114 protein-coding genes, 10 tRNA genes, 1 other RNA gene and 1 pseudogene (1 of these 126 cut by a window edge) are annotated in these 110,853 nt (G+C 70.7%); 60 read left to right on the top strand and 66 right to left on the bottom strand.

Annotation, left to right across the window (positions count from 1 at the left end):
* Positions 1 to 934 carry the 5' portion of a DHA2 family efflux MFS transporter permease subunit gene (locus ACZ7HQ_RS26085; RefSeq protein WP_470994357.1) on the bottom strand. It extends 488 nt beyond the left edge of the window, so 934 of the gene's 1,422 nt are visible here — the first part of the coding sequence; its start codon is at positions 932 to 934; its stop codon lies off the left edge, out of view.
* 27 nt (positions 935 to 961) lie between these two features.
* Entirely contained in the window at positions 962 to 1,564 is a 603-nt protein-coding gene (locus tag ACZ7HQ_RS26080) for an NADPH-dependent FMN reductase (protein ID WP_470994435.1), read from the bottom strand.
* 180 nt (positions 1,565 to 1,744) lie between these two features.
* On the opposite strand from ACZ7HQ_RS26080, the gene ACZ7HQ_RS26075 reads away from it, so the two are divergent.
* The 7 genes from ACZ7HQ_RS26075 (at position 1,745) to ACZ7HQ_RS26045 (ending at position 6,489) form a co-directional block, all read left to right on the top strand.
* Positions 1,745 to 2,428, top strand: a complete 684-nt coding sequence (locus tag ACZ7HQ_RS26075; protein ID WP_470994355.1) for a TetR/AcrR family transcriptional regulator — start codon at positions 1,745 to 1,747, stop codon at positions 2,426 to 2,428.
* 70 nt (positions 2,429 to 2,498) lie between these two features.
* Entirely contained in the window at positions 2,499 to 3,077 is a 579-nt protein-coding gene (locus ACZ7HQ_RS26070) for a TetR/AcrR family transcriptional regulator (protein ID WP_470994353.1), read from the top strand.
* Between the two features lie 384 nt (positions 3,078 to 3,461).
* The gene (locus ACZ7HQ_RS26065; protein WP_470994351.1) at positions 3,462 to 4,103 is read left to right on the top strand and encodes a DUF2637 domain-containing protein; all 642 of its coding nucleotides are present in this window, start codon (positions 3,462 to 3,464) and stop codon (positions 4,101 to 4,103) included.
* A gap of 172 nt (positions 4,104 to 4,275) precedes the next feature.
* Entirely contained in the window at positions 4,276 to 4,407 is a 132-nt protein-coding gene (locus ACZ7HQ_RS26060) for a hypothetical protein (protein ID WP_470994350.1), read from the top strand.
* Positions 4,408 to 4,717: 310 nt separating this feature from the next.
* Entirely contained in the window at positions 4,718 to 5,680 is a 963-nt protein-coding gene (locus tag ACZ7HQ_RS26055; RefSeq protein ID WP_470994348.1) for a hypothetical protein, read from the top strand.
* Positions 5,681 to 5,728: 48 nt separating this feature from the next.
* Positions 5,729 to 6,193: a RipA family octameric membrane protein gene (locus ACZ7HQ_RS26050; RefSeq protein WP_470994346.1), complete on the top strand. Its 465-nt coding sequence runs from the start codon at positions 5,729 to 5,731 to the stop codon at positions 6,191 to 6,193.
* A complete protein-coding gene (locus ACZ7HQ_RS26045) occupies positions 6,190 to 6,489 on the top strand; it encodes a DUF7701 domain-containing protein (protein ID WP_470994344.1) in 300 nt (99 codons plus the stop codon). Before ACZ7HQ_RS26050 ends, ACZ7HQ_RS26045 begins: the two co-directional genes overlap by 4 nt.
* Before the next feature lie 83 nt (positions 6,490 to 6,572).
* Here ACZ7HQ_RS26045 and ACZ7HQ_RS26040 read toward each other — a convergent pair whose 3' ends face one another.
* A complete protein-coding gene (locus ACZ7HQ_RS26040) occupies positions 6,573 to 7,448 on the bottom strand; it encodes a hypothetical protein (RefSeq protein ID WP_470994342.1) in 876 nt (291 codons plus the stop codon).
* 5 nt (positions 7,449 to 7,453) lie between these two features.
* A complete protein-coding gene (locus ACZ7HQ_RS26035) occupies positions 7,454 to 7,651 on the bottom strand; it encodes a hypothetical protein (protein ID WP_470994341.1) in 198 nt (65 codons plus the stop codon).
* A 259-nt stretch (positions 7,652 to 7,910) separates the two neighbouring features.
* Here ACZ7HQ_RS26035 and ACZ7HQ_RS26030 point away from each other — a divergent pair, with 259 nt between their 5' ends.
* Positions 7,911 to 8,900, top strand: coding sequence for a helix-turn-helix transcriptional regulator (locus ACZ7HQ_RS26030; protein WP_470994339.1), 990 nt, complete (start codon positions 7,911 to 7,913; stop codon positions 8,898 to 8,900).
* Between the two features lie 128 nt (positions 8,901 to 9,028).
* On the opposite strand, the gene ACZ7HQ_RS26025 is transcribed toward ACZ7HQ_RS26030, so the two are convergent.
* The 6 genes from ACZ7HQ_RS26025 to ACZ7HQ_RS26000 all read right to left on the bottom strand — a co-directional run bounded on the left by ACZ7HQ_RS26025 (position 9,029) and on the right by ACZ7HQ_RS26000 (position 14,297).
* Entirely contained in the window at positions 9,029 to 10,024 is a 996-nt protein-coding gene (locus tag ACZ7HQ_RS26025) for a DMT family transporter (RefSeq protein ID WP_470994337.1), read from the bottom strand.
* 89 nt (positions 10,025 to 10,113) lie between these two features.
* On the bottom strand, positions 10,114 to 10,857 hold the full coding sequence (locus ACZ7HQ_RS26020; protein ID WP_470994335.1) for a 2OG-Fe dioxygenase family protein: 744 nt from the start codon (positions 10,855 to 10,857) through the stop codon (positions 10,114 to 10,116).
* 35 nt (positions 10,858 to 10,892) lie between these two features.
* On the bottom strand, positions 10,893 to 12,134 hold the full coding sequence (locus ACZ7HQ_RS26015) for an argininosuccinate synthase-related protein (RefSeq protein ID WP_470994333.1): 1,242 nt from the start codon (positions 12,132 to 12,134) through the stop codon (positions 10,893 to 10,895).
* Between the two features lie 609 nt (positions 12,135 to 12,743).
* The gene (locus tag ACZ7HQ_RS26010) at positions 12,744 to 13,166 is read right to left on the bottom strand and encodes an arsenate reductase ArsC (protein WP_467259873.1); all 423 of its coding nucleotides are present in this window, start codon (positions 13,164 to 13,166) and stop codon (positions 12,744 to 12,746) included.
* 28 nt (positions 13,167 to 13,194) lie between these two features.
* Complete coding sequence (locus tag ACZ7HQ_RS26005; RefSeq protein ID WP_470994330.1) at positions 13,195 to 13,929, bottom strand: MIP/aquaporin family protein; 735 nt, start codon at positions 13,927 to 13,929, stop codon at positions 13,195 to 13,197.
* The gene (locus ACZ7HQ_RS26000; protein WP_470994327.1) at positions 13,926 to 14,297 is read right to left on the bottom strand and encodes an ArsR/SmtB family transcription factor; all 372 of its coding nucleotides are present in this window, start codon (positions 14,295 to 14,297) and stop codon (positions 13,926 to 13,928) included. Before ACZ7HQ_RS26000 ends, ACZ7HQ_RS26005 begins: the two co-directional genes overlap by 4 nt.
* 105 nt (positions 14,298 to 14,402) lie before the next feature.
* Between ACZ7HQ_RS26000 and arsM the strand changes: the two genes are divergently transcribed.
* On the top strand, positions 14,403 to 15,296 hold the full coding sequence (arsM, locus tag ACZ7HQ_RS25995) for an arsenite methyltransferase (protein WP_470994325.1): 894 nt from the start codon (positions 14,403 to 14,405) through the stop codon (positions 15,294 to 15,296).
* Between the two features lie 73 nt (positions 15,297 to 15,369).
* Here the strand turns inward: arsM and ACZ7HQ_RS25990 are convergent, their stop codons facing one another.
* Together ACZ7HQ_RS25990 and ACZ7HQ_RS25985 are read right to left on the bottom strand one after the other, a co-directional pair.
* Complete coding sequence (locus ACZ7HQ_RS25990) at positions 15,370 to 15,870, bottom strand: NUDIX domain-containing protein (RefSeq protein ID WP_470994322.1); 501 nt, start codon at positions 15,868 to 15,870, stop codon at positions 15,370 to 15,372.
* Positions 15,871 to 15,905: 35 nt separating this feature from the next.
* Entirely contained in the window at positions 15,906 to 17,258 is a 1,353-nt protein-coding gene (locus tag ACZ7HQ_RS25985; protein ID WP_470994321.1) for a tetratricopeptide repeat protein, read from the bottom strand.
* Positions 17,259 to 17,483: 225 nt separating this feature from the next.
* Between ACZ7HQ_RS25985 and ACZ7HQ_RS25980 the strand changes: the two genes are divergently transcribed.
* From ACZ7HQ_RS25980 to ACZ7HQ_RS25965, 4 genes are all read left to right on the top strand, one after another.
* On the top strand, positions 17,484 to 18,233 hold the full coding sequence (locus ACZ7HQ_RS25980) for a hypothetical protein (protein WP_470994318.1): 750 nt from the start codon (positions 17,484 to 17,486) through the stop codon (positions 18,231 to 18,233).
* Positions 18,234 to 18,316: 83 nt separating this feature from the next.
* A complete protein-coding gene (locus ACZ7HQ_RS25975; RefSeq protein WP_470994315.1) occupies positions 18,317 to 19,228 on the top strand; it encodes a phosphotransferase family protein in 912 nt (303 codons plus the stop codon).
* A gap of 1 nt (position 19,229) precedes the next feature.
* On the top strand, positions 19,230 to 19,922 hold the full coding sequence (locus tag ACZ7HQ_RS25970) for a class I SAM-dependent methyltransferase (protein WP_470994312.1): 693 nt from the start codon (positions 19,230 to 19,232) through the stop codon (positions 19,920 to 19,922).
* Between the two features lie 30 nt (positions 19,923 to 19,952).
* Positions 19,953 to 20,531, top strand: coding sequence for an HAD domain-containing protein (locus tag ACZ7HQ_RS25965; RefSeq protein ID WP_470994309.1), 579 nt, complete (start codon positions 19,953 to 19,955; stop codon positions 20,529 to 20,531).
* Between the two features lie 101 nt (positions 20,532 to 20,632).
* On the opposite strand, the gene ACZ7HQ_RS25960 is transcribed toward ACZ7HQ_RS25965, so the two are convergent.
* The 5 genes from ACZ7HQ_RS25960 to ACZ7HQ_RS25940 all read right to left on the bottom strand — a co-directional run bounded on the left by ACZ7HQ_RS25960 (position 20,633) and on the right by ACZ7HQ_RS25940 (position 26,292).
* Entirely contained in the window at positions 20,633 to 22,348 is a 1,716-nt protein-coding gene (locus ACZ7HQ_RS25960) for a relaxase/mobilization nuclease domain-containing protein (protein ID WP_470994308.1), read from the bottom strand.
* Entirely contained in the window at positions 22,345 to 22,905 is a 561-nt protein-coding gene (locus tag ACZ7HQ_RS25955; protein ID WP_470994306.1) for a MobC family plasmid mobilization relaxosome protein, read from the bottom strand. Before ACZ7HQ_RS25955 ends, ACZ7HQ_RS25960 begins: the two co-directional genes overlap by 4 nt.
* Positions 22,906 to 23,241: 336 nt before the next feature.
* Entirely contained in the window at positions 23,242 to 24,030 is a 789-nt protein-coding gene (locus ACZ7HQ_RS25950; protein ID WP_470994304.1) for a DUF2637 domain-containing protein, read from the bottom strand.
* A 478-nt stretch (positions 24,031 to 24,508) separates the two neighbouring features.
* Entirely contained in the window at positions 24,509 to 25,765 is a 1,257-nt protein-coding gene (locus ACZ7HQ_RS25945) for a DUF3631 domain-containing protein (RefSeq protein ID WP_470994302.1), read from the bottom strand.
* 287 nt (positions 25,766 to 26,052) lie between these two features.
* Positions 26,053 to 26,292: a hypothetical protein gene (locus tag ACZ7HQ_RS25940; RefSeq protein ID WP_360063471.1), complete on the bottom strand. Its 240-nt coding sequence runs from the start codon at positions 26,290 to 26,292 to the stop codon at positions 26,053 to 26,055.
* 96 nt (positions 26,293 to 26,388) lie between these two features.
* Between ACZ7HQ_RS25940 and ACZ7HQ_RS25935 the strand changes: the two genes are divergently transcribed.
* Positions 26,389 to 27,075: a helix-turn-helix domain-containing protein gene (locus ACZ7HQ_RS25935; RefSeq protein ID WP_470994301.1), complete on the top strand. Its 687-nt coding sequence runs from the start codon at positions 26,389 to 26,391 to the stop codon at positions 27,073 to 27,075.
* A complete protein-coding gene (locus ACZ7HQ_RS25930; protein WP_470994299.1) occupies positions 27,072 to 28,661 on the top strand; it encodes a site-specific integrase in 1,590 nt (529 codons plus the stop codon). The genes ACZ7HQ_RS25935 and ACZ7HQ_RS25930 overlap by 4 nt, the downstream gene beginning before the upstream one ends.
* Before the next feature lie 38 nt (positions 28,662 to 28,699).
* Here the strand turns inward: ACZ7HQ_RS25930 and ACZ7HQ_RS25925 are convergent, their stop codons facing one another.
* Positions 28,700 to 28,984 carry a hypothetical protein gene (locus tag ACZ7HQ_RS25925; RefSeq protein WP_470994296.1) on the bottom strand — a complete coding sequence of 95 codons (285 nt, stop codon included), beginning with the start codon at positions 28,982 to 28,984 and terminating at the stop codon, positions 28,700 to 28,702.
* A 238-nt stretch (positions 28,985 to 29,222) separates the two neighbouring features.
* On the opposite strand from ACZ7HQ_RS25925, the gene ACZ7HQ_RS25920 reads away from it, so the two are divergent.
* Positions 29,223 to 29,705: a DUF5994 family protein gene (locus ACZ7HQ_RS25920; protein WP_467259843.1), complete on the top strand. Its 483-nt coding sequence runs from the start codon at positions 29,223 to 29,225 to the stop codon at positions 29,703 to 29,705.
* 27 nt (positions 29,706 to 29,732) lie between these two features.
* Here ACZ7HQ_RS25920 and ACZ7HQ_RS25915 read toward each other — a convergent pair whose 3' ends face one another.
* The 8 genes from ACZ7HQ_RS25915 to ACZ7HQ_RS25880 all read right to left on the bottom strand — a co-directional run bounded on the left by ACZ7HQ_RS25915 (position 29,733) and on the right by ACZ7HQ_RS25880 (position 38,196).
* Entirely contained in the window at positions 29,733 to 30,926 is a 1,194-nt protein-coding gene (locus ACZ7HQ_RS25915; protein ID WP_470994295.1) for a PP2C family protein-serine/threonine phosphatase, read from the bottom strand.
* Between the two features lie 107 nt (positions 30,927 to 31,033).
* Complete coding sequence (locus ACZ7HQ_RS25910; RefSeq protein ID WP_470994293.1) at positions 31,034 to 31,504, bottom strand: DUF5994 family protein; 471 nt, start codon at positions 31,502 to 31,504, stop codon at positions 31,034 to 31,036.
* 105 nt (positions 31,505 to 31,609) lie between these two features.
* Entirely contained in the window at positions 31,610 to 32,563 is a 954-nt protein-coding gene (locus tag ACZ7HQ_RS25905) for an STAS domain-containing protein (protein ID WP_470994432.1), read from the bottom strand.
* 380 nt (positions 32,564 to 32,943) lie between these two features.
* Positions 32,944 to 33,016: transfer RNA gene (locus tag ACZ7HQ_RS25900), tRNA-Lys, on the bottom strand.
* Positions 33,017 to 33,103: 87 nt separating this feature from the next.
* Positions 33,104 to 34,609, bottom strand: a complete 1,506-nt coding sequence (locus tag ACZ7HQ_RS25895) for an amino acid permease (protein WP_470994291.1) — start codon at positions 34,607 to 34,609, stop codon at positions 33,104 to 33,106.
* Positions 34,610 to 34,712: 103 nt separating this feature from the next.
* Positions 34,713 to 36,896, bottom strand: a complete 2,184-nt coding sequence (locus tag ACZ7HQ_RS25890) for a DEAD/DEAH box helicase (RefSeq protein WP_470994289.1) — start codon at positions 36,894 to 36,896, stop codon at positions 34,713 to 34,715.
* 251 nt (positions 36,897 to 37,147) lie between these two features.
* On the bottom strand, positions 37,148 to 37,660 hold the full coding sequence (locus tag ACZ7HQ_RS25885) for a hypothetical protein (protein ID WP_470994287.1): 513 nt from the start codon (positions 37,658 to 37,660) through the stop codon (positions 37,148 to 37,150).
* Positions 37,661 to 37,845: 185 nt separating this feature from the next.
* Positions 37,846 to 38,196, bottom strand: coding sequence for a metallopeptidase family protein (locus tag ACZ7HQ_RS25880; RefSeq protein WP_470994429.1), 351 nt, complete (start codon positions 38,194 to 38,196; stop codon positions 37,846 to 37,848).
* A gap of 126 nt (positions 38,197 to 38,322) precedes the next feature.
* Here ACZ7HQ_RS25880 and ACZ7HQ_RS25875 point away from each other — a divergent pair, with 126 nt between their 5' ends.
* The 5 genes from ACZ7HQ_RS25875 (at position 38,323) to ACZ7HQ_RS25855 (ending at position 40,671) form a co-directional block, all read left to right on the top strand.
* Entirely contained in the window at positions 38,323 to 39,903 is a 1,581-nt protein-coding gene (locus ACZ7HQ_RS25875; protein ID WP_470994285.1) for a metallophosphoesterase family protein, read from the top strand.
* Between the two features lie 80 nt (positions 39,904 to 39,983).
* Positions 39,984 to 40,056 (top strand) — tRNA-Glu (locus ACZ7HQ_RS25870).
* A gap of 36 nt (positions 40,057 to 40,092) precedes the next feature.
* Positions 40,093 to 40,167, top strand: a tRNA-Asp gene (locus ACZ7HQ_RS25865).
* Positions 40,168 to 40,191: 24 nt separating this feature from the next.
* A tRNA-Phe gene (locus ACZ7HQ_RS25860) sits at positions 40,192 to 40,265 on the top strand.
* Positions 40,266 to 40,434: 169 nt separating this feature from the next.
* Positions 40,435 to 40,671 (top strand): hypothetical protein, encoded by a 237-nt coding sequence (locus ACZ7HQ_RS25855; protein ID WP_470994282.1) that lies wholly within the window; start codon positions 40,435 to 40,437, stop codon positions 40,669 to 40,671.
* An 84-nt stretch (positions 40,672 to 40,755) separates the two neighbouring features.
* Here the strand turns inward: ACZ7HQ_RS25855 and ACZ7HQ_RS25850 are convergent, their stop codons facing one another.
* The 14 genes from ACZ7HQ_RS25850 to ACZ7HQ_RS25785 form a co-directional block, all read right to left on the bottom strand.
* Positions 40,756 to 41,958 carry a site-specific integrase gene (locus ACZ7HQ_RS25850; protein WP_470994280.1) on the bottom strand — a complete coding sequence of 401 codons (1,203 nt, stop codon included), beginning with the start codon at positions 41,956 to 41,958 and terminating at the stop codon, positions 40,756 to 40,758.
* Complete coding sequence (locus ACZ7HQ_RS25845) at positions 41,958 to 42,155, bottom strand: helix-turn-helix domain-containing protein (protein WP_470994277.1); 198 nt, start codon at positions 42,153 to 42,155, stop codon at positions 41,958 to 41,960. Before ACZ7HQ_RS25845 ends, ACZ7HQ_RS25850 begins: the two co-directional genes overlap by 1 nt.
* A 238-nt stretch (positions 42,156 to 42,393) precedes the next feature.
* Positions 42,394 to 43,764, bottom strand: coding sequence for a DNA primase family protein (locus ACZ7HQ_RS25840; protein ID WP_470994275.1), 1,371 nt, complete (start codon positions 43,762 to 43,764; stop codon positions 42,394 to 42,396).
* On the bottom strand, positions 43,761 to 44,036 hold the full coding sequence (locus ACZ7HQ_RS25835) for a hypothetical protein (RefSeq protein WP_470994273.1): 276 nt from the start codon (positions 44,034 to 44,036) through the stop codon (positions 43,761 to 43,763). Before ACZ7HQ_RS25835 ends, ACZ7HQ_RS25840 begins: the two co-directional genes overlap by 4 nt.
* 71 nt (positions 44,037 to 44,107) lie before the next feature.
* The gene (locus ACZ7HQ_RS25830; RefSeq protein WP_470994270.1) at positions 44,108 to 45,031 is read right to left on the bottom strand and encodes a bifunctional DNA primase/polymerase; all 924 of its coding nucleotides are present in this window, start codon (positions 45,029 to 45,031) and stop codon (positions 44,108 to 44,110) included.
* A gap of 196 nt (positions 45,032 to 45,227) precedes the next feature.
* Positions 45,228 to 45,707, bottom strand: coding sequence for a hypothetical protein (locus ACZ7HQ_RS25825; RefSeq protein WP_470994268.1), 480 nt, complete (start codon positions 45,705 to 45,707; stop codon positions 45,228 to 45,230).
* A gap of 20 nt (positions 45,708 to 45,727) precedes the next feature.
* Entirely contained in the window at positions 45,728 to 46,219 is a 492-nt protein-coding gene (locus ACZ7HQ_RS25820; RefSeq protein ID WP_470994266.1) for a hypothetical protein, read from the bottom strand.
* 236 nt (positions 46,220 to 46,455) lie between these two features.
* On the bottom strand, positions 46,456 to 48,624 hold the full coding sequence (locus ACZ7HQ_RS25815; protein WP_470994264.1) for an FtsK/SpoIIIE domain-containing protein: 2,169 nt from the start codon (positions 48,622 to 48,624) through the stop codon (positions 46,456 to 46,458).
* 94 nt (positions 48,625 to 48,718) lie between these two features.
* Positions 48,719 to 48,934 (bottom strand): hypothetical protein, encoded by a 216-nt coding sequence (locus ACZ7HQ_RS25810; RefSeq protein ID WP_470994261.1) that lies wholly within the window; start codon positions 48,932 to 48,934, stop codon positions 48,719 to 48,721.
* Positions 48,925 to 49,242, bottom strand: coding sequence for a hypothetical protein (locus ACZ7HQ_RS25805; RefSeq protein WP_470994258.1), 318 nt, complete (start codon positions 49,240 to 49,242; stop codon positions 48,925 to 48,927). The genes ACZ7HQ_RS25810 and ACZ7HQ_RS25805 overlap by 10 nt, the downstream gene beginning before the upstream one ends.
* Position 49,243: 1 nt before the next feature.
* Positions 49,244 to 49,510 carry a hypothetical protein gene (locus ACZ7HQ_RS25800; protein WP_470994257.1) on the bottom strand — a complete coding sequence of 89 codons (267 nt, stop codon included), beginning with the start codon at positions 49,508 to 49,510 and terminating at the stop codon, positions 49,244 to 49,246.
* Between the two features lie 28 nt (positions 49,511 to 49,538).
* Positions 49,539 to 49,874, bottom strand: coding sequence for an RRQRL motif-containing zinc-binding protein (locus ACZ7HQ_RS25795; protein WP_470994254.1), 336 nt, complete (start codon positions 49,872 to 49,874; stop codon positions 49,539 to 49,541).
* Positions 49,874 to 50,731 carry a protein spdB gene (locus tag ACZ7HQ_RS25790; RefSeq protein ID WP_470994251.1) on the bottom strand — a complete coding sequence of 286 codons (858 nt, stop codon included), beginning with the start codon at positions 50,729 to 50,731 and terminating at the stop codon, positions 49,874 to 49,876. Before ACZ7HQ_RS25790 ends, ACZ7HQ_RS25795 begins: the two co-directional genes overlap by 1 nt.
* Positions 50,728 to 50,997, bottom strand: a complete 270-nt coding sequence (locus tag ACZ7HQ_RS25785; protein WP_470994248.1) for a DUF6284 family protein — start codon at positions 50,995 to 50,997, stop codon at positions 50,728 to 50,730. Before ACZ7HQ_RS25785 ends, ACZ7HQ_RS25790 begins: the two co-directional genes overlap by 4 nt.
* 457 nt (positions 50,998 to 51,454) lie before the next feature.
* On the opposite strand from ACZ7HQ_RS25785, the gene ACZ7HQ_RS25780 reads away from it, so the two are divergent.
* The 4 genes from ACZ7HQ_RS25780 (at position 51,455) to ACZ7HQ_RS25765 (ending at position 55,174) form a co-directional block, all read left to right on the top strand.
* Complete coding sequence (locus tag ACZ7HQ_RS25780) at positions 51,455 to 52,267, top strand: GntR family transcriptional regulator (RefSeq protein ID WP_470994245.1); 813 nt, start codon at positions 51,455 to 51,457, stop codon at positions 52,265 to 52,267.
* The gene (locus ACZ7HQ_RS25775) at positions 52,257 to 52,646 is read left to right on the top strand and encodes a hypothetical protein (RefSeq protein WP_470994243.1); all 390 of its coding nucleotides are present in this window, start codon (positions 52,257 to 52,259) and stop codon (positions 52,644 to 52,646) included. Before ACZ7HQ_RS25780 ends, ACZ7HQ_RS25775 begins: the two co-directional genes overlap by 11 nt.
* Complete coding sequence (locus ACZ7HQ_RS25770; protein WP_470994240.1) at positions 52,643 to 53,302, top strand: YdcF family protein; 660 nt, start codon at positions 52,643 to 52,645, stop codon at positions 53,300 to 53,302. Before ACZ7HQ_RS25775 ends, ACZ7HQ_RS25770 begins: the two co-directional genes overlap by 4 nt.
* A 681-nt stretch (positions 53,303 to 53,983) precedes the next feature.
* On the top strand, positions 53,984 to 55,174 hold the full coding sequence (locus tag ACZ7HQ_RS25765) for a right-handed parallel beta-helix repeat-containing protein (RefSeq protein WP_470994238.1): 1,191 nt from the start codon (positions 53,984 to 53,986) through the stop codon (positions 55,172 to 55,174).
* 80 nt (positions 55,175 to 55,254) lie between these two features.
* On the opposite strand, the gene ACZ7HQ_RS25760 is transcribed toward ACZ7HQ_RS25765, so the two are convergent.
* Positions 55,255 to 55,605: a transposase gene (locus ACZ7HQ_RS25760; protein WP_470994235.1), complete on the bottom strand. Its 351-nt coding sequence runs from the start codon at positions 55,603 to 55,605 to the stop codon at positions 55,255 to 55,257.
* Positions 55,606 to 55,919: 314 nt separating this feature from the next.
* Between ACZ7HQ_RS25760 and ACZ7HQ_RS25755 the strand changes: the two genes are divergently transcribed.
* From ACZ7HQ_RS25755 to ACZ7HQ_RS25730, 6 genes are all read left to right on the top strand, one after another.
* Complete coding sequence (locus tag ACZ7HQ_RS25755) at positions 55,920 to 56,996, top strand: RICIN domain-containing protein (RefSeq protein ID WP_470994233.1); 1,077 nt, start codon at positions 55,920 to 55,922, stop codon at positions 56,994 to 56,996.
* A 400-nt stretch (positions 56,997 to 57,396) separates the two neighbouring features.
* Entirely contained in the window at positions 57,397 to 57,588 is a 192-nt protein-coding gene (locus ACZ7HQ_RS25750) for a DivIVA domain-containing protein (protein ID WP_470994230.1), read from the top strand.
* On the top strand, positions 57,585 to 57,902 hold the full coding sequence (locus ACZ7HQ_RS25745) for a hypothetical protein (protein WP_470994228.1): 318 nt from the start codon (positions 57,585 to 57,587) through the stop codon (positions 57,900 to 57,902). Before ACZ7HQ_RS25750 ends, ACZ7HQ_RS25745 begins: the two co-directional genes overlap by 4 nt.
* Before the next feature lie 49 nt (positions 57,903 to 57,951).
* Positions 57,952 to 61,896: an ATP-dependent RNA helicase HrpA gene (hrpA, locus tag ACZ7HQ_RS25740; protein WP_470994225.1), complete on the top strand. Its 3,945-nt coding sequence runs from the start codon at positions 57,952 to 57,954 to the stop codon at positions 61,894 to 61,896.
* A 97-nt stretch (positions 61,897 to 61,993) separates the two neighbouring features.
* Positions 61,994 to 62,068 (top strand) — tRNA-Asp (locus ACZ7HQ_RS25735).
* A 257-nt stretch (positions 62,069 to 62,325) separates the two neighbouring features.
* On the top strand, positions 62,326 to 62,517 hold the full coding sequence (locus ACZ7HQ_RS25730) for a DUF6274 family protein (protein ID WP_470994223.1): 192 nt from the start codon (positions 62,326 to 62,328) through the stop codon (positions 62,515 to 62,517).
* A gap of 460 nt (positions 62,518 to 62,977) precedes the next feature.
* Here the strand turns inward: ACZ7HQ_RS25730 and bldC are convergent, their stop codons facing one another.
* Complete coding sequence (bldC, locus tag ACZ7HQ_RS25725) at positions 62,978 to 63,184, bottom strand: developmental transcriptional regulator BldC (RefSeq protein ID WP_003949541.1); 207 nt, start codon at positions 63,182 to 63,184, stop codon at positions 62,978 to 62,980.
* Between the two features lie 518 nt (positions 63,185 to 63,702).
* Entirely contained in the window at positions 63,703 to 64,545 is an 843-nt protein-coding gene (locus ACZ7HQ_RS25720) for a DUF8083 family protein (RefSeq protein ID WP_470994221.1), read from the bottom strand.
* Positions 64,546 to 64,746: 201 nt separating this feature from the next.
* Between ACZ7HQ_RS25720 and ACZ7HQ_RS25715 the strand changes: the two genes are divergently transcribed.
* Positions 64,747 to 65,853, top strand: a complete 1,107-nt coding sequence (locus ACZ7HQ_RS25715) for a Leu/Phe/Val dehydrogenase (protein ID WP_470994219.1) — start codon at positions 64,747 to 64,749, stop codon at positions 65,851 to 65,853.
* 289 nt (positions 65,854 to 66,142) lie between these two features.
* Complete coding sequence (locus ACZ7HQ_RS25710) at positions 66,143 to 66,394, top strand: DUF3073 domain-containing protein (protein ID WP_069780012.1); 252 nt, start codon at positions 66,143 to 66,145, stop codon at positions 66,392 to 66,394.
* A gap of 66 nt (positions 66,395 to 66,460) precedes the next feature.
* On the opposite strand, the gene purM is transcribed toward ACZ7HQ_RS25710, so the two are convergent.
* From purM to ACZ7HQ_RS25685, 5 genes are all read right to left on the bottom strand, one after another.
* Complete coding sequence (gene purM / locus ACZ7HQ_RS25705) at positions 66,461 to 67,528, bottom strand: phosphoribosylformylglycinamidine cyclo-ligase (RefSeq protein WP_470994216.1); 1,068 nt, start codon at positions 67,526 to 67,528, stop codon at positions 66,461 to 66,463.
* A gap of 37 nt (positions 67,529 to 67,565) precedes the next feature.
* Positions 67,566 to 69,095: an amidophosphoribosyltransferase gene (gene purF / locus ACZ7HQ_RS25700; RefSeq protein ID WP_470994213.1), complete on the bottom strand. Its 1,530-nt coding sequence runs from the start codon at positions 69,093 to 69,095 to the stop codon at positions 67,566 to 67,568.
* Positions 69,096 to 69,296: 201 nt separating this feature from the next.
* Complete coding sequence (locus ACZ7HQ_RS25695; RefSeq protein ID WP_470994210.1) at positions 69,297 to 69,731, bottom strand: META domain-containing protein; 435 nt, start codon at positions 69,729 to 69,731, stop codon at positions 69,297 to 69,299.
* Positions 69,732 to 69,797: 66 nt separating this feature from the next.
* The gene (locus ACZ7HQ_RS25690) at positions 69,798 to 70,595 is read right to left on the bottom strand and encodes a maleylpyruvate isomerase family mycothiol-dependent enzyme (protein ID WP_470994207.1); all 798 of its coding nucleotides are present in this window, start codon (positions 70,593 to 70,595) and stop codon (positions 69,798 to 69,800) included.
* Between the two features lie 10 nt (positions 70,596 to 70,605).
* A complete protein-coding gene (locus tag ACZ7HQ_RS25685; protein WP_470994204.1) occupies positions 70,606 to 71,244 on the bottom strand; it encodes a TetR/AcrR family transcriptional regulator in 639 nt (212 codons plus the stop codon).
* A 96-nt stretch (positions 71,245 to 71,340) separates the two neighbouring features.
* Here ACZ7HQ_RS25685 and ACZ7HQ_RS25680 point away from each other — a divergent pair, with 96 nt between their 5' ends.
* The gene (locus tag ACZ7HQ_RS25680; protein WP_470994202.1) at positions 71,341 to 72,804 is read left to right on the top strand and encodes an MFS transporter; all 1,464 of its coding nucleotides are present in this window, start codon (positions 71,341 to 71,343) and stop codon (positions 72,802 to 72,804) included.
* A 52-nt stretch (positions 72,805 to 72,856) separates the two neighbouring features.
* Here ACZ7HQ_RS25680 and purL read toward each other — a convergent pair whose 3' ends face one another.
* Genes purL through purS form a run of 3 tightly spaced genes read right to left on the bottom strand, consistent with a single transcriptional unit; the run spans position 72,857 to position 76,052 of the window.
* The gene (gene purL / locus ACZ7HQ_RS25675; protein ID WP_470994199.1) at positions 72,857 to 75,115 is read right to left on the bottom strand and encodes a phosphoribosylformylglycinamidine synthase subunit PurL; all 2,259 of its coding nucleotides are present in this window, start codon (positions 75,113 to 75,115) and stop codon (positions 72,857 to 72,859) included.
* Positions 75,112 to 75,792 carry a phosphoribosylformylglycinamidine synthase subunit PurQ gene (gene purQ / locus ACZ7HQ_RS25670; protein WP_470994196.1) on the bottom strand — a complete coding sequence of 227 codons (681 nt, stop codon included), beginning with the start codon at positions 75,790 to 75,792 and terminating at the stop codon, positions 75,112 to 75,114. The genes purL and purQ overlap by 4 nt, the downstream gene beginning before the upstream one ends.
* Complete coding sequence (gene purS, locus ACZ7HQ_RS25665; protein WP_015659417.1) at positions 75,789 to 76,052, bottom strand: phosphoribosylformylglycinamidine synthase subunit PurS; 264 nt, start codon at positions 76,050 to 76,052, stop codon at positions 75,789 to 75,791. Before purS ends, purQ begins: the two co-directional genes overlap by 4 nt.
* Positions 76,053 to 76,362: 310 nt before the next feature.
* On the opposite strand from purS, the gene ACZ7HQ_RS25660 reads away from it, so the two are divergent.
* The 8 genes from ACZ7HQ_RS25660 (at position 76,363) to ACZ7HQ_RS25625 (ending at position 81,367) form a co-directional block, all read left to right on the top strand.
* Positions 76,363 to 76,680, top strand: a complete 318-nt coding sequence (locus tag ACZ7HQ_RS25660; protein ID WP_031164632.1) for a histone-like nucleoid-structuring protein Lsr2 — start codon at positions 76,363 to 76,365, stop codon at positions 76,678 to 76,680.
* Positions 76,681 to 76,849: 169 nt separating this feature from the next.
* A tRNA-Gly gene (locus ACZ7HQ_RS25655) sits at positions 76,850 to 76,921 on the top strand.
* Between the two features lie 79 nt (positions 76,922 to 77,000).
* Positions 77,001 to 77,073 (top strand) — tRNA-Gly (locus ACZ7HQ_RS25650).
* A 127-nt stretch (positions 77,074 to 77,200) separates the two neighbouring features.
* A complete protein-coding gene (locus ACZ7HQ_RS25645; RefSeq protein WP_470994192.1) occupies positions 77,201 to 78,145 on the top strand; it encodes an ABC transporter ATP-binding protein in 945 nt (314 codons plus the stop codon).
* Between the two features lie 473 nt (positions 78,146 to 78,618).
* Entirely contained in the window at positions 78,619 to 79,398 is a 780-nt protein-coding gene (locus ACZ7HQ_RS25640; protein ID WP_470994190.1) for an ABC transporter permease, read from the top strand.
* The gene (locus ACZ7HQ_RS25635; RefSeq protein ID WP_470994187.1) at positions 79,380 to 80,657 is read left to right on the top strand and encodes a sensor histidine kinase; all 1,278 of its coding nucleotides are present in this window, start codon (positions 79,380 to 79,382) and stop codon (positions 80,655 to 80,657) included. Before ACZ7HQ_RS25640 ends, ACZ7HQ_RS25635 begins: the two co-directional genes overlap by 19 nt.
* Positions 80,654 to 81,268, top strand: coding sequence for a response regulator (locus ACZ7HQ_RS25630; RefSeq protein WP_470994184.1), 615 nt, complete (start codon positions 80,654 to 80,656; stop codon positions 81,266 to 81,268). The genes ACZ7HQ_RS25635 and ACZ7HQ_RS25630 overlap by 4 nt, the downstream gene beginning before the upstream one ends.
* A 23-nt stretch (positions 81,269 to 81,291) precedes the next feature.
* Positions 81,292 to 81,367: transfer RNA gene (locus ACZ7HQ_RS25625), tRNA-Gly, on the top strand.
* Between the two features lie 48 nt (positions 81,368 to 81,415).
* On the opposite strand, the gene ACZ7HQ_RS25620 is transcribed toward ACZ7HQ_RS25625, so the two are convergent.
* From ACZ7HQ_RS25620 to ffs, 6 genes are all read right to left on the bottom strand, one after another.
* Positions 81,416 to 82,315, bottom strand: coding sequence for a phosphoribosylaminoimidazolesuccinocarboxamide synthase (locus ACZ7HQ_RS25620; protein WP_470994181.1), 900 nt, complete (start codon positions 82,313 to 82,315; stop codon positions 81,416 to 81,418).
* Positions 82,316 to 82,404: 89 nt separating this feature from the next.
* On the bottom strand, positions 82,405 to 83,886 hold the full coding sequence (locus ACZ7HQ_RS25615) for a N,N-dimethylformamidase beta subunit family domain-containing protein (protein ID WP_470994180.1): 1,482 nt from the start codon (positions 83,884 to 83,886) through the stop codon (positions 82,405 to 82,407).
* A gap of 221 nt (positions 83,887 to 84,107) precedes the next feature.
* Positions 84,108 to 85,877 carry a M48 family metalloprotease gene (locus tag ACZ7HQ_RS25610; protein ID WP_470994177.1) on the bottom strand — a complete coding sequence of 590 codons (1,770 nt, stop codon included), beginning with the start codon at positions 85,875 to 85,877 and terminating at the stop codon, positions 84,108 to 84,110.
* Positions 85,878 to 86,151: 274 nt separating this feature from the next.
* Positions 86,152 to 87,408, bottom strand: a complete 1,257-nt coding sequence (purD, locus tag ACZ7HQ_RS25605; RefSeq protein WP_470994175.1) for a phosphoribosylamine--glycine ligase — start codon at positions 87,406 to 87,408, stop codon at positions 86,152 to 86,154.
* Positions 87,409 to 87,506: 98 nt separating this feature from the next.
* Positions 87,507 to 89,975, bottom strand: a complete 2,469-nt coding sequence (locus tag ACZ7HQ_RS25600; RefSeq protein ID WP_470994173.1) for a DNA polymerase III subunit gamma and tau — start codon at positions 89,973 to 89,975, stop codon at positions 87,507 to 87,509.
* A gap of 60 nt (positions 89,976 to 90,035) precedes the next feature.
* Positions 90,036 to 90,130, bottom strand: an RNA gene (gene ffs, locus ACZ7HQ_RS25595) — signal recognition particle sRNA small type.
* Between the two features lie 97 nt (positions 90,131 to 90,227).
* On the opposite strand from ffs, the gene ACZ7HQ_RS25590 reads away from it, so the two are divergent.
* Positions 90,228 to 90,315 (top strand) — tRNA-Ser (locus ACZ7HQ_RS25590).
* 231 nt (positions 90,316 to 90,546) lie between these two features.
* Here ACZ7HQ_RS25590 and ACZ7HQ_RS25585 read toward each other — a convergent pair.
* The 6 genes from ACZ7HQ_RS25585 to ACZ7HQ_RS25560 form a co-directional block, all read right to left on the bottom strand.
* A complete protein-coding gene (locus tag ACZ7HQ_RS25585) occupies positions 90,547 to 90,750 on the bottom strand; it encodes a hypothetical protein (protein WP_470994170.1) in 204 nt (67 codons plus the stop codon).
* A 131-nt stretch (positions 90,751 to 90,881) separates the two neighbouring features.
* On the bottom strand, positions 90,882 to 92,657 hold the full coding sequence (locus tag ACZ7HQ_RS25580; RefSeq protein WP_470994169.1) for a copper resistance CopC/CopD family protein: 1,776 nt from the start codon (positions 92,655 to 92,657) through the stop codon (positions 90,882 to 90,884).
* A gap of 58 nt (positions 92,658 to 92,715) precedes the next feature.
* A complete protein-coding gene (locus ACZ7HQ_RS25575; RefSeq protein WP_470994167.1) occupies positions 92,716 to 93,483 on the bottom strand; it encodes an SDR family NAD(P)-dependent oxidoreductase in 768 nt (255 codons plus the stop codon).
* A complete protein-coding gene (locus ACZ7HQ_RS25570) occupies positions 93,480 to 93,959 on the bottom strand; it encodes a cupin domain-containing protein (RefSeq protein WP_470994164.1) in 480 nt (159 codons plus the stop codon). The genes ACZ7HQ_RS25575 and ACZ7HQ_RS25570 overlap by 4 nt, the downstream gene beginning before the upstream one ends.
* Before the next feature lie 10 nt (positions 93,960 to 93,969).
* Entirely contained in the window at positions 93,970 to 94,578 is a 609-nt protein-coding gene (locus ACZ7HQ_RS25565; RefSeq protein WP_470994162.1) for a GNAT family N-acetyltransferase, read from the bottom strand.
* On the bottom strand, positions 94,575 to 96,761 hold the full coding sequence (locus tag ACZ7HQ_RS25560; protein ID WP_470994159.1) for a penicillin acylase family protein: 2,187 nt from the start codon (positions 96,759 to 96,761) through the stop codon (positions 94,575 to 94,577). Before ACZ7HQ_RS25560 ends, ACZ7HQ_RS25565 begins: the two co-directional genes overlap by 4 nt.
* A 333-nt stretch (positions 96,762 to 97,094) precedes the next feature.
* Between ACZ7HQ_RS25560 and ACZ7HQ_RS25555 the strand changes: the two genes are divergently transcribed.
* The 4 genes from ACZ7HQ_RS25555 to ACZ7HQ_RS25540 all read left to right on the top strand — a co-directional run bounded on the left by ACZ7HQ_RS25555 (position 97,095) and on the right by ACZ7HQ_RS25540 (position 99,137).
* Complete coding sequence (locus ACZ7HQ_RS25555; protein WP_470994157.1) at positions 97,095 to 97,688, top strand: HhH-GPD-type base excision DNA repair protein; 594 nt, start codon at positions 97,095 to 97,097, stop codon at positions 97,686 to 97,688.
* A gap of 170 nt (positions 97,689 to 97,858) precedes the next feature.
* A complete protein-coding gene (locus ACZ7HQ_RS25550; RefSeq protein ID WP_470994155.1) occupies positions 97,859 to 98,536 on the top strand; it encodes an HdeD family acid-resistance protein in 678 nt (225 codons plus the stop codon).
* A gap of 96 nt (positions 98,537 to 98,632) precedes the next feature.
* Positions 98,633 to 98,962, top strand: a complete 330-nt coding sequence (locus ACZ7HQ_RS25545; RefSeq protein ID WP_470994154.1) for a hypothetical protein — start codon at positions 98,633 to 98,635, stop codon at positions 98,960 to 98,962.
* Positions 98,963 to 99,014: 52 nt separating this feature from the next.
* The gene (locus ACZ7HQ_RS25540; RefSeq protein ID WP_470994426.1) at positions 99,015 to 99,137 is read left to right on the top strand and encodes a hypothetical protein; all 123 of its coding nucleotides are present in this window, start codon (positions 99,015 to 99,017) and stop codon (positions 99,135 to 99,137) included.
* Between the two features lie 235 nt (positions 99,138 to 99,372).
* Here the strand turns inward: ACZ7HQ_RS25540 and ACZ7HQ_RS25535 are convergent.
* Positions 99,373 to 99,534: pseudogene (locus tag ACZ7HQ_RS25535) on the bottom strand (helicase HerA-like domain-containing protein); the annotation flags it as partial.
* A 255-nt stretch (positions 99,535 to 99,789) separates the two neighbouring features.
* Here ACZ7HQ_RS25535 and ACZ7HQ_RS25530 point away from each other — a divergent pair.
* Positions 99,790 to 100,086, top strand: coding sequence for a type II toxin-antitoxin system VapB family antitoxin (locus tag ACZ7HQ_RS25530; protein WP_004943146.1), 297 nt, complete (start codon positions 99,790 to 99,792; stop codon positions 100,084 to 100,086).
* A 105-nt stretch (positions 100,087 to 100,191) separates the two neighbouring features.
* On the top strand, positions 100,192 to 100,824 hold the full coding sequence (locus ACZ7HQ_RS25525; RefSeq protein ID WP_470994151.1) for a LytR C-terminal domain-containing protein: 633 nt from the start codon (positions 100,192 to 100,194) through the stop codon (positions 100,822 to 100,824).
* 60 nt (positions 100,825 to 100,884) lie between these two features.
* Here the strand turns inward: ACZ7HQ_RS25525 and upp are convergent, their stop codons facing one another.
* Positions 100,885 to 101,520 (bottom strand): uracil phosphoribosyltransferase, encoded by a 636-nt coding sequence (upp, locus tag ACZ7HQ_RS25520; protein WP_470994149.1) that lies wholly within the window; start codon positions 101,518 to 101,520, stop codon positions 100,885 to 100,887.
* A 104-nt stretch (positions 101,521 to 101,624) separates the two neighbouring features.
* Here upp and ACZ7HQ_RS25515 point away from each other — a divergent pair, with 104 nt between their 5' ends.
* The 9 genes from ACZ7HQ_RS25515 to ACZ7HQ_RS25475 all read left to right on the top strand — a co-directional run bounded on the left by ACZ7HQ_RS25515 (position 101,625) and on the right by ACZ7HQ_RS25475 (position 107,202).
* Positions 101,625 to 101,831: a hypothetical protein gene (locus ACZ7HQ_RS25515; protein ID WP_470994423.1), complete on the top strand. Its 207-nt coding sequence runs from the start codon at positions 101,625 to 101,627 to the stop codon at positions 101,829 to 101,831.
* A gap of 299 nt (positions 101,832 to 102,130) precedes the next feature.
* A complete protein-coding gene (locus ACZ7HQ_RS25510) occupies positions 102,131 to 102,664 on the top strand; it encodes a tRNA adenosine deaminase-associated protein (protein ID WP_470994420.1) in 534 nt (177 codons plus the stop codon).
* A gap of 35 nt (positions 102,665 to 102,699) precedes the next feature.
* Entirely contained in the window at positions 102,700 to 103,155 is a 456-nt protein-coding gene (gene tadA / locus ACZ7HQ_RS25505; RefSeq protein ID WP_470994417.1) for a tRNA adenosine(34) deaminase TadA, read from the top strand.
* Between the two features lie 57 nt (positions 103,156 to 103,212).
* Positions 103,213 to 103,297 (top strand) — tRNA-Ser (locus tag ACZ7HQ_RS25500).
* Positions 103,298 to 103,611: 314 nt separating this feature from the next.
* Positions 103,612 to 103,791: a hypothetical protein gene (locus ACZ7HQ_RS25495; protein WP_470994147.1), complete on the top strand. Its 180-nt coding sequence runs from the start codon at positions 103,612 to 103,614 to the stop codon at positions 103,789 to 103,791.
* Between the two features lie 10 nt (positions 103,792 to 103,801).
* Positions 103,802 to 104,095, top strand: a complete 294-nt coding sequence (locus ACZ7HQ_RS25490; RefSeq protein WP_470994144.1) for a Dabb family protein — start codon at positions 103,802 to 103,804, stop codon at positions 104,093 to 104,095.
* 174 nt (positions 104,096 to 104,269) lie between these two features.
* Positions 104,270 to 105,118: an RNA polymerase sigma factor SigF gene (locus ACZ7HQ_RS25485; RefSeq protein WP_470994141.1), complete on the top strand. Its 849-nt coding sequence runs from the start codon at positions 104,270 to 104,272 to the stop codon at positions 105,116 to 105,118.
* A gap of 327 nt (positions 105,119 to 105,445) precedes the next feature.
* On the top strand, positions 105,446 to 106,384 hold the full coding sequence (locus ACZ7HQ_RS25480) for an RNA polymerase sigma factor SigF (RefSeq protein ID WP_470994140.1): 939 nt from the start codon (positions 105,446 to 105,448) through the stop codon (positions 106,382 to 106,384).
* A 38-nt stretch (positions 106,385 to 106,422) separates the two neighbouring features.
* A complete protein-coding gene (locus tag ACZ7HQ_RS25475; RefSeq protein ID WP_470994137.1) occupies positions 106,423 to 107,202 on the top strand; it encodes a hypothetical protein in 780 nt (259 codons plus the stop codon).
* A 27-nt stretch (positions 107,203 to 107,229) separates the two neighbouring features.
* On the opposite strand, the gene ACZ7HQ_RS25470 is transcribed toward ACZ7HQ_RS25475, so the two are convergent.
* The gene (locus tag ACZ7HQ_RS25470; RefSeq protein ID WP_470994136.1) at positions 107,230 to 107,430 is read right to left on the bottom strand and encodes a hypothetical protein; all 201 of its coding nucleotides are present in this window, start codon (positions 107,428 to 107,430) and stop codon (positions 107,230 to 107,232) included.
* 206 nt (positions 107,431 to 107,636) lie between these two features.
* On the opposite strand from ACZ7HQ_RS25470, the gene ACZ7HQ_RS25465 reads away from it, so the two are divergent.
* Positions 107,637 to 108,143, top strand: a complete 507-nt coding sequence (locus ACZ7HQ_RS25465) for a MarR family winged helix-turn-helix transcriptional regulator (protein ID WP_470994133.1) — start codon at positions 107,637 to 107,639, stop codon at positions 108,141 to 108,143.
* An 85-nt stretch (positions 108,144 to 108,228) separates the two neighbouring features.
* Positions 108,229 to 110,727, top strand: coding sequence for an MFS transporter (locus ACZ7HQ_RS25460; protein ID WP_470994414.1), 2,499 nt, complete (start codon positions 108,229 to 108,231; stop codon positions 110,725 to 110,727).
* The last annotated feature ends 126 nt before the right edge of the window (positions 110,728 to 110,853 follow it).

The following is a 110,853-nucleotide window of genomic DNA, read 5'->3' as shown; positions in this document are numbered from 1 at the left end:
GCTCCTGCTGCCAGTACAGCGGGCCGAGCAGCATCGAGCCGAAGTAGCCGCAGGTGAACAGGGCGAGCGTGCCGGCGCCCGCGGCGAAGGTACGGTCGCGCAGCAGGCGCAGATCCAGCAGCGGGGCGGCGGCGGTGAGCGCCCGCCGTACGAAGGCCGCCGCGAGGGCCGCTCCGGCGAGCGTCGGCACGAGGGCGCCGGGCGCCGTGAAGTCGCCGCGCTCACCGCCTCGGGCCAGGCCGTACAGGAGCAGGGCGAGGCCGGGCGAGAGCATCAGCAGGCCGGGGAGGTCGAGGCGGGCGGCGCTCCCCGCGGGCCCGGTCGCCGGCGCGTCCGGCGGCAGCAGGCGTAGCGCGAGGGCCAGCGCCAGGGCGCCGACGGGCAGGTTGACCAGGAAGATCCAGTGCCAGGAGGCGGCGTCGACCAGCCAGCCGCCGAGTACCGGCCCGGCGACCGGTCCGACCAGGACGGGCAGCCCGCCAACGGCCATCGCGCGGCCGAGCCGGCCGCGGTCGGCGGCGCCCATCACCATGGCCATGCCGACCGGCTGCAGCAGCCCGCCGCCGAGCCCCTGCACCGCCCGGAAGGCGATGAGGCTGCCCGCGTCCCAGGCGCACGCGGCGAGCAGCGAACCGAGGGTGAAGAGAGTGAGCGCGGTCAGATAGGTGCGCTTGGCGCCGATCCGGGCCATGGCCCAGGCGGCGGTCGGGATGACGGCGGCCAGCGCGAGCGTGTACGCCGTGGTGGCCCACTGGATGGTCGCCAGCGGGGCGCCGAAGGACCGCGAGAGCCGGCGCAGCGCGACGTTGACGATCGTCATGTCGAGCACCGCCATCACCGTGCCGATGACGGTGACGGCCAGGGTGCGGTTCAGGGCCCTGGACGGGTCCGGCACCGGGCCGGCCGGTCGCACGGCGGGCGCGGTCGTACGCATCTCCCCCGCCTCTCTTCCCCGCCGTCCTCAGCCCGCGTACGGGCGCTCGGCCCGCGCGGCCCGCAACGCCCGCCCCCACCAGACGAGTTGACCGAGCATGCCCTTCGCGGCACCGGCGCACACGGCCGCGTCCCGCGGGATGCCGTCCTCGCCGAGGCCGGACCAGGGACCGTGCAGGCTGACCGAGTCGCGCACGGTCGTCGCGTGCAGTTCGGCGAAGACCAGCCGGAGCTGCTCGACCGCGCGCAGCCCGCCGCCGAGGCCGCCGTACGAGACGAAGCCCACCGGCTTGGCCTGCCACTGGGCGTGGTGCCAGTCGACGAAGTTCTTCAGGGACGCCGGGAAGCTGTGGTTGTACTCGGGCGTGACGACGACGAACGCGTCGGCGGCGGCCAGCCGCGGTGAGACGTCCCGCAGTGCGGCGGCGGCCTCGGGGCTCGGCGAGCCGCCCCAGCCGGGCAGCACCAGCGGCAGGTCGACCTCGGCGAGGTCGATGACGTCGAAGTGCACGCCCTCGTCCCCGGCGGCGGCGCCGAGGAACCAGTCGGCGACGGCCCGGCCCTGCCGGCCCTCCCGGACGCTGCCGACCACGACGGCGACGCGCAGCGGTACCTCACCGCCGACGGACACGGTTTCCTCCGCGACGGCTTCCTTGCTGGTGACAGACACAGGTGTCCCCCTATCTCCGGCTTCACCGGCTTCGGGACGGCCGCTCGGTGCGGTCGCCCGGACAGCAAAGTACAACGATCGTTATAGAAAGTACAACGCTCGTTGTAAGTCGGGTAGAGTGGCTGCTCACAGGAGGCAGGTGTGGGCGAAACGAACGAGTCCCGGCTGGCGCAGGCGCGACGCGAGGTCTCACCGCGCAAGCTGGAGAAGCAGATGGCGATCGCGAGCGCGTCCTGCACGCTCTTCGGCCGCGAGGGCTACGCGCGCGCCTCGGTCGACGCGCTGGCCGCCGAGGCCGGCGTCTCCACGCGCACGCTCTACAACCACTTCCCCGGCGGCAAGGCACAGCTCTTCCAGACCGTGGTGACCTGGACCTCCCACGAGGTCCGCGACGCCCAACTGGGCACCCTGCACGCGGTGCTGGACCCCGAGCGGCCGCCGCGCGCCGAGGACCTGGAACGCGATCTGGTCGCCCTGGCCCGCGCGTTCGTCGGCCTCATGGCCGACTACCCGAACCACTTCGCCCTCGTCCGCCACATCCACGCCGAGGCCGACCATGTGCCCCCGGAGGTCCTCAAGGCCTGGCACGAGGCGGGCCCGGCACCGGTCGGCCGGGCCCTCGCCGAGGCGATGGGCCGCCTCGCCGCCGCCGGGCTGCTCGACCTGCACGGCGACGCGGCGATGACCGCCGCCCACTTCACGGCCCTGACCGCTCACACGATCGTCCAGTTCACCCACTACGGCGTTCACCCCCTGCCGCCGGCGGAGACGGACCGCCTGATCAGGGGCGGGGTGGCGGCGTTCCTGCGGGCCTACGGGGCGTGACGGAGCAGGAGGAGGGGGTCCCGCCACCGGATGGGGGCTGACAACTTCATCTGGAGTACTCTCAGCGTCCATGGTGAGACGCAACGACCAGCGGCGGGCCGCGCTCGTGGATGCCGCCATCGAGGTGCTGGCGCGGGAAGGGGCGCGCGGGCTGACCTTCCGGGCGGTGGACGCGGAGGCGGGTGTGCCCCCCGGTACGGCGTCCAACTACTTCTCCAACCGGGACGACCTGCTCACCCAGGCCGGCGCCCGCGTCTACGAGCGGCTGCAGCCCGACGAGGCCACGATCGCCCGCCAGCAGACGGCCGGCCGGGACCGGGAGACGTACGCGGCGCTGATGCGTGAACTCGTGGGGCGGGTCGCCTCCTTCCGCACCGGTTACCTCGCCCTGCTGGAGCTGCGCCTGGAGGCCACCCGCCGTCCCGAGCTGCGCGCGGTGCTCACCGAGCGGGTCCGCGCCGACCTCGCCGCCAACGTCGCCTATCACGAAGCCTCCGGCCTCCCCGGCGACGCGACCGCCGTCAAACTGCTCTACCTCGCCCTCAACTGGCTGATCGTCGAGCAACTCACCCTGCCGGACGCCCTCTCCGAGGCGGAGCGGGACGCGCTGGTGACGGCGGCGGTCGAGCGGATCGTGACCGGGGCCTGAGCGATCCGGCCGCCGCGGCAGGGCCTTCGGCGGCCGGATCGGCCCGATCTGCATTCACGGAATGCCGTTTCCTGGCTAAAAGCATTTTCGCCAATTGCTGTCATCAGACCCGCGGGATACTGCTTTTGGGCCATGGAAACACCCGAATGCCGGACACCCCGGCCGCCCGAGGGGCTCGTTAGGCGGTCGTGATGACACGGACTGAGAGGCTCGGAGCCGGGAATCTTCGCTCAGCGCTCACACTGCAGACGGATCCCGACGACAGCGACGCGTACTTTGACGGATGTTCGGATCTCCTCGACGAGTTCCTGAGGAGAATCACACAACTGGAAACCGAGTACCTGCAGGCGATGGTGGGGCTATAGGACTTACGTGATGGACAGGATGCAGGACGAAGACATCTTCAGCGACTCCGAGTTCAGCACGATCGAGATAGAGTGGGACCCGGTCGAAGAGCTGGCGCAGATGCTGTCCGCCGCGTCCGGCGCGAACCCCGAGCCGAGCCCGCCGCACGAACGGTCCAGCCACAGACGCGCGCGACGACGGATCCGTACGGAAACCCGCTCGCCCGAGAACAACCGGAGCGCTCACGTCACGGCCCTGGTCGCGACGATCTCGGTGTGCGCGATCTGCATGCTGGGCTGGTCGTTCTCCTATTCTTATACCCAACTCCGCGCCACCGCCTCCTCAGTACTGCCGATGCAACTGGCCCAGTGGTGGCCGCTGACGGTATACGGCCCATGGCTCGTGGCGGCCCTTTCCATTCTGCGGGCCACGGTTCAGGGGCGTAGTGCCCGGAGGTCCTGGGGTGTGGTGCTCGGCGCTTCCGCCATGGCAGTCGCCCTGTGCGTCAGCCACTCATCACATTCACCGCTTTCACTGATCATCTTCGGAATTCCACCGATCACCGCTCTGGTGTGCTTCTGGGAGATCGTCGGCCAGGTCTCGTCCAAGGTGTCCAAGCCCCGGCACGCGGCACACAGTCGGCGGAACTCCCAGCCCCAGGGGTCGTACGAGGCCTCGTGACGCGCACGGCCCGTCGGCGCCTCGGCGCCCGGGCCGGCCGGAGCCGGCCCGGGCCTCACGCTGGTGACCCAGCGTGTTCGTTCGACATGCGGAGTGTGCGGGTCTACGCAAGCCTGGGCTCATTCCGGCAAGACACAGGTCTTGCCGGAGGACCCAGAAAGGACGGTTCACCATGCGACACATCGCTGCCCTGTTCACCGCCGCACTCCTTGCAGTTCTTGCCATCCCGGCCGGTACGGCCTCGGCTGCCGACGGCCACGGCCACGTGTGTGACGGCCACACGATCAGCACGCTCTGCTGGTGATCTCTTCTCGAACAGGGACAGGCCGTGGCCGTGACGTCGCGGCCTGCCCCCCTTCCCCCGCCGGTCCCGGGCCGGTTGCCCCGAGTTAGGCCAACTCCCTGGGGAAGCCCTGCCCGTTGCCGTATCTTCCGAAGTGTCCGGGGCTGCCGGAAACGACACGGGGGACGCGAGGGGGACTGCGCGTATGAGGGGGAGCCCGAACTTACCGCCGGACGGCCCGGGGCCGCGCGCTCGGATTCCGTCACCGCGCGGTGCGCAGCGGGCGTCCAGAGGGCGGGTGCTGATCCGTGCCGGATGGACCCTGCGGATCGTGGGTGCGGCGGCGGGCATTCTCGGGTTCGCGATCTTCAGGGCGAGCCTGCAGAGCGATCAGTGGTCCTCCGTTCCCCACGCCCGCTGGTGGTTGCGCCTGCTGGGGGCGGTGGTGGCCTTCTTCGGCGGCGCGACGGTCTTCACGATCGGCCGGCATGTCGTGGTGCGCGGAAAGCAGCACGTCGCCGACGTCGTCGACTCCCTGGACGGCCTGCCCGGCACCCCCTACCTGCTGTACCTGCGCCCGTTCTCCCACGACGAGGTCATGGGCTCGTTGCCCGACGACGTCCAAGGGGGCGGAAGCGCCCAGAACTTCTTCCTCGTCTCGGGGCTGACGCACGAGGAGTCGATGGTCCGCCGCTTCCGGCGGTTCGGGCGGGTCGTCGCGATCGGCCGGCCCGGCGAGGAACTACCGCTGCCGGGAGCGGCCCGCGGGTACCTGCCCCTGAACGACTGGCAGTCCACGGTGAGCAGCCTGATCGCGGGCGCACACGCCGTGCTCCTGTCGGCGGGCCCCGGCCCCGGCACCGTCTGGGAGTTCACCGAGGCGGTGCGCCTCGTACCAGCGACGCGGCTGTTGCTGCTGGTCTACTGCGACGCCCCGGCCTACGACCACTTCCGCGAGGCCGTCACGAAGGAGTACGAGCGGCGGTCACGCACCGAACCAGGGGCACGGGGCTCGGGGGTGTGGCCCCCGCTGCCCGGCCTGCCGGCGTTCCCCTCGCCCGCTCGCCCTGAGCGGCCGCGCTGGGAGGTCCTCCTGAACGGCGGCCGCAAGCGGCTGCGCTGGGACTTCCCCCTCAAGGGGCTGGTCGTCTTCCGGCCGGGCTGGGAGGCGAGGTTCATACGGTTCGACACCACGACCGTCCGGCTGTCCAGCACCTGGACGCTCAGCCGACTGGTCAAGCGCGAACTCCAGCCGGTCATGGACCAGTTGACGGCACTGGAAGCACGGCACTGACGAGGGGGCGGGAAGCGGCATGCGGCAGGTGCTCGTGAGGACCGACCGGTGACGGCCTCCAGTGGGCCGGACCACCGGCCGGAGCTGCTGGAGCTGTACAAACTCGCCGTGGAGATGGCCGACCGGGTCTCCGCCCGTCGCGGCAACGCCAACGCCTTCTTCCTGTCGGTGCAGTCCGCGCTGGTGACGCTGGTCGGGTTCGGCTTCCCCAGGCTCTCGGAGTCACCCTGGTGGGTGCCGCTGGCCGTGGCCCTGGCGGGCGTCACCCTGTCCGTCACATGGTGGATGCAGCTGCGCAGCTACCGGGATCTCAACCGCGCGAAGTTCGAGGTCATCCTGAGGCTGGAAGCCCGCCTCTCAGCGAAGGTCTTCGCCGACGAGTGGGACGTTCTGCGGCAACACCCGATTCCCAGCCGGCGCGGCTACACCGAGTTGGGCACGTCCGAGCGCATCGTCCCCCTCGTCTTCGCCGTGGCGCACCTGATCCTGTTTGCGGGCACACTGTCCGTGTGACCTACCTCGACTCCCTCGCCGATCTCATACGGTCCTGCCTGCCCCCGCAGGCGAAGCCCCCCGCGGGCTCCGACGACCTGTTCCGCCTGTATGCCGTGCTCCTGCGGGCCAAGGGGGAAGAGGTGACCGACGAGGACGTTCACGACGCCTGGTGCGCCTGGATGCAGACGGTGGACAGCGGCCACAAGGCGCTGGTCCCCTTCAGCGAGCTCGACCAGGAGACGCGCGCCGCGGACACGCCGTACACCCAGGCCATCCACGAGGCGGCCCGCCGGAAGGCCGGCGGCCGGGAGTAGCCCCCGGACTTCGGGGGCGGGGCACACGTCTACCCCCGGCTCGGGCTCACCAGCTCCCATTCCTCCAAGGGTCTGAGCGGGAGTCAGACCGCCTGGGTGTCCGGGACGGTCAGGGTGACCTCCCGGGCCGCCGCCCGCACCGGGCACACCGCGGACAACCGTGACACGCGCCGCCCCTCGCCGAGCACACTTCCGTCCGGACCGATCAGGAGCGCCGAGCGGGACAGGACCCGCGAGGCGAGCCGGGCGCCCCGCAGCGAGGAGTCCTCGGCCAGGGCGGCGGCCAGCGAGGCCATGACCGCCCGGGTACGGCGGACCAGACACGGCTCGGCATGGACGGCCCACACGGGCAGCCGCGCACCTGCGGTCACGAGCGCGTCGAACGACGGCAACCCGCAGTCCGCCACCACCAGCACGGCCCGCCACGACTGCCCCTCCCGCGCGCGCAGGAGGGCCGGCAACCGGTGCTGTGGGGCGAGCAGGGCGAGGACGTCACCGGTACCCCCACCGGTTCGCACGGCGAGCCCCGTCGCCCGTGCCCGCGCGGCGAGCAGCCCGGCCGGCCCGGTGCTGCCGTCGTCGTCGCACGCCACCGTCAGCGCCGTCGCGGCGAGGGCGAGCGCGGCGTCGGTCAGGGCGCGGGCGAGGTGGGTTTCGTCGGGTGCCCAGCTCAGCGCGGGCGCGCGGCCGGGGAGCAGCGGCAGCAGACAGGGGAGTCCGGCCTGCCGGTAGACGTCCAGCGCGCCGTCGGCGACCGACGGGTCTGCGTGGCCGACGACCGCCGTGAAGCCGCCGGCCGCCACGGTGTGCGCGACACCGGGTGTCTCGTGGAAGACCTGCCAGTCGGCCGTTCCCGGGGCGACGCCACGGATCCGGTCCACCTCGGCGAGGAGGACGGTGCCCGCGGCCGTTCGCGGCCCGGTGAGCGGGGCGACGACGGCGACGGCCGGTACGGGCACGGCGATCAGCCCCAGATGAGGGAGTCGGAGCCGGCGGCGACGGCCGTGGTGCCCGCCGCCGGTGCACCTGCGACGGCAGCGCCGCCCGCGAGCAGCGCGGCGAGGGCCACGGCGGAGGCGACACGCAGGAGCCGGCGCCGGACGGACACGGGGGACAGGAGGGACGCGGGGAACAGGACGGACGCGGCGGACGGAGCGGGCATGGCGAACCTCCGGGATCGGGGGGCTGGGTGTGCGGTGCGCGAGTACGCGGTGCGCCGTCAGCATGTGCCGGGACGGTCACCCACCACCATGTCTGCGCTGGTTCCGGGACCGGCCATGGCCAGGCCCGGACGGCTCACCCGGCTCCCGCCGCGTCCGTATGCCGGACCTTGTCTGGCCAGCTGAGCAGGGACGTTCCTAAGATCCACTGGGCGCCCGGCCGGGGGGCGGTCGCGCCGGGGGACGACATGGAGAGGCCCGATGGATGTGAAGGAGCGTGCGCAGGAGCTTTACCGCATCGCGCTGGAGGATGCGAACTGGCGCCCCGAGAGCGTGATCGGCGAGCGTGGCTGGAGCGACGCGGAGTTCGCCGACGCCATTCAACTCCTCAACGGACTACGGCTGTTCGTGTCGGCCCCGGACAGCGGGAACGGGTGGACGGCGCTGTCGCCCGACACCGCGCTGCGCAACCTCCTCGTGGAGGAGGAGCAGCACACGGCCGGGCTGCTCAGCTCCGTTCAGCGCACGCGTTCCGCACTGACGCGGATCCTCACCGACTTCCAGCCGGTGCACGCACGGGAGTTGCTCCCGGTGCGGATGGAGGTGGTGACCGGTGCCGCGAACGTCTCGGCGGTGCTGGAGGACGTGTCCCGGCGGGTCGAGGAGGAGCTGCTGTCGCTGCACCCCGGACGCGCGCTGCCCGCTCAGATGGTCGAGTCGGGCCTGGAGCGGGACCTCGCGGTGATCGGGCGCGGGGTACGCATGCGCACGATCCACCTGGGCTCCGCGGCGGCCGTGCCGCACATGGCGTCCTACCTGCGGCGGCTGAGCGCGGCCGGGGCGCAGGTGCGCACCGCGCACACGCTGCCGCTGCGGCTGATCATCGTGGACAGCTCGACCGCGCTGGTGCCGGCGCCGCCGTCGGCCATCGGTGAGATCACGGCGGTGATCCTCCGGGGAGAGACGCTGGTCGGAGTGTTCCGGGAGATCTTCGAGCACTCCTGGGCGGCGGCGAACGTGCTGACCGACGCGGCGGCCGGGCCGGACGGCGCATGGCGTCCCGAGGGACGCCACCTGGAACTGCTGCGGATGCTCGCGGGCGGACTCACCGACGAGGCCATGGCCCGCAAGCTCGGCGTCTCCGAACGCACGATCCACCGCCTCGTCTCCGAACTCACCGAACGCCTCGGTGCCGCCAGCCGCTTCCAGGCCGGAGCCTGTGCCGTCCGGCTCGGCTGGCTGGACGCCTGACCTCACACCGCGGCCCCAGGGCCGGCCCGGCGGATCCTGGACGCGGGGCCCCGGCCCGCCCTTGCTCACTGCCCCAAGGGCGTGGGAGGACCCCATCGCCCCCGCTCACCTGCGCTGATGAGGCGCCGTCACCGTCCCGCGACCTGATCCGCCGGACGGGCCCCGGTCCCGGCGGCCTCGGCTCCCGTCCCTGCGGCCGCCGTTTCCGCGGCGTTCGCGGTTCCCCGTTCCCGGTCCGCCACCGCTCGCCCCCACGCCGTACCGGCGAGCACCAGGACCGCGCCGAGCAGGCCCAGCCAGCCGGGCCGGTCCCCGCCGACGGCGATGCCGACCGCCGCGGCCCACACCGGCTCCGTGCCGAGCAGCAGGCTCACCCGGGACGGGGAGGTACGGCGCACCGCCCACATCTGCACGAAGAACGCGAACAGGGTGCAGAACGCGGACAGATAGATCAGCCCGAGCCAGTCCCCGGCGCCGAAGCCGGCCGCGGCCGCCCAGGGCGAGGCACCGGTGCCCGGCAGCGCCACCAGCACGGCGAACACGACGACCGCCCCGCCCAGCTGGACAGTGGTCAGCGACAGCGCGTCCGCTCCGCGTACCGACTCCATGCGGGACATGGCGAGGACATGCACGGTACGGGCGACGGCGGCCCCCAGCATCAGCAGGTCGCCGCCGGTCGGGGCGCTGAAACCGGCGCCCTGGGTGAGCAGCGCCACGCCGAGCACCGACAGCCCGGCGGCCGCCATGAAGGCGCCCGGCAGCCGGGTGCCGCGCACCCGGCTCTCGGCCAGCGGGGTGAAGACCATGGTGAGGCTGATGATCAGCCCGGCGTTGGTCGCCGAGGTGTGCACCACCCCGTACGTCTCCAGCAGGAAGATCCCGGCGAGGATCAGCCCCAGCAGTCCGGCCCCGCGCAGTTGCACGGCGCTCAGGCCGCGCAGCCGCCGCCAGCCCGCGGCGACCAGCACCGGCAGCGCCACGGCGAACCGCAGCACCAGCACGGCCAGCACGGTCCGTTCCGTGGTGACACCCTTGGCGGCCAGATAGCTGGAGCCCCACACCACCGCGACCAGCAGGACGGGAAGATCGGTCAGCCGGCCGCTGCGGGCCGCGGTGACGGTCATGGGCACTCCTCTGCGGAACTGGGGACGACGGTGCTGCGAAGACGGTGCTGCGAAGGGGACGGGCGCCTGGCGCGCGCGGCGGTCGGCACTCAGCGTGCTGTGTACGCGATCACCAGGACGTCACGGTGTGCCGGCAGCGCGGGGTCCACCGGGTGCACCGGGGTCACCGAGTGCAGCGTGCGGCGGTCGTCGCCCAGCAGCAGGTCACCGGGCTCGGACAGCGTAGTCGTCAGCAGGTGGGCGCCCGAGTCGGCGTACACCCCGCTCTCGCCGCCGCCGACGTTGGTGCGGCCGATCAGCAGCGAGGTGATGAAGGTGACCCCGTCGCGGTGCCGGCCCTCGGGAGCGGGCTGACCCACCTGTCCGTCGGCGGCGCTGATCCGGTACGGGTGCAGCTTGACGTTCCAGCGCCGGGTGCCGTCCGTGTCCCAGCCGAGGGCGGAGCTGAAGATCCGGCCGAGCGTGACGAGCACCGAGCGCAGCAGCGGGTCGCCCGCGAACGACACCGTCAGCGGGTCGAAGATCCGCTCGATGCCGCCGTTGAGCGGATTGACGTCGGTCTCCTGCCGGTACGGCTCGTGCGGCAGCAGCGTCAGCTCCCCGGCGGCCGGATCCAGGTCGAACTGGCCGTAGCGGCGGAAGCGGTAGGTGCCGCCGTCGGCCATGTAGGTGTCCAGGGTCAGTTCGTCCCAGTGCGCGGCGAACCGCGCCCAGTCGGTGGCGTCGACACCGAGCAGCGAGGACAGCTCGGCCGACGGCATCAGATGCCCGCCGGGCCCGGACAGGGCGGCGACGGCGTCGAGGGCGGCGGGGTGGGCGAGGGCGGTGGTCATGGGTGCAGCTCCGTACGTCGTGAAAGTGGGGGTGGTCAGGCGGTCACGGGAAGCAGCGCGGGGACGGCGGGAGCCTCGAACGGCGCCGACTCGGCGGCGATCGCCAGCTCCTCCCACTCCTCCCGGTCCCGCAGGTACAGCGGCCGGCCGGCGGTGATGGACCGGGTGTCGGCACCGCCCGTGCGCAGCCGCCAGGTGACGCTGCCACTGGTCCGGGACGCGCAGGCGTCGACGAACGACTGGGCGGCCAGCCGTAGTTCGCCGAACCACCGGCCCTCCAGCGCCTCCCGGACCCACAGCTGCTCCAGGTGCCGCTTCTCCCGGACGAGTTCGGCATCGAGGCAGGCGCTCTCGATGTGCCGGTAGGTGCTCAGCAGCAGCCAGGCGGCCGGCATCTCGCGGATCTCCAGGACCTTCTCGCCGTGGTCCAGGTGCTCCAGGCCCGAGTAGCGGCCCAGCCCGTAGGCGCCCACGCGCCGGTTGAGCAGCTCGATCAGTTCGGTGAGCGGCAGCCGGGTCCCGTCCAGTGCGACCGGGCGGCCGTTCTCGACGGTGACGGTGAGCAGTTCGGTGGCGCCCGGCGCGGCGGTGGGCCGGCTCCACGCGTACATCTCCTCCGGCACCTGGTGCTGTTCGGGATCGTCGAGGATGCCCGACTCGAACTCGCGGCACCACAGGTTGGAGTCGCCGCTCACGATCCGTCCGGCCAGCAGGTCGACCCCGGCGGCGCGCAGGGCGGTCAGCTTGTCCTCACGGGTGACGGGGTCGAGGTCGTACGGGCTGCCGTACGCGCCCTCGTACCCGAGCAGCGCCAGCGCTCCGTTGAGCCGGCGCAGGGTGTTCTGCGAGCGGTTGGCGGTGTGCAGGACGGCCTGCGCGCCCAGCGAGCGCGCCAGCTGCACCGCGGTCTTCGCGATGAGCGGACGGCTGAGCGTGGAGCTGACGGGGTGGATGCCGAGGTACACGGCCTGCGCGGCGATGGCCGGTGCGACGAAGCGGTCGGCGAACTCCGCGCGCCGGTCGAACAGGTGGAGCCGTGCCCCGAGCGCCTCGGCCACCTGGCGTTTGTAGGGGCCGGACTCGTCCTCGCCGATGTCCACGCTCACGGCGTGCACCTCGCGCAGCCCCATCCGGCTCAGCCGCAGCAGCAGGTAGGAGCTGTCCAGCCCGCCGCTGAACAGGGTCACGACCGGTCGGTCGGGGTCCAGGTCCGCGAGCTGGCCGAAGGAACGGACGAGCGGGGACGGTGCGGTGTTCGCAGCCTCTGTTGTGGTCACGGGGAGCAGACTTCTGCCCGGCGGCGCCTGGCACAACGCTTTCCCGACGGCCGCGCCCGGCCATGACCGGACCCGGACGCCCCACGCGGCGGCGGGCTCCGGTCGGTGGACACCGGCAGGCCCTGACGCGCCGGCCAGCGTGCCCCCGCCCGCCCTTCACCCCGACGCACTCCGTGGCGGACGGCATGCACCCCGCGATCGTCCGGCCACCAGGCCGGCGGCCCCAACGCCTGCCGTACTTCAGGAAACGAAGCAGCGCCCGAGCCGACCGAAGCCGACTCAGGCGCTGCACCGCAGGTCAGGGGCCATACCCCCCGCCTGTCGTCCGTAGGCCCTGTGGGACTCGAACCCACAACCAATGGATTAAAAGTCCTGGCCAAGGCTTGCCGGGTGGTTCCGGGCGATGCGTCAGAGTCCGGAAGTGCCTGGTCAGGGCATGTGCGCCATGATGGGCGGTGCGGCTCGTGACAGCTCGTGCCGCACCGTCCGCTCACGCATCGCTCACGCATAAGGCGCCCCTGAGCAGCAGGTTTGCGTCTTGCGAGCAGCGCGACGAGTCAGTGGCGCGGTAGCACTCCCGCCGAGCCGAGCCGAGCCGACTCGTAGTGGTCATGTCGCCGCAGGGATGCCGAGCTCGGCCAACAGGTTGCGTACCCGCTGTTCGATGGCGTCCCGGATCGGCCGGACGGCGTCGACACCCTGCCCGGCGGGATCGTCCAGCTGCCAGTCCAGGTACCGCTTGCCGGGGAAGACGGGGCAGGCGTCCCCGCAGCCCATCGTGATCACCACGTCCGAGGACTGCACCGCCTCGGTGGTGAGGACCTTGGGTGTCTCGGCAGAGATGTCGATGCCCACCTCCGCCATTGCCTTGACCACGGCGGGGTTCACCGCGTCGGCGGGGGCGGAACCGGCCGACCGAACCTCGACCTGGTCACCGCCCAGGTGGGTCAGGAACGCGGCGCCCATCTGGGAGCGGCCGGCGTTGTGGACGCAGACGAACAGGACCGAGGGGCACGGGGCGGAGGTGCTCATGGCAGGCGTCTTTCCGGGAGAGAGTGGATCAGGAGGAGGCGAGCTCGGGTTCGCCGTGTGGGACGACGGCCTCATCCCCGGCGGGGACGGGACGGCCGTACACAGCGATCACGACGCCCAGCCCGAGCACGGCTCCGACCATTTGGGCAGCGATGAACGGGGCGACGGAGGCAGGGGCGATTCCGGCGAAGGTGTCGGTGAAGGCCCGGCCGATGGTGACTGCCGGGTTCGCGAAAGAGGTCGAGGAGGTGAACCAGTAGGCGGCACCGATGTACGAGGCCACGGCCACCGGTGCGAGGGAGGCATTGCCGATGCGTTCGATTCCGAAGATCAGCAGGATCAGCACGGCCGTGGCGACCACCTCACCCAGCCACAGGTGAGAGGCGGACCGGTCGTGCGTGGACCAATGGGCCAGCGGCCTGGCGAACATCGCGTCGGCCAGGATTGCCCCGCCAACGGCCCCGGCGATCTGTGCGGGCACGTACGCGGCCACGTCTCGCAGGGTGAGGCCATCGGGCTTGCGACGGCCGGTGAACCAGACGGCGAGGGTGACGGCCGGGTTGAAGTGCGCGCCGGAGACCGGCCCGAGCACGGCGATCAGCACACCCAGGCCGAAGACGGTGGCGAGGGAGTTGGCGAGCAGCTGCACGCCCACGTCTTGCGACAGCTCGGTGGCCTGGATGCCGGAGCCGACGACGACCGCAACCAGCAGCCCGGTCCCGATGGCTTCGGCGGCGACACGGCGGCCCAGGGACGCGGTCACGCGGTGGCTCCGGCGGTCTGCGGCGCGGTCAGGAATGCGGCGAGGCGGTCCAGGACCCCGGGCAGCACCCAGTAGTAGACCCAGGTCCCGCGCCGCTCGCAGTCGATGAGCCCGGCCTGCCGGAGCAGCTTGAGGTGGTGGGAGATCGTCGGCTGGGAGAGCTCGAAGGCCGGCGTCAGCTCGCACACGCAGACCTCGCCGCCCTCACCACGGGAGGCGATCATCGACATCAGCCGGAGTCGGACAGGGTCGCCCAGGGCCTTGAACACCTTCGCCAGCTCGGCCGCCTGGCCCTCATCCAGCGGCGAGGACAGTCCGGCGCAACACGCGGCGTCCTGCCCGATCACCTCAAGCTCTTGTTTCGACATGCCTCTATGTTGACGTTTTTCGATTCAAGGCGCAAGGTTGCATCAATGAACGTCAATACAGGCCGTTCCGGGGCACCGCCATGCCCCGCCCCCTGGGAGTGAGTCATGAGCGAGCAGTCCAGTGACCTGCGTGAAACCGTCCGCCAGCGCTATGCGGCGGCGGCCATGAAGGTGACCGAGGGCGGCGCCGCCTGTTGCGGGCCGCAGCCGGTCGAGGTCGACGAGAACTTCGGCTCGACCCTGTACGCCGCCGACGAGCGCGACGCCCTCCCCGCTGAGGCCGTCGCCGCCTCCCTCGGCTGTGGCAACCCGACCGCCGTCGCAGAGCTGCGGGAGGGTGAGCGCGTCCTCGACCTCGGCTCCGGCGGCGGCATCGACGTCCTGCTCTCGGCCCGACGCGTCGGCCCCACCGGCAAGGTGTACGGGGTGGACATGACCGACGAGATGCTGGCACTGGCACTTGCCAACGCTGAGAAGGCCGGCGCGACGAACGTCGAGTTCCTGAAGGGCACCATCGAGTCCGTCCCGCTGCCCGCGAACACCATCGACGTGGTGATCTCGAACTGCGTGATCAACCTGTCCGTCGACAAGCCCGCCGTGTTCGCGGAGACCTTCCGTGTTCTGAAGCCAGGTGGGCGTATCGGCGTCTCGGACGTCGTTGCCGACGACTCACTCAGCCCCGACCAGCGTGCCGAGCGCGGTGACTACGTCGGTTGCATCGCCGGCGCGCTGTCCTTCGCCGAATATCGCGCAGGGCTGGAAGCCGCCGGGTTCACGGACATCGAGATCACCCCAACCCATACGGTCGCGGACGGAATGCACTCGGCGATCGTCCGGGCCACCAAGCCGGTAACGACCGACACGTTTTCCGAGGCTGGAGAGTCGCCCGACGCCTGCTGCGGCGTCAACGCCTGCTGCACTCCGGCCGAGGCAGCGGTCGACCCAGCCCAGACCGTCACCGAGGCCAAGGCCGCATCGGGGTGCGGCTGCACCGGCTGAGGCACAAGCCCTGGGGCCCCGGCCCCTTCCCGGTTGGAGGGGCCGGGCCCAGCAGCGGCTGAGCACCTGCCTGCTACTTCCATCCGTCAAGTGAGACTTGAGGACCGTCACTGAGGTAGCTGTGAAGGGCGCTGGCAGTGGTGTCGACGAACTCCTCAGGGATTGCGTCGGCGTCGACCCAGCGGACCTGGGCATGCTTGCGCGGCTCGCGGTTTTCGGGCTCGCCCGTCCATTCGTGGGCAGCGAAGACGACGGTGAGGAAACCGTTGGGAGCTTCGACGCCCCAGGCACCGTGGATGATGTGGGCCACCTTCAGGGCCTCCGGCTTCACTGTCAGGCCGGTTTCCTCGTACAGCTCGCGTACGGCGGTCTCGGTGATCGGCTCGCCGGGCTCGCTCTTGCCGACGGGCAGGTCCCACATGCCCTGGGCGAACTTGGCGTTCTGGCTGCGCTGGAGGAGGACGACGCGGTTGGTGGCCTTGTCGTGGACGATGACGGCGCCGACCAGCAGGGTCATGGATTCGAGGGCGGGCTTGAGGGCTTTGGGCTGGTCGTCGGTTGTCCGCTGAGCCACGGTTGTGTCCCTTCGTCGGCCGGTTGGTGGGCAGCTTAGGCCAGTGCTTCGCGTGCGCGACGGGCGAGTTCGGCGGCTCCGGGCACTCTGCGACGCTGGTAGATGGCGAGGGTGGAACGGAGTGAGTTGATCGCTTTGCGGGTGCGGTCCGAGGTCATGCCCTCCATGAGGGACAGGGCCTGGGACCAGGCGGCGACGGCTTCGTCGGCTCGGGCTTGGGCGGCGAGGCTGTCGCCGAGGTCGGCGTAGGTGAGGGCGTGGACACGCTTGTACTTCTCGGGGTCCCAGCGCACCAGGGCGTCGCGGTGTTGTTGCTCGGTGCCGACGTGGTCGGCGAGGTCGGTCAGGGTGCGGGCGGTGTGGCTGGCGACGGTGCCGGCGGCTGGACCGCTGACGCGGGAGTAGCTCGGCTGGGGGCCGTCGTCGCGTAGGAGGGCATCTTCGGCGGCGAGCAGGGCGCGGGCCGCTGCGGGCCTCTCGCCCACAGCGGCGTACGCGCGGGCATGGGTGATGTGGAGCAGCGCCTCGGTCTGGCCGTCGACGCGGCCCAGGCCGCGGGTCAGTGCGCCCTCGACGAGGTCGACGCAGTGGTGGGGTTCCTTGAGGCTGAGGGCCTGGTGGGCGAGGGCGCGCATCATCCAGGCGGCGTGACCGTGCGGGTCGGCTTCGCAGGCGAGTTGGTAGCCGACCTGGTAGTAGCGCTGGGCGGCACCTTCCTGGCCCAGGTCGTGGTGCTTCCACCCTGCTAGGTAGGCGAGTTCGGCGACCGCTCCGAAGGCTGCCCGGCGTAAGGCTTCGTTCGGGAACCGCCCTCGGAGCATGGGGGCTGCGGTGTCGGCGAGATACGCGGTAACGGTGGTGAGGCCATGGCCGCCACCGAGACGCTCGTCGGCGGCACTGAAAGCTGCGGTGATCTGGCGTACGACGTCCACGTCCTCCGCACCGACCAGGGAGCTACCGGTGCGAGCCCGGAGCATGCGGGCAGTGGCTTCGTGGTCGTACGCAAGGGGCATGGCGACGCCGGCTGCGGTGAAGGCGGCCACGGCCAGGAAGCGTCGGCGCTCGACGTCGGCACGGCCCAGGTCGGTCGCGGCGAGGACGGGATCGGCCTGCTCGGTCGGTGCCTCGCCGCCACGGAGACCGATCTCCGTCTCGGTGATCGTGCGGCCTGCTCGCCGGGACAGTGCCTCGGCGAGGTACCGGGCGGTCCGGCCGGTCGGCTGGCGGTTGCCGTTCACCCAATGGGAGACAGCCGACTTGTTGGTCTGGAGGGTCTCTCCGTTCTCAGCCGCGATGCGTCGGATGTCCTTCGCCAGAGCCTCGTAGGTACAGCCCGTCGCCTCGATGGTCTCGCGCAGGCGCGAGTTGGGTTCTCTCTGCGCTGCCACGACCGCCTCCGCTCCGGAGCTGTAAACCGCGTATACCGCTTCGACTGCCTCTCACCGTACCCACTGTGCGTGACGGCGTGTTCACTGAGTATCAGCCGCCCGGCACGGTCCGACACCGTGACCAGGCTCCCCCCTTCGGCCGGGCGGCTCCCCGAAGTTCCGTACACCCGCTCCGGGTTCGGGCACGCCTGTGCCCGAACCCGGCCGATCAGAGACGGAGACACGGTGACCACCATCGACACCACGGCCATCACGGTCGAGCTGCCCCAGGCGTTCGACGCACGCTGGAGCCGCCTGCCGGGCATCCAGATCCACGGCCGGCGCATCACGATCAACCCGGCCGAGTACTTCTTCCGCTTCGAGTCCAACACCTGGCTCGTCGCCGACTGGGAGCTGGTCAAGTCCCAGCTCCTGGAGGTGCAGGAGACGACCGAGAGCGCGGTCGAGCAGCTTGCCCTGGACTTCATCAAGGCCCACGGCGAGTCCACCTCGGACGCCGCCCGCGTACTGTCCACCGCCTACGAGGTGTACGCCTACCTGTTCCGCGACGAGCACCTCGCCGGCCTCGGCCTGCCGCAGATCACCGCCGAACACCTGCGGATGCTGCGCGAGGCAGCCACGCTGATGGCGCTCAACAAGGTGGAGCTGGACGGGCACATCTCGAACGTCGGCCCGTGCTGGTTCTTCCCGGCCGCGACCTCGGTCGTCTTCGACCTGGACGACGAGATGGGCGGGATGCTGGACGAGGTTTACCACGGTGGGTGGTTCAACGAGCACCGCCGCATCGAGTCCATCAAGGCCCACGCCGCCCTCGGTGGTCGGCTCGTGCACGGCTGCCAGTCCGTGCCGGATCAGGCCGGCGGCGTGGTCGCCCCCTACGGGGCGTCGATGACCGCCTTCCGCGACGACCTGGCGGCCTTCAAGGCCGGCTGGATGGAGGAGGTTTACGCCCACCGCGTCAGCCCTGCCGCATAGCACCCGCACCGCACGCTCGGCTCCGGGGCGGGCAGGCACTTCTCGCCCGCCCCGGACGCCACCACCGCACTGGAGAGCCCTTCATGGACGCGACCCTCAACGCCGAACTCCTGGACAACCTGCTGACCCTCGCCAACCAAACGTGCGCATCGCGTGAACAGGTGCGCGTCTGGTCCATGTCCGGCGTCGAACGCCTGACCTTCACCGACGGCAGCACCGCCATCTTCAAGTACGCCAGGAGGCCCTTCGACAGGGAGGACCAGGCACTCCGGTTGGCAAAAACGCTCGGCGTCCCCGTTCCTTCCGTTCACGCCTCCGCAGTCCTGGACGGCTGGCTCGGGATGCTGCTGGAAGACCTCGGCGCTCCCATCCGCGAAGCCGACGACCTCGACGGCGCCGCCGCAGCCGTGGTTCTGCACCGCACCCGCACGGCCGCCGCCCTGCCGGTCCTCGATCAGGACGGTCTGCACGGCCTCCCGGCGCGGGCCTTGGAACACCTCGGCCACCTGCGCAAGGCCGACCGGTGGGAGGACACCCTCGACATCGAGGACGCGCTCGACCGCATCGCCCAAGCCGCCGAGACGCGCTCGGCCGGTGCCACAGTCGGCCCGTTCGGCTGGGTGCACTCCGAGTTCCACCCCACCAGCCTCCACATCGGCCGGCGCGGCTGGCGGCTGCTGGACTTCGCCCGCGCCTTCACCGGCCCCGGCCTGCTCGACCTCGCCAGCTGGCACGGCACCATCGAGGACCCCGACCCCGTACGTCTGCGCGTCTTCCTGGAGACGTACGTCACCGAGGGCGGCACCCCGGACGCCCTCGCCGAGCGTGGCGGGCTTCCGGCGGAGAAGTGGGCGCTGGGCTGGCACCGCGTCTGGGCCGTCGAGTGGTTCATGGAGCAGTCCATCCGCTGGATCAACGACCCGGCCACCGACACCGCCTACATCAAGGCCGTACGCCGCCACCTCACCGACGTCCTCCGCCTCCTGGAGGTCTGACGTGCTCGCCCAGGCATCCCCGTGGTACGTCCACGCACTCCAACGCACCACGGCCAGCCCCGCCGAGCCGCTGTCCGTCCCCGCGCGCATGGAATGGACCACGCGGCCCGGTAGCGGACCCGGCGCCGAAATCCTCGGCCCGGATCTGCGGCGCAAGCGACTGCTGGAACTCGGCTGCGGCCCCGGCCACAACGCCGCCCACCTCGCCACCCGCTACGGCGCCCACGTCACCGGCGTCGACCTCGTCGGCCTACAGGTCCGCCGAGCCCGCTCCCACTACGGACGGCTGAACAACCTCACCTTCGTCGCCGGCCACGCCCTGCACTACCTGCAGGCTTCCGACGAGCGCTTCGACGCGATCTACTCCGTCTTCGGAGCGATCGGACTCGTAGCCCCCGAACTGCTGCTCCCAGCCATCGCCCAGCACCTCAAACCCGGGTGCACCCTCGCCTTCTCGGTTCCGCACCCTCAGCGGGGCGGCAGGCGGCCTTCCACCGATGACCGTCCCGGCCGGGACTACGTCACCCTCCCCGATCGCACACGCCTGCCCATCGCACGCTGGGAGTTCGACGCCGACCGCTGGGAGAAGCACCTCGGACGAGCGGGTCTCTGGCTCGCCTCGGCCCAGGAATTCCACGACGCCCGCCACGGCCTCTGGCCCACCACTCTGCTGATCACCGCGTGCAAGCTCTGACCCCAGCCCCCGGCCCCCTGGGAGAACCCGATGCGCCCGCCCTACCTACTTCTCGACGTCGACGGCGTCCTCATCCCCTTCCCGGACGCGGAAGGAGCCGGCCCCGAGACCCACACGCGCCACGATGTCGTACCCACCGGCCGGACCGCCGACAACCCGGTCACCATCTGGCTCAACCCCGCGCATGGCCCCCTGCTCATGCACGTGATCCGAACCGGCCTGGTCACCCCCGTCTGGTGCACCAGCTGGCGCCAGGACGCCACCACGCTCATAGGCCCGCTCCTCGGCCTCCCGCCCCTGCAGCACGTCGACCTGCCGCGTCCGCAGATCACCACCAGCCACCCCAACGGCTACCTGTGGAAACGCGACCACGTCGACGCCTGGCTCGGCGACGCACCAGCCATCTGGATCGACGACGACTTCACCAACCTCGACCACGAGTGGGCCAGGGAACGCACCGCCCGTGGCCATGTCACCGCCCTAATCCAGCCGGACCCGCACGTCGGGCTCCTGGCCAAGCACCTGGTCGAGGTCCTGGCTTGTGCCGCCCTGTTGCGCGTCTCGCGGGCTGATGCCTCAGGCGTCCCATGTGAAGCGAAGGTCGCCTAACGCGGCAAAACCGCAGGAATCGCTGATGCCATCGCCACCGAGAAGGAGCGAGGGCATCAGCGTTGACAGCTATGTCGCCGGGGCGCAGGCAGTGTTGGTCCCTACCGACGCTGCCGGTGCTGATGTTCGGTGAGCGTCGATGCGGCAGCTGTGATCTGGTGGCCACGGCTCTGGGAAGTGCCGACCGAGCCCGCGATGGTCGAGCGTCGGCGGGCGGCTTCGGCGCGGCGGTTGGGGGCCGGGTTTCGGCCGGTGTGCTGGATGCGGGTGATCAGGACGCGGGCGGGCTGGCGGGCGGTGGTCAGTTCGCGTTGGGCGGCGGCCTCCTTGAGTAGCTGGTGGGGTTGGTGGCCGCGGGCTTCGGCGTCGGCGAGGACTGTGGCGAGCGCGGGCCAGGCCGGGTCGGCGAGGATCCGTTCGGCGTGGTCGGGGACGGCTGCCCGTACGTCGCTCGCGAGAACGCGGCGGGCTTGATCCCTGGGCGGCCGGGCTGCGAGTTCGGTCAGCGTCGGGGCGAGGGCGCGGTCTGCGGCTGTCTGGAGGTGTTGGACGGCCTGGCGGGCGGCGTCGGCCTGGTGGGCGTGGTTCTTCGCTTCGTGCCAGCGCCTGGCGACGATGGTTGCCCAGAGAAGGGCTGCGAGCATGGCGGCGAGTGTGCTGCCGTCGGGGCCGGTGGCAGTGTGGACGATGTCGCGTGCCGCGTTGCGCAGGGCGTGGGCGGCTCGGTCCTCGGCGCGGATCTGGGAGCGCTGGGCTCGGGCGAACGCCGTGGATGCGGCTCGGAGTTCGGCGCGCAGGTTGTCGGGTGCCTTCTGGGCGGCGGCTTCGAGCAGCTCACCGAGGGCTGCGATGTGGGCCTGGGCGTGTGTGTCGTCGGTGAGGTCGGTGTGGAGGGTGTCGAGTGCCTCGGTGGCCTGGCGCCAGGGGGTGCTGGGGCGGTTGCGGCGGGCGGTGGGGTGCTCTTCAGGCCCGCTGGATTCGAGGCGTGCCTTGATCTTGGGCAGGGAGAGGTCGGGGGCGATCTTGCCTCCCGGGTGGAAGATCTGCTCACCGTTGTCGTTGAGGTCGCCGGGGCGGCCGACGGCGTATCCGAGGAGGTCGCCTGACGGTCCGCGCCTGGTCTTGACCTCGATGCCATCGGCTTCGAGGTAGGCGATGAACTCCTCGGCGCCTGTCACGTGGGGGATGGCGGCGCGGATGGAGTCCTGGAGCCACTCGGTGCTGGTCTGTTCCCATCCGAGGCGTTCGGCCTTGTGCAATTCGGCCTGGGTGGGTCGGCGGGCACCAGTACGGTCGCCCTTCTTGAGTTGCCGCAGCCCGTAGTCCTTCTCGATCTGGCGGCAGGCGTCGCCGACGCGCAGGCCGCTGTCGTGGAGTTTGGGGCGGCGGCCGTCTTCGCGGACGGTGGTGGCGAGGATGTGGATGTGGTCGTCGGCGTGGCGTACGGCGATCCAGCGGCAGGCAAGGTCGTCGCCGGCGGGTGCGATGCCGGCGGCCTGGACGATGCGCTGGGCTATCTCGCCCCACTCGGCGTCGGAGAGATAGCGGTCCTCGGGTGCGGCACGGACGGGGCAGTGCCAGACGTGATCGGTGACCTTCTGTCCAAACTCGCTGTTGCGCAGCCGCACGGGTTCGTCGAGGTAGCGGGCGAGTTCGGTAAGGGTGGCGTTCTCGTCGCGGCCAGGGTCGGGCATCCCGAGCATGGCGAACCCTGCGACGATGTGTGGGTCGAGGTGTTCGTCGTGGCGTCCGGGGCCGTAGAGGTAGGCGAGCAGGCCGCGGGTGTTGGAGCCTGCCGGTTTGATGGCGGCGATCACGCGGACACCTCCGTCTCCGGATCGACGGGCTGGCGCAGGGCCTCGGCGATCAGTTCCAGCAGCTGTTGGAGTTCGGTCAGGCGCTGGCGGATGTCGGGTGGGGTGTGGTCGCTGTTGAGGACGCGGGCGATCTGGTTGACGTTGACGCCGATCCGGTTGAGCTGGCGCAGAACCTGGGCGCGGAAGATATGAGTGCGGCGGCGGTCCTCGGACAGAGGCAGGTTGGCGGTGAACCGGCCGGTGATGAAGGCGAGGACGATGTCGGCGGCGAATCCGGAGTGGCCCTTGTAGCCATGCTGGGCGGCAGTGTCCTGAAGCAGGGCGAGCTGGTCGGGGGTGAAGCGCAGGGGGCCGACGCGCTCGACGCGCTTGGTGCCGTTGAAGCGGCGGATGGTGGGCTGCACGCTCTGCACAACGGGCTCGCCGGTGTAAATCTCGGCGGTGCGGGCAGGGCGGAGAACTTCGCGCTGGACGGCGTGGAGTATGTCCTGGTCGGGGCCGCCCTCGGTCACGACCTCCTGGTCCTGCGCCCCCTGGCGCTGGGCCGTCTCCGCCACCCCTGGGGCGGAGACCCCCGAAGTCCGGCCTTGAGTCGGACTCGGGGTACTACTGGCTCCGCCAGGGGCACCCCGTCCGAACGCGCTCCTCAGACGGCCCATCAGCGTAGGGGACTTCGCCTGGGTCAGTGGCTCGTCGGCAGGGTGGCCGGTGCGGGACAGGGGTGACGTCACGGGAGGTTCTCCGAAAAGGGGCGCAATGCGCATGCGGGTCGTAGGAGAGGGCTGGCCGGCACTGGCGGCCAGCGCGCGGTCCACAGGTTGTGGATGAGCGGGCGACGTGGCTGGCTGGCCGGGGTGACCGGAAGGGCTCCGGTCACCCCGTAGCTGTTCCGGTCAGTTGCCGTCCGGACCGGTTTCGACGGTGGCTTCGATCTCGGGCCGCAGGACGCTCATCACGTCGGTCTGCCGCTCGCTGCTGATCGTCAGCCCCTTGTCCTTGACGGACTTCCGGAGGAGGGACCGGGTGAGCGTGCCGTGCTCGGCGAGGGCAATCCGGCCGATCTCCACGAGTTCCTCAAGCGTGGCGCCAGGTGGGCGGCCACCGCGTGGCCTGCGCTCCGCAATCGCGGAAGGTGGTTCCGGCGGCTGGGCAGGTACGGCGGGCGCCTGAGCGGTGGGCTGCGCGGAATCGGCGGCCCTGGCGGGGGCGGTGACCGGTGGTTCCGGCGCCTGAACCGGCGCGGGATCCGGATGGCCTGCGGGCTGGTCGACAAGCTGGTGGATCTGGCGCATCAGGACACCGAAGGCCAGCAGCGCGGCGGTCGGCGGAACCGCAGCAACCACGTAGTCGAGCAGCGGCACGGTGCTCGCACTGCCCGTGCCGTTGACCCCGGCCACGTTGAGCGCGATGGAGCCGACCGATCCAGTGGCCGTGAGGGCGATTGCCCACTTATCGGTCACCCTGCGCAGGCCCGCGCGGAGCATGAGCAGTTCGCCCGCGATGATGAAGGCGTCCAAAGTGGCTGGCCAGGCCCAGCGGCGGGTGGGAGAGCTGCGCAACCCGTGTTGGCCGGCAACCTCGGCGAGGTGCGCGTACGACAGCCAGAATCCGCTGATGGTGAGGGCGACGATGACGACTCCGGCCGCACCGAGCGTGTATCGCTCGATGTCCTGCTTGGTCATCGACAGCCGTCCTTCGTCGGGGCGGTGCGCCCGACTCATGGGGGTGGGGAGGGTCAAGCGGGGTGCTCCTGGGGTGGGTGGTGTGATCCGTCTTGCCGTCTTGGCCGTTGCAAGCGCAGGTCAGGGCCGGTACGGCAGGGCCTTGATCTGCCGTACCCGCGGCGTTCGCGTGCCGTCCGGCGTGTGCGGGGCGCGGCCTCGCGGCGCGCGATCGGCCGGTTGCGTCTCGATGTATCCCCTGCGGGCCGGGACGGCACCGTTACGTCGTGCCGTCCCGGCGGACTGGGCTTTGACCTGCGGTGATACGGCGGGGACGCGCGGGACGGCACAAGACGGATCCGGGCGGCGTCCTGACGGCAGCCAGCGATCACCATGATCGAGTTGCCGTCTTGGCCCCAGTTGCCGTCTTGCCTGTATGCCGTATGACCTGCGAGATCACGGCAGGGACGGCAGGTACGGGCACCCGGGGGTGTGGGGTTCAGTCTGCGGCGGGGGCGGCCGGTGCGGCGTTCACTGAGCGAACGGTGGGGCAGTAGCGCCGCCAGGCGTCGAGGAACTTGTTGCGCATGTAGCCCTTGCGCTGGGTTCCGTCGGCGAGGCGGACGTTGCCGGGCCTGATGCCGAACTCCCGGAGCATCGCTGCCAGGTCCTTGGCGTTCAGCCCGTTGCGTCCCCACTCCGCCCAGGGGCTCTCGGCATCCTGGCGGAGCTGGTGGAGTAGTTCGTCCGTGGTGAGGCTGTCGGGCTCGCGCTGGGCCGCGAACACCTTGCGGATGTCGGCGAGGATCCGGGCTCCGCCGGGCCGGTCCTCCTCTGCCTCGACTTCGGCGGCGACCATCCGTGCACACGCCTGGCGGGCGCGCCGGGGCCAGGATCCGGCGGCCAGGTCGGCGATGATGACCAACGGCTCCCAGGTGTCCGCGGCCCGGTCCTCCACCGGCATGTCCGGTTCCAGGTCCGCCGCCTCGTCCAGCAGCGGCCTTGCCCATGCAGCGATCCGGTCGCGCAGGTCGTGCAGAGCGGGGATGTCGCGTCGGGAGCGGAAGGGCTTGACGCGCTCACCCTCCGCCCGGCGGCGCATACGGATCACCACAGCCCGATCCATGATCGTGTCGGGCAGGTCACCGATCCCCGCCAGCGCCGCCATGGCGAAGGTGGCGAACCGGTGCGGGGTGTGGTCATTGCCGACCACCCGCGTGACGAAGCGGTTGCGCTGATGGCCGGCGTTCAGCAGACCGCGCATCTCCTCGTTCTTCTCCGCCATCTTCGGCGTACCGAAGATGGTGTCCGCCTCGTCCACCAGGAGCGTGGGCGGCTCCTCGGTGATCGACCGGAACACCGCCGCCGGTGTGGTGTTGATGGTGAGCATCGGCTCGTGGACCGTCTCGGTCAGCACGTCCAGCAGCCGCGACTTGCCGCATCGCTTCGCCGGTCCCACCACTGCCAGACGCGGTGCGTGCTGCCAGGCAGGCTGCAGATGAGTCGCCGCCACCCACAGCGTCACCGCGTCCAGCGCCTCCGGCGAGGGCAGGATCACGAACTTCGCTATCTGCGCACGCAGTTCGTCCAGCAGCGCCGACCCAGCGGTCGGCTCCGGATCCGGTGTCGGTGTCTCGGTCGCCGCGACCGGCGCGGCGTGCTCGGGTTCGCCCTGGTCAGGCTTGCCCGGCACCGCGACCGGCGGCCAAGCGGCAGGTACAGGGGCGGAATAGGGCGCGGGGTTCTCAGGTTGCACTGGGCGGCTCCTCTTCTGCGGCGCCGGGCATGCAGGCCCGACGGCGCGGATCGTTCGTTGGATGCGGGCGACGGGGACTCCCGGGCCTCCGGCGTTGCCGCGCCGGAGGCTCGCCGTGTTCCGAGGCGGAACACGTGCTCTGTCCCGAGTCGGGACACGCGTTCTGTCCCTTCTCGGGACCTGCGGTCTGCTCCCCGAGGGAACACGGACAGTACGTCCGCCCCCGGCATCAGTCCAGCGTTTCTGTGTCAGCTCAGCGCAGAACCGTCTGCTACGCTCCCACGCCTTCACGCCGCCAGCCCGAGCAGCTCCCACAGATCTGCGGTCACCACCCGGTAGGCGTTGCCCAGCCGCAGCACCTTGCACGGGTAGGCGCCCCGCTTCGCCAACTCATACCCCTTACTCCGGCCGAGCCCCAGCGCCCGATTGCTCGTGTCCAGGTCAACCGCCACGGGAAGGGCGAGTACCTCTTCCCGGCTCATCCCCTTCACGCCCTTCGAGTCTGCGGCCGTCGCGTCGTCGCGCATGCAGCGCGCTCCTTTCCATGCAGCCCTCGGCGAACGCGGTCATCACATCCGTCTCCAGGCGTCTACAAACCAGGATGACGAAGCTACTGTGTCTTCATGACACAGCATGGTTCCCATGATGGAAGCGACGAGGACGACGTCCCCGAGTGGGCGGACCGGATCAAGGCCAACGTGGCCGGCGAAGTCCGGCGCAGAAGGAAGGAGATGGGATGGAGCGCACAGGACCTGGCGGACCGGTGCGAACAGCTCGGGCATTCCATCCCGCGCAACGTGATCGCCAACATGGAGTCCGGCCGCCGAGCCAACCTGCCCCTCGTGGACGTCATGGTCCTGGCCGCCGCCCTGGAGACGTACCCGGTCTGCCTGATCTTCCCGGTCGGCTACGTCGAGGAGACCCAGGAACTCCCCTTCCAGCACCTCGTGCCCACCTGGGACGCCCTGCGCCGCTTCACCGGTGAGGAGGACGTGCCCGGCTACGACGCGGGCCTGGTCCCCGACTTCGAGCTTCACGCCAGCCTCGTCCGCACCGCTCTCGCCGCGATCGAAGAGGAAGAACGGGCGCGGTTCGCGGCCAAGACAGCCACCAGCCGCGCCGAGAAGGAAGAGGCCGAGCGCCAGCGGGCCAAGTACGCCGACCAGGCCATCTCCGCCAAGTACAGGCTTCGCTACCTCCGCCGCGACCTCCGCGAGGAGGGAGCCACCCCACCCGACCTGCCACCCGTGCTGGGTGACGTCGACCCTGCCGAGCCCGATACCGAAACCACCCCGGAGGAACGCCTTTGAAGGGCTCCACCTACCGCCGTTGCTCCTGCCGCGACCCGAAGACCGGCAAGGAACTCGGTTCCTCCTGCCCGAAGCGCAAGAGCCGCAAGCACGGTTACTACTCCATACGTCAGGAGCTGCCACCCCGCGAGGACGGCACCCGCCGTTCCTTCAGCCGCGCCGGCTACGAGTCCCTGAAGGACGCCCAGGCGGACCTCGACCACGTCCGCTCCCTTCTCGCCCTCGCGGACAAGGACGACCCCGATAGTCTCCAGCGCCTCGTCGCCTTGCTGGAGGAAGTCGCAGCCGAGAAAGCCCCGCTACCGGCCATCGAGGAGACCCGGCGCCGTCTGCGCGCGGGCCTGGCCCTCCGTGGCAGCCTCACCGTCGGCGAGTGGCTCGACCAGTGGTTCGCCGCGAAGAAGCGCCGCAAGACCACGCTCAACGGCTACGCCTCCCACATCCGCGTCCACCTGAAGCCCCGCATCGGCCAGATACGCCTCGACCGACTCAACGTCGGCCATCTCGTGGAGATGTTCGACGCGATCGCCGACGAGAACGAGGTGATCGCGGCCGAGAACGAAGCCCGCCGCGAGCAGATCGCCCGCTGCAAGCCGAGCAAGCCGGGCCGCCCCGTAGGCGCCGAGCGAAAGCTGCTCGCGGCCGAGCGGGCCAAGCTGGCGGAGATGAAGCCGTTCCGGAAGATCACCGGTCCGGCCACCCGGCAGGCGATCCGCCGCACCCTGCGCGCGGCGCTGAACTCCGCGATTGCCCAGCAGCTGATCATCTTCAACCCGGCCTCCCACGTCGAGCTGGAGTCCGGCAAGCGCCCCAAACCTCTCCTCTGGACCGAGGAACGGGTACGACGCTGGCGCGAGACGGGCGAGATCCCCGGCCCGGTCATGGTGTGGACCCCGCAGCAGTTCGGCGTCTTCCTCGACGCCGCAGAGGGCGACCGGCTGTACGCGATCTTCCACCTGATGGGCACCCGCGGCCTCCGTCGTGGCGAGGCGGTCGGCCAGGACTGGCACGAAATCGACCTCGCCGCCGGCCTCATCACCCCCGCCAAGGAGATCGTGGTCGACGGCTGGGACCCCTACGAGTCCGAGCCGAAGACGGACGGCAGCGCGAACACGATCGCGCTCGACAGCATGAACATCGCCGTGCTGCGCGACCACAGGGCCCGCCAGGACAAGGAGCGTGCGGACTGGGGCGGCGCCTGGAAGGACACGGGCAAGGTCTTCACGAAGGAGGACGGCTCCTGGCTCCACCCCGAGACGGTCTCGGAGACCTTCCGGCGCATCCTCGCCACGACCGACCTGCCGCCCATCACCCTGCGGGACCTGCGCCACGTGGCCGCGACGCTCACGCACGGAGGCGGCGGCGACATCCACACGGTGAAGGAGACGCTCCGGCACTCCACCATCACGCTGACCTCGGACACGTACACGAGCCTGCTGCCCGAGCTGGACCGCGAAATCGCTGAGAAGGCGGCGAAGCTGATCCCCCGGTCTCGTCCGGCAGCAGCAGCAGCCGAACCGTCCGCCACGGCAGCGTTCGATCCACAAGCCACCGGCACATCCGCGCGTTCGTCACACGGGGATTGAAGTCCCTGCCCGAAAAGCAGCGGAGCGTGGAGGCCGTGTCACTCGCTCGGCCTGGGGTCACCCCACTCCTCTTCCTCCTCCATGTACCGGATGCCGTCATGGGACAGTGAGGCGGTGGCGGGCGTCTTGTGCGACGTCCACTCGACGGCGATCAGGCCCTCGTCGGCCAGGTAGGCGCAGGCTGCGGACAGGTCGTCGTCAGGCAGCCGGAGCGCCTCGCGGAGTGCCGCTCCGCTGACCTCGGGTCGGTTGCGCTCCACGGCTCCGTAGAGGTGCCGGAGGATGGCCTTGCGGTAGGTCTTGCGTTCACGGAGTGTCGTCATGGCTGGCGCTCTCAGGCAGGTCTCCGAGGCTGCTGATGCCGACAGACAGCCGACCCTGCGGCCTCGCAGCCGCCACCACCCGGGTGCCCTCTGCGCAGCCCCTCATGCGGCTTCCCCTCGCTGTGTACAGGCGTCCCGGCGATTCCCGGCGACGCGGGTGCTCGCGGTCATGCGGAGTAGCGTGGTCAGAAGCGAGGCGCATCCCGTGTTCGCGCCGGATCCCGAACGGATGGTCCCCATGACCGACTCCGACACATCCCGTGGTTCCCGGCATCTGCCGAGCGGTGTCCACCATGCTGTTAGGCCGGGCAGCGCACTGCTCCGGCTGGAGACGACGGCATCTCGCGAAGGTGTCCTCGACGGTGCCTGGTGGCCGCGGTCGCGTGACATCGGGGTCGAGTTGCCCGCCCTGCTGAGCGCTCTGACCGAGCACCTCGGCCCGCTGAGCCGGGTCGGGCTGGATGCCACGGCCTGGGCGGCGCTCCCCACGCGGATCGTCGTGAACGACCGTGTAGTGCACGTGGACTCCTTCCCGGTGGGTGATGACACGGTCTTGATCACCCGGGGGGACAGGGACCACTTCTCGCTGCTGGTCGTCCCGCCGGAGGCCACACCCGAGGACGCTCGCACGGCGATGGCCCAGGCCGTCCTGGCCGGCAACGTCAGCTCGGCGGAGCAGATCCTCATCGACACAGGAGGCGGGCACACGCCGTCGGGCTGACGAGTCGTCCCACCCGGCGGCCACAGGTCAGCCGCGCCACTCCACCAGGAGCAGTGTGGCGTCGTCTGTAGTCCGGCCGCCCCGCGCTCGCAAGAGTGTGTGCGACAGGGAGCGCGCCACCGCCCGGACCCCGCGGCCGGCCCCCTCCAGCCCATTCACCCAGTCGATCAACTGCTCCTCCCCGAACTGCTCCTGGCCCGCCTCGTGCTCCTCGATCAGCCCGTCGGTGAAGCACAGGACGCGATCTCCTCGCTCCAACCCCAGCGCACTGACCTCCGGCTCCGCACCGCCAAGGCCCACCGGCAGCGTCGTCGGCGCGACGAGCCGACCCGTGACACGGTGGTCGCGGACGAGTATCGGCGCGGGGTGGCCGGCGTTGACCCACTGCAGGTGGCCCGTCGTCGTGTCCAGCCGCATCATCTGCGCGGTGACGAAGTGGTCGGCACCGAACTGTTTCGCCACGGCGTAGTCCATGAAGGCGTAGATCTCCGTCAGGCCGGTGCCGAGGCGGCGGGCGTGGCGGTAGGCGCCGATGGCCACGGTGGCCATGGTGGCCGCGTCCAGGCCGTGCCCCATTGCGTCGATCATGGCCACGTGGAGGATGTCCCCGTTGAGGGCGTAATCGAAGCTGTCACCCGCCACGTCATAGGCGGGTTCCAGGATCCCGGCCACGGCGACACGAGGCATGATCATCGCCAGCGGTGGCAGCAGAGACCACTGGATCTCGGCAGCCACGCTCATCGGTTCACCGCGACGGGTACGGAAGAACAGGTCGGAATATCCGTGCTTGGTCACCAGCAGGTCGGCCACCAGACCGGAGAGCCGGCGCAGTATGCGGCGCCCGTCGTCGTCGAGCCGGTCCAGCGTCACGGCCAGGACGCCCACCTGGTCGCCACCGTCCAGCAGCGGCAGGTGGACCCGTACGCCGTCTTCCCCGGGCAGCTCCACGGACACCGCGTCGAGGAAACAGCGGCCGGCTGCGGAGTCGTCGATCACCGGCGGGTCCCCGCCCGCGAGGCCCTCGCCGGGCAGGGGTACGAGCAGCAGCTGGCCGTAGTCCTGCAGCAGCACCTGCGGGCAGCGGCCCCCCAGCCGCTCCACCACGTCGGCAACCAACGGGCCGATGAGGTGGGGTGGCAGCTCGTGCGCGCGATCGAGGACCGCTCCCAGCAGTGCTTCCCCGAAGCTCTCGGAGCGGTCCGTACGCGGCTCAGCCGTCATGTCCTCACCTGACGGATCCACTCGAACCCCGGCGGCCGAGGTGGCCGGCGAAGGAAACTGCCCGTCCCATCACTCAATCATCAGCCGTTCCGCTGCCCGGCGCTCTTCTAGCCGACATCGCCCTCGACCCGGGCAAGGACGCGCCCAGCCGACAGCCTGTTCCAGGGATCGGCGGCGGCAGTCATCAGCCGGCCTGCTGTTCCGGCCGGTTCGTCGGGCGGGACGACCAGCAGTTCCCAGCGTCCGACACTGCCGCACTCCAGGGTGATGGCATGCGCCTCGTCGGTGTCGTCGCTCAGGACGACCTCGATCACGTGGTCGGGCGCTCGCACCGTCTGCGGGGCGTCGGGCCAGTCCGCAGCGCCCACCGTGACGCGGGTGACCGTACCGTGGCCGGGGTCCAGCGAACCCACAAGCGCGGGCAGCTCCAGGGCCAGGGCGTCACAACGGGGCCACCACGCTCCGTCCAGTGGGCCGTGGCTGGCCTCCGGTGTGAGGCTCAGACGAGACAGCGGCATCGTGTACGTGTGCGCGTCGTCCGGTGGTGAACCGTCGGCGGGCGGTGTGAGGGAGTCCATCGCGCGGTCCCGTCCCAGGCAGCCAAGCCGCTGCCCTCGTTCGTCACTCGCCGGGAACGGCGCCGCTCGGAGCGTGCGCCCGACATGCTCTCGGTACGGCCCAGGCTACGCCCGGCCTGGACGGGCGGCCCGAGGCGCCGGTACCGGCCCGCTCTCCCGGAACAACACCAGTAGGCAGGGCGCGCCCCGACCGGGCAGCCCCATCATCTCCCCGCAGTTCCGCCAGCCCCAGGACTCGAAGGCGGCCCGACCGGTCTGGTCGGCCGGATGAAGCAGGACGACTCCGAGGGCGGCGTGCCGGTCGGCCAGCAGACGCTGTTGCAGACGGCGGCCGATGTCGCGGTACTGGGCGTGGTGACGTGCCACGACCTGGGTGAGGAGCATGAACCGGGCACAGCCGGTGAGCCGTTGGACGCTCTCCTGCAACCCGCGCTCGGAGCGGGCACCAGGGCCTACCGGAAATCCGAACGCGCACCCCACCAGCACCGTCGTCTCGGCAACCAGCAGCGCGAAGCCGGGCCGTCGGGCACTGACGGCAAGCCGGTCCAAGAAGGCGCTCCGCTGGCGGTCCGCATGTGCGGACAGTCCCGCAGCGGGCTCCACGGCCAGGTCGGCGATGTCCTCGCTCATCCCCTCCGCCTGCTCGCGGGTGAGGCGGCGGAGCCGGATCCCGTCCTTGGGGGCTGGTCCACCGGTGTAGTCGCCTTCCCCGTGCCGCTCGTCGGCCGACGGAGACGCGCCCGGCGGGGTGCTGAGCAGAGACGCGGAGTCGGTGACGGCGAGGAGCCGCGCGATCTGCGCGCACGGGTGGCGCAACCGCAGGCAGGAGTGCACCCGGTCGGCGCGGTCCGATGCCGTCAGGAAGACGTCCAGACCCTTGGCGTCACAGGATCCGACGGTAGCGAGATCGACGTCGATGGCGGTCATGCCGTCGCGCAGGCACTGCTCCAGCGCGGCCCGCAACAGCGGAGCCGTGGCCGGACCAATCGCGCCGGCGAGTGTGACAAGGGCCCGCTCCCCCCGGTCACGCCGGTGGATGTCGAGCCGCTGCACGACCATCACCTCGCCTCTTGGCAGGAAGGCGCAACGACTGGCCGCCATCGCGGTGTTGCCGTCATCGCGACGGCATGTTGCCGACCCGTCTCCGCGCCGTCCACTCGGGCGGCCCGGGATTCGTCTTACCGACCGAGCACACCGCCTGCCGAACCGGTCCTTGGACACATCCACGGCAGACGGCCCGCCCGTGGGGCACTCTGCCTGACCCCATACCTACGGGGTAACCACCGATCCCGGGCCCAAGCACGTTCGGCAAACCACAGGCACACCCGCTCACGCATCGCTCACGCAAGAGCCCGAAAACGGAGCAGCGCCCGAGTCGACCGAAGCCGACCCGAGCGCTGCGTAGCAGGTCAGAGGGGATGACCTCTCCCCCGCGTCCGTAGGCCCTGTGGGACTCGAACCCACAACCAATGGATTAAAAGTCCACTGCTCTGCCAATTGAGCTAAGGGCCCAGGCGATGTTGCCTGTCCGAGCATAGCCGGACGCGGCCGAGTCTCCGATCGGGTATCGGTGACCCGGCCGCGTCACGGGGAGGTCTGTCACTTTTCAACCAGCTTCGGAGCGGCGGCCCGCTCCCCGGCGAGGAACCAGTGGCGGGCCGAGGCCAGCCACCAGGTCGCCGCGAAGCCGAGGACGGCCAGAACGGCGGCGGGGGCGTAGTTGAAGGTCTTCCAGGTGACCGGGGAGACCTGCGGGAGCATGAAGAGGACCGTGATCACCACGACCCAGGTCACCGAGACGACACCGATCAGGCCGGACCAGGGGCCGAGGTGCCACGGCCCGCGTTCGAAGCCGGCACCCTTGCGGACCCGCAGGAAGGTCGGGATGACGTAGGCGATGTAGAGGCCGATGACCGCGATCGACGTCACCGCCGCGTACGCCGTCGAGTTGATCAGGTAGGGGAGGCCGAGGGCCAGGGCGGCCAGCGCGGCCAGCCAGACCGCCGCCACGGGGGTGCGGGTGCGCGGGCTGACCGTGTGCCAGACGCGGGAGAACGGCAGCGCCCCGTCACGCGAAAAGGCGTAGATCATGCGGCTGTTGGCCGTCACCGAGGCCATGCCGCAGAAGAGCTGGGCGCCGATCACGACCAGGAGCAGGAGTTTGCCGGTCGTGGCGCCGAGTGCGTCCAGGAGGATCTGGGCCGGGGGCGCGCCCGTCGGGGAGGTCAGTTCCCTGTCGTAGGACTGGATCGCGAACGTGAAGCCCAGCAGGAGCACGAAGCCGGCGATCCACGACGTCCAGATCGAGCGGACGATGCCCTTCGGGCCGGCCGTGGCGGCGTCGTGGGTCTCCTCCGTCATGTGGGCGGAGGCGTCGTAGCCGGTGAAGGTGTACTGGGCCATGAGAAGGCCGAGGAGGACGACGTACGGGCCGCTGCCCCAGCCCGTCTCGTTGACGAAGTGCGTGAACACGAACGTCGCCGACCGGTGGTGGTCGGGGACGAAGGCGAGCGCGCCGACGATCACCGCCACGCCCAGCACGTGCCACCACACGCTCACGTCGTTCAGGAGGGCGACGATCCGCACGCCGAAGGTGTTCAGCAGGCCGTGGAGGACGAGGATCGCCGCGAACAGCAGGACAGTGCGGCCCGGTGTCACCTCGAAGCCGAACTGGAGGTTCAGGTACGCGCCGAGGAAGGAGGCCGCGCCGAAGTCGATACCGGCGGTCACGGCGACCTGGCCCAGCACGTTGAACCAGCCGGTGAACCAGGCCCAGGCCGCCGCCGAGCGGGTTGGTGCGAGGCGGTGGGCCCAGAAGTACAGGCCGGCCGAGGTGGGGTACGCCGAGCAGATCTCGGCCATCGAGAGGCCGACGAACAGCGTCATCAGGCCCACCGCCACCCAGCCCCAGGTGATCACCGCGGGGCCGCCGGTGGTCATGCCGAAGAGATACAGGGTCAGGCAGCCGGACAGCACCGAGATGATCGTGAAGGAGACGGCGTAGTTCGAGAACGCCGACATCCGGCGGGCGAGGACCTGGGTGTAGCCGAGCTGGGCCAGCCGTTCCTCGTCCGACAGCCCACTCACTCTCGCGTCTTCTGTCATGCCCCCAGCAATTCCCTCCGTAGGGGTACGACATGCGTCACCCGGTGACTGAAAAGGGCCCGTACGACCGCAGTCGTACGGGCCCTCATCGGGTCACTCGGCGTCAGCCGTTGCGCTTCCAGCGCGGCTTGTCCTCGCGGCGGCCGAAGGAGCCGTTGCCGCGGTGGTCGTCACGGCGGCCGTAGGGGCGCTCGTGGCCGCCGGAGCGGAAGCCCGGACGGTCGTCGCGACGCTCGCGGTTGAACGGACGGTCGCTGCCCCGGTGCCCGCCGCGCTCGTCCCGGCGGAAGCCGCCACGGTCGTCACGGCGCTCGAAGGAACGGCCACCGCGGTCGCCACGCTCGCCACGGTCACGGTCGAACGGACGACGCTCATCGCGGCGCTCGAAGCCACGGCCACCACGGTCGTCACGGCGCTCGAAACCGCCACGGTCGTCACGGCGCTCGAAGGAACGGCCACCGCGGTCGCCACGCTCGCCACGCTCGCCACGGTCACGGTCGAACGGACGACGCTCGTCACGGCGCTCGAAGCCACGGCCACCACGGTCGTCACGGCGCTCGAAACCGCCACGGTCGTCACGGCGCTCGAAACCGCCACGGTCGTCACGGCGCTCGAAGGAACGGCCACCGCGGTCGCCACGCTCACCGCGGTCACGGTCGAACGGACGACGCTCATCGCGGCGCTCGAAGCCCCGCTCACCGCGGTCCCGGTCGTAGCCGCGGCGCTCCCGGCGCTCGTACGGCGCCGAAGCCGCCGGACGCTCCTCGCGCTCGGTCTCGCGCTGCGCCGACTCCTGGGCCACGGCGAGCTCCTCGGCCGCCGTCGCCTGTGCCTCGGCCACCGCGGTCTCGGGGTCCTCGCCGCGCTCGCGGGCGACCCGGGCGACCAGCCGGTCGGCCTCCTCGCGCAGCTCGGTCGCGCGGCGCTGGGCGCGCTCCAGCTGCTTGGTGAGCTGGGAGACCTCACGCTCGGCCTGCTGGGCGGCGTTGCCGGCGGACTCGGCCTGGACCTCGGTCATGGAGCGGGCGCCGGTGATCTCGGCGACCTCCGGGTCGAAGGCGCCGGCGCCCTGGATGATGTGGCGCGCGGCGTCCACACCCGCGTCCTCCATCAGGCGGAAGATCTGGCGGCGCTGGTGCGGCAGGGAGAGCGAGACGACCGTGCCGGTACGGCCCGCGCGGGCGGTACGGCCGGCGCGGTGCAGGTAGTCCTTGTGGTCGCCGGCCGGGTCCACGTTCAGGACCAGGTCGATGCCGTCGACGTGGATGCCACGGGCGGCGACGTCGGTGGCGACGAGGACGTTGACGTAACCGTCCTTGAAGTCGGCCAGCGTGCGGGTACGGGCGCCCTGGGTCATACCGCCGTGCAGCGCGTCGGCCTTCACGCCCGACTCGCGCAGCTGCTCGGCGACGCGGTCGGCGCCCAGCTGGGTGCGGACGAAGATGATCGTGCGGCCCTTGCGGGAGGCGATCGCGGCGGTCACCGGCGCCTTGTCCTTGGGCTTCACGATGAGGATGTGGTGCGACATGGTCGTCACCGCGCCCTGGGCCGCGTCCACCTCGTGGGAGACGGGGCTGTTCAGGTAGCGGTCGACGAGGGTCTGGATCTCGTTCTCCATCGTGGCGGAGAAGAGCATGCGCTGGCCGCCGGCCGGGACCTGGTCGAGCAGCTCGGTGACCTCGGGCAGGAAGCCCAGGTCGGACATCTGGTCGGCCTCGTCGAGGACGGCGATCTGCACGTCCTCGAGCGAGCAGGCACCGCGGTTGATGATGTCGCGCAGTCGGCCCGGGGTGGCGACCAGGATGTCGACGCCGCGCTCCAGGGCGTAGATCTGGTTGCCCATCGAGGTGCCGCCGCAGACGACCTTCATCTTCAGGCCGACGACGTCGCCGTACGGCTGGAGGGCGTCGGCGACCTGCATGGCCAGCTCGCGGGTCGGGGTGAGGATGACCGCGCGGGGCTTGTGCTTCTGGGTGCGGCCGCCGGCCAGCTGGGCCAGGGTCGGCAGGCCGAAGGAGAGGGTCTTGCCGGAGCCGGTGCGGCCACGGCCGAGGATGTCCTTGCCGGCCAGGGCGTCCGGGATGGTCGCGGCCTGGATCGGGAAGGGGGTCGTCACGCCGTTCTGCGCGAGCTTGCGCACAACGCCCTCGGGGAGGCCGAGGTCGGCGAAGGTGGTCTGGGGGGTGGTGTCAGCGGCCTCGACGGCCTCGGTGACCTCGGTCGTCACGTCGACGAACTCGTTCTCGTTCTCGGACACGACGATCTGGTCAGTACTGGACACGGACATGCGAATGCGAAACCTTCCGGAGTCTCTTCGGCACGCGCCCGTCAACTCCGTGATTCGCATACGACCGCCTCAATGCGGTCCGCCACGGCAAAGGAGAGTACGCGCCACACGGCGCGCTCTGTGGTGGCGCCGGGCAAATGGGATCAAACGATCTACCACCATACGCACCCTCCACCCCTGAAGGCAAACCGGCCCTCATCGCCGCAGGTCAGCTCGGCAGCCGCGGGTCGGCTCGACGCCGGCTCGGCCACTCAGGCCGGTGCGCCGGCCGTGGGCGCCGGCTCGCGCTGGACGAGCTGCGGTCCCGTCTCCTCGTGCGCCGAGGAGGACGGCTCGGCCGACGGCGGCTCGGAGGTCGCCGGGGGCGGGGTGGAGGCCGGCGGCGGCTCGGGCGGGGCGGAGGTGACCGGCGGGGCCGGCGGGGCCTTCGACGGCGCCGGGTCCACGGGGCCCGCGGTCCTGCCGGGCTTCGCCGGGGCCGCGGGCGCGCTGTCCTCGCCGGACGGGGTGGCCGACGCGGAGGCGGACTCGCCCGGCTTCGCCTTGCCGCCGTGGCCGTGCTTGCCGTCGGCCACCGGGCCGTTGTGCCCGAGGCCGCCGGCGCCGACCACCGGGCCGCCGTCGGGCGCCTGGCCGCCGTGCTGCCCCGCCGAGTGCGAGGGCTTGGCCGGGCTCGCGTCGTCACCCACGTTCACACAGCCGGCGGCAGCGGCGAGGGTCAGCACCGTGAGGGTGAGCCGGACGGGTACGGGCAAGGGGCGCACGGCGGCCACCTCCGGAGGCGAGGAAGGAGTCAACCTCCCCAACTCCCGCTACCCACAAGAGGACACGCGCCCCGCACGCATCTCCGTACCCCGCGGCCGGCCCCACACCGGCCGCCGCCCGGCCCTGCGCCCGTCCACGCCGGGCTTCACGCACATCCGCCGCCCGGTCCCACACCCGTCCGCACTCACCCGTAGCCGAGCGTGTGCAGACGGGCGTCGTCGATGCCGAAGTGGTGGGCGATCTCGTGCACCACGGTCACCTCGGTCTCCGCGACGACGTCCGCGCGGCTGTCGCACATCCTCAGTGTCGGCCCGCGGTAGATGGTGATGCGGTCCGGCAGCACGCCCGCGTACCACTCGCCGCGGTCGGTCAGCGGCATCCCTTCGTACAGGCCGAGCAGCTCGGGGTCGTCGGCGGGCGGTTCGTCCTCCACGAACACCGCCACGTTGTCCATGAGTCGCGTCAGCTCCGGTGGGATCCGGTCGAGCGCCTCGGCGACCAGTTCCTCGAACTCCTCGCGCGTCATCTCCAGCACACGGTCATTGTCCGGTACGAAGGGCCCGCGGGAGAGCCCCCCGACGAGCCGGGCGAGGCGCGGACGGTGCCCGAAGGAGCCGACACGGGTCGCATATCCGGCCCGGGACGTGGGCATACGGCACCAATGGTCCGCGTCCCCCTCGCAGCCCTCCGCACGATGACGAACCGCATGCTCCCCACCCGCCGCGGCAACCGCCTGCCCCGCACCCCCGAACTCGCCGCCCGCCCCCGCCCCTGGCTCAGTGCCCTCGGCCTCACGGCCGTCGTCCTCGTCGGCGCCTGGCTGGGCCTGCTGATCGTCGGGAACGTCCGCACCCCGGTCGGCCCGATGAACACGACGATGGCGCTGCGCCCGTCCCTCGCCGGCGGCACGAGGATCAACATCTCACCGCTGGGCGCGCTCACCCTGGACAGCCATGTGGCACCGGTCCGCCTGGACGTGAACGTGGACCAGTTGGACCCGCTGCGCTCCCAGGCCCTGGTCGACCATCCCGAGCGGATCTCCGGCCTCCAGGACGAGGTCGCCAGGGACGTCGAGCACGGCACGCTGGACCTGGCCGTGCGCTCCGGTGTCGCCGTGGTCGTCGGCGCCACGGCCCTCGGCCTCGCCGTCTACCGCAGCCCCCGCCGGGCCCTCGCCGCCGGCGGCCTCGCCCTGACCCTGCTGGCGGCGTCCGGGGCGAGCGCGTACGCCACCTGGAACCCGAAGTCGATCCTCGAGCCGAAGTTCTCGGGACTGCTCAGCTCGGCGCCGCAGGTGGTCGGCAACGCGCGCAGCATCGTCACGGACTTCGGCGTCTACCAGACGGAGCTGGCCCGCCTGGTGACGAATGTGACGAAGCTCTACGACGTCACCTCCACGCTCCCGGCGTACCAGCCGGACCCGTCCACCATCCGGGTCCTGCACGTGTCGGACATCCATCTCAACCCGGCGAGCTGGAAGATCATCTCCTCGCTGGTGGAGCAGTACAAGGTGAACGTGATCGTCGACTCCGGCGACACGATGGACCACGGCACGGCGGCGGAGAACGGCTTCCTGGACCCGATCCGGGACCTCGGGGTGCCCTACGTCTGGGTGCGGGGCAACCACGACTCCCGGACCACCCAGCGCTATCTGGAGCGGATGAGGAACGTGCACGTCCTGGACGACGGCCGTGCACAGACCGTCGCAGGCCTGCGCTTCGCGGGCATCGGCGATCCCCAGTTCACCCCCGACCGCTCGGTGGTGCCCGGCGGAGACGCGGCCGAGCAGCTGGCCGGCGACCGGCTGGCCAGCTCCCTGCGCGACCAGCGGGCGGCCGGGACCCCGGTCGACGTCGCGATCGCCCATGAGCCGTCCGCGGCGCGCGAGACGGACGGCGTGGTGCCGCTGGTGCTGTGCGGCCATCTGCACCACGAGGGGGACGAGATGCTGCCCTACGGCACCCGGCTGCGCATGGAGGGCTCCACGGGCGGCAGCGGCCTGCGTGCGGTGGAGCGCAAGTACCCCGCCCCCATCGAGGCCTCGATCCTCTACTTCGACCGCGACAGCCGCCGTCTCCAGGCCTGGGACGCGATCAAACTGGGCGGGCTGGGCGAGACGACGGCCGAGGTCAGCCGCCATCTGGCCGACGAGGCCCTCGGCCGGCGGCCCCACCGCGGCCAACCAGGCGCCACACCCACCCCGGCGAGCCCTCCGCGCCCCTCTTCCGCGCCCTCGCCGTAAACCGTTTTGGCGATACCCCTCGCCATCCCATATGCTTCTCACGTCCCCGACGCGCTGAGAAGCGCCCAGGCGGGCCGATAGCCCTCATCGTCTAGCGGCCTAGGACGCCGCCCTTTCAAGGCGGTAGCACGGGTTCGAATCCCGTTGGGGGCACGCAATACCGTGTGCGACACTGTTGCACGCACGCTTGGTCCTGTGGAGCAGTTTGGAGTGCTCGCCACCCTGTCAAGGTGGAGGCCGCGGGTTCAAATCCCGTCAGGACCGCTGGTGTTTCACGTGAAACACCGCGGCTGGGTAGCTCAGTTGGTACGAGCGTCCGCCTGAAAAGCGGAAGGTCGCCGGTTCGACCCCGGCCCCAGCCACAACCGCCCTGACCAGGGCCTGAGCCCCTCCCCGATGCATCCGGGGAGGGGCTCTTTCGTGTCGTCTACGCCAACCGGTACGCCAACGGCTCAGCAGAGAAGCGCACGATCAGGCCGTATCACTTCGAAGCCACAGCTACGTCGGTCGGCCGCCGCGAGACTTAGCCCCATGCCGATCGATCCCAAAATCAATCCTGTTGTAGCCGCGCTTCCGGGAGGGGGCTGGATCACCGAGTTCAAGCAGTCCGGCGGCGCCGTCGAGACCTACCCACTCGTCGCATGGCTCGTCCTCGCAGACGGCGAGATGATCCCGATGGATGCCGCCGTTGACGGCTTGGCTCAAGATCCACGTGAGCTAGGTAACTTCCACCGCCTCTACCACCCTGAGGCAACCGGAATCGACTGACGCCCGACGCTGAGAGCGCGTAGCCCCTGCCCGGGCTTCCAAGGCAGGGGCCCTCGCGTCGTCGGCATCCGTGCCACACATGGCTCAGGACAACGTGTCCCCGAGCTTCCGGAGCGCCTTCCGCTGCTCGTCCAGGGAGGCGTGAGCATAGACCTTCATTGTCACCCCGATGTCGCTGTGCCCGACGATCTGCCGGACGATGTGGGGCGGTACCCCGAGATCCAGCAGCAGCGAGACAGCCGAGTGCCGGAGATCGTGGAACCGGATCTCCAGACCGAGACGCTTCCGGAGTGGGTCCCAGCTCCGCCGGAGGTTGTCCGGCTCCAGCGGGGTGCCGATACGGGATGTGAAGACCAGCCCCCGCTCCTTCCATCCCATGCCGGCGGCGGCGCGCTCCTGAGCCTGCCGCTCACGGTGCTCGGTGAGCGCCTTCACCACGAGAGGAGGGAGTGGAACGGTGCGGACCGACGCCAGAGTCTTGGGCTTGACCAGCCGCAGCTCTCCCTCGACGCGCTGTAGGGCGCGCTCGATGGTCAGCGCCTCGCGATCCAGATCGATCGCGTCCCAGCGCAGCCCGAGCAGCTCACCGCGCCGCATTCCCAGGACCAGGGCGAGTACGTAGAGGGCGTGCAGCCGGTCACCCACGGACGTGTGGAGCAACAGCCGGGCATCGGCGACGCTGAGCCCCTTCCCGGTGTCGTACGTGGGCGTGGGGACCTGCACGAGCTGCGCGACGTTGCGCACGATCAGTTCCTCTCGTACGGCGTTCTGCAGCGCATTGCGCAGGACGGCGTGAATGGACTGCACCATGCGCCGGGACAGCAGCGACTTGCAGCACTCGCCAGCCGCGCAGCACTCCGGTTCCGGCCGCTCCTTGTCCCAGCCGTGCTTGCAGCACTGGCACTCGGAGGCGACGCGAGCGAGCCACGTCCGGATCTCAGCGGCCCGCAGGGTGCGGATCTTCTTCCGACCCAGTCCCGGGATTAGGTGGACGCGGGCCACGCTCTCGTAGCCCTGGTAGGTCTTGGGGCGCCGGTGAACCTTCACCACCGTGGCGAGCCAGTAGGTGAGGTAGTCCTCCAGGTTCATGTTCGTGTCGGGCACGGGAATGCCCTGGTTCTCCTGCGCCTGGAGTTCGGTGATCTTCTGTCGCACCTCGTCACGGGTCTTGCCGTAGACCGAGACGCGCTTACGGATGCCGCTCGTCGTGGTCACATACACCCGGCCGTGGTAGGTACCGTCCTTGCGGATGGTGATGCTGCCTTCGCCGTTGGCGCGCTTGGCCATCAGTCGTTGTCTCCCAACCGGTTCTGGATGTAGGTGTGGAGGGCATCGGCTGGCACGCGACGGGCGCGGCCGATGGTGAAGCTCTGGAGCTGCTTGGACCTGATGAGGTCGTAGACCTTGAAGCGGCTCAGCCGCAGCGCGGCCATGACCTCGGGGACCGTGAGCGCCTCATGGCTCAGGGGCAGGGCGGTGCTCATGCGGAGATCTCCTCGGGGCGAGAGGACCGGGCAGAGGTGTGGTTGGCGTCACAATGCCTTGGGTCGCGGCCCATCGCGGCCCAAGGCTGTGACCTGCGGCTTTGCGCCGGTGTTGTGCGGCCCGTCGCGGCCCACAGCATGAAAGCGGTGGGCCGCGACGGGCTGATTGTGAGACGCCGGAAAACTGCAGGTCAGACGTGGTGGGTCGCGATGGGCCGCGACCCGGCGGATTGTGCGCTCAACCGGCCAGGGTGATGCCGTTGTAGGTGGCGATCCGCTCGCCCGAAGGGGCGCGGGGGCGCGTGCGGTTGAGCTGGGGGATGACAGACAAGAGGTTGCGGCCGAAGAGCTGTTTCGTACCGGCGCGGACGCCGTTGTCCTCGGCCCACTCCCGCCAGACCGCCCACAGATCATCCACGGCAACGGTGCACGCAGGGCCGGTGGTGCAGCGCTCGCGGACAAACGCGCTGGTGGGAGATGCGGTGTCCCGCATGGTGGTGACCGCCTCGCGGCTGGAGGCAGGCTCCGTGAGCCGGCCGGTGCGCTGAAGCCGCGCGAGACCGTCCAGGGCCCAGTTGAGGATCCCGGGCATCTCGGCGGTGAGCCGGTCGGTCAGGGTGGGATCTTCCTTGCCCAGCCACGACACCCGCATGCTGAGCAGGATGAACCGGTTCGCGATGACGCCTGAGGAGTCACCGAAGTGGGGCAGCTCGTTGGACAGGACCATCAGCCGGGACGGCAGCTTACCCGTCCACTGCTCGCGGAACTTGCGGTCTACGTCGATCGTGTCGTCACCGGAGATGGTCAACAGCCGCTCCACCACCTGGCTGTTGTCGTTGCCGGACAGCCGGGCGTCGGAGATGACTGCCAGCGATTTCCCGATCAGGGTCGCAAGCCCGAAGTTCGTGCCCAGTCCGGCCAGTGTCGGCCCGGCAAGGTTCTCCTTGCCGACCAGCGCCTTCAGCACCCGCGCGATGGTGCCCTTACCGGAGCGGGACGGGCCCACGATGAGCAGGATCTTCTGTAGGTCGGTGCGGCCGGACAGGACGTAGCCGAACCACTCCTGTAGTGCATTGATCGCGTCGGCGTCGTCGGGCCAGATCTGCGACAGGAAGTGCTCCCAGATGGGGGCCGTGGCGGTGGGGTCATAAGCGAAGGGGACGGAGACCAGGTTGAAGAAGCTGGGGGTGTGCGGCAGAAGGGCCCGGTCACGGATCCGGAGTAGGCCGTTCTCGCACGCCACGATCGGCCCGCCGTCCTCCTGGCCGTCAAGCCATGCGGGGGCATCGGTGTCGGTGGGCAGGAGAGTGATGGCTCCGAGCGCGTCCAAGAGGTTGCTGATCTTCTGCTTGGTCGGTGCCCAGTCGCGTTCCTCGCTCTGCCCATCCTTGCCGGGGGCCTGGTAGACCACGTGCTCAAGCCGCTCGTACATGTGGGCACGTACCTGCGCTTCATCCAGCTCCCGCCAGCTGGTGCCGGTCCAGCGCATCCACGAGCCGCGCCACCGCCGGCAGGTCAGGTGCCCGTCCTGGGTCTGCCAGTCGGGCAGGAGACGCCGGGCGACGGCGAGCGGGTTGGACGGTGCGGGCAGTTCTTTCAGGCCGGTCATGCGGCGTTCCTCCCTTCCTGGGAGTTGCGGAGCGGACAGGTGCCGCGGTGGGCGGTGTGCGCCTCGATGAGCGCTTCGACACGGGCGCGGCCGACGGCGCTTCGGTCCCAGCCGCACAGGCACTTCGACGTGGCCGCGGGCACCGTGCCGCGCGGGGCACGGATGTGCAGCCACGCGATGGGGTACCGGCCGTCTGCCGTGTGCGGGTCAGAGCGAAGAGCAGTAGGGACGCCCTTGCGGGCGGCGCCTTTCGGCTCGCCTACGGCCGCCACGTCCACAGGCTGTGGAGCGGCGCGCGGGTGCCGGGTCGCGGCGGGGAGGCTCTTAGTAGGCGGGGGGCTGGTCACGCTGCACCCCTTCCGGCCGAGTTCTCGCCGATGGACCAGTCCAGGCCGCGCCGGATCACGTCGTCGTAGTAGCGCTGAGGCTGGGTCGCGTTGCCCGCCACCGCCCTACTAAGAGCCTGCTCAACCTCCACGCGGGTGAGGTCGCCGGACGCGACCAGCCGACCGAGCGCGCGGGCGGCCCGCAGAAGAGTCGCGTTGCGGGTGCCGTCAGCGGCGTGGGCCACGTTGGCGACCTCGTTGCGCAGGGCTGCCGCCGCGTATACGCCCGCACGAGTGGAGAACGGCACCGTGGCTGTCTGCGCGGGCTTCTGAGGGGGTTTCAGGGCCTTAAACAGCCAGTCGGGCAGCGGGGCGGGCTCACGGTCGTCCAGGACCGTGTACGCGCCGTCCGGAGTCGTGCTGCCAGCGGCGACCACGTACCCGCCCCACCCCCGAGTGTCGATCTTCCGAGCCAGACGTCCGGCGGTGTTGTGCAGTCGGACGCCGGACGGCTGGGTGAAGTACAGGTGCTCACCACCACGCGCGGTCCGCACTCGGTAGGTGGCGGGGACGGCCTGTCCGGCGCGCTCGCAGAGCGCTTGGAAGTTGGCGACGCCGTCAGGCGTTCCTTTCGGCTCTTGCGGTTTGAGCGTGTCCAGGTCGACCACGAGCAGTCCGGACGGGCCGGTGGCGATCCCGACGTTGTACGGCTGTTGAGCCCATGCGGCGATCAACAGTTCGCTGTCGGTGGTGGCGCGCTGCTCCGGGGTCTTGTGCCCGTCGGCACAGCGCCCGGTGCCGGGGCAGTACTTCTCTGCGTGCCCGGCCGGCCGCTTGTCGCCGGGGCGCAGGGGGATGACGTGCCAGCCACGGGCGGTGGCCTGCGTTGCCCAGGCCAGCAGGCCGAGACGGACCAGGTCCGTGGAAGGGAGCGCGGTCACCCTGCCACCCCCAGACGAGCCGTGCCGTCCGTGGCGAGGAAGGCGCGGCCGATGAACGCGGTGTAGGCGGGCGGGATCCACTCGCGGATGCCGGTGGGATGGGTCATGCTGGGTGACCTCCACTGTTCAGTTGGATGGGTGGAACAAGGGCGGCCCTGCGTTCTTTGGCGAGAGGTGGGGGCCGCCCTTGGCGTTGCTACTGGTGGTTGTTGGCCCAGAGGGCGTACTGCTGGCGGACGTAGGCGCGGGGGTCGCAGATCACGCCGGGCTGGTCCGTGTCGAGCAGATACAGAGCCGCCGCGAATGCGGTCTCGGCAGCGCTGTCGTCGACCGCACCGGGCTCATCAAGGAGAGCGATGCGGTCCAGCAGCGCGGCTTTGCGCAGGTAGAAGTCCCGGTCCAGCTCGGTGAGGCAATCGGTGTCGGCCAGGGTGCGAGCAGTCCAGCCGATCTCGCTGTTGATGCTGGGCGCGTTGGCGTACGCCTGCTCCGGGGTGGGCCAGGTGCTGGCGCTCTTGACGGTTGCGTGCTTGTGGTCGGCGCGGACGTAGAGGCGGTTCCTCCTACCGTCGCGGCTGGGGTACACCGTCACGGTTCCGGCGTTGAAGGTGTTGTCCAGAGCGGCGACGACGTGGTCGGTGTCGGCCGGGTCGCAGATGATGCGGATCTCGAACACAGGAGTCCTCTCGGGCCGGCTCACTGCTGGTTGGTGGTTTTGGCCCACACGCCGCGCGTGGTGGTGTGGACGTTGCGCTGGTCCTGGTAGACGGGGCCGGTGTAGTGCTGGTGCACGTCCGGAGCGGGCCTGGCCCGCTGGGCGAGCCGAGCGAGCGCGAGCACGAAGAGGCTGGGGGCGCCGAAGACGATCGCGCACACCACCGGATTGGCGGTCTGGGAGACGTACATGACCACGGCGGCGGTGAGCCCGGTCATGGAGAGGGCTGCTGCGCCGGAGAGCATGAGGACGCTGGCGTCGGTGGCGCCCTGGCTCATCGGTGGCCGGCCCGGCTGAGGAACGGGCGGGGTGCGGCCGTAGGCGGGCACGGGAGCGTCATCGCGGTAGGCGGTGGGCATCTCGGGCCTGGGCCGGTAGGCGTCGGCGATGATCCGGCGAGCCTCGGCGGCGGCTTCGCCCTCTGTCATCCTGGCGCCTACGGGGGCCGTTGCGGGCGTGTTCTCGGGGTGCATGCATGTTCCCTTCCAAAGGGCTGGCCGGGGGTGGGCAACCGTCTTGGGGCAGGGTCTGGGAGGGGGCCGGGCAGGGGGCGGCGGGCCCCCTTTACCGGCCTTACCTCGCAGGTCAGAGGCCTCTACCTCCCCCTCTACCGGGGTAAAGAGCCCCCTCTACCCGAGCGCGGTCACAAAGGACCGCGGGCCGGGCAGCGAAGGGGCGTTCGGAGAGGCCGGGGTAGGGCCGGGGGGCTTTACCTGCCGACGCTGAGGAGGACCTCGGCGGGCACGGCGGCTTCGATGTCGCGCCGCTGGTATCCGGCGCCGTTCGCACCGCTGATCTTGACCTGCTTGCTGGTGCGCTTCACGCCGGCGGCCTCCAGTTCGGCGGCGAGCCGTTCGGCGTTGAAGTCGCCGTAGACGTCCTCGTCCAGGTTGACCAGACCGGCGAGGAGATCGGTGGTGAACATGCGCGGGGAGTGTCGCATGACCTCCAGCACGTCGGAGACGATCGCGGGCACGCTGAGCCCGGCGGCGTCCGCGGCGGCGGTGACGTCGCCAGCCGCGTCGCCGGTGAGCTGTCCGGCAGCCTCACGCAGAGCGCGGCCCTTGCGGCACAGCGCCGCGAACCCGGGCCCGTCCAGGTAGTCCGCGCACACGGTCACGAACGAGGCAGGCCCGGTGACCAGCACACCGACACCCTTGTGGTCCTCGGACAGCACGGAGGCGTCCGCGCCCTGCGCGGCCTTGCCCTTGCCCAGCACCATGTCGGAGCTGGTGCGGTCCACAACCTGGGTGGAGTAGCGGATGGTGATGATCTCCCGCAGCTTCGCCGGAACCGACTCGGCGTCGGGGCGCTGGGAGGCGAAGTTGGAGATGAACCCGGCGGCCGGACCGCGACGGGCGACGCGGCACAGGTCGTTGATGACCTGCTCGCGGTCCTCTCGCTCCATGGCGCTGAAGTACTCCTGCAGCTCATCGATGGTCACGAAGATGACCGGCAGGTTGTACTTGACCATGATTTCCGGGGTCAGCTTGCCCTCCGGGCACACCGATGTCGGCAGGTCCCGCAGGAGAGCGAAGCGCCGTTCCATCTCTGCCAGCAGTTCTCGCAGCATGGCCTTGAGCGCTTCGATCGCGTCGTCTTCGGCGCCCATGACGAGGCGGTGGGCGACGGCCTTCATGGGCATCCAGTCTGCACCGCCCTTGCCATCGGCGACGTAGTGGCGCACGTAGGCGTCCAGCAGGCCGGCCGCGGTCAGCAGCCGTTGTGAGAACGTCTTGCCGCGGCGGGGCAGGCCGCCGAAGAACATCGACTGCCAGATCACGGGCACGTTGACGCGGTTGCCGCGGGCGTCCTGCCCGAAGGGGACCGGGTCCCAGATGGAGAACGTCTCTGCCTTCTCCAGTGGGGAGGGGTTCGGCGTGTTGAGGTAGGGGTCGTCGTCGGCGACCCACATTGAGACCCGGCCGGCGTTGCCGCCCTTGGCTGCGCGGACGCGGGACATGATGACCTGGATCTCATCGACCCCGAGTTCCTGCGCGATGACCTCACGCTTGGCGAGCACGTCGGAGGCGGTCTTGCCGCCCCCGCGGGGCATGTCGAAGATCACGGACCAGCCGCGGCCGTCACGGACCGGGCCCATGGTGCAGTGCACCTTCGGAAGATCCTTGTCTTCCTTGCCGCTGCCGCTTTTGAGGAGGCCCGCAGCGCGCAGCGCGTCGTTGAGCTGCTGCGCGGACATGTCGACCTTCAGCGGCGGCGCCGCCTGGTCCAGGAGGTGGGTCTCCTTGCCGCGACCCAGGTGAGCCAGAGGTGTGATGACCGCTATGGCCGCACCGGCCTGGAGCAGCGGAGGGGCCAGCGCCAGCCCGAGTGCCGCGGCGGCAACGGCCACGGCCGCGGCCCCGAACCGCCACCGCCGGGTCTGGGTACGGGCGTAGTGCGCGGCCTGCAACCTCACGGCCAGGTCGATGTCCTCCGGGCGGGCCTTGACCTGCGCCTTGAGCGCCTTCACGGCCGCACTGTGATCCTGCGCCGACAGCGTCGGCCACAACCCGACCACGGCCCGGTAGAAACCACGCGCGGCCAACAGCACGGTCTTGACCAGGTACTTCGGGGTGCGGATGCCGTGATAGCGGGTGTGCCACCAGGTCAGCCGTGCGAACGCTTGGAGGTTCGCCAGCACCGAGGCACGCGAGCGCGCCCACGCCGGCAACAAGGGGACGTCGGGCAGGGTGAGCCAGTCGGCAAGCGGGTTGTCAGGCCGGTCGACAGCCTCACCCTCAGTCTCAACCGTGTCCGGGATGGCAGGCAGGACTACCAAAGCAGGCGGCTTGCCCAGGTCGACGGGCATCGTTTCGGTGACCGAGTCAGGGTCGGGGTCGGGGGTCTTGTGGAGGTGAACGACGTTGTCGCCCATGACGGGATCTCCTGAACTGCCCTAGTAGAGCGGAGAGTCTGAAAGGGAGGTCTGCCCCTGCCCAGCAACAGCGCGGGCGGGGGCAGGCTCGGGGTCAGCGGCGTCGATGGCTGGCCTTGTGGGCGCGCAGTGCGGCCTTGCACAGCGGGCACGTGCGGCTGGGGCTATTGCCGACGACCTGCGGGGGGATTACCTGGCCACAGATGGCCCGGGTGACGCCGAACACCAGCGGCCCGCAGTCCGGGCAGTGAAAGTGCGCATCAAGGACGGGCATGGCCCCATCTGCGGCGCGGAACAGGGTCACCACCACCCCGAGGACTTCTTCACGGCGTTGGTCTTGGCGGCCTCGTTCACGATGCGCTGCCGCTCCTTCTGCAGGGCCTTGATTTCGGCGGCCAGCCGGGTCTCGGCGCTCTGCCAGGCGGTGTCGAGCTTCCGGTCCGCTCGGGCGGTGCCGTTGCCCCGGTGCAGGCTGTAGGCGCCGGAGCCGATCGCGCCCAGCACGGCACGGCGCTCACGGCCGTTCAGCGGCCACATCTCGCGGTTCTGAACCGCCTCCAGCATGCGAGTGGCCTGCTGGATCGCCTTGTCCAGGCGACGGGTGTCGGACTTGCCCATGTCAGCCCCTCCTCGGGGTGGTGTCGTCGGCGAGCGGAGCGGGAACGAGCTGGCCCGGCAACAGGGTGATGACGCGGGAGAGGTCCGCCGGGACGGCGCAGCCGCGCTCGCGCAGCCAGGCGGCGATCAGTAGGTAGGTCTGCTCGCGGGGCGTGCACGGCGGGACGGTGACGTGACCGCGTGCCCATGCGCAGCCGTGGCCGCTGACAGTGACCCAGCCGAACCAGTGGTGGACCACCTCGTACGGGGCAGCGTTGTTGCTGTTCATGGGTGAACTCCTGACGGCGAGTGGAGGGTCAGGCGGCGGCGTGCTCGTGGTCGGCACAGGGCACGCACATGCCGAGCGAGGCGGGGATGACGTATCCGGCGTCGCGTCGGCATGTCGGGCAGGTGCGGCGGGCGGTGTTGGCCTTGGCCAGGGCCGCCCACCGCGCCGGGGTCATGGGTCGGACCGGCTTGGCGAGGTCGACCCGGTACAGGTAGGCGACCAGCGGGCCGCGCCGACGGCGCGGGCGTTCGAGCTGAGCGGCCACCGGTTGTCCGCCGGGGCGCAGTCCGCGCGCTCGCAACTGGCGGTAGGTGGCGTATCCGTCCGGGGCCAGGCGCCACCGGAACACCGGCAACGCGCCCATCACACGACCCGCTTCCACGCGGCCCGCAGGCGGACCTCGGACGCGGCATGGCCAGCCGACCGGAACCGGCTCGCCATCTCCCGGTACGAGAGAGTCGGGTCCTCGCTGTGCCGGATCTCGTCCACCAGTGCATCCAGCGCCGCATCCGAGAGGGCCGGTCCTTCCAGCGCGGGCGCCGCAACCGGTTCTACGGGGCCCCAGACCGGCAGTTCCCAGCGGGGCGTGACACCGGGTGTGACGAGGGCCGTCACGCTGGTCAGCGCCCTGCCGGTGTCCTCACCGGCGCGGGCCGTCTCCAGCGTCGACCACGCCCCCGCAAGGGTCTTGGCGGTCTTGGCCGTGACGCGTGCGACGCGGGCACCGGCCCCCGTCACGGCCTCAAGCCGGGTCTCCTCAGTGGCAGCCTCGGCACGGAGCCGGGCGCGGGCCACGGCCGCCTCATCACGGGCTTCCTGCTGGATGCCGCGGATCGCGTCCAGCGCGGCCGGGGTGAGTGCGGTGCGCTCCCACAGCCCGTGGACCAGCCACAGCGCCTTTGCTGCGATGGGCAGCCAGGCGACGGCCAGCCACGCGCCGGGGGAGCTGGTGGTGGTGAGGGCGTGGGCGATCAGGACGCCGGCCGCGAGCAGGCCGAAGGACCAGCCGACGCCGGTCACGGGGTGGCTGTGGTCTCCCTGGGCGGCGAGTCGGCGCTCATAGGCCAGGGTTGCCAACCATCCGCCGTCGATCCCCAGACCGACGACCAGCGCGATGGGCCACGGCACGGCAGTGCCCAGCCACATAACGACCACGGCCAGGGTGAGCACCATGGACACCGCCGTCATCGCGACGGCGGGCAGCGCGGTCTTGGCTTTCATGCCGCGCCCCCCGGCAGGCTCACCATGGCCGTGCGGTTGGCGAGCGCGGTGCGCTCCACCAGCACCCTCGACAGGGCGCGACGCAGCCGGCGGGCGTCCAGCTCGGACGGGGTGCGGTCGAGCGTGATGATCTGTGTGTCCAACAGGTCGACGTCCGCGAGGATCGCGGGCATTTCCTGCTCGACCGCGTCCAGCTCAGCGCTGGTGGGCTCCATCCAGTCCGCGAACGCGGTAACAGCGTCCTGAACAGTGACGATGTGCTCCATTGGGTCGTGTTCCTCCCAGTCAGGAACGGCCCGAACAGCGGCCCCGGTGTTCCAGCACCGGGGCCGCGCGCCGTTGAAGTCGGAATCTCCGGCTCCCCTCGGCGCCGCTCGTACGAGACGAGCGACGGAGGCAACCGGCCGCAGCGGTGCTGCGGAGATTGACTCGCGCTGTACCGCACGCGGGGACAGAACCCGCGCACGCCCGTCCTCTTGCTCGCAAAGGGGGGACGGGCTTCCCTCGGCACACTGTTGAGTTCTCAAGGAACGACCAGCTCAGGGCCCCACATGCACGAGCTATCCCGAGCCGACACGGCCTAGAAGGCAACCCAAAGAAGGGCCCTTTCGACCCGCTGTCCTAGGACTGCGGGCGACTTGAGATGAAGATGCCACGCAGTCCTAGGACTGTCAACAGTCCTAGGACTGTGTTTCACTGGGACGCATCGAAGGGAGTTCGGCTGTGGCACCCAAGTGGCGCGAGCTGGCGGATCGACTCGCGGAACAGATCAAGAACGGCGAGTACGCCCCCGGGGCCCAGCTGCCCCAGATCAGAGACCTTGTCGAGGCGGGGGAAGGATCCAAGACCACGGTTCATCAGGCATATAAGGCGCTTGAGGCTGAGGGTCTGGTGACGTCGTCACGTGGGCACGGCACGGTCGTGCGTCCGCGCACTCCCCTCAAGAGGCTCGGGATCCATCGCTACGACAAAGTGAAGTGGCGCGACAGCGATGAGGTGGCGTTCATCGCTGACCGCGTGGCGTCGGGACGGGCATATAAGCGAAACGAGCAGACGCAGACCGTGAGCCGTATGGAGGCGAGCAGTCTGATTGCCGAGGGGCTCGGCGTCCCAGTTGGCTCCACGGTGTACGCGCGTGCTCGCCTCGTAAAGGAAGGCAGCCAACCAACGCACACCCTGACCAGCTACTACCGGCCCGAACATGTCGAGGGAACGCGCATCGTCGACCCGACGCCCGGTCCTGCCGGCCGTGGCGGCGGGTACAGGGTGCTATACGACGCCGGATACGAGATTGACCACATGAAGGAGGCCCTCTTCGCCCGCATCCCCACAGCGGACGAGGTGAAGCTTCTACAGCTTCCAGCCGGTGAACCGGTGGTAGAGCTTCACCGAACTACGTACACGGCGGATGGCACGGTAGTGGAGTTCGCCGTGGGTATCCACGCGGCCTCCCGGTTCGCATGGGAGTACGAGTTCAAGGTTCCCGATTCGGCCAGGGACCCGGAGACAAAGGACGGAGGCCCCCGTGCCCAGTGAAGGAAAGCCACAGCCGATCGACACGGTCACAATCGCGGCTCCCAGCGATGTGCCCACCATGGACGTTTGGCTCTTGGCGGACCGGCGTGAGCGCCACACCGCCCGCCTCACAGGCCATGCAGCGAGCGGCGCCAGTGCTGCCGATGCACTCGCCGCGCTCGCCCTCGGGGCTGTGATTCGGCGCACGCTCGATGACCAGGAGCAGCGTCTGATCCTTGAAGGCCGACGGCACGGAGCCACGTGGGAGCAGCTCGCCAAGGCACTCGACGTGTCGGAGCCAGAACAGGCGCGGAGCGCTTTCATGACGTGGGCCCAGCAGCTCCCAAAGAGTGAGGCCACGGAGGCGCGGCACCTCGCGGGAAATGGGAATGACCAGTGATCTCGACGCAGGCATGGCAGGACGCACGTCTCATCTGGGACTACCACCAGATGCATCACGCCCTAAGGCCCTGTTCGGTCGCCATTGGCCTCGGCAGTCATGACCTGAGCGTCGCGACGGCAGCAGCCGAGGCGTATCAAGCTGGCTTGGTGCCGATCATCGTGTTCACCGGGGCCAATAGCCCGACGACCCGGACGCGCTTCCCTGAGGGTGAGGCCGTCGCCTACCGGAAGCACGCACTGGCGCTCGGCGTGCCCGCCGAAGCTGTCTATGTCGAACCGAACGCCACCAATACCGGCCAGAATGTCACGCACTCGCAGGAGCTGCTGAAAGAGGCGGGCATCAACGTCTCGTCGGTCCTCCTCGTATCCAAGCCCTACGAGCAGCGTCGGGCCTACGCGACCGCGCGCAAGCTGTGGCCCGGCATTGAGGTCGTCTGCGCCTCTGCGCCGATGGAGCTTCCCGAGTATGTCGACAGCATCGGCGATGGCCGATTGGTGATCGACATGCTCGTTGGCGCACTCCAGCGGCTCATGATCTACCCGCTCCAGGGATTCATGATCGAGCAAGACGTGCCCGAAGACGTGATAGCCGCGTACGAGCGGCTGTGCCGAGCTGGCTTTACGCGCCGCCTCGTGCCCGCTGACGTGAGCTAACCCCCCGTACTTACGCCAACCCGTACACAAAGGCAGCTACCACCCGATACCCAAGCCCTCTATGATCAGGCGACGCCCCGCCAGAACACGGCCTGCAGCGCGAAACGACTCGCGCTCAGCTCCGCGCGGACCGATGCGGCAGCCCCCGTACGGTGCACGCAGCAATAGGTCGAAGCAGTGAACATTGGGCACTTGACCGGCAGAAACGTGATAACGCCCTGACAGCAACGCGCCCTGACACCGTACGGATAAGAGGCCCCGGACCCGGGGCCTCTCGGGTTCACGGGCCCTGCTACCTGTGCCGCAAGGCGAACCAGCTCTGGGCCGTGCTGGTCATGCCTCCGACATGGAGCGGCTCGATTGGATCTTGGACTTTATTTTATCGAAGCTGGTGATGATAACACCTCGGAACGTGGGCCTCATGCCCTGATCCCTCGTCCGGGCGAAAGGCGGCCCCCTTTCGAGGGGCACCGTCATAAAACGGGCGGACAATCAGTCCTTCTTCATGTCGGATTCCCGTTTACAGGAAGAAGGAAGCACATGCGTCGACAGTGCGGTCGATTACTGGCTGTAGTCCTCATAGCCTGCGGCATGGCGGGGCAGGGAGGTACGTCGCAGGCCGCAGGAGCAAAGACCCCTTCACCCGTATCGTTCACGGTGCCAGCGCGTCCACTCCAGATGATGACCAAGGCCCACAAACGGGTGGCCGCCCCAACGGCCGGCAAGGACGTTGCCAACGTCCGGGATTTCGGAGCCGTCGGAAACGGCAAGGCAAATGACACGGCAGCCTTCAAGAAGGCGATCGCCGAATCGACTGCCAAGAAGATCCCGGTCTATGTCCCGCAGGGCACCTACGAGATCACGGACACTCTTACACTGACGAAACAGCTGATGGCCGGAGAGAACCACGCCAGCTACACCTCAGACTACGCGACTCTCCCCACCATCATGGCGACCAATCCCTCCCGCAGCGCCATTCGTCTCAAGGACGGCAGCGCGGTAAGCGGCCTGAACTTCGACTACGTCCAAGATCAGTCCTCGGCCACACCGAAGCAGTACGCCACGACCATCCTCCTCGACGGTGCTGGAACCCGTGTGAGCAACGTGCGGATCTCACACGCTTGGAAGGGAATCGAGTCGGTCGCCGACAACACGGGACGCGCAGTGATCCAGGACGTGTTCATCGCGGCGGTCGCCAAACTGGGTATGCGTATCGACACTGGGTACGACGTCACGACGATCGCGAATGTGGAAGTGTGGACACCGCCCGACGTGTACAAGGGGGCGTTCTGGCACAAAGGCGGCATCGGCATCGAACTCAATCACCTCGATGCATTCCACATGAGCGGCGCGTTCGTCTATGGCGCCGATACCGGCGTGCTCCTTCAAGGGACGAAGAAAGGAAATGCCTGGGGGACGATCGACGGCCTGACCACCGACTTCTGCAATATCGGCATCCGGAGCGCCGACAAGACTCTCGTCACCCTTACCAACTCAACGAACCAGAGCTTCGTCCACGCTCTCGAGGTCGACGGGGCGATGAGCCAGATCAACGTGTCAGGTAGTCACTTCCGTTCCAACGTCTCTTACGGGGTCTACGTTCACGGTGGTTCCTACGTGACGATTTCGAGTTCCGAAATCCAACGCATCGACCCGGGTGGTGCTGGGCCCGCCCTCGAAGTCGACGGTGGCGCCAAGGTGATCATCACGGGGAACGACATTTCAGGCTCCACGGCAGGTGCCCAACTCGATGGTAAAGGCGTGATCATTTTCTCAAATAACCTGGTGGTGGCCAACACTCACGCCGGCGCTTTCCAGTACCACGCCACCAACCCATTCAACAAGCTCGTCGGAAACGTCGTCTATCCCTGATGGACGCCGACGGGCATCCCCTGTCACCAGGTGAGTTATGGTGCGCTCACCCGGGCTAGTGTTTCGTGATCCTGATTGGGTTACTTCACGTTGTTATTGACGAGTTCCTTCACGCTGGTCTGGACGAGTCGAACCTTGGTGAGGATCTCGTCGGCGGTGGCGGTCCAGGTGAAGGGTTTCGGGTTCTGGTTCCAGGAGTTGATGTAGTCGCGGATCTGTTTGACCAGGACGTTGACGCTCGCGAAGGTGCCGCGGCGGATGGACTGCCGGGCGATGATCCCGAACCAGATCTCGATCTGGTTCAACCACGAGGACCGGACGGGGGTGAAATGGAAGTTGACATGCGGGTTCTTCGCCAGCCACTCCTTCACGTCCGGGGTGGTGTGCGTGGAGAGACGGCGGACCGAAAACCTCCGTAAGTAGGCCTCCAAGAACAAGAACACCTCCGGCCGCACCGGGAAAGGAAACAGCTGGCTGCGCGGCGCGCTCGGTGAAGCCGCGATCTCGGCCGCCCGGGGTGGTTCACCTGCGCCAACGCGCGATCAACGGACTTTGCAATCACCCTGCCGACGTTCGTGACATAAAGTCAGAAGGGATTCACCCTGAAAGGTTGATTGAACACCACCAATCGAACCAGAGCAGAGATGGGCGTGACATGTCGAGAGCGAGAAGCCTCAGAGGCGCGCTAGCTGTCCTGGCCGCTGGGCTACTGTTAGCGAGTGGCATCACCCTGGCGTCGGCGGACGTGCCAGGTGGCAATGTCCTGGTCAGCTGGGCACTGCCGGGCGTGCCGGATAGGGGGGTTTCGAATATCACCTTTCCGATAACAGTCGATCCGTCGACACTGCACGCCGACGGGACATACTTTGCGGATCAGTTCAACTTCACCAACGCCGAAGACGTTGGGTACATGGGTCTGCAGCCACGGCCGAACGTCAACGGCCACGAACGTTTACACGCGGCCTTCTCCAGCTTCATCAGTGGCAGCAGCACCAGCGACCCGCAGTGCAGCAACGGAGCTGACGGCGGCCCCGGAGTCAGCTGTGCTACTGACCTTGACGCCGTCTACGGCGACACCTACGCCCTCACTGTCAGCCGAATCGGCCCGGATACCTGGGCGGGGACCGCCACCGACACCGTGACCGGTATCGCCACCCACATTGGGACCTATACGCTCCCTGCCAGCAGCGGTAATCTGGCGGGTTCCCAAGTCGGGTTTGTCGAAAACTACCTTGGCGTGCCCAGCTGTTCACAGACGCCCCACATTGACGTCACCTTCGGTGGCCCGACCTCCACTGACGCCGGCGGACTGCAGGGCACTCAGCAGGCTGAGTACGAGTACAACGGCTGCATCGGCCAGGCCAACTACAGAGAAAACAGTGCCGGCAATGGAACACACATCATCCGCGGCTTCATCAGCAACAACAAGGGTAGGCACACCGGCGCGATAACTGGGCTGGGCGGAATGTGTGTGGACAACGCGGGTAGCCGCACCGCGAATGGGAATCCCATCATCTTGTGGAACTGCACCGGCAACCCGAACCAGCAGTGGACGGCTCACCCTGACGGTTCACTTACCGTCCAAGGCAAGTGCATGGATGTAACCGGCGCTGGCACCGCCGCCGGCACGTTGATTCAGCTGTACGACTGCAACGGCACCCCGGCACAGGTGTGGCAGTCGCAATCCGACGGATCACTGCTAAATCCGCACTCAGCCAAGTGTCTGGACGCCCCGCGGTGGAATGTCAGGCCCGGCACTCGACTTGAAATCTGGAACTGCAACGGCGGCGCGAACCAACACTGGCGCCTGAGTGGGCGTTAAGTTCGTTTCTGGTACCGCGCGGTGGAAGAGCAAGGAGGAGCGACCTACGCCGCGAGTCTTTGGGCTCGCCGCGCTCGCGCTTCGACTGCCATCCGGGCGAGCCCTCGGCAAAACGGCACGTCAGTAGCCTGTTCATCGCACTGCTCGCATCCATGAGCAGACAGAACCGTGGCGTACGGGTTGGAGTACGCCAACCCGTACGCCAACAGCAGCGCACAGCGGCGCCTATCGCCCGATGTTCCAGCCCCCTATGATCAGGCTGCGCCCCACCAGGACGCGGCCTGAAAAGCGGAAGGTCGCCGGTTCGACCCCGGCCCCAGCCACAGCCAGAAGGCCCCGTTCAGCGAACGGGGCCTTCGTCGTGAGAGGGCTTGGCCGCGCCAGCCGGTAGGGGGCATCTGTGGCAGACGACTTCCGAGGCTTCGACATCGCCCGGCGCGGGTACGACCGCGCCCAGGTGGACGCCTACCTGGCCGGTCTGGCCGCGGGTACGGCAGCCGGCACGCCGCCCGCCTTCGACATCGTCCGGCGCGGGTACGACCGTACGCAGGTGGATCAGCGGATCGTCGAGCTGCGAGGTGGGGGACGATGAGTCAGGGCGACGTCAGAGCAGCGCAGGAGACCGAGCTGGAGAAGGACCGGGCCCGGTACGGGCTGCTCGCGGTCGTCGCCAGCAACCTCGCGATCGCCGTGGTCGCGATCTTCGGCGTCTGGCGGCTCAACGGGGACAAGGCGGTGATCGTCGGTATCCTCACCACCGCGTTCACCGCGGTCAGCGGCATAACGACCGCCTACCTGGGCATCAAGGCCGTCGCCAACACCGCGCGGTCGCTCGCCCTCGGCGATGGCATCCGGTCCCGGCAGCCCGACACCGCGGCAGCCCCGCCACCGCGTCCGGCGCCCTGAGTCAAATCGTTCGCTTGTTTTTTGGGCGGGGTGAGATCCTGGATCGCGTATGTCTACGCATCCCGCCTCCGCCCTCGGCACCCTCGCCCCCCGTCTGACCGAACTCTCGCTGCGCGACGCGCACCGGCTCGGCAGGCGGCTCGAGGGCGCGCGCAAGATCCGTAAGCCGGAGGCCCGCGCCGCCGTCCTCGCCGAGATCGAGGACGAGATCGGCCGGGCCGAGGAACGGATCGGTGAGCGGCGTGCCCGCGTGCCCGCCGTCACGTACCCCGAGCAGCTGCCGGTCAGCCAGAAGAAGGACGAGATCGCGGCGGCCATCCGCGATCACCAGGTCGTCATCGTCGCCGGTGAGACCGGCTCCGGCAAGACCACGCAGATCCCGAAGATCTGTGTGGAGCTGGGCCGTGGCGTGCGCGGCATGATCGGGCACACACAGCCCCGTCGTATCGCCGCCCGTACCGTCGCCGAGCGGGTCGCGGACGAGCTGAGGACGCCCCTCGGCGAGGCCGTCGGCTGGAAGGTGCGGTTCACGGACCAGGTGAACCCGGACGCCACGTTCATCAAGCTGATGACGGACGGCATCCTGCTGGCCGAGATCCAGACCGACCGCGAGCTGCGCGCCTACGACACGATCATCATCGACGAGGCCCACGAGCGGTCCCTCAACATCGACTTCCTGCTGGGCTACCTCGCCCAGCTGCTGCCCAAGCGGCCGGATCTCAAGGTCGTCATCACCTCGGCGACCATCGACCCCGAGCGCTTCTCCCGGCACTTCGGGGACGCCCCGATCATCGAGGTCAGCGGGCGGACGTACCCCGTGGAGGTGCGCTACCGGCCCCTCCTGGAGGAGGACGCCGAGGACGCCGACCGCGACCAGATCACCGCGATCTGCGACGCCGTCGAGGAGCTCCAGGCCGAGGGCCAGGGCGACATCCTCGTCTTCCTCTCCGGCGAGCGGGAGATCCGGGACACGGCCGACGCGCTGGAGAAGAAGAAGTACAGATTCACCGAGGTACTCCCCCTCTACGCCCGGCTCTCGCACGCCGAACAGCACCGGGTCTTCCAGGCGCACACCGGGCGCAGGATCGTTCTGGCCACGAACGTCGCCGAGACCTCCCTCACCGTCCCCGGTATCAAGTACGTCATCGACCCCGGCTTCGCCCGGATCAGCCGCTACAGCCACCGCACCAAGGTCCAGCGGCTGCCCATCGAGCCGATCTCGCAGGCCAGCGCCAACCAGCGCAAGGGCCGCTGCGGCCGTACCAGCGACGGCATCTGCATCCGGCTCTACTCCGAGGACGACTTCCTCACGCGCCCGGAGTTCACGGACGCGGAGATCCTCCGTACGAACCTGGCGAGCGTCATCCTGCAGATGACCGCGGCCGGCCTCGGCGACATCGAGAAGTTCCCGTTCATCGACCCGCCGGACCACCGCAACATCCGCGACGGCGTCCAGCTGCTCCAGGAGCTGGGCGCGCTGGACCCGACCCAGAAGGACGTCCGCAAGCGGCTCACCGACACCGGCCGCAAGCTCGCCCAGCTGCCCGTCGACCCCCGGCTGGCCCGTATGGTCCTGGAGGCCGACCGGAACGGCTGTGTCCGCGAGGTCATGGTCATCGCGGCCGCGCTGTCCATCCAGGACCCGCGCGAGCGCCCGGCCGACAAGCAGACCCAGGCCGACCAGCTGCACGCCCGCTTCAAGGACGAGACCAGCGACTTCCTGGCCTACCTCAATCTGTGGCGGTACGTCCGCGAGCAGCAGAAGGAGCGCGGGTCGAGTTCCTTCCGCCGGATGTGCAAGCAGGAGTACCTGAACTTCCTGCGCATCCGCGAGTGGCAGGACATCTACACGCAGCTGCGTACGGTCGCCAAGCAGATGGGCATCCACCTCGCCGAGGAGGACGCCCCGGCCGACCGCATCCACACCTCCCTCCTCGCCGGCCTCCTCTCCCACATCGGGATGAAGGACGTACGCGACGGCAACAAGAACGAGTACCTGGGCGCCCGCAACGCCAAGTTCGCGATCTTCCCGGGTTCGGCGCTGTTCAAGAAGCAGCCGAAGTTCGTGATGTCGGCCGAGCTGGTGGAGACGTCCAGGCTCTGGGCGCGGGTCAACGCCAGGATCGAGCCGGAGTGGGTCGAACCGCTCGCCGGACACCTCCTCAAGCGGACGTACAGCGAGCCGCACTGGGAGAAGGACCAGGCGGCCGTGATGGCACACGAGAAGGTCACGCTGTACGGCGTCCCGATCGTCGCCCAGCGCAAGGTGAACTACGGCCGCATCGACCCCGAGGTCAGCCGCGAGCTGTTCATCCGCAACGCGCTCGTGGAGGGCGACTGGCGTACGCACCACAAGTTCTTCGCCGACAACCGCAAGCTCCTCAGCGAGGTCGAGGAGCTGGAGCACCGGGCGCGGCGCCGGGACATCGTGGTCGACGACGAGACGCTGTTCGACTTCTACGACCAGCGGGTGCCCGAACACATCGTCTCCGGCGCGCACTTCGACTCGTGGTGGAAGCACAAGCGGCACGAGCAGCCCGACTTCCTGGACTTCGAGCGGGAGATGCTCATCCGGGAGTCGGCGGAGGCGGTCACGAAGGCCGACTACCCGGACTCCTGGCGGCAGGGGCAGCTGAAGTTCCGGGTGACGTACCAGTTCGAGCCGGGCGCGGACGCGGACGGTGTGACGGTCCACATCCCGCTCCAGGTGCTCAACCAGGTCACGGACGAGGGCTTCGACTGGCAGATCCCGGGCCTGCGCGAGGAGGTCGTGACGGAGCTGATCCGCTCCCTGCCGAAGCCGGTCCGCCGCCACTACGTGCCCGCGCCGAACTACGCGAAGGCGTTCCTCCAGAAGGCGGTGCCCCTTCAGGAGCCGCTGACCGTGACGATGGCGCGCGAACTGAAGCGGATGGTCGGCGTGCCCTTCGAGGCGGACGACTTCGACTGGTCCAGGCTCCCCGACCATCTGAAGATCACGTTCCGTGTCGTCGACGAGCGGCGCCGCAAGCTGGCCGAGGACAAGGACCTGGAGGCGCTGAAGCTCAGGCTGAAGCCGAAGGCGAGGAAGGCCCTGTCCCAGGCGGCCGCGGCCACGGCCTCCCGCGAGGGCGGCGAGTCCCTGGAGCGCAAGGGGCTGACCGACTGGACGATCGGCACGCTGACCCGGGTCTTCGAGACACGCCGCGCCGGCCAGCCGGTCAAGGCGTACCCGGCGCTGGTGGACGACGGCGACACCGTCTCGGTCCGGCTCTTCGACACGGAGGCGGAACAGGCGGAGGCGATGTGGAGGGGCACCCGGCGGCTGATCCTCCGGAACATCCCGGTGAACCCGGCGAAGTTCGCGTCGGACAAGCTGACCAACGCGCAGAAGCTGGCGCTCTCCGCGAATCCGCACGGCTCCGTCCAGGCGCTGTTCGACGACTGCGCGATGGCCGCGGCCGACAAGCTGATCGCGGACTTCGGCGGGCCGGCGTGGGACGAGGAGTCGTACCGGAAGCTGTACGACAAGGTGCGCGCGGAGATCGTCGACACGACGGTCCGTACGGTCGCCCAGGTCCAGCAGGTCCTCGCGGCCTGGCAGGCGTGTGAGCGCCGTCTGAAGGCCGTCCGCAGCCCCGTCCTCCTCGCAAACCTGACGGACGTCCGCAAGCAGCTGGACGCCCTCGTGAAGCCCGGTTTCGTCACCTGGGCGGGCATACGCCGGCTCCCGGACCTGATGCGCTACCTGGTGGCCGCCGACCGGCGCCTCCAGCAGATGCCCACGGGCGTCCAGCGGGACACCACGCGCATGGAGAAGGTCCACGAGATGCAGGACGAGTACGCCTGGCTCCTGGAGCAGCTGCCCCAGGGCCGCCCGGTGCCGCAGCAGGTCCTGGACATCCGCTGGATGATCGAGGAACTCCGGGTCAGCTATTTCGCCCACGCCCTGGGCACCGCGTACCCGGTCTCCGACAAGCGGATCGTGAAGGCGATCGACGCGGCCGTTCCGTAGCCGTACGCACACAGGGGGTGAGTTCGACCAGGCGGGCTCACCTCCTGTACAGTCTCTTCTCGCAGCGCAACGCAGCAAGCCAAGCGCCGCGAAACCTGGTCCTGTGGAGCAGTTTGGAGTGCTCGCCACCCTGTCAAGGTGGAGGCCGCGGGTTCAAATCCCGTCAGGACCGCAGTAAGGAAGGCCCTCATCCAGTGGATGGGGGCCTTTCGCATGCCCTCAGCCCGTCCGGCTTCGAGGGCGACGGCATCCAGGGCCTTGGCAGGGGGCCTGGGGGCGGCAGTCCCCTGACGTCGGCCCCCACCGCCCCCACCGCCCCCGGCGGATCGGCCGGCCCGGCGGAGCCACCCGCGGCCTTGACGGCGTCAGCTCGCGCCGGTACCCAAGGACCAGGGCCCGTTCCCCCTGTGCGGTCCGCGGAGGTGGCGTATGGCGGCATCGGCCAGGCACGAGACGCGGGCACTGCTGAGGGCGCATCTGTCGGCCGCCTCGTCCTACCGGCATCTCACCCGCCACTGCCCCATCTGCCACCACCTGCTGCGGCTGGCGATGGACACCGGCCCCCTGGTCCCGGATCCGAGCGACGAGGAAGCCGAGGACGAAAGTCCCCGCAGCGCGTGACCCACGCCGGCCCCAACGGCGCACCCACCGTGGGACGCTGGAACAGGTCACTCCACTAACGCACACATGCCACCGGCAACAACGGCCGGGGCATGTGACGGGAGTCACCGCATGAGTTTTGGAAAGGCCGGTACTTACCCCTGTCCTACAACTGGTCAATTTAATATGTGCAATTGCACCGGCCCCAGGGGTCACGCACAGCCGTTCCGACAGCCCTGCCCAGACTCCGACAAGGCCACTCACAGAGGCCCGGTCACGGCTCCGACCAGCGCACAAAAAAGATCGCGCTGGACCCGGCGGAGTCCAGCGCGATCTACGACGCACCCTGTGTCGCTGCCTACAACGTTCACTTCGGCTTGGGCGAGGGCCTGTTGGGGCAGGTCCCGCGTCGCTTGGAGCTAGGGTTTCGGGCGCCTCGGCCGGTTGGGGGACCTGCCGCTTCGCCCGGTTATGCAGTTGTTCAGGCCTCGCTGCGCTGCTGCGGGATGCCCGCGAGAAGAGCGCGGACCTCGGCCTCGCGATAGCGGCGGTGCCCGCCGAGCGTACGGATGGAAGTGAGCTTGCCGGCCTTCGCCCACCGCGTGACCGTCTTGGGGTCGACACGGAACATGGTGGCGACCTCAGCCGGGGTCAGCAGCGGCTCGGCATCAGGGGTGCGAGCGGTCATGAGCGGCCTCCTCGGGAGAACCGAACCTTCTCGGTTCTTTCCTCTAAATTCTGCACCTTGACCCGCGTTGCCCGAAATGGCGGACGCGAGTCGAGTCGGTTATAGGACGAACGGCTTGTCCTCGGCACTACAACTACACCATCTGTCCAGCCGCGTCGGCCAAACCGATGGAATTGCCCTCCCAGGTGTTCATCAGCGACGGAAGCCGATGGACCATGCCATAGCGGACAGTCACGCCACTGTGACGATCAGTCACAGGACGATCAGGAGTCACCAGACCCCCCAAAGCGTGCAATGCTGAGATTCCGGCCATAGTGGAGCATAGTTGGACGGACGGAGACCTCCCCGGACTCCTTGTCCTATTTTGGCATGAGGGGCGGCAGTTAGGGCAAGGCTCTTGTAAGTGCCGTCCGTCACCCTTGAGACAAAAGTCCAGATCGGGACCAACGTCCCGTCAGATGGGCAAGTGCCGTAGACCGTACGTCGTTCGAGGCCGTTCGAGCCGTGACGTACGTCACTCAGTTCGCGGAACGCCGGTCCCGTACCGCCCGCCACCGCTCCACGAGCCGCACATAGGCCTCTCCGGCCGCCGCCCCGTCACCCAGGCGCAGCGCCTCGACGCCCTCGGCCACGTCCGCCGCCGAGTGGTCGCCCTCCAACTCGCCGGCCGGCAGCACGTGCACGAGGCCGCCGTAGTCCAGCTCCACCAGCGAGCGCGGGTGGAACTCCTCCAGCCAGCGGCCGACGTCCACCAGGCCGTCGATCAGCGGGCTCTCCTCAACGGTGGCCTTCAGCGTGCGCAGCGCCCGCGCCACCCGGCGCCGGGCCTGCACCATGGGCGTGCGGTAGCGCAGCAGCGGCGGCACCTCCGCGGTGCCCTTCTCGTAGCGCCGCTCCTCGTCGGAGACCAGCACGAACCAGTTCAGGGGCACCTGCCAGGTCGCCGTGCGGATCCAGGGCCGGGCATCGGGGTTGCGGGCCAGCCAGCGCTCGTAGTCCTGGGCGGCCTGGCGGCGTACGACCTCGGGCAGCACCGCGTCCAGCACCGGCGCCGGCAGTTCCCCGGCCAGCTCGCCGAGCGCCTGCCAGCCGCGCAGCCGGGTCCGCCAGGGGCACACGCAGACCACCCCGTCGACCTCCGCCACGAAGGCGTCGCTGCTCTCGTGCACCGGCACCGCGACCGGCGGGGTGGGCAGCAAGTCGGCCAGGGAGCGGCGCAGTTCGTCCTGGTAGGAAGGGCGGTCGGGGCGGCGGGCGTAGCGGGCCCAGTGGCTGCGCTCCGGCTCCTGGAAGGCGCCCAGCGGCTCGTACACGCGCAGGTACGCGGCATAGGGGACGACCACGGAGGACACCTTCGGCACGCCTGCTCCCTCCCCATCGGGCCCGGCTCGAAACCACTGCAAATCGTGCCACGGTCATACGTGCACGAGCGGTCCGGGAGAGTGATCCTGAACACTGCACGGATGGTGGTCGCGCCAAGGCTCTACGCTCATGCCACGGCACCCCGCCACCCGTACGGGGTCCGAACCCCACCCGCCGCTCTTTACACAGGAGTCACCACAGTGACCGACGTAATTGGCGCACCTGCTGATGTCCTGCACACCCTGTTCCAGTCGGACCAGGGCGGCCATGAGCAGGTCGTGCTCTGCCAGGACCGCGCCACCGGCCTGAAAGCCGTGATCGCCATCCACTCCACCGCCCTGGGCCCGGCCCTCGGCGGCACCCGCTTCTACCCCTACGCGACCGAGGCGGAGGCCGTCGCCGACGCCCTCAACCTCGCGCGCGGCATGTCGTACAAGAACGCCATGGCCGGCCTCGACCACGGCGGCGGCAAGGCCGTGATCATCGGCGACCCGGAGCGCGACAAGACCGAGGAGCTGCTGCTCGCCTACGGCCGCATGGTCGCCTCGCTCGGCGGGCGCTACGTCACCGCCTGCGACGTCGGCACCTACGTCGCCGACATGGACGTCGTGGCCCGTGAGTGCCGCTGGACCACCGGCCGCTCGCCCGAGAACGGCGGCGCCGGGGACTCCTCCGTCCTCACCGCCTTCGGCGTCTACCAGGGCATGCGCGCCTCCGCCCAGCACCTGTGGGGCGACCCCTCGCTGCGCGGCCGCAAGGTCGGCATCGCAGGCGTCGGCAAGGTCGGCCACCACCTGGTGAAGCACCTGCGCGAGGAGGGCGCCGAGGTCGTCGTCACGGACGTGCGCGCGGACGCCGTGCAGCGGATCCTCGAGCAGTACCCCGTGGGCGTGAGCGCGGTCGCGGACACCGAGGCGCTGATCCGCGTGGAGGGGCTCGACATCTACGCCCCCTGCGCGCTCGGCGGCGCGCTGAACGACGACTCCGTCCCGGTGCTCACCGCCAAGGTGGTGTGCGGCGCGGCCAACAACCAGCTCGCGCACCCGGGCGTGGAGAAGGACCTCGCCGACCGCGGGATCCTCTACGCGCCGGACTACGTGGTGAACGCCGGCGGGGTCATCCAGGTGGCCGACGAGCTGCACGGCTTCGACTTCGACCGGTGCCGGGCGAAGGCGGCGAAGATCTTCGACACCACGCTGGCCATATTCGCACGTGCGAAGGTAGACGGGATCCCGCCGGCCGCGGCGGCCGACCGGATCGCCGAGCAGCGCATGGCCGAGGCCCGCGCCGGGCACACTGCACACTGACCCGTCGCACACGTGAGCGGTACCCGTCGGCAGGAACTTCGAGAGAACTCTCACTTCCACCGGCGGGTCGTTCCCCGATAAGTGGTTAAAATCGCCACTGACCAGCGAGGACAGGGCTCCTCGAGGGTCCTGTGCACACGCGCGTGCTGCGGGCGACGTACCGTATGGGCGCGGGCTCAGGTACCGTGGAAGCCCTACGGACCGGCCTCTCTGCGGAGGGTCCGTTCCAGATCATGAACGCGTGTCAGACTCTGGGGCCATCCAGCCCCGTCACCGAGGGGGTCGAGCCATGGGGCGCGGCCGGGCCAAGGCCAAGCAGACGAAGGTCGCCCGCCAGCTGAAGTACAACAGCGGTGGGACTGACCTGTCACGGCTGGCCAGTGAACTGGGCGCATCGACTTCGAGCCAGCCGCCGAACAGCGAGCCGTTCGAGGACGATGAGAATGAAGAGGACGATCTTTACTCTCGTTACGCCGACCTCTATGAGGACGACGACGAGGATGAAGACGACGGTCCCTCACAACATCGTCGCGGCGCTTGACCTTGCACTGAGCACTCGTCCGGTCGGTGGCACTGCCACCGACCGGCTTCTGTGCTACCCGCAGGTTCAGCCGGCGTAGTCTCCGGCCATCTCGGCGCCGGTCTCCTTCTCGCCCCGCTCGGTGATCTCTCCGGCCACCCATGCCTCGACACCGCGGTCGGCCAGGGTCGCGAGGGCCGCCTCGGTGGACTCCTCGGGGACGATCGCCATCATGCCGACGCCCATGTTGAGGGTCTTCTCCAGCTCCAGGCGCTCGACGTTCCCGGTCTTCCCGACCAGGTCGAAGATCGCGCCCGGGGACCAGGTGGAGCGGTCGACGGTCGCGTGCAGCCCGTCCGGGATGACCCGGGCCAGGTTGGCCGCGAGTCCGCCGCCGGTGATGTGCGAGAACGCGTGCACGTCCGTGGTGCGGGTCAGGGCGAGGCAGTCCAGCGAGTAGATCTTCGTGGGCTCCAGCAGCTCCTCGCCGAGGGTGCGGCCGAGCTCCGGGACCTCCGTCTCCAGGGCCAGGCCGGCCGTGTTCAGCAGGACGTGGCGGACCAGGGAGTACCCGTTCGAGTGAAGCCCGGAGGACGCCATGGCGATCACCGCGTCACCCTTACGGATGCGATCCGCGCCGAGCAGCCGGTCGGCCTCCACGACACCCGTACCGGCGCCGGCGACGTCGAAGTCGTCCTCGCCCAGCAGGCCCGGGTGCTCGGCCGTCTCGCCGCCGACCAGGGCGCAGCCGGCGAGCACGCACCCCTCGGCGATGCCCTTCACGATGGCCGCGACGCGCTCGGGGTGCACCTTGCCGACGCAGATGTAGTCGGTCATGAACAGCGGCTCGGCGCCGCACACCACGATGTCGTCCATGACCATGGCGACCAGGTCGTGGCCGATGGAGTCGTAGACGCCCATGCGGCGCGCGATGTCGACCTTCGTGCCGACGCCGTCCGTGGCGGAGGCGAGCAGCGGACGCTCGTAGCGCTTGAGGGCGGAGGCGTCGAAGAGCCCGGCGAAGCCGCCGAGGCCGCCGAGGACCTCGGGGCGCCGGGTCTTCTTCACCCACTCCTTCATCAGCTCGACGGCGCGGTCGCCCGCCTCGATGTCGACGCCCGCCGCTGCGTAGCTGGCACCAGTTGTCTCAGACATGACTGTGAGAGCTTTCGTGTCGTACTGCAGGGTGTTACTACGGGCGACGGATCGCGTCGGCCGCGGCCGTGGCGGCGGGACCGGCCGCCAGCTCGGTCTCCAGCAGCTGCTTGCCCAGCAGCTCCGGGTCCGGCAGCTCCATCGGGTACTCGCCGTCGAAGCAGGCGCGGCACAGGTTCGGCTTGGCGATGGTGGTCGCCTCGATCATGCCGTCGATGGAGATGTAGGCGAGCGAGTCGGCGCCGAGGCTGGTGCCGATCTCCTCGATGGTCATGCCGTTGGCGATCAGCTCCGCGCGCGTGGCGAAGTCGATGCCGAAGAAGCAGGGCCACTTCACGGGCGGCGAGGAGATCCGGATGTGGACCTCGGCCGCGCCGGCCTCACGGAGCATGCGGACCAGGGCCCGCTGGGTGTTGCCGCGCACGATCGAGTCGTCGACGACGACCAGGCGCTTGCCCTTGATGACTTCCTTCAGCGGGTTCAGCTTCAGGCGGATGCCCAGCTGGCGGATGGTCTGCGAGGGCTGGATGAAGGTCCGGCCGACGTAGGCGTTCTTCACGAGACCCGCGCCGAAGGGGATGCCCGAGGCCTCCGCGTAGCCGATGGCGGCCGGGGTGCCGGACTCCGGGGTCGCTATGACGAGGTCGGCCTCGACCGGGGCTTCCTTGGCCAGCCGGCGGCCCATCTCCACGCGGGAGAGGTACACGTTCCGGCCGGCGATGTCGGTGTCCGGGCGGGCCAGGTACACGTATTCGAAGACACAGCCCTTGGGCTTCGCTTCTGCGAATCGGGAGCTGCGCAGACCGTTCTCGTCGATGGCGACGAACTCGCCCGGCTCGATCTCGCGCACGAAGCTGGCGCCGCAGATGTCGAGGGCGGCGGACTCGGAGGCGACCACCCAGCCGCGCTCCAGGCGGCCGAGGACCAGCGGGCGGATGCCCTGCGGGTCACGGGCGGCGTAGAGGGTCTGCTCGTCCATGAAGACGAGCGAGAAGGCGCCCCGCACCTTCGGGAGGACCTGGTGGGCCGCCTCCTCGATGGTCAGCGGCTTGCCGTCCTCGTCGACCTGGGCGGCGAGCAGCGCCGTCAGCAGGTCGGTGTCGTTGGTGGCCGCGACCCGGGTGGAGCGGCTGTTGTTGTCGTTCGGCAGTTCGGCGACCATCTCGGCGAGCTGCGCCGTGTTGACGAGGTTGCCGTTGTGGCCGAGCGCGATCGAGCCGTGCGCGGTGGCGCGGAACGTCGGCTGGGCGTTCTCCCACACGGAGGCGCCCGTGGTCGAGTAACGGGCGTGTCCGACCGCGATGTGACCCTGGAGCGAACCGAGCGAGGTCTCGTCGAAGACCTGGGAGACGAGGCCCATGTCCTTGAAGACGAGGATCTGGGAGCCGTTGCTGACCGCGATTCCCGCGGATTCCTGACCCCGGTGCTGGAGGGCGTAGAGCCCGAAGTACGTGAGCTTTGCGACCTCTTCACCCGGAGCCCAGACACCGAAGACGCCGCAAGCGTCCTGGGGGCCCTTCTCGCCGGGAAGCAGATCGTGATTGAGTCGACCGTCACCACGTGGCACGCCACCGAGTGTAGGCGAGGTCGACCACTGGTCCGAATTGGGGATACGTGGCCGTAACCGGCACAGCGGTCCTGATCACCTTGTCGGTTTCCTCGTTTGCGCTGGTCAGCGCGGCGCCCCTGGTGTCCGTGCGGCCGTTGGGGACCTGTCCCGCAACAGCCCGGGGCGCTCTGGGCGTGGGCGTGAGTGAGGTGTCGCACATCATTCGGGCGCCCTGCGGCTGAGGTGGATGCGGTCGCCGTCGCCGTCGGTGAGGGTCAGCTTCCCGGCGTCGGTCTTGGCGACGAGGGTGCCGGTGGTGAGCGCGCGGGCAAGGGCACGCTCGAAGTCCATGCGGTCCGGGGCACAGGCCATCCTGGTCGTGCGCAGGTCACCGAAGGTGATCCGGTCGCCGTGCACGGTGGCCCGGGCGCTGAACTGGTTGCAGCCGAGGTTGCCGGCCGCCTTGCCGTCCTCGTCGATGCGGAGCCGGGCGGAGGCGGGTGCGTGCCGTGTCGTGTCGCCGACGGTGAGGCCGTCGACCCGCCAGTCGACGCCGGTCACCGGCTGTCCGCCACTCACCGTGCCACTGTCCGCCTTTCCGGTGCCACAGGCCACCGTGAGCGGGACGAGCACGGCGGCCGCTGTCAGGGTCATGCGCTGCTTGTACCGGTTCATACGGGTTCGACGGGCCGACGGTACGACCGGTTCCGCTGCCGCGGCCTACGCCATGAGCGGCAGCAGGCTCCCGATGTCCGCCCGCTCTCCGCTGGCGCTCACCTTGGCATCCTCAAGGGCGTCCTTCCAGGTCAGGCGTCCGGTGGCGAGCCGGAGCCAGGTCAGCGGGTCGGTCTCGACGACGTTGGGCGGGGTGCCTCGGGTGTGCCGGGGCCCCTCGACGCACTGCACCACGGCGTACGGCGGCACGCGCACCTCGGTGGAGCCGCCGGGCGCCTTCACGGCGAGGGCGTCGGCGAGCAGCCGGGTGGCGGCGGCCAGGGCCTGACGGTCGTACGGCACCTGGAGGCCGGGGACGGCGGCGTTGAGGTCGTCGGTGTGGACGACGAGTTCCACCGCGCGGGTGACGAGGTAGTCGTCCAGGGGCAGCGCACCGGCGTTGGTCTGCAGCAGCCGGGAGCCGGGGTGTTCGGCGAGGAGGCTGCGCAGGGAGGCGTCGACGCCGGCGAGGTAGGCGTCGAGGTCCTCGTGGCCGGCGGAGAGGTTCCGGGTGGACTCGTCGACGGCCGAGGAGTGGGCGGCGGTGGCGAAGGGCCACTGCACGACGGTCGCGTCCTGCTTCGGCGGCGCCGGCCGGTCGAGCGCGCGGTGCACGGCCGTGGCGGCCATGCCGATGTGCGCGATCAGGTCCCCCACGGTCCACGCGCCGAGCCGGGTGGGCAGGGCCAGCTGCTCGGGGCCGAGACCGCGGACGGCCTCGCGGACGTTTCCGAGCTGGGCGAGGACCGCGGCCCGGGTCCTGGCGGGGTCGTAACTGCGGGCGCGTTTCTTGGCCGGGGGCATGGCGGTGAGCCTATGCCTTGACGGCGTAGCCCTTCAGGCCGTTCTCGATCAGGCCGAACGCGTGGTGGGCGCGCTCGACGGCGTCGGCCGCGATCGCCTCCGGGCTCTCGCCGGCGGCGAGACGGCGGTAGTGCTCCTCGACCAGGGCGTTGCGGGCCGCGGTCAGGGCGACGGCGGCGACCATGGCGAGCATCGGGTCACCGGTCTCCTCCGCGAGGAGGTCGGCCATCTCCCGGGTCCCGCGCCGGGAGGCCAGGAAGGCGCGCTCCATCAGCGCGCCCGTCCCCGCGACGACCTTGCGCACCTTGAGGAAGATCGGCTCGCTGTGCAGCCCGATGGAGGCGTCCCGGGCCTCGACCATCTCCAGGAACTGCCGGCGTACGGCGTCCACGGCGGACTCCCCCGGCAGCCGGTCGCGCACGGCTCGGGCCGCGTCGTGGAAGTGGTCTTCCATGGGATGGAAGACCAGGTCCTCCTTGGAACCGAAGTAGTTGAAGACGGTCATCTTCGACACGTCGGACGCGTCGGCGATCTCCTGTACCGACACCTTGTCGAAGCCCCGCTCGGCGAAGAGGTCCAGGGCGGTGCGGTAGATCCGCCACATGGTGTCGCGCTTCTTGCGCTCCCGCAGTCCCAGCTCTTCGGCCATGCGGACACCTTACCAAGGCGAATTTTGTACGCGGATGAAATCTAATCTCGGATGAAAGATTGACTCGGTCCATGAACTACGGGCATGGTGGTGCCCATGACTGAGACCCAGCGCAAGATCGGCCTCGCGGCCTGCCTCGTCACGATCGTCCTGGCCGTCCTGGACATGCAGATCGTGTCCGCCGCCACGGTGCCGATCGTCAAGGACCTGGACCCGGACCACGGCATCGCCAGGATTCCCTGGCTGATCAGCGCCTTCTCGCTGGCGTCGGCCGCGATGCTCCCGCTGTACGGCAGGCTCTGCGACGTCCTCGGCGCCCAGCGCGTCTTCCTCGGCGCCCTCGGCACCTTCCTGGCCGGTTCGGCGCTGTGCGGGGCGGCCCGGTCGATCGGCTGGCTGATCGCCTCCCGGGCCGTGCAGGGCATCGGGGCGGGCGGGCTGATGAGCGTGACCATGGTGGTGATCGCCCACCTCGGCGGGCCGGGCGAGAAGAGGAACAAGGGCGCCGGCACCGGCGGGATCGTCGCGGGCGGCGGCATGGCGGTCGGCCCCTGGCTCGGCGGCTTCCTCGCCGACCACGCGAGCTGGCGCTGGGCCTTCTACGTCAATCTGCCGCTCGGCATCGCCGCCCTCGCCGCCGCCGGCTACGCCCTGAAGCTCCCCCGGCACACCACGAGCCGCACGATCGACTTCCCCGGCGCCGCCCTCGCCGCGGCCTTCTCCACCACCCTGCTGCTGGTCACCGAGTGGGGCGGCAAGCAGTACGCCTGGTCCTCCCCGCAGGTCCTCGGGACGGCACTGGTCTCGGCGGCCTCGCTCGCGCTGTTCCTGCGCCGCCAGTCCACCACCGCGGAACCGATTCTTCCCCCCGCCCTGTTCCGCGTCCCCGAGCTGCGCCTCGGCTTCGCGATCCAGGCTCTGGTGGGCGTCGCCATGACCGGTGTCATGTACTACGTGCTGGTCTACCTCCAGCTGGTCCGGGGCATCGCCAGCTCCTCCGCCGGCCTGTTCCTCGTCTTCATGGCGGCCGGCCTGGCGACGGTGGGCTTCGCGGCCGACCGGCTGAGCCGGCGCGGCTGGTCCGAACGGACCTTCACGATCAGCGGCGCCGCCGTGACCGCCGCCGCCTTCCTGCTGCTGGCCACCACCGGCACGCACACCTCGCTCTGGCAGCTGCGGGCGGCCCTGCTCCTCGTCGGCCTGGGCTTCGGCCAGCTCCTCGGCCAGCTGATCCAGCTGGTGCAGCAGGCGGCCCCGCCCCACCAGATCGGCGTCGCCACGACCTCGATCCGCTTCTTCCAGACCCTCGGCGGGGCCCTCGGCGCCACCGTCTTCGGCACCCTGCTGAACCGCCTGTACGACGGCCCCGGCAACGTCGGCTCGCTCGCCGCCCTGCGCGGCCCGGCCCGGGCCCGGGGGGTGAGCGCGTACGTCTCCGCGCTGGACGCGGTGTTCCTGTGCGGGGCCGGGGTCATGGCACTGGCCGTACTGCTCGCACTGCGGCTGCCGCGGAGGCGGCCGGTGGAGGCCGGCGGAACCCGGGAGCCGGTGGCGGCGTGAGAAGGGCCCCGCCCGGTGTCCCGGACGGGGCCCTCCCCCTGACTACGGCTGACTAGGCCAGCAGCGCCGGGATGGTCTCCTCGTGCGCCTTCCGCAGCTCCTCCAGCGTGAGCGCGAACTCGCCCTGGACCTCCACGGCGTCACCGTCCACGACACCGATGCGGGTGGCCGGCAGACCCCGCGCCCCGCACATGTCGTTGAAGCGGACCTCCTCGGAGCGCGGCACCGCGACGATCGCGCGCCCGGCCGACTCGGAGAACAGGAAGGTGAAGGCGTCCAGGCCGTCCGGGACGACCAGACGTGCGCCCTTGCCGCCGAGCAGTGCCGACTCGACCACGGCCTGGACCAGACCGCCGTCGGACAGGTCGTGCGCGGAGTCGATCATGCCGTCGCGGGAGGCGGAGATCAGGATCTCGGCCAGCAGCCGCTCACGCTCCAGGTCGACCTGCGGGGGCAGGCCGCCGAGGTGGTCGTGGACCACCTGGGACCAGGCCGAGCCGCCGAACTCCTCGCGGGTGTCGCCGAGGAGGTAGATCAGCTGGCCCTCCTCCCGGAAGGCGACCGGCGTGCGGCGGGCCACGTCGTCGATGACGCCGAGGACCGCGACCACCGGGGTCGGGTGGATCGCCGCCTCGCCCGTCTGGTTGTAGAGCGAGACGTTGCCGCCGGTCACGGGGGTGCCGAGCTGCTGGCAGGCGTCCGCCAGACCGCGCACGGCCTCCGCGAACTGCCACATCACCGCCGGGTCCTCGGGCGAGCCGAAGTTCAGGCAGTCCGACACCGCGAGCGGCTTCGCACCCGTCGTCGCCACGTTCCGGTAGGCCTCGGCCAGCGCCAGCTGCGCGCCCGTGTACGGGTCGAGCTTGGCGTAGCGGCCGTTGCCGTCCGTGGCGATCGCGACCCCGAGGCCGCTCTCCTCGTCCACGCGGATCATGCCGGAGTCCTCCGGCTGGGCGAGGACGGTGTTGCCCTGCACGAAGTGGTCGTACTGGGACGTGATCCACTTCTTCGACGCCTGGTTCGGCGAGGCCACGAGCTTCAGGACCTGGTCCTTCAGCTCCGCGCTGGAGGCCGGCCGCGGCAGCTTGTTCGCGTCGTCGGCCTGGAGGGCGTCCTGCCACTCGGGGCGGGCGTAGGGACGCTCGTACGTGGGGCCCTCGTGGGCGACCGTGCGCGGGTCGACGTCCACGATCTTCCCGCCGTGCCAGAAGATCTCGAGGCGGTCGCCGTCGGTCACCTCACCGATGACGGTGGCGATGACGTCCCACTTCTCGCAGATCTCCAGGAAGCGGTCGACCTTCTCCGGCTCCACGACCGCGCACATGCGTTCCTGCGACTCGCTCATGAGGATCTCCTCGGGTGAGAGCGTGGAGTCGCGCAGCGGCACGTCGTCAAGGGTGACGCGCATGCCGCCGGAGCCGTTGGAGGCGAGCTCGGAGGTGGCGCAGGACAGACCGGCGGCACCCAGGTCCTGGATACCGACGACCAGCTTCTCCTTGAAGGCCTCCAGGGTGCACTCGATGAGGAGCTTCTCCTGGAAGGGGTCGCCGACCTGGACGGCGGGGCGCTTCGACGGCTTGGCGTCGTCGAAGGTCTCGGAGGCCAGGATCGACGCGCCGCCGATGCCGTCGCCGCCCGTCCGGGCGCCGTAGAGGATGACCTTGTTGCCCGCGCCGGAGGCCTTCGCGAGGTGGATGTCCTCGTGCCGCATCACGCCGATGGCACCGGCGTTGACCAGCGGGTTGCCCTGGTAGCAGGAGTCGAAGACGACCTCGCCGCCGATGTTCGGCAGGCCCAGGCAGTTGCCGTAGCCGCCGATGCCCGCGACGACGCCCGGGAGCACCCGCTTGGTGTCGGGGTGGTCCGCGGCACCGAACCGCAGCGGGTCGACCACGGCCACCGGCCGCGCACCCATCGCGATGATGTCGCGGACGATGCCGCCGACACCCGTGGCCGCGCCCTGGTAGGGCTCGACGTAGGAGGGGTGGTTGTGCGACTCGACCTTGAAGGTCACGGCGTAACCCTGGCCGACGTCCACCACGCCCGCGTTCTCGCCGATGCCGACGAGGAGGGCGTCGCTCTCGGGTGCCTTCTCGCCGAACTGGCGCAGATGGACCTTGGAGGACTTGTACGAGCAGTGCTCGGACCACATGACGGAGTACATGGCGAGCTCGGCACCGGTGGGCCGGCGGCCGAGGATCTCGACCACGCGCTCGTACTCGTCCTTCTTGAGACCGAGTTCGGCCCAGGGCAGCTCGACGTCGGGGGTCGCGGCCGCGTGCTCGACCGTGTCCAGAGGCGTCCGGCTCATACGTTGACCAGCTTCTTGAGGATCGAGGTGAAGAACGGGAGCCCGTCGGTACGGCCCGTACCGATCAGCGGCTCGACGGCGTGCTCGGGGTGCGGCATGAGGCCGACGACGTTCCCGGCCTCGTTGGTGATGCCGGCGATGTCCCGCAGCGAGCCGTTCGGGTTGAAGTCCAGATAGCGGAAGACGACCCGGCCCTCCGCCTCCAGCTTGTCGAGCGTGTACTGGTCGGCGACGTAGCGGCCGTCCATGTTCTTCAGCGGGATGTGGATCTCCTGGCCCTGGCGGTAGTCACCGGTCCAGGACGTCTCCGCGTTCTCCACCCGCAGCTTCTGGTCGCGGCAGATGAAGTGGAGGTGGTCGTTGCCGAGCATCCCGCCCGGGAGGAGGTGTGCCTCGGTGAGGACCTGGAAGCCGTTGCAGATGCCGAGGACCGGCAGGCCGGCCTTCGCCTGCTCGATGACGGTCTCCATCACCGGCGAGAACCGGGAGATGGCACCGGCCCGCAGATAGTCGCCGTAGGAGAAACCGCCGGGGAGGACCACGGCGTCGACCTGCTTGAGGTCCTTGTCCTTGTGCCACAGGGCGACCGGTTCGGCGCCCGCGAGGCGGATCGCGCGCTGGGTGTCCCGGTCGTCGAGGCTGCCCGGGAAAGTGACGACGCCAATACGAGCGGTCACTTGGCCGCCTCCGCGACTTCTTCGACCTTGACGGTGAAGTCCTCGATCACGGTGTTGGCGAGGAAGGATTCCGCAAGATCGTGGATGCGGGCGAGCGCGGCCTCGTCAACAGGCCCGTCAACTTCCAGTTCGAAACGCTTTCCCTGACGTACGTCCGAGATCCCCTCGAAACCCAGGCGCGGCAGCGCACGCTGGACCGCCTGGCCCTGGGGGTCGAGGATCTCCGGCTTGAGCATGACGTCGACTACGACGCGTGCCACTGGCACTCCCGGTGTGTGGTGCTGAGCAGGTTCCTTCAGACTACCCGCACAAAATTTCTACGCGAGTAGAGTTGGAGGAAACTACGTGAGGCGCATCACGATCGGGTGTCGAAGCCGGGCCGCCGTGAAAAGTTCTGGGAAAGTTCGACCGTCCGCCCGGTTCACCTATTGTCTCCGGACACGCGGGCGGATTTAGTCGGGCTTCACTTTGCATTGCCGGGCACTGTACAAATGAATTGGCAATAGCCGATACTCGGCACGTCATCGCCGTTGAGCTGTATCGACGTGCCGCACGAAGGGACCGATATTCGTGGCTCAAAAAGTCGTGGTCACGCTCTTTGACGACATCGACGGCTCGGAAGCGGCGGAAACGATCGCCTTCGGACTCGACGGCAAGTCGTACGAGATCGACCTGAACGAAACCAACGCCAAGAAACTGCGCAAGGCGCTCGCGCCCTACGTCGAGGCCGGCCGCAAGCGGTCACGGTCCGGCAAGGCGTACAAGCAGACGGAGGTCGCCCCCGACCCGGCGGCCGTCCGTGCCTGGGCCCAGGCCAACAAGATGGACGTCCCGGCCCGCGGACGCATCCCCAAGAAGGTCTACGAGGCCTTCAGCGCCGCGCAGTGAAGCCCGCGAAGGGGTGGCCCTCAGGGTTCGTCAGCGGACCCTGAGGGCCGTGCACTTGGGCATACCGGGCAGCGGGGGGACGCCGACTTGCGCGACCCCCCTGCTGATCAGCTAGTGTCTGGAGCACGCCGAGGGGCGAGGCCGAAAAGGCCGGAACCCCGAGGAGCGTGCGGGTGTAGTTCAGTAGCAGAACATCCCCCTTCCAGGGGGAAGGCGCAGTGTGCGATTCCTGTCACCCGCTCTGGCACCGGTCATGACCACCCTTGTGGATCAGGTAGGCTGGTGCTCGCACCGATCGGTGGGAGCCGGTCGGGAGCAGTGCGGACGTAGCTCAGTTGGTAGAGCGCAACCTTGCCAAGGTTGAGGTCGCGAGTTCGAGCCTCGTCGTCCGCTCGGGAATGAGACCCCGGTCCACTGGACCGGGGTCTTTTCGTTGCCCGTGATCCGCTCTGACATTTGTCATGCCGAGCGATGACACCGCGCACTGCCGAGCCGCTCCGGCCGCCGGGACGCTGGCTGTATGCACTACGACGAACACGAACACGTGATTGAGGTCACCGACCTCAGGCGCGTCTACGGGGGCGGGTTCGAGGCGGTACGGGGAATCAGCTTCTCCGTGGCCCGCGGGGAGATCTTCGCCCTGCTCGGCACCAACGGGGCGGGCAAGACCTCGACGGTCGAACTGATGGAGGGCCTCGCCGCGCCCGCCGGGGGCCGGGTCCGGATCCTCGGCCACGATCCCTGCCGGGAGCGGGCGGCCGTGCGCCCCCGCACCGGCGTGATGCTCCAGGAGGGCGGCTTTCCGGCCGAACTGACCGTCGCCGAGACCGCCCGGATGTGGGCGGGCTGCACGAGCGGGGCACGGCCGGAGGCGGAGGTGCTGGAACTGGTCGGGCTCGCGGACAAGCACCGGGTACGGGTCAAGCAGCTGTCCGGCGGCGAGCGGCGCCGGCTCGACCTGGCGCTCGCCCTGCTCGGCGATCCCGAGGTGCTGTTCCTCGACGAGCCGACGACCGGGCTCGACGCGGAAGGCCGCCGGGACACCTGGGAGTTGGTGCGCGCGCTGCGCGACGCGGGCACGACCGTGCTCCTCACCACGCACTACCTGGAGGAGGCCGAGGGCCTCGCCGACCGGCTGGCGATCCTGCACGAGGGCCGGATCGCCGCCTGCGGAACCCCGGCCGAGGTCACCGCGGGCCGGCCGTCCCGGATGACCTTCGAACTGCCCGCCGGCTACTTCCTCGGCGACCTGCCACCACTGGCCGACCTCGGCGTCTGCGCCCACGAGAGCGACGGAAGGGTCGTACGGCTGCAGACCACCGCGCTGCAGCAGACCGCGACCGGCGTACTGACCTGGGCCGCACGGGCGGGTGTCGAACTGCGCGCGCTGGACGTGCGGTCGGCGTCGCTGGAGGAGGCGTTCCTGGGGATCGCACGCGAACAGGCACAGGGGGTGGCGGCATGAACGGCGCGAAAGCGGGAGCGGCCGGGGCCGGAGCGGGTCTCACCGCCGAAGCGGGTCTCGCCGTCGGAGGCGGTAGCGGGGCCGAAGTGGGCGCGAAGGGACGCGAGGTGAACCGAGGTCCGGGTGCCGGGGCCGGAGCGGGCCTCGCGGCCGGAGCGGGTCTCGCCGCCGGAGCCCGTCTCGCCGTCGGAGGCGGTAGCGGGGCCGAAGTGGGCGCGAAGGGACGAGAGGTGAACCGAGGTCCGGGTGCCGGGGCCGGAGCGGGCCTCGCGGCCGGAGCGGGTCTCGCCGTCGGAGGCGGTAGCCGGGCCGCAGGACGCGTCGGCGAGTGGGGCGGTGGCGAAGTCGGAACAGGGCTCGGAGACGCAGCACGCGTCGGAGATGCAGCCGGCCTCGGAGACGGGGGTGCTGGTGAGGTTGGAGTGGGGGAACGCGGCGTGAGTGACGTCGGGACAGCGGGTCGGGTTGGCGGCGTGCGGAGCGGCGGGCAGGCGGTGACGGGGCGGCGGCTGTGGGCGTTGGCCCGCGCCGAACTGGCCCTGCTCGCCCGCAACCGCGGAGTCGTGTTCACCGCGCTGGCCGTGCCGCTGCTGCTGCCGATCAGCATGCGGCCCGCCATCGACCAACTGGACCTGAAGAAGCAGGGGCTGACCATCGGCACCACCCTGCTGACGACCGCGGTCGGCTTCTCCTTCCTCTTCGCCGTCTACACCTCCCTGGTCAACGCCTACGTCGCCCGCCGTGAGGAACTCGTCCTCAAGCGGCTGCGCACCGGCGAGCTCTCCGACGCCGAGATCCTCACCGGCACCGCCCTGCCCGCCCTCGGCATCGGCCTCGTCCAGGCGCTGTTGCTGTGCGCCGGGTGCGCGGCCCTGCTGCACACCGGCGCGCCCAGGGCGCCGTACCTGATCCTGCCCGGGCTGCTGGCCGGTTTCCTGGTCAGTGCCGCCCTCGGCGCGTTGACCGCGTCCTTCACCCGCAGCGTGGAGAGCAGCCAGGTCACCGCGATGCCCGTCATGCTCCTGTCGATGCTCGGCTCCGGGATCACCGTTCCGACCGAGGTCCTGCCCGACAAGCTGGCCGCCGTCTGCGAACCGCTGCCGCTGTCCCCGGCGATCCGGCTCTTCCGCGGCGGCTGGACGGGCCAGTTGAGCACGGGCGAGACCCTGACCGCCCTGACGACCGCGCTGGCCTGGGCGATCATCGCGGTGTTTGCTGTACGACGGTGGTTCCGGTGGGAGCCACGGCACTGAGCACGGGGGAACACATGGTGGGGCGGATACGCCGGTGGCAGCAGCGGCACTGGGGGGCACGCAGCAAGGCCGAGCGGGTCGAGCTGTACAGCCTCCTCACCTGGTACTGCACGGTCTGGTTCATCATGGTCTGCTGGGTGCTGCTGCCGCTGCCCGCCGGTCTGGCCCACCGGCCCGTGGCGCTCGTCCTCGGCGCCCTCCTCGCCGTCGTGGCCATCCTGCAGTGCGCGCTCACGAACCGGCTCACCAGGCCCGTGCTCGACCACTACCTGGGGCGGGCCGAGCTGCCGGCCGGTGCCCACCGCGCACCGGCCGTCCTGCTCGGGCTGGCGCTGGCGCTGCTCGTGGCGCTCGCCGGCCTGGACGCGGCGACCCCGATGACGGTCAGGTTCGCGATCAGCGGCGTCCTGCTGCCGTTCGGGCTGCTGTACGGACTCCTGGTTCCGGTCAGGACGTACCTGCGCCGGTCGGCGGTGTTCACGGTCCTGTTCCCGGCCGCCGTCGGGGTCGCCGACCAGGACGGTCCGGGCCTGGTGGCGACCGGTGTCACGATCGTCTTCCAGGGGCTCTTCGCGCTGCTCGCCGGCCGCTGCGGCGCCTGGACCCTCGCCGTGCTGTGGGAGGCGGAACGGGCCCGCGAGGTGGAGACCCGGCTCGCCGTCGCCGAGGAGCGGCTGAGGTTCGGGCGGGATCTGCACGACGTGCTCGGGCGGAACCTGTCCGTGATCTCGCTCAAGAGCGAGCTGGCCGTCCAACTCGCGCGGCGGGGGCAGCCCGCGGCCGTCGAGCAGATGATCGAGGTGCAGCGCATCGCGCAGGAGTCGCAGCGGGAGGTACGGGCCGTCGTACGCGGCTACCGGGAGGCCGACCTCGGGGTCGAACTGGCCGGTGCACAGGGTGTGTTGACCGCCGCCGGGATCGACTGCGAGGTCAGCGCGGAGACGGCGGGGCTGCCCGCCGAGGTGCAGTCCGCGCTCGGCTGGGTGGTGCGCGAGGCGACCACCAACGTGCTGCGGCACGGGGATGCCGGGCGCTGCACGCTGTGTCTGCGGGTGTCGGAGGGACGTGTGGTGCTGACGGTGGAGAACGACGGACTGGCCGGAACCCCCCACGGGGGTGGGGGTTCCGGTCTCGCCGGGCTGCGGGAGCGGCTCGCGGCCGTCAGCGGGACCTTGGAGGCCGGAGTGGTCGACGGGGCTCGGTTCCGTGTGGTGGCGAAGGTGCCGCTGGGAGAGAAAGCGAGTGAAGTCACGTCATGAGCACTCCGGTACGGCTGTTGCTCGCCGACGACGAACATCTGATCCGGGGGGCGCTCGCCGCGCTGCTGTCGCTGGAGGACGATCTCCTGGTCGTCGCGGAGGCGGCCAGCGGCCCCGAGGCGCTGGCGATGGCGCGGGCCCACGAACCCGACGTGGCCGTGCTCGATCTGCAGATGCCGGGCGCCGACGGTGTGAAGGTCGCCACATCCCTGCGGACCGAACTGCCCGGCTGCCAGGTGCTGATCGTCACCGGGCACGGGCGGCCGGGGCATCTGAAACGGGCGCTCGCGGCCGGTGTGCGGGGGTTCGTCCCGAAGACGGTCAGTGCTCAGCGGCTCGCCGAGATCATCCGGACCGTGCATGCCGGAAACCGCTATGTGGACCCGGAGTTGGCGGCCGACGCGATCTCCGCCGGGGACTCGCCGCTGACCGCGCGGGAGGCCGAGGTGCTGGAGCTGGCGGCCGAGGGAGCACCGGTCGCGGAGATCGCCGAGCGGGCCGCGCTGTCGCCGGGGACCGTGCGGAACTACCTCTCCTCGGCCGTCACGAAGCTCGGCGCCGAGAACCGGCATGCGGCAGTGCGTCTCGCACGGGAGCGAGGTTGGGTATAGTTGCTCTCGCGCCACGGCGCAACGCGGACGTAGCTCAGTTGGTAGAGCGCAACCTTGCCAAGGTTGAGGTCGCGAGTTCGAGCCTCGTCGTCCGCTCCAGAAAAGGCCCCCGGTCTCCCGGGGGCCTTTCGCGTTCCCGCTCGGGGGTCACGCCCAGCTCAGGCCCGTCAGCCGCTCGTACGCCTCCGCGTACTTCTGCCGGGTCGCTTCCACGACCTGCCGCGGCAGCGGCGGCGGGGGCTGCTCGCTCTTCCGGTCCCAGCCGGACTCCGCCGAGGTCAGCCAGTTCCGGACGAACTGCTTGTCGTACGACGCCTGGGCCCGGCCCGGCTGCCACTGGTCGGCCGGCCAGAAGCGGGAGGAGTCCGGGGTGAGGACCTCGTCGGCGAGGACCAGGGTGTCCCCGTCGAAGCCGAACTCGAACTTGGTGTCGGCCAGGATGATCCCCCGCTCGCGGGCGATGTCCCGGGCGCGGGAGTACACGGCGAGGGTGCTCTGGCGCAGCTGGGCGGCCGTCTCGGCGCCGACCTGGCGGGCGACCTCCTCGTAGGAGACGTTCTCGTCGTGCTCGCCGACCTCGGCCTTGGTGGCCGGGGTGAAGATCGGGCCGGGCAGTTCGGAGCCGTCGACGAGGCCTTCGGGGAGGGCGAGGCCGCAGACCGTACGGGACTCGTTGTACTCCAGCAGGCCCGAACCGGTGAGGTAGCCGCGGGCCACGCACTCGACCGGGACCATCTTCAGCTGTTTGCAGACCAGCGTGCGGCCCGCCCAGTCGGCGGGGGCGCCCTCGGGCACCTCGGTGCTGATCACATGGTTCGGGGCCAGGTCGCGCAGCTGGTCGAACCACCACAGGGAGAGCTGGGTGAGGATGCGGCCCTTGTCGGGGATCTCCGTGGGCAGCACCCAGTCGTAGGCGGACATGCGGTCGCTGGCGACCATCACGAGGTCGCCCGCCTCGTTCTGGTACAGCTCGCGCACCTTTCCGGTGTGCAGGTGCACCAGGCCCGGAACCTCGATCGGCTCGGGCTTTTCTACGAATCCGGACACGGTTCCTCCCCGTGGTTCTGTCCAAGTGCCTCGATTCTCCCTTATGGGGGTGATGGGTTTCGGCCAGGGGGTCGTGTCGTCGCTGGTGATCAGTCGCGTTTGCAGATGCGGTCCAGCAGGTTCGCCGTGGCCCGCTGGATCCGGGGGTCCACATGGCCGGGGCGGTCCAGGGAGGGCGACCAGGCGAAGGTGCCGGAGGCGAAGACCCAGGCGCCGGAGGGGGCGCGGTAGAGGGAGGTCTCCTGGTGGCGCAGGGCGCCCTCGCCGTCCGTGTACGGGGAGTGGGCCAGCAGGATGCGCTCCTCGTGCGCGGGCAGCGCGGTGCGCGGGAAGTACCGGTCGGCCTCGCCGGCGACCAGACCCTCGATCTCGTCGCCCTCGTGCGCTCCGGTCGCCTCCCACAGCCAGTGGTCGGCGTTGCGGACGATCAACGGGTGCGGCTCCGGCACCCGGCCCGCGTACTGAATGCCGACCAGCTGCTGCTCGGGCCGGTCGATCTCGCGCCACAGCACCGGTTTGCCGGGGCCCTTGCGCTTGCGGCAGGTCAGCAGCCGGTCCGGGACGCCGGACGGGGACGGGCCCAGCTCCACCTGCCAGTACATGGTGTTGGCGGAGAGGAAGACCAGCGAGGTGCCCCGGTCCCGGGCGTCCTCGACGGCCCGGCGCATCGGCACCGACCAGTACTCGTCGTGGCCGGGGAAGACCAGACCCCGGTAGCGGGAGGTGTCGACACGGCCGGCGTGCAGGTCGCGGGCGTCGGCGTAGGCGAGGTCGTAGCCGTAGCGCTCGGCCCAGCGGATGAAGTCGTAGGCGTGGCCGACGTGCAGGGGCAGGCCCGCGCCCGCGTAGGGGCGGTCGAAGGAGATGGTGGTCGCCGCGTCGGCCTCGCCGAGGAGGCGGCCCTTGTGGTCCCAGGCGTGGTAGAGGCTGGCGCCGGTGCGGCCGTCCTCCGGATACAGGTTGTACGCCTGCCAGGTGATGTCCGGGAGCAGCAGGAGCAGGTCGGCGGGATGGTCGTCGCGGACCGTGAACGGCACGTGGGAGCGGTAGCCGTCGGCGGTGGTGAGGACGGCCACGTGGGCGCCGATGCGCCAGTGGACGGGCACCTGGAGGCGCCAGGACAGCCACCAGTGGTGGCAGGAGACCGTGCGGTCGGCGGTCAGCGGCGGGGGCTGGACGATGCCGGACAGCCGCGGGCTGGTGGTGATCTTGGAGGCGCCGTCGCCGCCGTAGTGGCCGATCCGGTAGACGTCGACGCTGAACTCCTGGGGCGGGTCGACCGTGATGTGGAAGTCGATCGCCTGGCCGGGCCTGACCGCGCCGGTGGACGTGAAGCCCTTGATCTGGCGGTGCACGTCGTCGGCCGAGCGGGGGCCGGGGACGCGGGGGACGGTGCCGACGCCGGTCAGGTGCTGCGGGCTCGGGTCTACGTACCAGGGCACGACATGCCCGGTGTCGTCGAAGTAGGTCTCACTGCCGCGCAGCCAGGGCACCGGGCCCTGGCCGAACGGGTCCGTGACAGCGTGTGCGAGCGCTCCGGACTCCCAGCGGCGAATGTGGTCCGAGGCCATGGTCGTCCCCTCCCTCATGCCCCCGTGTCGTCCTGTCTCGGTGATGCTCGCTGTGCTCGGTGGTGCACCCCGGGCTCGGCCGTGCTGTCGTATGTCGCACGCCTTTGCCAGGTGCGTGGTCGCTCCCAGCACATCACATAACGCACGGGCTCGGTCACTAGTCGTTGCGAATTGACCTGAAGTGGAAGGCGGAGTTCCCGTTGAACCGGCGCTACGGGCTGCTAAACGAGCCGTACGGGCTTCTCCGGGCGTATCCCGGACGCGGCCAGCCAGTCGCGCAGCGGGCCCGGATCTCCCTCTTCGATCAGGCTGAGCACCCTGGGCGAGAGGTCGGCGGCACGCTCGCCGCCCAGCAGCAGGGAGGGACCGTCCAGCCAGTCCAGGGCGGGGACCGCGCCGGCCGTGTCGACGGCCGCGCAGCACACCATCGCCATGACGTGGTCGGTGAGCAGGTCGCGGGCCGTGCGTGGGGGCTGCAGCGGCAACAGGGGCAGACCGCCGTCGCCCCACAGGGCGCTCCCGGGGCTCTGGCCGGAAGCGGTCGCCCCTCTGGGCGCAGCCGCCTCCTCACGGGCCAGCTCGGCGCTCAGGCCGGCGGCGAGGGTGGCGCTGCGTTCCCTGCCGGGGGTGTCCGGCGCCGGCTCCGGCTCGGCCTCGGCGGGTATGCCGGCCACCGGGCCGGTCGCCGGGAGCTTTGGCGTTGCTGTCTGCGGACCGGGCTCGGTGAGGTGGTCCAGGACGCGGGCCAGAGTGGGGCCGCCGGGGTTGGGTGCTGCGGGGTCGAGCGAGTGGCGTACGCCCAGGGCGTCCAGGACGCGGTGCAGGCGGGCCGCCTCGGCGCGCCAGGTGCGGTCCACGACCTCCTCCGGATACGCCTGCCAGTCCACCGGCGCCCAGTCCGGGCCGGACTCCGCCGGGCCGCCGTGGAACAGCCGCGCGGCGAGCAACGAGGTGGCCTCGTCCACCGCGCCGGGCTCCTCCAGCAGGTCACAGGCGGGGCGCTCGCCGAGCCGGGAGGTGAAGCCCTCGGCCAGGCGGTCGCGCCGGGACAGCTCGGTGAGCGCCGACACCACGCCCGCGTCCAGCCCGGAGGGCCAGCGCCCCATCCGCCAGGCGGGCAGCGCGACCCGGGTCAGCAGCCGGTCCCAGCCGGCGTAGGCGAGGCCGACCTGTTCCTGGGCGACGATCCGCAGGCCGTAGTCGACGGCCTGGGCCCGCTCGGCCGCCGCCGCGGCGACCCCGCGCTCCATCTGCGTCGCGTGCTCCTGGCAGCCGCGCAGCAGCAGCCGGGCCACCCAGCCGAGAGCCGCGCACACGCCCCGGGTCACCGGACAGCGCCCCGGTGTCGAGGCGACCGCGACCGCCGCGTCCAGGCCGCGCACGAAGCGCCGCGCGGCTGCTATGTCCGGGTGCGCCGAGGGGCCCGTACCGGCGATGACCGGGGCGAGGACCGCGCGCAGCTCGCCGACCCGCATCCACCACAGGAACGGGGATCCGATGACGAGCACGGGCGCGACGGGGACCCTGCGCCGGCCCGGGCCGGCTATCTCGTCGGGCGCGGGGCGCGGGGGCGGGCCGTGGGCCGAGTGCGTGCGGTCCTCCAGCCAGCTGTCGCAGTCCGGGGTGAGCGCTATGGCCGAGGGGACCGGGACGTCCAGGCGGTCGGCGAGGTCGCGCACCATCCGGTACAGGTCGGGGGCCGACTGCTCCGGGACCGGCACCGTCGGGCTGACGGCAGGGCGGGCCCTGGCCACGACCGCGGCGACACCCGTGGCGGCCAGCAGCACCAGCACGGCGAACACGCCGACGGCCCAGCGGGCGGCGTCCCAGCCCCGGCCCACGAAGTGGCCGGTGGAACCGCCGGCCAGCAGGATCACCGCGGCGGCCGCGGGCAGCAGGGCCACGGCCAGCGCCCGGCCCCGGACCCGCAGTACGGCGAGGGCCCGGGTACGCGCGGCCTGTGCGCCCGCCTCCGCACCGATTCCGGTCACGTGCCGACCTCACCCCCTCGCTGCCGTTGCCGTGCCGACCTGGTGGTGCTCACTCCCCCACTGTGGCACCCGACACTGACATCGCAATGCCGGTGGGCCAAGTGCCGGAACGCTTGCGCGGCACCCTAGTTGGGGCCCCGGCCCCCGTCAGCCGTATGGGCCATCGCTCACTCGATGGAATGGCTCTGGTCAAAGGTGGGCGACAGACAGCAAAGATCAGGCCCCGGATTCCGGATCCGGGGCCTGAGGGTCGTGCCGGCGGCGGCAGGGCAGGTCAGGAGCCTTCCTGCGCCGCCTTCGCGGCGATGTCGGTGCGGTGCTGGGAGCCGTCCAGGCGGATCCGGCCCACCGCCCGGTACGCCCGCTCGCGCGCCTCGGTCAGGTCCGTTCCGGTGGCGGTGACGGACAGCACGCGCCCGCCCGCGCTGACGACGGCGTCGCCGTCCCGCTTCGTCCCGGCGTGCAGCACGTACGCGTGCGGGGCGTCCTCGGCGGCGACCTCGTCCAGACCGGTGATCGGGTCGCCGGTGCGAGGGGTGCCGGGGTAGTTGTGCGAGGCGACGACGACGGTGACGGCCGCGTCCTCGCTCCAGCGCAGGGGCGGCAGATCGGCGAGGTTGCCGGTGGCGGCGGCCATCAGGAGGCCGGCCAGCGGGGTGTTCAGCCGGGCCAGCACGACCTGGGTCTCGGGGTCGCCGAAGCGGGCGTTGAACTCGATGACCCGGACGCCGCGGCTGGTGATCGCCAGGCCCGCGTAGAGGAGCCCGGAGAAGGGGGTGCCGCGGCGGTGCAGCTCGTCCACGGTCGGCTGCAGGACCGTCTGCAGCACCTCGTCGACCAGCTTCGGCTCGGCCCACGGCAGCGGCGAGTACGCCCCCATGCCGCCGGTGTTCGGACCCTCGTCGCCGTCCAGGGCGCGCTTGAAGTCCTGGGCGGGCTGGAGCGGTACGACCGTCTCGCCGTCGGTGACCGCGAAGAGGGACACCTCGGGGCCGTCCAGGAACTCCTCGACGACGACCCGTTCGCAGGCGGCCGCGTGCGCCTTGGCGGCGTCCAGGTCGGAGGTGACGACCACGCCCTTCCCGGCGGCGAGGCCGTCGTCCTTGACGACGTACGGGGCGCCGAAGGCGTCGAGGGCCTCGGCGGCCTCCTCGGCGGTCGTGCACACGTAGGAGCGGGCGGTCGGCACCCCGGCCGCCGCCATGACGTCCTTGGCGAAGGCCTTGGAGCCCTCCAGGCGCGCGGCCTCCTTCGAGGGGCCGAACACCGGGATGTCCACCGCGCGGACGGCGTCGGCCACACCGGCGACCAGCGGGGCCTCCGGGCCGACGACGACCAGGTCGGCACCGAGGCCGACGGCCAGCTCGGCGACCGCCTTGCCGTCGAGCGCGTCGACCTGGTGCAGCTCGGCGACCTCGGCGATGCCGGCGTTGCCGGGAGCGCAGTGCAGCGCGGTGACGTCGGGGTCGAGGGACAGGGAGCGGCACAGGGCGTGTTCGCGGGCGCCGCTGCCGATGACGAGGACCTTCACGGGGGTCAGCCTAATGGCAAGGTTGCCGAAGGCCGGGGGCCGGGTTTGTTGGACTTTCCTCCAAACCGGCTCCGCGTGGCCCGCTGGGGCTCGGCCGGCTACTCGTTCGAAAACTCCTCCACCACGGTCGCCCCCAGCTCCCGGACGATCAGCTCGTGGCCGGAGAGGGCCGACTCGTCGAGGTCCGGGTCGTCGTCCTCGGGGATGTCGTCCTCGGGCGCGACGGGGGCCGGCTCGGGCGCCGCGGCCGGCTGGGGGGCGGGGGCGGGTGCCGCGGGAGAGGACCCGGAGCCGAACTGCGGGGCCGCGGGCGCCTGCGGGGCCGGCTGGGGAGCCGCGGGGCGGGGTGTGCCCGGGGCACCGTAGCCGCCACCGGCGGGAGAGGCGCCGTAGCCGCCCGCGGTGGACGGGGGTGCGGACCCGCCGCCGGACGGGTCGACGACCGCCTCGATCTTCCACTGCACGTTGAACTGCTCGGCCAGCGCCGCCCGCAGCACGTCCTCGCTGCCACTGCTCGCGAAGTTGTCCCGGGCGCCGGCGTTGACGAAGCCGAGGTGGAGGGTGGTGCCGTCGAAGCCGGTCACCTGGGCGTTCTGGCTGAGCAGGATCCAGGTGAAGCGGCGGCGGTTCTTGACGGCCTCCAGGATGTTGGGCCAGAGCACACGGGGGTCGAGGCCGCCGGCGGGGGCGGCCGCGACCGGGGCCGGGGCCGCGGGGGCCGCCTGCGCGGGGCCGCCCGTCTGGGGCTGCGGCGGAGCGGGGGCCCTGCCGGGGGCGTGGCCGGGGCCCTGGCCCTGCTGCCCGCCGGCCGGCGTCGCGGCCGTGGGCCAGCCACCGGGGCGCCGGCCGCTACCGGCGGCAGCGGCGGTGGGCCAGGCGCCCGGAGCGGCGGCGGGCGGGCTGGAGGGGCCGGCCGGGGCCGGGGAGGCGGCCGGCGCGCCGGGGGGCGCGGAGGACGGCGGCGGGGCCGGGGTGGCGGGCTCGGGTGCGGGGGCGGCCGGGGCGGGCGCTGCCGGGGCCGCGGGGGTCGCAGGGGACGTGGGAGTCCCAGGGCCGGTGGGGGCGGGGGCAGCCGGGGCCGGGGCACCGGCACCCTCGACGCCGGGAGCGCCGGCACCCGGAGCACCGGAACCGGAATCGCCGGCGCCGTGCCCCGCGGCACCCGGACCACCCGCGCCCTGGGCACCGGCACCGTGCCCCTGAACGCCGGGAGCGCCGGCACCACCGGTGCCCGGGCCGTTGGACGCCCGCACCGCCGCGCGAGCCGCCGCCGGGCCGCCGCCGGGCGGTACGGCGGGCGTGCCGGGGTGCACGGGGGCACCGGGGGGCGGCACGAGGGCGCCGCCGGTGTGGGCCCCGGGGCCGGGGACGTAGCCCATGGCAGGGGCGCCGGCTCCGCCCGAGAAGTTGACGCCGCGTTCGAGGCGGTCGAGGCGGGCCATCACCGACCGCTCGTCGCCGTAGGCGGCGGGGAGGAGCACGCGCGCGCAGATCAGTTCCAGCTGGAGGCGGGGCGAGGTGGCGCCGCGCATCTCGGTCAGGCCGCCGTTGACGAGGTCGGCGGCGCGGCTCAGCTCGGCGGCGCCGAAGGTGGAGGCCTGGGCCTGCATGCGTTCCAGGACGTCGGCCGGGGCGTCGATGAGCCCCTTCTCCACGGCGTCCGGCACGGCGGCCAGGATCACCAGGTCGCGCAGCCGCTCCAGCAGGTCGGCGACGAAGCGCCGCGGGTCGTTGCCGCCCTCGATGACGCGGTCCACGACCTCGAAGGCGGCGGCCCCGTCACCGGTGGCGAAGGCCTCGACGACGGAGTCGAGAAGAGAGCCGTCGGTGTATCCGAGGAGGGAGGTGGCCATGGCATACGTCACACCCTCCGCCCCGGCACCGGCGAGGAGCTGGTCCATGACGGACATGGAGTCACGCACCGAGCCCGCGCCGGCGCGCACGACGAGGGGCAGCACGCCCTCCTCGACCGGGATGTCCTCCTTCTGGCACACCTCGGCGAGGTACTCCCGCAGGGTGCCGGGCGGCACGAGCCGGAAGGGGTAGTGATGGGTCCGGGACCGGATGGTGCCGATGACCTTCTCGGGCTCGGTGGTGGCGAAGATGAACTTCAGATGCTCCGGCGGCTCCTCGACGACCTTCAGCAGCGCGTTGAAGCCGGCCGACGTGACCATGTGGGCCTCGTCGATGATGTAGATCTTGTACCGGCTGCTCGCGGGGCCGAAGAACGCCTTCTCGCGCAGCTCACGGGCGTCGTCCACGCCACCGTGCGAAGCCGCGTCGATCTCGATGACGTCGATCGAACCCGGCCCGTTCCGAGCGAGGTCGCGGCAGGACTGGCACTCCCCGCAGGGGGTCGGGGTGGGGCCTTGCTCACAGTTCAGGCAGCGGGCGAGGATCCGCGCGCTGGTCGTCTTGCCGCAGCCGCGCGGACCGCTGAACAGGTACGCGTGATTGACCCGGTTGTTCCGCAGCGCCTGCTGCAGCGGGTCGGTGACATGCTCCTGCCCGATGACCTCGGCAAAGGTCTCCGGGCGATAGCGGCGGTACAGCGCGAGAGACGACACGCATACGAGGTTATAGGCGCCCACTGACAACCGGCTCCGGCCGCGGACGCCCCGGGAAACGCAAGGGCCCCCCACGCACCCGCCAGAGCCGACCTACCCTTGCTGCCTTCCGGCCCTGGGGGAGTTCAGTCAGATAGCGCCGCGTGAGGGGCTGCGCCCACAGTACCCGATCGCGGCCCGCGGGCTGTAACGGATACGGGCCTGCGGGAACGGGTTCGCGAGCACTCCCCTCGGTCATGTAATGTTTCCGGCGGAGGATTCGCCTAGAGGCCTAGGGCGCACGCTTGGAAAGCGTGTTGGGGGCAACCCCTCACGAGTTCGAATCTCGTATCCTCCGCCAGTGCCTCACCGGGCACGATGTCGAAGGGCCCCACCGCTTGCGGTGGGGCCCTTCGACGTTGTCCGTCTCGGCATGGTCCCCGTCACCTGCATGTACCGGCCCCGCATCGGGGCCGCTCCCCCGGGCTCCCCACCCATGATCGAATCGATCACGACGTCCGGAACGCCGCGGATCAGCAGGACACCCGCGTCCCGCAGAAGCCTCTTCCCTTCCCAACCAGTAGGCCGCCGATCAGGAGGAGAAGCCTCGTCCGTACTCCTCGGGCCCGACGGTGAAGTCGTTCGGACGATCACGGCGTAGTTCCTCGTACCGAGCCGCGAACACGTCGATGGCTTCATGAATCGTGCAGCCCAGCGTTTCGCGGATCACCTTGATCGCAAAGATGATCCGGTGATCGAGGATGTCGCGGTCGACGGTTGCCGGCAGTGCGGTCACGGGTCCCCCAAAGTCGCTGTACAGCAGCGGAGTACAGCAACCTCACAGACCGCAGTCAACCGAGTAAGACCCCTGCCACCCTTGCTGAACAGCCCATTGATCCTCAGCGCCGCCGGACCGGCGTCTTCCGGCTACCGCGTCACCCGCACCGGCGCCGACACCGTCACCTGGTCCACCTCCGACACCCGTACCGTCACCCTCATCGTCCAGGTGCCCGGCAGGGGGAGGTCGAAGGAGTCGGCCGCCCAGTAGCCGCCCCGGTCGGTGACCCTGGCGTCCAGGGGGCCGATCCTCCGGCCGGCCAGCGTGAAGGCGACACGGAGTTCGGGGACCGCGGACAGGCCGCCGTCCGGGCCGTAGACCACCGCCTGGACGGAGGTCCGGCCCACGCGGCCCGGGTCAAGGGTGACCTGGACCCTGCCGCGGCCCCCGGGGGTGCCCACGTCGAAGGGGACCGTGGCGACGGAGGCCGTCGGGATGCCGCTCGCCGGTGCCGCGTCCTGCGCCGCCTCGGTGGCCGTCCGGCCGGGCACCGTGCTCGTCAGGAGGGTCGTCAGGGCCAGCACCACCACGCCGACGGCCGCCTCCGCCAGCACCGAGCGGCGCAGGAGGTGGACGGGCAGCTGCGGGGGCGGCGCGGGGGATTCCGCGGGGAGCGGGGGACCCATGGCCGGTTCGAGGACGCGGACGGAGGGTGTCGTCTCCCTCGCCCGGGCCGGCGTCAGGCGAGCCGTCCAGCTGCGGGAGCAGGCCGCGGCCAGCAGCAGCGCGGTGACCGCCGCGAGTTTGGCCAGCAGGGTGCGGCCGTACGTCGTGTCCGTGAGCGCCTGCCACGAACCGAGGCCGCGCCAGGACTGGTAGACGCCGGTCAGGACCAGCACCGTCACCGAGGCGAGGGCCAGGCGCGAGAAGCGGGCCGGGACCGAGGCCGGCAGGGCCGGCGTGCGGTACAGCACCCTCAGCAGCGCGGCCAGTCCGCCCAGCCAGCCGGCCATGGCCAGCAGATGGAGGGTGGCGGCGGTGATCGCCAGCGGGACCTGGAGACCCACCGAGGCGTGTTCGGCCGCCGACCAGGTCAGGGCGAGGGGCAGGGACAGGGCCGCGGCCACGAGGAGCGTTGCGCGGCGCGGGAGCCTCCTGCGGCGGGCCCTCAGCAGGGCCACGGCGGCTGCCGCGAGAAACAGCAGCGCCAGCCGGGCGAGCAGGAGGGCGCCGGGGCGGCCGGTGGCCGCGTGCGAGAGGGCGCGCAGGGAGAGGGCGTGCGCGGGGGAGGTGCCCTCCTCGTACGGGGTGCGCAGGACGAACAGGAAGGCCGTCGAGGCGACCAGGGTCCAGGCGGCGGCCAGGGCGGGGGTGCGCAGCGGGGCCGCGGCGGGCGGGCGGCAGTACGCCACGAACGCGGCCGTGCCGAGCAGGAGGGCCAGGCAGAGGTAGGCGAGCCAGCGGGCGATGTTGTACAGGGCCGCCGTGGCGGGGTTCTCGGTGGAGTCGGGGGCCGGGCTCACGGTCGTCGCCGAGCGTGAGCCGACCGAGAAGGTCAGCGCGCCGGACACCGGGTGGCTGTCCGCCGACACCACCCGCCAGGCGACCGTGTAGGTGCCGGTGGCGAGCTTGGCCGGGAGGGAGACGCGGGCGGTGTCCGAACGGTCCGGGGCGTGCTCGGCGGGGCCCGTGCGCATCTGGTGGTTGCGGGGGTCGTAGACGCGGAAGGAGTCGGTGAGCAGGCCGACCGACTCGGTGAAGGTCAGGGTGACGTGCCGGGGCGCCGTGCGCACGACGCTGCCGTCGCCGGGGTCGCTGGTGCGCAGGGCCGCGTGCGCCGACGCGGGGGCCGCGCCGAGCAGGGGCAGCAGGAGGCCCGCGCAGAGCAGGGTCAGCCCGCGCCACCACCGGTGTGCCTCGCGCACCTCGTCCCTCCCTCGCCGCGTGCCCTCCGTACGAGTACGCAGAGATCGGCCGCAGTGCTCACCACGTCGGCCGCGCCGAGATGCCGCCGTCCACGGTCAGGTCGTGGCCGGTGATCCAGCGGGCGAGCGGCGAGGCCAGGAAGACACAGGCGTCGGCCACGTCCTCGGGGCGGCCCAGACGGCCGGTGGGGGCGGCGGCCAGCCACCGGCGTACGCCGTCCGGCCAGGCCTCGGCCAGGCCCTCCCGGTCGATGAGGCCGGGCGAGACGGTGTTGACGCGGATGCCGTCGGGCCCGTACTCCAGGGCGGCCGCGCGGGCGTGCACGACCACCGCCGCCTTGGCCGAGCCGTAGTGGGCGTGGCCGGGCGCGGGGTGGGCGGCCTCGATGGAGGCGATGTGGGTGACGGTACCGCCGCCGTGGGTGCGCATGTGCGCGGCGGCGGCCTGGGTGCAGGCGAAGACGCTGGTGAGGTCGGTGTCGACGACCGTGCGCCACTCGGCCGCCGTCATCCCGGGCAGGGGCTGGACGGGCTGGACCGCCGCGTTGTTGACGAGGGCGGTGAGCCGGCCGCCGGACCAGTCCGTCACCTGCCCGACCAGACGGCGGCAGGCCTCCTCGTCCGTCAGGTCCGCCCGGAGGACGACGGCCTCGCCGCCCGATGCCCGGATCCCGGCCGCCACTTCCCGGGCCGCGCCCAGCGCCGTACGGCAGTGGAGGGCCACCGCCGCGCCCTCCTCGGCGAAGCGCAGCGCGATGGCACGACCGATGCCGCCGCCCGCGCCCGTCACCAGGGCGGTCTGCCCGTCGAGCAGGTTCCTGTTCATGGGCGGGACAGTTCCGCGATCCGGGCGGCCTCGGACGGGTAACGCGCCGTGAGGTCGGCCGCGTTCCCGTGTTCGTAGTCCGCGTAGGTGAATCCGGGCGCCATCGTGCAGCCGAAGAGCGCCCACGCGCCGCCCGGTGCCACCCGCGCCCCCATCCAGGTGCGGGCCGGCACGGTCAGCTGGACGTGCTGGCCGGACAGCGGGGCGGGGCCGAGGACCTCGGTGCGGGTGGTGCCGTCGGGGGCGAGGAGCAGCAGGTGGAGCGGGTCGCCGAGGTAGAAGTGCCAGATCTCGTCGGTGGGCAGGCGGTGCAGGGCGCTGTAGTCGTCCGCGGTGAGCAGGGCGACGATGGCGGAGCCCGCGGGGCGGCCGTCGGCCCGCTCCGGTCCCTCCCAGGTACGGCGGAACAGACCGCCCTCGCGGGGGATGGGTTCGAGGCCGTAGTGGGTGATCAGCTCCTCGGGCGTGGTCGTCACCCGGGAAAGGCTAGTGCCCCGGCTCCCCCGGCAGGGCCACCGTCCGTTCCAGGAAGGCGAGTTGGGCGTGCTTCTCGGGCAGGTACACGTCGGGGAGGTCCACCTCCGGGAGGACGACCGACGGGCCGCGCACGAAGCCCTGGCGTTCGAAGCGGGCGATCGCCCTGGCGTTGCGTACGTCGGGGTCGGCCACGAGCCGCCGCCGGTCCAGGGCGCGCAGCGCGAACGTCGTCATCACGGCCAGCAGCGCCGAGGTCCAGCCGGGGCGCGGGCCGTCGGGGCCGGCGGGGGCGAGGAGGACGTGGACGCCGAGGTCGCCGGGCCGGACGTCGTAGCACTCGCCGACCCGGTCCGCGGCCGGCTCGTACGTCTGGAGCAGCGCCGCCGGTGCGCCGTCCTTGGTGACGAGGTGCGCGTGGTGGGTGTCGAGGCCGGCCATGTGGGCGTAGACGCCGGCGACCTGGTCCCGGGTGAGGCCGTGCATGCCCCAGAAGACGGCGCGCTCCTCGCTGACCCAGCCGTGGATCACGTCCGCGTCGGACGCCGGGTCGAGGGGGCGGACACGGACGGTGCCGAAGCCGTCGACGTGCTGTTGGTAGGGGGTGGTGGGGTCGGTCATCGGGTTTCCTCGGTGCGTTCCAGGGGGGTCAGCAGGGTCCAGTCGGTGACGACCGGGGCCAGTTTCCCCTCGAGCCACAAGGGGAGTTGGTCACGGTGGTGGGCGGTGCCGGGGACGCCGTCGGCGCCGAACGGGACCACCCAGCGGCTGGCCGCGCGGTCCGCCAGGTCCCAGACGTACCGGGCGGCGGGGCCGCGTGCGGCGCGGTCGGTGAGGCCGGGCACGGCGGAGGTGCACAGCACGCAGTCGTGGTCGCCGGCGAGGCCGGGTTCGTCGTACGGCTCCCCCGGCAGCGCCTTCCAGGGCGCGAGGCGGTGGCTGTCGGACCAGGTGCCGGGCGGGGGCGCGGCGGCCACCTCCTCCAGGGCCGCGCGGACGGTGGCCGGGCGGTCGATGCCGTACAACTCCTCGGCGCGCAGCAGGTGTTCGAGGGCGTACCCGATGCGCGGGACCAGGGCCAGCCAGGGCAGCAGGACCTCCGGGTAGGCCGGGGGTTCGGCGAGCGGGGCGAACACCGGGTGGGCGGCGAGCCGGCGTACGACGGCGGAGCGCACGGCCGCGTAGGCGGCCGCGTCGGTGCTGTCGGCGTCCATGCGGCGGTTCCAGGCGAGCAGGCGGTCGCGCAGCCGGGCCGCCTCGGGGCCGAGGCCGTCCAGGGCGGCGAGACGGTCCAGCAGGGGGCCGGCGGAGGCGAGGTGGGTGTCGGTGTGGACCGCGGACATGGCGTCGGCCGTCCAGGTGGGGCGCGCGTCGAGGAGGGCACGGATGCGGTCGGCGCGGTGCGGTGGGGCGAACTCGACACCGAGGGGGGTGGCCGGCCCGCGCTGGTTGGCCATCACCGCGATGCCGTCCGGCACGGGGGCGTACGGGCTCCTGTGCCAGCCGTGCCAGTCGTGGCCGGGGTGCCAGGCCGGGACCGGGTGGAGGCGGTTGGCCCGGGCTCGCACGGGGACGCGCCCGGCGACGCGGTGGAGGGTACCGCCCTGGGTGTCGGCGGCCTGTACGACGTTGACGGGCTCGGCCCAGGCGTCCAGGGCGCGGTCCACGTCGGCGACCGTGCGGGCCCGGAGCAGCGGAAGCAGGGCGCTGAAGCCGAGGTCCGCTGTGACGCGGGGCGGGTGGCGCAGGGCCAGGGCGGTGTTCTCGCCTGCGCCGTCCGTGCCGCTCTGGTCGTCGGGTGCGGGTGGCCCCGGTGGGTGGTGCGCGCCGTCGGTGGCCCGCGGGCCGTACGACCGGGTCGAGGTGAGACCCGCCGCCAGGCCCTCCGGCCCCCCTGCGATCACCGGCCCCCGTTCCGTCTCGATCACCTCGACCTCGATCGGCGGCTCCCCCGCGATCCCGACGGTCTCCGTGTGCCGTGCGGCCCGGTGCCAGTGGCCGTCCGGGCCGAGGGCCTGCACACCCGCGCCGGTGCGCCGCAGCCGTTCGCGGTAGAGGTCCTGGTAGTCGGCCATGGCGTTGGTGATGGCCCAGGCGACCGTGCCGGTGTGGCCGAAGTGGGCGATGCCGGGGACGCCGGGCACGGCCAGGCCGACGACGTCGAACTCGGGGCAGGACAGGCGGATCTGCTGGTAGACGCCGGGGTCCTCGATGAAGCGGTGCGGGTCGCCGGCGATCAGGGCGTGGCCGGTGGCGGTGCGGGCGCCGGAGACGAGCCAGCCGTTGCTGCCCGCGGTGCCCGGGCCGTCGGTGGCGAACAGGCCGACGGCGTCGGGGCCGAGGTGCCGGATCGCCTGCTCGCGCCAGAGCTTGGCCGGGAAGCCGGCGAACAGGATGTGGGTGGCGAGCCAGACGCCGAGCGGGGTCCAGGGCTTCCAGCGGCCGGCGGCGAGAGCGGTGCGGGTGAACTCGGGGGCGCGGCGGGACCCCTCGGGCAGGCCCGCGTTGACGCCGTCGACGTACGCGCGGACCCAGCCGGCCGTCTCGGCATCCCGGCGTTCCAGCGCGGCGAAGCAGCGGCGGGCGGTGTCGTCGAGGCGGGCCCGGCGGGCGAGGACGTCCCAGGAGAGCGCGCCGGCGCCCAGGAAGGAGGCCGAGGTTCCCTGGGCGCGGTGGCGTTCGACCTCCAGTTGCCAGGCGCGGTCCAGCGCGGTCACCCGGCCCTGGGCCCAGGCCAGTTCGCGGGCGCCGGAGGCGCGCAGATGGGGGATGCCCCACGGGTCGCGGAAGATCTCGGTGGTCACCCGGGCACCCCTTCATTTTAGGTAAGCCTTGCCTAACTTTCCACTGTGGGGGAATCGTACGCGAGGTGCGCGGGGCCGAGCGCCGGGGGGCGCACAACCATTCGAGTGCATCAGGGGTCCAGTGGCCTCGGCTCGGCCGGAGGAGCGGTGACGAACGGCTCCGTCGCCGTCTCCGGCGCGAGCGCCGGCGTCACCGTCCGCTCCACCGGCGACACCACCGGCGGCTTCGGTGCCGCGCTGCCCAGCACCGCGGTGACCCGGTAGGCACCGCGGTGACCCGGTAGCGGACCCGCCCCGGCGGCGGGCGGACGTCGGGCGAGGCATGATCGGCACATGGACGTCACCCTGCACCTCGCCCAGGACCCCGAGGCCGACGCGCTCCTCGGGCGCAGTCCGCTCGCCGCGCTGGTGGGCATGCTGCTCGACCAGCAGGTCCCGATGGAGTGGGCGTTCAAGGGTCCGGCGACCATCGCGCAGCGCATGGGCGCCGATGACCTGGACGCCCATGAGATCGCCGCCCGGAACCCGGAGGCCTTCGCCGCCCTGCTCGCCGAGAAACCGGCCGTGCACCGCTATCCGGGCTCGATGGCCAAGCGGATCCAGCAGCTGTGCCAGTACCTCGTCGAGCACTACGGCGGGGACGCGGAAGAGGTGTGGCGGGGCGTCGGCAGCGGCGCCGAGCTGCTGAAGCGGCTCGAGGAGCTGCCGGGGTTCGGCAAGCAGAAGGCGCAGATCTTCCTCGCGCTGCTCGGCAAGCAGCTCGGGGTCACCCCCAAGGGCTGGCGGGAGGCCGCGGGCGCGTACGGCGAGCCGAAGTCCTTCCGCTCCGTCGCCGACATCACCGGACCCGACTCGCTGGCGAAGGTCCGCGCCCACAAGCAGGAGATGAAGGCCGCGGCGACGGCGGCGAAGGCCGCCGGCCACTGAGCCGGCAAGGGTGCGCCGCGTCTTCGGCGGCGGGTGCGTGGGGGGGCGCGCAGTTCCCCGCCCCTCGGCCGGCACAGTCGCCCGCGTGAAGAGGCGTCCCCCGGACACCGCCTCACCCGTACGGGCCCTCCCCGATGGTGGCCCCCACCCCGCCGGTCCAAGCATGGACCATGACCGAGGCACCCAACAGCGGCCCGGAGTGGGGCCGCGAGTACGACGACCAACACGCCCACGCGACACAGCCGCCCGGCGGTCCGCAACCGCGCCACGAGGCCGAGCCACCGTTCGAAGGGCCCCTGCACGCCCTGTCCCAGGCCGCCTGGCAGACGGTGCTGGTCACCGGGATCGCCTCCCTGATCCTCGGCGTCCTGGTCCTGATCTGGCCCGGCCCCTCCCTGCTCGCCGCCGGCATCCTCTTCGGCGTCTACCTCGTGATCAGCGGCATCTTCCAGCTGGCCTCCGCGTTCGGCACGCACAAGACGACCTCGCTGCGCGTGCTGGCCTTCATCAGCGGCGCCCTGTCGATCCTGCTCGGCCTGTTCTGCTTCCGCGGGCCCATGCAGTCGATCCTGCTGCTCGCCCTGTGGATCGGCATCGGCTGGCTGATCCGCGGCATCACCCAGACCCTGGCCGCCCTGCACGACTCCCGGATGCCCGCCCGGGGCTGGCAGATCTTCCTCGGGGTCATCACCTTCATCGCCGGGATCGTGCTGATCGACTCGCCGTTCCGGTCCGTCGCCGTGCTGACCCTTGTCGGCGGCATCTGGCTGGTCGTGGTGGGGATCACCGAGATCGTCACCGCGTTCGGCATCCGGGGCCGGGCCAAGGCGGTCCCGCGGACGGTGTGACACCGGCGTCAACACCGTGCCGCATTCCTACGCCGAGCGGGCGGATCTCGCGCCGGAGATGCAGCATGTGCCGCCCGCGGCGGGGACACACCCGCTGTGAGCAGGAGCGCGAGCCGTCCCCGCAGCCGGATCTGGCTGCGGGTGCTCGTGCTGCTCCTCGTCCTGTGGATGCCCGGCGTCCACGTGCAGGCCCAGGCGGCCCCCGCGCTGGGCGTGTCGGCCGAGAGCTTCGAGGACGACGGCACCGACGCCCTCGACATGCTCGTACGGCCGTCCGCCCGCACCGTCCACCGGGCCGACGTACCCGAGCGCCCCGCGCCCCTGCCCGACCCGGCGCCCGCCCGGCCGACGCCCCGGACCCGTGCGGTCCCGCCCCGGGTGCCGTACGCCCAGCCCCTGCTGCGCACGGTGGTCCTGCGCTGCTGACAGACCCGCGTCCCCGCGACAGGTCGGTCGGCTCGACGCAAGGAGCACAGTCATGCCCATGGATCCCTACGCCGTCCTGCGCGCCCTGGTGCGCGCGGAGGCCAGACGTGCGACGGCACCCAGGCCGGAGCAGAAGAAGGAGGCGCAGCGGCCGCCCGAGCAACAGGGCCGCTGAACCGGTGCCGGCGGGGGCGGGCCACCGCCTCCGCCGGGCCGTGCCGAACAGCGAGCGCGGCTCCTGCCCCGCGGCCCGCGGAGCCTTCGGGGACGGTGGCTGCCGCTCCGGCGCGGCAGCGCTCAGCTTCGCGTACGCCGACTCGCGGTCCACAGCCTGTGCATAACGGCCGGGGAGTGCGGAAGCGTGGACAGCCCGGTCCAGTTCCGCCGCGTCCACCGGGCCCAACAGGGGCGTCCTCGGCCGTACGGAGGAATTCGCCGTGTCGAACTCCGGCTGGCCGAAGAAGTCCGCCACGCCCTGCGCCTCGAAGGCCGTGAGCGAGCGCAGGACCCCCGGCCGTGGCGCTGGACAGGCCGCCGGTGCCGCCCGGTTCGGCCTTTCCCTCGTCCGAGGTGCAGGTGCCGTCCCCCAGGAGCGCGCCGAGGTCGAGGGCGGGGCCCGTGAAGGCTTGTCCGGTGGCGGTCTTGCGCGCCTCGGCGGGAAGACCGGCGGCGCCCCAAAGAGCGGCGGACGGCACGGTCTCGCTGTCGCTCATCTCCGGCCCGTCCTCCCGGCATCAGCCCATATGACCCTTTTGCAGCATCTTTTCAAGCGGTGCACTCCGCCGCCATGGCTGCGCCCGGAAGGTCTTGACCGGTAGGCTTTCCGTGTGATCTTCAAGCGCATCGGAAACGGCCGGCCGTACCCCGACCACGGCCGGGAAAGCACCCGGCAGTGGGCGGACGTCGCGCCGCGCCCGGTCCGCCTCGATCAGCTCGTGACCACCAAGCAGCAGCTCGACCTGGAGACCCTGCTCGCGGAGGACTCGACGTTCTACGGCGACCTCTTCGCACACGTCGTGAAGTGGCAGGGCGACCTCTATCTGGAGGACGGGCTGCACCGCGCGGTCCGCGCCGCCCTCCAGCAGCGCCAGGTGCTGCACGCACGCGTGCTCGAACTCGACTGACCCGGCGCGGCACGGCCGTTGGCCCTTGACCCTTTCGGGTTCCGCTGAGCGGCATCGACTGATCATCTAATAGGCATCGCCGCTCGCGCGCACTACGCTGCGCTCATGAGCATGCTGACTCCCCCCGGCATGGGCGGCCAGTACCGGATCACGGGGGACAAATACCCTCGGATGCGTCCGCCGCGCCGACGCGGCAGGCTCGTGGCCGCCGTGGTGGCGTCCGTCGCCGCCCTCGGCCTGCTCGGCTGGGGCACCCTGCAGCTCATCGACGTCTTCACCGGCGGCAAGAAGGGCACGGTGACCGCTTCCAGGGCGCGGTGCCGGACCAAGGCCGCGCCGGCGGCCCAGGTCAGGACCCTGCCCAAGCCCGGCGACATCACGGTGAACGTCTACAACGCCACCCAGCGCACCGGGCTGGCCAAGGACACCGCGGACGCGCTGAAGAAGCGCGGCTTCAAGATCGGCACCGTGGGCAACGCGGCCGCGGAGTTCGACAAGAAGGTCAAGGGCACCGGGATGCTCCTCGGCCCGGCCGACGCCCGGAACACCTCGCTGGCGGTGCTCGGCGCCCAGCTCTCCGGCGCCGAACAGCGCACCGCCGCCGGCCGGAAGGGCGCCGCCGTCGACCTCGTCATCGGCGACGCCTACAAGGGCCTGGCCACGCCGGCACAGGCGAACCAGGCACTGACGGCGCTGAGCGCCCCGAAGCCGACGGCCTCCACCGAGAAGAGCTGCTGAAGAGCCGCACGGCGGCGCGGGGCTGTGTCCCGTGTGCGGCTCCGCCGCGCGGGCGCGAACCTATTCGGCGGCGCCGTACAGGCGGTCCCCCGCGTCCCCGAGCCCCGGCACGATGTACCCGTGCTCGTTGAGGTGGTCGTCCACCGCCGCCGTGACGACCGTGACCGGCGTGCCCGCGAGCTCCCGCTCGACGACCTCGACACCTTCCGGCGCGGCCAGCAGAACCACCGCGGTCACGTCGTCCGCACCCCGCTTGATCAGCTCCTGGATCGCCGCGACCAGCGTGCCGCCCGTGGCCAGCATCGGGTCCAGGACGTACACCTGGCGGCCCGAGAGGTCCTCCGGCATGCGCGAGGCGTAGGTGGAGGCCTGCAGCGTCTCCTCGTTGCGGATCATGCCCAGGAAGCCCACCTCGGCGGTCGGCAGCAGCCGGACCATGCCGTCCAGCATGCCGAGGCCGGCGCGCAGGATCGGCACGACCAGCGGGCGCGGGCGGGCGAGCTTGACGCCGGTGGTGCGGGCGACCGGCGTCTGGAGGTCGACGGCCTCGGTGCGCACGTCGCGCGTGGCCTCGTAGGCGAGCAGGGTGACGAGCTCGTCGGCGAGCCGGCGGAAGGTCGCGGAGTCGGTGCGCTGGTCGCGCAGCGTGGTGAGCTTGTGGGCGACCAGGGGGTGGTCGACGACGTGGAGACGCATGCCCCTAACGGTACCCGCGCCCGGCACCCCGCCGACCCTGGCGTCGGACCCGCCGTCCGAGGGAAAGTGGGAGGGACGGACTGGGGTGGTGTGACGTGCCTGAACTGCCTGAGCCGCCCGGTGACGCGGGCGGCGATCCCGGGATAGCCGGACCCGCCGCGCCGGAGACGGACGCCGAGCGGCGCCGCCGCCGCGCCCAGTTCCTGCGCGACCTCGCCGAGGCACGCGCGCTGCGCGCCCGGGTCCAGCCGCGACGCGCCAAGGCGGCACGGCTGCGCCACGCGATGCGCATGCGGACGTTCCGCTGGTAGGGAGGAACCCCTTGTGACCCCTGTGAGCACGACACCGTAGGGAAGTTCTGGGTAAGTAAGATCCGCGCGTGCACCGGCGTTTGCCAGGTGGGCATGCGTGAGTGCCGGGAAAAGCCGCGTACGATCCGCAGGTGGCGGCAACGAACGCTCAAGACACAGGGAGCCGAAGACGTCCCCTGAAAGCCTTGTTTCTGCCACGATTCCGAGTGGGTGGGGCTCGGAGCCCAGCTCTCTCCGCCCAAGTACCTCCGCCGGGGGGACCCCCAACCGGCACGCCTATGACCAGTGGGAGAGTCACGGTGTACTTCGCCGCACTGCTCGCGCGCACCGAAGACGGGTGGGAAGCGAGCGACACAGAGCTCGACGATGTGGAGACCCTGTCGGATCTCGCCGACCTGGCCCGGGAAGCCTCTCCCGAGGAGGACACGGTGCTCGTCCTGATCGAGCAGGAGGACGCCTGGTTCGGCGTCGTCCGCGTGGACGGCGAGGACGACCCTCGCATCTACGTCTCGGACGCCGCCGCCGCCCAGCGCAGCGCGTACGGCGAGCTGCTGCTCACCGACGAGCTGCTCGGCCGGGAGCCGGGTGCCGACGACGGCCCCGACCTGGACTCCCTGGACCTCGACGGCACGGAGGACGGCGAGTCCGAGTCCGACGAGGACGACGAGGAGGGCGGCGCCGACGCGGTCCCGCACAGCCCGGTCGGCGACAGCCGGATCCTCGACGACCTGGGCATCAGCGAGAAGGAACTGCGCTCGCTGGACGCCGAGGACGCGCTCAGCTCGATCGCCGAGGCGCTGGGCGCCTCGGAGGTGCTGGAGACCGTCCGCTGACCGCACCACAGGAGCCGTGGGGCGCCGTGGATCCGGTGCGCGACCGCTGGCGGACCGCCATACGGCTCGCCCTGGACGAGGCCGAACGGGCCGTCCGGGGCGGGGACGTCCCCGTCGGCGCCGTCGTACTGTCCCCGGACGGTACGACGGTGCTCGCCACCGGGCACAACGAGCGCGAGGCCACCGGAGATCCCACGGCCCACGCGGAGGTCCTCGCGATCAGGCGGGCCGCCGCCCGGCTCGGCCAGTGGCGGCTGACCGGCTGCACCCTCGTGGTCACCCTGGAGCCGTGCACGATGTGCGCGGGCGCGATCGTCCAGTCCCGCCTCGACCGGGTCGTCTACGGCGCCAGGGACGACAAGGCGGGCGCGGCGGGCTCGCTCTGGGACGTGATGCGCGACCGGCGCCTCAATCACCGTCCCGAGGTCGTCGAGGGAGTTCTCGCGACGGAGTGTGCGCGGCTTCTCACCGAGTTTTTCCGGGACCGGTGACGGGGCCGCCGAATTCCGATTTCAAACCACGCCCCACCTTGCTGTAAGGTCTCCCTCGGTAGCGTGTCCGAGCGGCCGAAGGAGCTCGCCTCGAAAGCGAGTGTGGCGCAAGTCACCGAGGGTTCAAATCCCTCCGCTACCGCTCGAAGAAGGGCCCCGTCGAAAGACGGGGCCCTTCGTGCGTCCCAGAGGAGGGGACACACGGGAGCGGACCCTCAAGTGCGCGCGCCCTCCGGGGGGATTCGGCGGCCCGCACCCCGCAGTCGGGGCCCGTCCCCGCCCCGCGGATTCCTGCCGGACCCGCGGGGCTCCGGCTCCGTCCTGCCGGGCGCGTGCGCCGTCGGGGCCCGGCAAAGGACCTCGGGCGGAGGGCCGTTGGTCCTCTCAAAGGGGTGCGAAGGTTACACTCGCCGCCGGCAGCAGGGGCCCACAGACGCAAGCACAGGGGAGGCCGCGGTGGCGGTGAACGCCAAGAAGATCGCCATATACGTGCTCGTGGTCTTCGCGCTGTACGTGATCATCACGGACCCGCCCAAGGCGGCCCACTACGTCCAGATAGTCTTCGAGGGCATATCGGACGCGGCCAAGGCCGTGGGCGACTTCATGACCTGGGTCGCCAACGGAGGAAAGAGCTGAGGTACACCCCATGATCCGCCACCTGGTCCTCTTCAGGCTCAACGAGGGTGTCGAGCGCGACGATCCGCGGGTCGTGGCGGGCGTCGACGCCTTCAGGGCGCTCGGCGGCCAGATCGAGGAGCTGCGCTTCTGGGAGTGCGGCTGGAACATCAGCGACCGGCCGATCGCCCACGACTTCGCGATCAATTCGGCCGTCGAGGACAGCGACGCCCTCAAGCGCTACCTGGAGCACCCGGCCCATCAGGCGGGCGTCGCACTGTGGCGCGAGTTCGCCACGTGGGTGATCGCGGACTACGAATTCTGAGTCCCCCGCGGCAAGAGCCCTCCGCCGGAACGGCGGGGGGCTTTCCTGCTTTTTACGCCCCAACTTGTCATTGTTTGTGCACAACACGGCGTTATGCGGTGCTTGCACACAGTGCACATCTCTTGTGATGCTATGACCACTTTTGACGGATGATTGATCGATGAAGAGGTGGCGTTGACCGTGTCGGCCAGTACTGCGCCGCCCCAGGAGGAAGCGGCCGCTCCCGCGCCCGGACCCGCTCCCGCGGCCCCCGAGAAGCGGCGCGGCGCCGACACCCGAGCCCTCACCCAGGTGCTCTTCGCCGAGCTGAAGGAGCTCACCCCGGGCACGCCGGAGCACAACCGGGTACGGGGGACGCTGATCGAGGCCAACCTCCCGCTCGTGCGCTACGCGGCCGCCCGCTTCCGCTCCCGCAACGAACCGATGGAGGACGTGATCCAGGTCGGCACGATCGGCCTGATCAACGCCATCGACCGCTTCGACCCGGACCGTGGGGTGCAGTTCCCGACCTTCGCGATGCCGACCGTGGTCGGCGAGATCAAGCGGTACTTCCGGGACAACGTCCGCACGGTCCACGTGCCCCGCCGGCTGCACGAGCTGTGGGTCCAGGTCAACAGCGCCACCGAGGACCTCACCACGCTCTACGGCCGCTCGCCCTCCACCGCCGAGATCGCCGAGCGGCTGCGGATCACCGAGGACGAGGTGCTGGGCTGCATCGAGGCGGGACGCTCGTACCACGCCACCTCACTGGAGGCCGCACAGGAGGGCGACGGACTGCCCGGCCTGCTGGACCGGATCGGCTACGAGGACCCGGCCCTGGACGGCGTGGAACACCGCGACCTGGTCCGGCATCTGCTCGTCCAACTCCCCGAACGCGAACAGAGAATCCTTCTTCTGCGCTACTACAGCAATCTCACCCAGTCACAGATCAGCGCGGAACTCGGCGTCTCCCAGATGCACGTATCCCGGCTCCTCGCCCGCAGCTTCCAGCGGCTGCGCTCGGCGAATCGCATCGACGCATAGAAGGTCTCGGGGGGAAGCACGGCGGGGCGCACGGGAGCACACCCGGGAACACCCCCTGCATCGCAAACCCGCTCGATCCCTCACCACCGCGAGCGAATCGCTCACCTGCGCAGATGCCGACAGTTGAGATCCGAAAAAGCGTCAGACCCCTTCTTTCCAGGGCGGATTCGCATCTCGCATGTCGACATGTCACTACAGCGTGTTGCCGACATGTGACATTCTGCCGGAGACGCGTTTGCCGGGCCTTCGGCGCCGGTATTCAGGTGAAGGCTGCGTTGCTCGAAAGACGACGCCGCCCCGACCGTCCCGCGACCCAAAGGGGGTGGCATGTCCGCAGACCAGGGCAGCTCGAAGGTGCTGACGCCCGCGATGAGCGAGGCTGCGCCCAAGAAGCTCGACGCTTTCGACGTCCTCGACGGCATCGAGGGCGTCACGGCCCTCGACGCCGCGCCGACCCCGCCCGCCCAGGCGGCCGCCGAGGTTCCGGCCCCGCCGGCCTCGGGGGACATCGACACCCGCACCCTGTCCCGCTCCCTGTTCCTGCGGCTCGCCGCACTCGACGAGGACAGCCCCGAGCGGGCCTACGTCCGGGACACGCTGATCGAGCTGAACCTGCCGCTGGTCCGCTACGCGGCCGCGCGCTTCCGCTCCCGCAACGAGCCCATGGAGGACATCGTCCAGGTCGGCACCATCGGCCTGATCAAGGCGATCGACCGCTTCGACTGCGAACGGGGCGTGGAGTTCCCGACGTTCGCGATGCCGACGGTGGTCGGCGAGATCAAGCGCTTCTTCCGGGACACGTCCTGGTCGGTGCGCGTCCCGCGCCGCCTGCAGGAGCTGCGCCTGGCCCTCACCAAGGCCAGCGACGAGCTCTCCCAGAAGCTGGACCGCTCCCCGACGGTCACCGAGCTGGCCGCGGTGCTCGGCGTCTCCGAGGAGGACGTGGTCGACGGCCTCGCGGTCGGCAACGCCTACACCGCCTCCTCGCTGGACTCCCCGGCCCCCGAGGACGACGGCGGCGAGGGCTCGCTCGCCGACCGGCTCGGCTACGAGGACACGGCCCTGGAAGGCGTGGAGTACCGCGAGTCCCTGAAGCCCCTGCTGGCCAAGCTCCCGCCCCGGGAGCGCCGGATCATCATGCTGCGCTTCTTCGCCAACATGACCCAGTCCCAGATCGGCGAGGAGGTCGGCATCTCCCAGATGCACGTCTCCCGGTTGCTGACCCGGACCCTGGCCCAGCTGCGCGAGGGCCTGATCTCGGACTGACCCTTCAGTTCTGACACTCCGTCAGCCAGACTGACCCGATGCTGCGAGCGACAGGGTCGGGCAGGGCGGCGGGGACGACCTGGACACGTGGCCGCCGGGGCGCCGTTACGGCAGCGTCGGCGGCCGTCGTCGTCCTGGGCGGGGTACTGGCCGCCTGGGGGGACCACGGCCCGGGCGGCGGATACGTCGCGGTCGGCTCGGCGGGCGGTCCGGGGAAGCGGAGCGCGGCGAGCACACCGACGGGTTCGGTGTCACTGGTGCCGCTGGCCGGCCAGAGCGGAGCGCACGGCGGCGGCACGAGGGGCAACCCGCCCGCGCCGGCGCCCGGTTCACCACGGGCCGCCGGCGACTCGACCACCCCCGGCGGCCCGCAGCAGCCCACACCGTCACCGGACACGCCGAAGCCGTCCGGCGGCACGGGTGACGACCAGGGCAGCCCGGGCGGTCGTACGGAACCTCCCGGCGCCTCGACCTCGCCCGTCCCGGCTCCCGGCCACAGCACGGCACCCGCGCCGGCCCGTCTCTCCTGGGGAGAGCCGGTGACCGAGGCGACGGACAGGCGCTGGTGCCAGAAGGTGACCGTCGCCCTGCGCAACTCCGGTGGGACAGCCGTGCGTTCGGGCTCGGTGAGCTTCGGGACGCACGTCATCGGCGCACTCGGCATCGACTGGGGGACGGTCACCTCGACGGTGGACCTCCCGGTCCCGATCGCTCCGGGCGCGCGCAAGGACCCCACGTGGACGGTGTGCACCGACGCCTGGCGCGTGCCGCTCGGCATGCACATCGAGACGCGGGACGTGTCCGTCGAGTGGAGGTGACCGCCGCCGGCGTGCCCCGGGGGCGTCCTACTTCAGCGCGAGCCAGGCGACGCCGGCCACCACGGCCAGGGCCACGATGACACCGATGATCACGCCGATGCGGGGGCCGGAGGGAGCGGCGGCCGCCTGCGCCTGGCGCCCCTGGGGAGCCTCGTCGACGAACGCGCGGAACATCTGGGTGCTGCCGGCGGGGTCGTAATTGCCCTGGGGGCCCTGGGTGTTAGCCATGGCCCGAGACACTAGCGAATCCACGTGTCCGACCCAAGTGCGGGGCCACCGGGACAGAGAGGGGCACCTCACCCGCACCGACCAGCGCGTTTACGTTTGCAATACTTGCCTTTGCCAAGTTTTTGCGCCCGCCATCCCTGATTTGTTTGCCTGCAGCAACCAAACAGCTGCTATGGTTGCCCCAAGCAACGAATACGGGAGGTGTGATGGCCGAGCAGGCGCAGTTCGAAGAGCTGGCGCGTCAGCTCAGCGCCGTCGGAGCCGTGAAACGGGACATGGGGCGGATCCTGCCGCCCGACTGCCCGGCCGGCTCGGCCGCCGTGCTGACCCTGCTCGGCCGCCACGGAGACATGCGCATGAGCAAGCTCGCCGAGCTGCTCGCCGTGGACATGTCGGTCACCAGCCGGCATGTCGCGCACGTCGCCGCGCGCGGCTGGATCGAGCGGCACCCGGACCCCGCGGACAAGCGCTCGCGCATCCTGCGCCTGACGCCCGCGGGACTGGGGCAGCTCGAGGAGCTGTCCCGGCGGACCACGCATCTGCTCGCCGAGCGGCTCGCCGACTGGACCGACGACGAGGTGGCGCAGCTGATCCGGCTGATGTCCCGCCTGCGCGAGTCCTTCGGCGACTGCCGGTCCACCGCGCTCCGGCACCTGGCCTCCGTGGCCGCTCCCGTAGTCGAAGAGACCACCCGTACACCCGCAAGCACGTAAGAAAAGGAAGCCCATGGCAACGACCACACCAGCCGGTGTGCGGGCTCACGCCAAGCACGGGGGAGGCTCCCACGGCGACGCCCCGATGACGCACCGGCAGATCATGGAGGCCCTGTCCGGGCTGCTGCTCGGCATGTTCGTGGCGATCCTGTCGTCCACGATCGTCTCCAACGCCCTGCCGCACATCATCGGCGACCTCGGCGGCGGCCAGTCCGCCTACACCTGGGTGGTCACCGCCGCCCTGCTGTCGATGACCGCGGCCACTCCCCTGTGGGGCAAGCTCGCCGACCTGTACAGCAAGAAGGCTCTCGTCCAGATAGCCCTGGTCATCTACGTGGTCGCCTCGATGGCGGCCGGCCTGTCGCAGAACCCCGGCATGCTGATCACCTTCCGGGTGTTCCAGGGCATCGGCGTCGGCGGTCTGTCCGCCCTGGCGCAGATCGTCATGGCGGCGATGATCTCCCCGCGTGAGCGCGGCCGCTACTCCGGCTACCTCGGTGCCACCTTCGCCGTCGCCACCGTCGGCGGCCCGCTGCTCGGCGGTGTCATCACCGACACCTCCTGGCTGGGCTGGCGCTGGTGCTTCTACGTCGGCGTGCCCTTCGCGATCATCGCGCTGATCGTGCTGCAGAAGACCCTGCACCTGCCCGTGGTCAAGCGGGAGGTCAAGGTCGACTGGGGCGGCGCGACCCTCATCGCCGCCGCCGTCTCCCTGCTGCTGATCTGGGTCACCTTCGCCGGTGACAAGTACGACTGGCTGTCCTGGCAGACGTACGCGATGGTCGGCGGTTCGGTCGTCCTCGGCGCGCTGTTCGTGCTGGTCGAGTCCAGGGCGAGCGAGCCGATCATCCCGCTGCGCCTGTTCAGGAACCGCACCATCACGCTGGCGTCGCTGGCCTCGCTGTTCGTCGGTATCGCGATGTTCACCGGCACGGTGTTCTTCAGCCAGTACTTCCAGCTGGCCCGCGACAAGTCCCCGACGATGTCGGGCGTCATGACGATCCCGATGATCGGCGGCCTGTTCGTCTCCTCCACCGTCTCGGGTCAGTTCATCACCCGTACCGGCCGCTGGAAGGCGTGGCTGGTCAGCGGTGGTGTGCTGGTCACGGCCGGCCTGGTGCTGCTCGGCGGCATCCGGTACGACACCGACTACTGGAAGATGGCCATCTTCATGGCGCTGCTGGGTCTCGGCATCGGCATGATGATGCAGAACCTGGTCCTCGCCACGCAGAACCAGGTGGCGCCGTCCGACCTCGGCTCGGCCAGCTCCACGGTCACCTTCTTCCGCTCCCTCGGCGGTGCGGTCGGCGTCTCCGCGCTGGGTGCCGTGATGTCCCGCCGGATCACCCACTACGTCCAGGACGGCGTCGCCGCCCTGAGCCCCAAGTACCAGGCCGCGATGGCCGGCAGCTCGGGCTCGACCGACAGCATCCCGGACATGGACAAGCTCCCGGCGCCCATCCGGACGCTGCTGGAGAGCGCCTACGGCCACGGCATCGCCGACGTCTTCTTCATCGCCGGCTGCCTCGCCGCCGTGGCCTTCCTGATCACGCTGTTCATCAAGGAGGTCCCGCTGAAGACCAAGGGCGCGCTCGCCCAGGCCGCCGGCTCCGAGGCCCCCGTGGCCGCCCCGGCCGCCGCCCCCGTCGCGACCCCCGCCGAGAACGCCGTGGAGAACGCCGTGCAGGAATCCGCACCGCAGAAGGTGCCCAGCTGGGCCGAGCCCGCCCTCGCGGCGGACCGCTTCCAGGAGGCGCCCGCCAGCGCCGCGGCCACCCGGCAGCCGACCGCCGTCGCCACGCTCGCCGGGCCCGGCACCGGTGGCGGCACCCCGGTGCACGGCTTCGTCCGCGGCGCCGAGAGCGCCCCGGTCCCGCAGGCCGCGGTCACCCTGATCTCGCTGTCCGGCCGCCAGCTGGGCCGCGCGGTCGCCCAGGCCGACGGTTCCTACGCCGTCGACGCCCCCGGCACGGGGTCGTACGTCCTGATCGCCTCCGCCGACGGCTACCAGCCGCAGGCCTCCACCATCATGGTGGGCGAGGAGCCGCTGCCGTACGACATCCTGCTCAGCGGCACCAGCGGACTGACCGGTGTGGTCCGGGCCGCCGGGAGCGCGCTGCCGGTCAAGGACGCCATGGTGATCGTCACCGACGTCCGCGGTGACCTGCTGGCCACGGCCGCCACCGGCGAGCAGGGCGACTTCGCCTTCACCGACCTGGTGCCGGGCATGGTGACCATGGCGGTCAACGCGAGCGGGTTCCGGCCGCGCGCACTGCCGGTCGAGGTCGGCGCCACCGGGGTCACCCGGATCGAGGTCGACCTGGACGCCGGCGCCCGCCTCCAGGGTGTCGTCAAGGCGCCGTACGGTCCGCTGGCCGACGCCCGCGTGACGCTCGTCGACCAGGCCGGCAACGTCGTCGGCACCGCCACCACCGGCTCGGACGGCGCGTACGCCTTCACCGACCTGGACAGCGGCGAGTACACCGTCATCGCGACGGGCTACCCGCCGGTGGCGACGGCCCTGACCATCTCCGGCACCGGAGTCGACGGCCACGACGTCCAGCTCGCCCACCCCGGCGAGTAGTTCCACCCGGCCCGGGGGGGGGGGGGGGGGGGGAGGAGGGGGGGTGGGGGGGGGGGGGTGCTCGCCGCACCACATGGAAGGATGTTGGGGGAGGAAAAGAGAGGGGGAAGGCGACGAACAACGACG

Source organism: Streptomyces sp. NPDC037290, from assembly GCF_055603245.1.
Note: the sequence above shows the minus strand (reverse complement) of the source record. Positions and strands in the feature narration are given on the sequence as shown.

Coding starts and splice junctions, on each gene's coding strand:
- ACZ7HQ_RS25550 (WP_470994155.1), top strand. CDS start 97,859: ATGACCGAGGCACCCAACAGCGGCCCGGAGTGGGGCCGCGAGTACGAC.
- ACZ7HQ_RS26025 (WP_470994337.1), bottom strand. CDS start 10,024: ATGACCGTCACCGCGGCCCGCAGCGGCCGGCTGACCGATCTTCCCGTC.
- ACZ7HQ_RS25710 (WP_069780012.1), top strand. CDS start 66,143: ATGGGGCGCGGCCGGGCCAAGGCCAAGCAGACGAAGGTCGCCCGCCAG.
- ACZ7HQ_RS25790 (WP_470994251.1), bottom strand. CDS start 50,731: ATGAAAGCCAAGACCGCGCTGCCCGCCGTCGCGATGACGGCGGTGTCC.
- purM (WP_470994216.1), bottom strand. CDS start 67,528: ATGTCTGAGACAACTGGTGCCAGCTACGCAGCGGCGGGCGTCGACATC.
- purL (WP_470994199.1), bottom strand. CDS start 75,115: ATGAGCCGGACGCCTCTGGACACGGTCGAGCACGCGGCCGCGACCCCC.
- ACZ7HQ_RS25950 (WP_470994304.1), bottom strand. CDS start 24,030: ATGACCAAGCAGGACATCGAGCGATACACGCTCGGTGCGGCCGGAGTC.
- ACZ7HQ_RS25745 (WP_470994228.1), top strand. CDS start 57,585: ATGAGTCAGGGCGACGTCAGAGCAGCGCAGGAGACCGAGCTGGAGAAG.
- ACZ7HQ_RS26060 (WP_470994350.1), top strand. CDS start 4,276: ATGCGACACATCGCTGCCCTGTTCACCGCCGCACTCCTTGCAGTTCTT.
- ACZ7HQ_RS25765 (WP_470994238.1), top strand. CDS start 53,984: ATGACCAAGGCCCACAAACGGGTGGCCGCCCCAACGGCCGGCAAGGAC.
- ACZ7HQ_RS25490 (WP_470994144.1), top strand. CDS start 103,802: ATGATCCGCCACCTGGTCCTCTTCAGGCTCAACGAGGGTGTCGAGCGC.
- ACZ7HQ_RS25895 (WP_470994291.1), bottom strand. CDS start 34,609: ATGACAGAAGACGCGAGAGTGAGTGGGCTGTCGGACGAGGAACGGCTG.
- arsM (WP_470994325.1), top strand. CDS start 14,403: ATGAGCGAGCAGTCCAGTGACCTGCGTGAAACCGTCCGCCAGCGCTAT.
- ACZ7HQ_RS26030 (WP_470994339.1), top strand. CDS start 7,911: ATGGATGTGAAGGAGCGTGCGCAGGAGCTTTACCGCATCGCGCTGGAG.
- hrpA (WP_470994225.1), top strand. CDS start 57,952: ATGTCTACGCATCCCGCCTCCGCCCTCGGCACCCTCGCCCCCCGTCTG.
- ACZ7HQ_RS25815 (WP_470994264.1), bottom strand. CDS start 48,624: ATGGGCGACAACGTCGTTCACCTCCACAAGACCCCCGACCCCGACCCT.
- ACZ7HQ_RS25890 (WP_470994289.1), bottom strand. CDS start 36,896: ATGTCCGTGTCCAGTACTGACCAGATCGTCGTGTCCGAGAACGAGAAC.
- ACZ7HQ_RS26020 (WP_470994335.1), bottom strand. CDS start 10,857: ATGACCACCGCCCTCGCCCACCCCGCCGCCCTCGACGCCGTCGCCGCC.
- ACZ7HQ_RS25975 (WP_470994315.1), top strand. CDS start 18,317: ATGGACGCGACCCTCAACGCCGAACTCCTGGACAACCTGCTGACCCTC.
- ACZ7HQ_RS25475 (WP_470994137.1), top strand. CDS start 106,423: ATGCTGCGAGCGACAGGGTCGGGCAGGGCGGCGGGGACGACCTGGACA.
- ACZ7HQ_RS25470 (WP_470994136.1), bottom strand. CDS start 107,430: ATGGCTAACACCCAGGGCCCCCAGGGCAATTACGACCCCGCCGGCAGC.
- ACZ7HQ_RS25855 (WP_470994282.1), top strand. CDS start 40,435: ATGCCGATCGATCCCAAAATCAATCCTGTTGTAGCCGCGCTTCCGGGA.
- ACZ7HQ_RS25925 (WP_470994296.1), bottom strand. CDS start 28,984: ATGACGACACTCCGTGAACGCAAGACCTACCGCAAGGCCATCCTCCGG.
- ACZ7HQ_RS25940 (WP_360063471.1), bottom strand. CDS start 26,292: ATGCGCGACGACGCGACGGCCGCAGACTCGAAGGGCGTGAAGGGGATG.
- ACZ7HQ_RS25805 (WP_470994258.1), bottom strand. CDS start 49,242: ATGGGCAAGTCCGACACCCGTCGCCTGGACAAGGCGATCCAGCAGGCC.
- ACZ7HQ_RS25800 (WP_470994257.1), bottom strand. CDS start 49,510: ATGAACAGCAACAACGCTGCCCCGTACGAGGTGGTCCACCACTGGTTC.
- ACZ7HQ_RS25695 (WP_470994210.1), bottom strand. CDS start 69,731: ATGACCCTGACAGCGGCCGCCGTGCTCGTCCCGCTCACGGTGGCCTGT.
- ACZ7HQ_RS25905 (WP_470994432.1), bottom strand. CDS start 32,563: ATGGTCGTGCAGCGGCTCGACATCCACCGGCGTGACCGGGGGGAGCGG.
- ACZ7HQ_RS26035 (WP_470994341.1), bottom strand. CDS start 7,651: ATGCCCGCTCCGTCCGCCGCGTCCGTCCTGTTCCCCGCGTCCCTCCTG.
- ACZ7HQ_RS25820 (WP_470994266.1), bottom strand. CDS start 46,219: ATGCACCCCGAGAACACGCCCGCAACGGCCCCCGTAGGCGCCAGGATG.
- ACZ7HQ_RS25465 (WP_470994133.1), top strand. CDS start 107,637: ATGGCCGAGCAGGCGCAGTTCGAAGAGCTGGCGCGTCAGCTCAGCGCC.
- ACZ7HQ_RS25685 (WP_470994204.1), bottom strand. CDS start 71,244: ATGGCCGAAGAGCTGGGACTGCGGGAGCGCAAGAAGCGCGACACCATG.
- ACZ7HQ_RS25850 (WP_470994280.1), bottom strand. CDS start 41,958: ATGGCCAAGCGCGCCAACGGCGAAGGCAGCATCACCATCCGCAAGGAC.
- ACZ7HQ_RS25730 (WP_470994223.1), top strand. CDS start 62,326: ATGGCGGCATCGGCCAGGCACGAGACGCGGGCACTGCTGAGGGCGCAT.
- ACZ7HQ_RS25915 (WP_470994295.1), bottom strand. CDS start 30,926: ATGACGGCTGAGCCGCGTACGGACCGCTCCGAGAGCTTCGGGGAAGCA.
- ACZ7HQ_RS25845 (WP_470994277.1), bottom strand. CDS start 42,155: ATGAGCACCGCCCTGCCCCTGAGCCATGAGGCGCTCACGGTCCCCGAG.
- ACZ7HQ_RS25910 (WP_470994293.1), bottom strand. CDS start 31,504: ATGGACTCCCTCACACCGCCCGCCGACGGTTCACCACCGGACGACGCG.
- ACZ7HQ_RS25840 (WP_470994275.1), bottom strand. CDS start 43,764: ATGACCGGCCTGAAAGAACTGCCCGCACCGTCCAACCCGCTCGCCGTC.
- ACZ7HQ_RS26010 (WP_467259873.1), bottom strand. CDS start 13,166: ATGAGCACCTCCGCCCCGTGCCCCTCGGTCCTGTTCGTCTGCGTCCAC.
- ACZ7HQ_RS25645 (WP_470994192.1), top strand. CDS start 77,201: ATGCACTACGACGAACACGAACACGTGATTGAGGTCACCGACCTCAGG.
- ACZ7HQ_RS26000 (WP_470994327.1), bottom strand. CDS start 14,297: ATGTCGAAACAAGAGCTTGAGGTGATCGGGCAGGACGCCGCGTGTTGC.
- ACZ7HQ_RS25565 (WP_470994162.1), bottom strand. CDS start 94,578: ATGACCGACCCCACCACCCCCTACCAACAGCACGTCGACGGCTTCGGC.
- ACZ7HQ_RS25935 (WP_470994301.1), top strand. CDS start 26,389: ATGACACAGCATGGTTCCCATGATGGAAGCGACGAGGACGACGTCCCC.
- ACZ7HQ_RS25575 (WP_470994167.1), bottom strand. CDS start 93,483: ATGAACAGGAACCTGCTCGACGGGCAGACCGCCCTGGTGACGGGCGCG.
- ACZ7HQ_RS25630 (WP_470994184.1), top strand. CDS start 80,654: ATGAGCACTCCGGTACGGCTGTTGCTCGCCGACGACGAACATCTGATC.
- ACZ7HQ_RS25795 (WP_470994254.1), bottom strand. CDS start 49,874: ATGGGCGCGTTGCCGGTGTTCCGGTGGCGCCTGGCCCCGGACGGATAC.
- ACZ7HQ_RS26070 (WP_470994353.1), top strand. CDS start 2,499: ATGGTGAGACGCAACGACCAGCGGCGGGCCGCGCTCGTGGATGCCGCC.
- ACZ7HQ_RS25540 (WP_470994426.1), top strand. CDS start 99,015: ATGCCCATGGATCCCTACGCCGTCCTGCGCGCCCTGGTGCGCGCGGAG.
- bldC (WP_003949541.1), bottom strand. CDS start 63,184: ATGACCGCTCGCACCCCTGATGCCGAGCCGCTGCTGACCCCGGCTGAG.
- ACZ7HQ_RS25460 (WP_470994414.1), top strand. CDS start 108,229: ATGACGCACCGGCAGATCATGGAGGCCCTGTCCGGGCTGCTGCTCGGC.
- ACZ7HQ_RS26065 (WP_470994351.1), top strand. CDS start 3,462: ATGCAGGACGAAGACATCTTCAGCGACTCCGAGTTCAGCACGATCGAG.
- ACZ7HQ_RS25785 (WP_470994248.1), bottom strand. CDS start 50,997: ATGGAGCACATCGTCACTGTTCAGGACGCTGTTACCGCGTTCGCGGAC.
- ACZ7HQ_RS25680 (WP_470994202.1), top strand. CDS start 71,341: ATGACTGAGACCCAGCGCAAGATCGGCCTCGCGGCCTGCCTCGTCACG.
- ACZ7HQ_RS25480 (WP_470994140.1), top strand. CDS start 105,446: ATGTCCGCAGACCAGGGCAGCTCGAAGGTGCTGACGCCCGCGATGAGC.
- upp (WP_470994149.1), bottom strand. CDS start 101,520: ATGCGTCTCCACGTCGTCGACCACCCCCTGGTCGCCCACAAGCTCACC.
- ACZ7HQ_RS25875 (WP_470994285.1), top strand. CDS start 38,323: ATGGTCCGCGTCCCCCTCGCAGCCCTCCGCACGATGACGAACCGCATG.
- ACZ7HQ_RS25965 (WP_470994309.1), top strand. CDS start 19,953: ATGCGCCCGCCCTACCTACTTCTCGACGTCGACGGCGTCCTCATCCCC.
- ACZ7HQ_RS25615 (WP_470994180.1), bottom strand. CDS start 83,886: ATGGCCTCGGACCACATTCGCCGCTGGGAGTCCGGAGCGCTCGCACAC.
- ACZ7HQ_RS25525 (WP_470994151.1), top strand. CDS start 100,192: ATGAGCATGCTGACTCCCCCCGGCATGGGCGGCCAGTACCGGATCACG.
- ACZ7HQ_RS25920 (WP_467259843.1), top strand. CDS start 29,223: ATGACCGACTCCGACACATCCCGTGGTTCCCGGCATCTGCCGAGCGGT.
- ACZ7HQ_RS25555 (WP_470994157.1), top strand. CDS start 97,095: ATGGACGTCACCCTGCACCTCGCCCAGGACCCCGAGGCCGACGCGCTC.
- ACZ7HQ_RS25690 (WP_470994207.1), bottom strand. CDS start 70,595: ATGCCCCCGGCCAAGAAACGCGCCCGCAGTTACGACCCCGCCAGGACC.